This is a genomic window from Marinobacter sp. F4206, assembly GCF_019392195.1.
Lineage (GTDB): Bacteria > Pseudomonadota > Gammaproteobacteria > Pseudomonadales > Oleiphilaceae > Marinobacter.
On record NZ_JAHXKI010000002.1, the window covers coordinates 1777627 to 1891331 of the forward strand.

The 113705-nt window shown below is 61.0% G+C and carries 106 protein-coding genes and 1 tRNA gene (1 of these 107 running past the window's edge); 60 read left to right on the forward strand and 47 right to left on the reverse strand.

All coding sequences use genetic code 11. From position 1 onward, the window contains the following. Positions 1-58: 58 nt before the first annotated feature. On the reverse strand, positions 59-1381 hold the full coding sequence (locus KZO34_RS10475) for a Na+/H+ antiporter family protein (protein ID WP_219476269.1): 1323 nt from the start codon (positions 1379-1381) through the stop codon (positions 59-61). A 133-nt stretch (positions 1382-1514) separates the two neighbouring features. Continuing rightward, on the reverse strand, positions 1515-1745 hold the full coding sequence (locus tag KZO34_RS10480) for a DUF1653 domain-containing protein (RefSeq protein WP_219476271.1): 231 nt from the start codon (positions 1743-1745) through the stop codon (positions 1515-1517). A gap of 157 nt (positions 1746-1902) precedes the next feature. Between KZO34_RS10480 and KZO34_RS10485 the strand changes: the two genes are divergently transcribed. Beyond that, positions 1903-3714 carry a diguanylate cyclase gene (locus tag KZO34_RS10485; protein WP_219476272.1) on the forward strand — a complete coding sequence of 604 codons (1812 nt, stop codon included), beginning with the start codon at positions 1903-1905 and terminating at the stop codon, positions 3712-3714. Positions 3715-3720: 6 nt separating this feature from the next. On the opposite strand, the gene KZO34_RS10490 is transcribed toward KZO34_RS10485, so the two are convergent. The 7 genes from KZO34_RS10490 to KZO34_RS10520 form a co-directional block, all read right to left on the reverse strand. Then, complete coding sequence (locus KZO34_RS10490) at positions 3721-4107, reverse strand: DoxX family protein (protein ID WP_219476273.1); 387 nt, start codon at positions 4105-4107, stop codon at positions 3721-3723. A gap of 63 nt (positions 4108-4170) precedes the next feature. Further along, positions 4171-4620, reverse strand: coding sequence for a group I truncated hemoglobin (locus tag KZO34_RS10495; RefSeq protein ID WP_219476274.1), 450 nt, complete (start codon positions 4618-4620; stop codon positions 4171-4173). 1 nt (position 4621) lies between these two features. After that, a complete protein-coding gene (locus KZO34_RS10500) occupies positions 4622-5497 on the reverse strand; it encodes a DUF3034 family protein (protein WP_219476275.1) in 876 nt (291 codons plus the stop codon). After that, complete coding sequence (locus tag KZO34_RS10505) at positions 5494-7848, reverse strand: putative bifunctional diguanylate cyclase/phosphodiesterase (protein ID WP_219476276.1); 2355 nt, start codon at positions 7846-7848, stop codon at positions 5494-5496. Before KZO34_RS10505 ends, KZO34_RS10500 begins: the two co-directional genes overlap by 4 nt. Continuing rightward, complete coding sequence (locus KZO34_RS10510; protein WP_219476277.1) at positions 7848-8486, reverse strand: methylamine utilization protein; 639 nt, start codon at positions 8484-8486, stop codon at positions 7848-7850. Before KZO34_RS10510 ends, KZO34_RS10505 begins: the two co-directional genes overlap by 1 nt. 16 nt (positions 8487-8502) lie before the next feature. Beyond that, entirely contained in the window at positions 8503-9153 is a 651-nt protein-coding gene (locus KZO34_RS10515; RefSeq protein WP_219476278.1) for a hypothetical protein, read from the reverse strand. 200 nt (positions 9154-9353) lie between these two features. Next, positions 9354-10625, reverse strand: coding sequence for an MATE family efflux transporter (locus KZO34_RS10520; RefSeq protein ID WP_219476279.1), 1272 nt, complete (start codon positions 10623-10625; stop codon positions 9354-9356). A 259-nt stretch (positions 10626-10884) separates the two neighbouring features. Between KZO34_RS10520 and coxB the strand changes: the two genes are divergently transcribed. From coxB to KZO34_RS10540, 4 genes are read left to right on the forward strand one after another with little or no spacing between them, the layout of a single operon-like run. Next, positions 10885-12009, forward strand: coding sequence for a cytochrome c oxidase subunit II (gene coxB / locus KZO34_RS10525; RefSeq protein ID WP_219476281.1), 1125 nt, complete (start codon positions 10885-10887; stop codon positions 12007-12009). 57 nt (positions 12010-12066) lie between these two features. Beyond that, entirely contained in the window at positions 12067-13650 is a 1584-nt protein-coding gene (gene ctaD / locus KZO34_RS10530) for a cytochrome c oxidase subunit I (protein WP_219476283.1), read from the forward strand. A gap of 33 nt (positions 13651-13683) precedes the next feature. Next, entirely contained in the window at positions 13684-14265 is a 582-nt protein-coding gene (locus KZO34_RS10535) for a cytochrome c oxidase assembly protein (RefSeq protein ID WP_308318796.1), read from the forward strand. A gap of 16 nt (positions 14266-14281) precedes the next feature. Next, positions 14282-15169, forward strand: a complete 888-nt coding sequence (locus KZO34_RS10540) for a cytochrome c oxidase subunit 3 (protein ID WP_219476286.1) — start codon at positions 14282-14284, stop codon at positions 15167-15169. A gap of 10 nt (positions 15170-15179) precedes the next feature. On the opposite strand, the gene KZO34_RS10545 is transcribed toward KZO34_RS10540, so the two are convergent. Continuing rightward, positions 15180-15383 carry a twin transmembrane helix small protein gene (locus tag KZO34_RS10545; protein WP_219476287.1) on the reverse strand — a complete coding sequence of 68 codons (204 nt, stop codon included), beginning with the start codon at positions 15381-15383 and terminating at the stop codon, positions 15180-15182. An 88-nt stretch (positions 15384-15471) separates the two neighbouring features. Here KZO34_RS10545 and KZO34_RS10550 point away from each other — a divergent pair, with 88 nt between their 5' ends. The 7 genes from KZO34_RS10550 (at position 15472) to hrpB (ending at position 23641) form a co-directional block, all read left to right on the forward strand. Next, positions 15472-16209: an SURF1 family protein gene (locus tag KZO34_RS10550; protein ID WP_219476288.1), complete on the forward strand. Its 738-nt coding sequence runs from the start codon at positions 15472-15474 to the stop codon at positions 16207-16209. Further along, a complete protein-coding gene (locus KZO34_RS10555) occupies positions 16190-16834 on the forward strand; it encodes a hypothetical protein (protein WP_257900254.1) in 645 nt (214 codons plus the stop codon). The genes KZO34_RS10550 and KZO34_RS10555 overlap by 20 nt, the downstream gene beginning before the upstream one ends. Positions 16835-16898: 64 nt before the next feature. Continuing rightward, positions 16899-17954 (forward strand): COX15/CtaA family protein, encoded by a 1056-nt coding sequence (locus KZO34_RS10560; RefSeq protein WP_219477281.1) that lies wholly within the window; start codon positions 16899-16901, stop codon positions 17952-17954. Beyond that, entirely contained in the window at positions 17951-18871 is a 921-nt protein-coding gene (gene cyoE, locus KZO34_RS10565) for a heme o synthase (protein ID WP_219476289.1), read from the forward strand. The genes KZO34_RS10560 and cyoE overlap by 4 nt, the downstream gene beginning before the upstream one ends. A gap of 41 nt (positions 18872-18912) precedes the next feature. Then, positions 18913-19578: an SCO family protein gene (locus tag KZO34_RS10570; RefSeq protein WP_219476290.1), complete on the forward strand. Its 666-nt coding sequence runs from the start codon at positions 18913-18915 to the stop codon at positions 19576-19578. 92 nt (positions 19579-19670) lie between these two features. After that, a complete protein-coding gene (locus KZO34_RS10575; RefSeq protein WP_219476291.1) occupies positions 19671-20882 on the forward strand; it encodes a YbfB/YjiJ family MFS transporter in 1212 nt (403 codons plus the stop codon). Positions 20883-21154: 272 nt separating this feature from the next. Beyond that, entirely contained in the window at positions 21155-23641 is a 2487-nt protein-coding gene (gene hrpB, locus KZO34_RS10580; RefSeq protein WP_219477282.1) for an ATP-dependent helicase HrpB, read from the forward strand. Here the strand turns inward: hrpB and KZO34_RS10585 are convergent. Further along, positions 23595-24443 carry a translation initiation factor eIF-2B gene (locus tag KZO34_RS10585; RefSeq protein WP_219476293.1) on the reverse strand — a complete coding sequence of 283 codons (849 nt, stop codon included), beginning with the start codon at positions 24441-24443 and terminating at the stop codon, positions 23595-23597. The two genes, hrpB and KZO34_RS10585, sit on opposite strands and share 47 nt — an antisense overlap. Before the next feature lie 114 nt (positions 24444-24557). Then, a complete protein-coding gene (locus KZO34_RS10590) occupies positions 24558-26909 on the reverse strand; it encodes a fatty acid cis/trans isomerase (protein WP_219476295.1) in 2352 nt (783 codons plus the stop codon). 217 nt (positions 26910-27126) lie between these two features. On the opposite strand from KZO34_RS10590, the gene KZO34_RS10595 reads away from it, so the two are divergent. Further along, a complete protein-coding gene (locus KZO34_RS10595; RefSeq protein WP_219476296.1) occupies positions 27127-28302 on the forward strand; it encodes a type III PLP-dependent enzyme in 1176 nt (391 codons plus the stop codon). Positions 28303-28440: 138 nt separating this feature from the next. Here KZO34_RS10595 and KZO34_RS10600 read toward each other — a convergent pair whose 3' ends face one another. From KZO34_RS10600 to KZO34_RS10615, 4 genes are read right to left on the reverse strand one after another with little or no spacing between them, the layout of a single operon-like run. Then, the gene (locus KZO34_RS10600; RefSeq protein ID WP_219476299.1) at positions 28441-29643 is read right to left on the reverse strand and encodes an MFS transporter; all 1203 of its coding nucleotides are present in this window, start codon (positions 29641-29643) and stop codon (positions 28441-28443) included. 9 nt (positions 29644-29652) lie between these two features. Continuing rightward, entirely contained in the window at positions 29653-30048 is a 396-nt protein-coding gene (locus KZO34_RS10605; RefSeq protein ID WP_058092911.1) for an ectoine synthase, read from the reverse strand. 50 nt (positions 30049-30098) lie between these two features. Beyond that, positions 30099-31529, reverse strand: coding sequence for a GTPase/DUF3482 domain-containing protein (locus tag KZO34_RS10610; protein ID WP_219476301.1), 1431 nt, complete (start codon positions 31527-31529; stop codon positions 30099-30101). Beyond that, on the reverse strand, positions 31526-32941 hold the full coding sequence (locus tag KZO34_RS10615) for a DUF2868 domain-containing protein (protein ID WP_219476303.1): 1416 nt from the start codon (positions 32939-32941) through the stop codon (positions 31526-31528). The genes KZO34_RS10610 and KZO34_RS10615 overlap by 4 nt, the downstream gene beginning before the upstream one ends. Positions 32942-33028: 87 nt before the next feature. Here KZO34_RS10615 and KZO34_RS10620 point away from each other — a divergent pair, with 87 nt between their 5' ends. Beyond that, the gene (locus KZO34_RS10620) at positions 33029-33391 is read left to right on the forward strand and encodes a DUF6164 family protein (protein ID WP_219476304.1); all 363 of its coding nucleotides are present in this window, start codon (positions 33029-33031) and stop codon (positions 33389-33391) included. Here KZO34_RS10620 and KZO34_RS10625 read toward each other — a convergent pair. Beyond that, positions 33360-34289 (reverse strand): alpha/beta hydrolase, encoded by a 930-nt coding sequence (locus KZO34_RS10625; RefSeq protein ID WP_308318797.1) that lies wholly within the window; start codon positions 34287-34289, stop codon positions 33360-33362. The two genes, KZO34_RS10620 and KZO34_RS10625, sit on opposite strands and share 32 nt — an antisense overlap. Before the next feature lie 355 nt (positions 34290-34644). Here KZO34_RS10625 and KZO34_RS10630 point away from each other — a divergent pair, with 355 nt between their 5' ends. The 8 genes from KZO34_RS10630 (at position 34645) to KZO34_RS10665 (ending at position 47167) form a co-directional block, all read left to right on the forward strand. Then, positions 34645-36750: a D-(-)-3-hydroxybutyrate oligomer hydrolase gene (locus KZO34_RS10630; RefSeq protein WP_219476306.1), complete on the forward strand. Its 2106-nt coding sequence runs from the start codon at positions 34645-34647 to the stop codon at positions 36748-36750. Between the two features lie 117 nt (positions 36751-36867). After that, positions 36868-38316, forward strand: a complete 1449-nt coding sequence (locus tag KZO34_RS10635; RefSeq protein WP_308318798.1) for a sigma-54 interaction domain-containing protein — start codon at positions 36868-36870, stop codon at positions 38314-38316. A 331-nt stretch (positions 38317-38647) separates the two neighbouring features. Then, entirely contained in the window at positions 38648-39700 is a 1053-nt protein-coding gene (locus KZO34_RS10640; RefSeq protein WP_219476307.1) for a TRAP transporter substrate-binding protein, read from the forward strand. A gap of 119 nt (positions 39701-39819) precedes the next feature. Beyond that, entirely contained in the window at positions 39820-40458 is a 639-nt protein-coding gene (locus KZO34_RS10645; RefSeq protein WP_219476308.1) for a TRAP transporter small permease subunit, read from the forward strand. Next, positions 40458-41822, forward strand: coding sequence for a TRAP transporter large permease (locus tag KZO34_RS10650; RefSeq protein ID WP_219476309.1), 1365 nt, complete (start codon positions 40458-40460; stop codon positions 41820-41822). Before KZO34_RS10645 ends, KZO34_RS10650 begins: the two co-directional genes overlap by 1 nt. A gap of 13 nt (positions 41823-41835) precedes the next feature. Beyond that, positions 41836-42615, forward strand: a complete 780-nt coding sequence (locus KZO34_RS10655; protein ID WP_219476310.1) for a 3-hydroxybutyrate dehydrogenase — start codon at positions 41836-41838, stop codon at positions 42613-42615. 16 nt (positions 42616-42631) lie between these two features. Further along, positions 42632-44623, forward strand: a complete 1992-nt coding sequence (locus tag KZO34_RS10660) for an acetoacetate--CoA ligase (protein ID WP_219476312.1) — start codon at positions 42632-42634, stop codon at positions 44621-44623. A gap of 300 nt (positions 44624-44923) precedes the next feature. Continuing rightward, entirely contained in the window at positions 44924-47167 is a 2244-nt protein-coding gene (locus KZO34_RS10665) for an NADP-dependent isocitrate dehydrogenase (RefSeq protein ID WP_219476314.1), read from the forward strand. An 87-nt stretch (positions 47168-47254) separates the two neighbouring features. On the opposite strand, the gene KZO34_RS10670 is transcribed toward KZO34_RS10665, so the two are convergent. Both KZO34_RS10670 and ybaK read right to left on the reverse strand, forming a co-directional pair. Beyond that, the gene (locus KZO34_RS10670) at positions 47255-48448 is read right to left on the reverse strand and encodes a cation:proton antiporter (RefSeq protein WP_219476316.1); all 1194 of its coding nucleotides are present in this window, start codon (positions 48446-48448) and stop codon (positions 47255-47257) included. A 3-nt stretch (positions 48449-48451) separates the two neighbouring features. Beyond that, positions 48452-48922 (reverse strand): Cys-tRNA(Pro) deacylase, encoded by a 471-nt coding sequence (ybaK, locus tag KZO34_RS10675; protein WP_219476317.1) that lies wholly within the window; start codon positions 48920-48922, stop codon positions 48452-48454. 177 nt (positions 48923-49099) lie between these two features. On the opposite strand from ybaK, the gene KZO34_RS10680 reads away from it, so the two are divergent. Continuing rightward, positions 49100-50305: a sensor domain-containing diguanylate cyclase gene (locus KZO34_RS10680; protein ID WP_219476319.1), complete on the forward strand. Its 1206-nt coding sequence runs from the start codon at positions 49100-49102 to the stop codon at positions 50303-50305. A 39-nt stretch (positions 50306-50344) separates the two neighbouring features. Then, positions 50345-51631, forward strand: a complete 1287-nt coding sequence (locus tag KZO34_RS10685; RefSeq protein WP_219476321.1) for a serine hydrolase domain-containing protein — start codon at positions 50345-50347, stop codon at positions 51629-51631. Positions 51632-51633: 2 nt separating this feature from the next. Here the strand turns inward: KZO34_RS10685 and KZO34_RS10690 are convergent, their stop codons facing one another. Further along, entirely contained in the window at positions 51634-51978 is a 345-nt protein-coding gene (locus tag KZO34_RS10690; protein ID WP_219476322.1) for a hypothetical protein, read from the reverse strand. 213 nt (positions 51979-52191) lie between these two features. Between KZO34_RS10690 and KZO34_RS10695 the strand changes: the two genes are divergently transcribed. Then, positions 52192-52443 carry a hypothetical protein gene (locus tag KZO34_RS10695; RefSeq protein WP_219476323.1) on the forward strand — a complete coding sequence of 84 codons (252 nt, stop codon included), beginning with the start codon at positions 52192-52194 and terminating at the stop codon, positions 52441-52443. On the opposite strand, the gene KZO34_RS10700 is transcribed toward KZO34_RS10695, so the two are convergent. After that, positions 52437-53513, reverse strand: a complete 1077-nt coding sequence (locus KZO34_RS10700) for a hypothetical protein (protein ID WP_219476324.1) — start codon at positions 53511-53513, stop codon at positions 52437-52439. The two genes, KZO34_RS10695 and KZO34_RS10700, sit on opposite strands and share 7 nt — an antisense overlap. A gap of 128 nt (positions 53514-53641) precedes the next feature. On the opposite strand from KZO34_RS10700, the gene KZO34_RS10705 reads away from it, so the two are divergent. From KZO34_RS10705 to KZO34_RS10715, 3 genes are read left to right on the forward strand one after another with little or no spacing between them, the layout of a single operon-like run. Next, entirely contained in the window at positions 53642-57175 is a 3534-nt protein-coding gene (locus KZO34_RS10705) for a response regulator (protein WP_374706521.1), read from the forward strand. 34 nt (positions 57176-57209) lie between these two features. Further along, complete coding sequence (locus tag KZO34_RS10710) at positions 57210-57764, forward strand: hypothetical protein (RefSeq protein WP_219476326.1); 555 nt, start codon at positions 57210-57212, stop codon at positions 57762-57764. 48 nt (positions 57765-57812) lie between these two features. Continuing rightward, on the forward strand, positions 57813-58226 hold the full coding sequence (locus KZO34_RS10715; RefSeq protein WP_219476327.1) for a response regulator: 414 nt from the start codon (positions 57813-57815) through the stop codon (positions 58224-58226). 44 nt (positions 58227-58270) lie between these two features. On the opposite strand, the gene KZO34_RS10720 is transcribed toward KZO34_RS10715, so the two are convergent. After that, complete coding sequence (locus KZO34_RS10720; protein WP_219476329.1) at positions 58271-58543, reverse strand: hypothetical protein; 273 nt, start codon at positions 58541-58543, stop codon at positions 58271-58273. Positions 58544-59090: 547 nt separating this feature from the next. Between KZO34_RS10720 and KZO34_RS10725 the strand changes: the two genes are divergently transcribed. Continuing rightward, a complete protein-coding gene (locus tag KZO34_RS10725) occupies positions 59091-59330 on the forward strand; it encodes a hypothetical protein (protein ID WP_219476331.1) in 240 nt (79 codons plus the stop codon). Here KZO34_RS10725 and KZO34_RS10730 read toward each other — a convergent pair. Beyond that, complete coding sequence (locus KZO34_RS10730; protein WP_219476332.1) at positions 59302-59811, reverse strand: 3'-5' exonuclease; 510 nt, start codon at positions 59809-59811, stop codon at positions 59302-59304. The genes KZO34_RS10725 and KZO34_RS10730 overlap by 29 nt on opposite strands. 185 nt (positions 59812-59996) lie before the next feature. On the opposite strand from KZO34_RS10730, the gene queC reads away from it, so the two are divergent. After that, positions 59997-60662: a 7-cyano-7-deazaguanine synthase QueC gene (queC, locus tag KZO34_RS10735; protein WP_219476333.1), complete on the forward strand. Its 666-nt coding sequence runs from the start codon at positions 59997-59999 to the stop codon at positions 60660-60662. Beyond that, positions 60662-61318, forward strand: coding sequence for a 7-carboxy-7-deazaguanine synthase (gene queE / locus KZO34_RS10740; protein ID WP_219476334.1), 657 nt, complete (start codon positions 60662-60664; stop codon positions 61316-61318). The genes queC and queE overlap by 1 nt, the downstream gene beginning before the upstream one ends. Here queE and KZO34_RS10745 read toward each other — a convergent pair whose 3' ends face one another. The 4 genes from KZO34_RS10745 to KZO34_RS10760 all read right to left on the reverse strand — a co-directional run bounded on the left by KZO34_RS10745 (position 61319) and on the right by KZO34_RS10760 (position 66238). Continuing rightward, positions 61319-62389, reverse strand: a complete 1071-nt coding sequence (locus tag KZO34_RS10745) for an AraC family transcriptional regulator (protein ID WP_219476335.1) — start codon at positions 62387-62389, stop codon at positions 61319-61321. Positions 62390-62567: 178 nt separating this feature from the next. Further along, positions 62568-63455, reverse strand: coding sequence for an alpha/beta fold hydrolase (locus tag KZO34_RS10750; protein ID WP_219476336.1), 888 nt, complete (start codon positions 63453-63455; stop codon positions 62568-62570). A 107-nt stretch (positions 63456-63562) separates the two neighbouring features. Next, positions 63563-65326 carry an ExeM/NucH family extracellular endonuclease gene (locus tag KZO34_RS10755; protein ID WP_308318799.1) on the reverse strand — a complete coding sequence of 588 codons (1764 nt, stop codon included), beginning with the start codon at positions 65324-65326 and terminating at the stop codon, positions 63563-63565. A gap of 9 nt (positions 65327-65335) precedes the next feature. Beyond that, positions 65336-66238: a helix-turn-helix transcriptional regulator gene (locus KZO34_RS10760; RefSeq protein ID WP_219476337.1), complete on the reverse strand. Its 903-nt coding sequence runs from the start codon at positions 66236-66238 to the stop codon at positions 65336-65338. Between the two features lie 277 nt (positions 66239-66515). On the opposite strand from KZO34_RS10760, the gene KZO34_RS10765 reads away from it, so the two are divergent. The 8 genes from KZO34_RS10765 to KZO34_RS10800 all read left to right on the forward strand — a co-directional run bounded on the left by KZO34_RS10765 (position 66516) and on the right by KZO34_RS10800 (position 74818). Beyond that, positions 66516-67802, forward strand: a complete 1287-nt coding sequence (locus KZO34_RS10765; RefSeq protein ID WP_219476338.1) for an MFS transporter — start codon at positions 66516-66518, stop codon at positions 67800-67802. Between the two features lie 166 nt (positions 67803-67968). Beyond that, positions 67969-68394 carry a MarR family transcriptional regulator gene (locus tag KZO34_RS10770; protein ID WP_219476339.1) on the forward strand — a complete coding sequence of 142 codons (426 nt, stop codon included), beginning with the start codon at positions 67969-67971 and terminating at the stop codon, positions 68392-68394. Positions 68395-68397: 3 nt separating this feature from the next. Next, on the forward strand, positions 68398-69789 hold the full coding sequence (locus KZO34_RS10775) for a DHA2 family efflux MFS transporter permease subunit (RefSeq protein ID WP_219476340.1): 1392 nt from the start codon (positions 68398-68400) through the stop codon (positions 69787-69789). Between the two features lie 229 nt (positions 69790-70018). After that, complete coding sequence (locus KZO34_RS10780) at positions 70019-70588, forward strand: TMEM165/GDT1 family protein (protein WP_219476341.1); 570 nt, start codon at positions 70019-70021, stop codon at positions 70586-70588. A 55-nt stretch (positions 70589-70643) separates the two neighbouring features. Next, the gene (locus KZO34_RS10785; protein ID WP_219476342.1) at positions 70644-71711 is read left to right on the forward strand and encodes a L,D-transpeptidase family protein; all 1068 of its coding nucleotides are present in this window, start codon (positions 70644-70646) and stop codon (positions 71709-71711) included. 50 nt (positions 71712-71761) lie between these two features. Beyond that, on the forward strand, positions 71762-72514 hold the full coding sequence (locus KZO34_RS10790) for an SDR family oxidoreductase (RefSeq protein WP_219476344.1): 753 nt from the start codon (positions 71762-71764) through the stop codon (positions 72512-72514). A 27-nt stretch (positions 72515-72541) separates the two neighbouring features. Then, a complete protein-coding gene (locus KZO34_RS10795; RefSeq protein WP_219476345.1) occupies positions 72542-73993 on the forward strand; it encodes an NfeD family protein in 1452 nt (483 codons plus the stop codon). A gap of 39 nt (positions 73994-74032) precedes the next feature. Further along, positions 74033-74818: a slipin family protein gene (locus KZO34_RS10800; protein WP_219476346.1), complete on the forward strand. Its 786-nt coding sequence runs from the start codon at positions 74033-74035 to the stop codon at positions 74816-74818. A gap of 60 nt (positions 74819-74878) precedes the next feature. Here the strand turns inward: KZO34_RS10800 and KZO34_RS10805 are convergent, their stop codons facing one another. The 3 genes from KZO34_RS10805 to KZO34_RS10815 all read right to left on the reverse strand — a co-directional run bounded on the left by KZO34_RS10805 (position 74879) and on the right by KZO34_RS10815 (position 77752). Further along, a complete protein-coding gene (locus tag KZO34_RS10805; RefSeq protein WP_219476347.1) occupies positions 74879-75157 on the reverse strand; it encodes an Lpp/OprI family alanine-zipper lipoprotein in 279 nt (92 codons plus the stop codon). A gap of 204 nt (positions 75158-75361) precedes the next feature. Continuing rightward, positions 75362-75919 carry a L,D-transpeptidase family protein gene (locus tag KZO34_RS10810; protein WP_219476348.1) on the reverse strand — a complete coding sequence of 186 codons (558 nt, stop codon included), beginning with the start codon at positions 75917-75919 and terminating at the stop codon, positions 75362-75364. A gap of 108 nt (positions 75920-76027) precedes the next feature. Continuing rightward, positions 76028-77752 (reverse strand): potassium/proton antiporter, encoded by a 1725-nt coding sequence (locus KZO34_RS10815; RefSeq protein ID WP_219476349.1) that lies wholly within the window; start codon positions 77750-77752, stop codon positions 76028-76030. Between the two features lie 71 nt (positions 77753-77823). Between KZO34_RS10815 and KZO34_RS10820 the strand changes: the two genes are divergently transcribed. After that, positions 77824-77897 (forward strand) — tRNA-Gly (locus tag KZO34_RS10820). Between the two features lie 31 nt (positions 77898-77928). Here the strand turns inward: KZO34_RS10820 and KZO34_RS10825 are convergent. Together KZO34_RS10825 and KZO34_RS10830 are read right to left on the reverse strand one after the other, a co-directional pair. Then, the gene (locus KZO34_RS10825) at positions 77929-79236 is read right to left on the reverse strand and encodes an NAD(P)/FAD-dependent oxidoreductase (protein ID WP_219476350.1); all 1308 of its coding nucleotides are present in this window, start codon (positions 79234-79236) and stop codon (positions 77929-77931) included. A 170-nt stretch (positions 79237-79406) separates the two neighbouring features. Next, positions 79407-80006: a TetR/AcrR family transcriptional regulator gene (locus tag KZO34_RS10830; protein ID WP_219476351.1), complete on the reverse strand. Its 600-nt coding sequence runs from the start codon at positions 80004-80006 to the stop codon at positions 79407-79409. Between the two features lie 118 nt (positions 80007-80124). On the opposite strand from KZO34_RS10830, the gene KZO34_RS10835 reads away from it, so the two are divergent. Next, the gene (locus KZO34_RS10835; RefSeq protein ID WP_219476353.1) at positions 80125-80679 is read left to right on the forward strand and encodes a carboxymuconolactone decarboxylase family protein; all 555 of its coding nucleotides are present in this window, start codon (positions 80125-80127) and stop codon (positions 80677-80679) included. A gap of 27 nt (positions 80680-80706) precedes the next feature. Here the strand turns inward: KZO34_RS10835 and KZO34_RS10840 are convergent, their stop codons facing one another. After that, positions 80707-82815: a NosR/NirI family protein gene (locus KZO34_RS10840; protein ID WP_219476354.1), complete on the reverse strand. Its 2109-nt coding sequence runs from the start codon at positions 82813-82815 to the stop codon at positions 80707-80709. A gap of 145 nt (positions 82816-82960) precedes the next feature. On the opposite strand from KZO34_RS10840, the gene KZO34_RS10845 reads away from it, so the two are divergent. Both KZO34_RS10845 and KZO34_RS10850 read left to right on the forward strand, forming a co-directional pair. Beyond that, entirely contained in the window at positions 82961-83521 is a 561-nt protein-coding gene (locus tag KZO34_RS10845) for an LOG family protein (RefSeq protein WP_219476355.1), read from the forward strand. 37 nt (positions 83522-83558) lie between these two features. Then, the gene (locus tag KZO34_RS10850; protein ID WP_219476356.1) at positions 83559-84947 is read left to right on the forward strand and encodes an alanine/glycine:cation symporter family protein; all 1389 of its coding nucleotides are present in this window, start codon (positions 83559-83561) and stop codon (positions 84945-84947) included. A 39-nt stretch (positions 84948-84986) separates the two neighbouring features. Here KZO34_RS10850 and KZO34_RS10855 read toward each other — a convergent pair whose 3' ends face one another. From KZO34_RS10855 to KZO34_RS10865, 3 genes are all read right to left on the reverse strand, one after another. Next, positions 84987-85163 carry a hypothetical protein gene (locus tag KZO34_RS10855; protein WP_219476357.1) on the reverse strand — a complete coding sequence of 59 codons (177 nt, stop codon included), beginning with the start codon at positions 85161-85163 and terminating at the stop codon, positions 84987-84989. 76 nt (positions 85164-85239) lie between these two features. Further along, positions 85240-85980, reverse strand: a complete 741-nt coding sequence (locus KZO34_RS10860) for a spermidine synthase (protein ID WP_219476358.1) — start codon at positions 85978-85980, stop codon at positions 85240-85242. Positions 85981-85987: 7 nt separating this feature from the next. Further along, on the reverse strand, positions 85988-86320 hold the full coding sequence (locus KZO34_RS10865; RefSeq protein WP_219476359.1) for an ankyrin repeat domain-containing protein: 333 nt from the start codon (positions 86318-86320) through the stop codon (positions 85988-85990). Between the two features lie 175 nt (positions 86321-86495). Between KZO34_RS10865 and KZO34_RS10870 the strand changes: the two genes are divergently transcribed. The 4 genes from KZO34_RS10870 to KZO34_RS10885 all read left to right on the forward strand — a co-directional run bounded on the left by KZO34_RS10870 (position 86496) and on the right by KZO34_RS10885 (position 89680). After that, positions 86496-87119, forward strand: coding sequence for a YbhB/YbcL family Raf kinase inhibitor-like protein (locus KZO34_RS10870; RefSeq protein WP_219476360.1), 624 nt, complete (start codon positions 86496-86498; stop codon positions 87117-87119). A gap of 183 nt (positions 87120-87302) precedes the next feature. After that, complete coding sequence (locus KZO34_RS10875; RefSeq protein ID WP_219476361.1) at positions 87303-88154, forward strand: UDP-2,3-diacylglucosamine diphosphatase; 852 nt, start codon at positions 87303-87305, stop codon at positions 88152-88154. 23 nt (positions 88155-88177) lie between these two features. Further along, the gene (locus KZO34_RS10880; RefSeq protein ID WP_219476362.1) at positions 88178-88864 is read left to right on the forward strand and encodes a TVP38/TMEM64 family protein; all 687 of its coding nucleotides are present in this window, start codon (positions 88178-88180) and stop codon (positions 88862-88864) included. A gap of 117 nt (positions 88865-88981) precedes the next feature. Then, positions 88982-89680 (forward strand): SDR family NAD(P)-dependent oxidoreductase, encoded by a 699-nt coding sequence (locus tag KZO34_RS10885; protein WP_219476363.1) that lies wholly within the window; start codon positions 88982-88984, stop codon positions 89678-89680. 10 nt (positions 89681-89690) lie between these two features. Here KZO34_RS10885 and KZO34_RS10890 read toward each other — a convergent pair whose 3' ends face one another. The 3 genes from KZO34_RS10890 to KZO34_RS10900 are packed head-to-tail and all read right to left on the reverse strand — an operon-like array spanning position 89691 to position 91879. Then, positions 89691-90437 carry an amino acid ABC transporter ATP-binding protein gene (locus KZO34_RS10890; protein ID WP_219476365.1) on the reverse strand — a complete coding sequence of 249 codons (747 nt, stop codon included), beginning with the start codon at positions 90435-90437 and terminating at the stop codon, positions 89691-89693. Next, positions 90434-91108: an amino acid ABC transporter permease gene (locus KZO34_RS10895; protein WP_219476366.1), complete on the reverse strand. Its 675-nt coding sequence runs from the start codon at positions 91106-91108 to the stop codon at positions 90434-90436. Before KZO34_RS10895 ends, KZO34_RS10890 begins: the two co-directional genes overlap by 4 nt. An 18-nt stretch (positions 91109-91126) precedes the next feature. Beyond that, entirely contained in the window at positions 91127-91879 is a 753-nt protein-coding gene (locus KZO34_RS10900; protein ID WP_219476367.1) for an amino acid ABC transporter substrate-binding protein, read from the reverse strand. A 331-nt stretch (positions 91880-92210) separates the two neighbouring features. On the opposite strand from KZO34_RS10900, the gene KZO34_RS10905 reads away from it, so the two are divergent. The 3 genes from KZO34_RS10905 to KZO34_RS10915 all read left to right on the forward strand — a co-directional run bounded on the left by KZO34_RS10905 (position 92211) and on the right by KZO34_RS10915 (position 94742). Next, positions 92211-93179 carry a DUF3179 domain-containing protein gene (locus tag KZO34_RS10905; RefSeq protein WP_219476368.1) on the forward strand — a complete coding sequence of 323 codons (969 nt, stop codon included), beginning with the start codon at positions 92211-92213 and terminating at the stop codon, positions 93177-93179. A gap of 115 nt (positions 93180-93294) precedes the next feature. Continuing rightward, a complete protein-coding gene (locus tag KZO34_RS10910; protein ID WP_219476369.1) occupies positions 93295-93999 on the forward strand; it encodes a cytochrome-c peroxidase in 705 nt (234 codons plus the stop codon). Then, complete coding sequence (locus KZO34_RS10915; RefSeq protein WP_219476370.1) at positions 93996-94742, forward strand: DUF6969 family protein; 747 nt, start codon at positions 93996-93998, stop codon at positions 94740-94742. The genes KZO34_RS10910 and KZO34_RS10915 overlap by 4 nt, the downstream gene beginning before the upstream one ends. Here KZO34_RS10915 and KZO34_RS10920 read toward each other — a convergent pair. Together KZO34_RS10920 and KZO34_RS10925 are read right to left on the reverse strand one after the other, a co-directional pair. Then, positions 94739-94999 carry an anti-sigma factor family protein gene (locus tag KZO34_RS10920; RefSeq protein ID WP_219476371.1) on the reverse strand — a complete coding sequence of 87 codons (261 nt, stop codon included), beginning with the start codon at positions 94997-94999 and terminating at the stop codon, positions 94739-94741. The genes KZO34_RS10915 and KZO34_RS10920 overlap by 4 nt on opposite strands. Then, entirely contained in the window at positions 94993-95610 is a 618-nt protein-coding gene (locus tag KZO34_RS10925) for an RNA polymerase sigma factor (RefSeq protein WP_219476372.1), read from the reverse strand. The genes KZO34_RS10920 and KZO34_RS10925 overlap by 7 nt, the downstream gene beginning before the upstream one ends. A gap of 278 nt (positions 95611-95888) precedes the next feature. On the opposite strand from KZO34_RS10925, the gene KZO34_RS10930 reads away from it, so the two are divergent. From KZO34_RS10930 to KZO34_RS10965, 8 genes are all read left to right on the forward strand, one after another. Then, the gene (locus tag KZO34_RS10930) at positions 95889-98078 is read left to right on the forward strand and encodes an FAD-dependent oxidoreductase (protein WP_219476373.1); all 2190 of its coding nucleotides are present in this window, start codon (positions 95889-95891) and stop codon (positions 98076-98078) included. Beyond that, positions 98065-99033: a radical SAM protein gene (locus tag KZO34_RS10935; protein ID WP_219476375.1), complete on the forward strand. Its 969-nt coding sequence runs from the start codon at positions 98065-98067 to the stop codon at positions 99031-99033. Before KZO34_RS10930 ends, KZO34_RS10935 begins: the two co-directional genes overlap by 14 nt. Before the next feature lie 170 nt (positions 99034-99203). After that, complete coding sequence (locus KZO34_RS10940; RefSeq protein ID WP_219476377.1) at positions 99204-100607, forward strand: sodium:solute symporter family transporter; 1404 nt, start codon at positions 99204-99206, stop codon at positions 100605-100607. Between the two features lie 9 nt (positions 100608-100616). Beyond that, complete coding sequence (locus KZO34_RS10945) at positions 100617-101567, forward strand: metallophosphoesterase family protein (protein ID WP_219476378.1); 951 nt, start codon at positions 100617-100619, stop codon at positions 101565-101567. A 149-nt stretch (positions 101568-101716) separates the two neighbouring features. Continuing rightward, the gene (gene ectA / locus KZO34_RS10950) at positions 101717-102232 is read left to right on the forward strand and encodes a diaminobutyrate acetyltransferase (RefSeq protein ID WP_219476380.1); all 516 of its coding nucleotides are present in this window, start codon (positions 101717-101719) and stop codon (positions 102230-102232) included. A 195-nt stretch (positions 102233-102427) separates the two neighbouring features. Further along, a complete protein-coding gene (gene ectB / locus KZO34_RS10955) occupies positions 102428-103696 on the forward strand; it encodes a diaminobutyrate--2-oxoglutarate transaminase (protein WP_219476382.1) in 1269 nt (422 codons plus the stop codon). Between the two features lie 51 nt (positions 103697-103747). Then, positions 103748-105199, forward strand: coding sequence for an aspartate kinase (locus tag KZO34_RS10960; protein ID WP_219476383.1), 1452 nt, complete (start codon positions 103748-103750; stop codon positions 105197-105199). 256 nt (positions 105200-105455) lie between these two features. Further along, on the forward strand, positions 105456-106454 hold the full coding sequence (locus tag KZO34_RS10965) for a sigma-70 family RNA polymerase sigma factor (RefSeq protein WP_219476384.1): 999 nt from the start codon (positions 105456-105458) through the stop codon (positions 106452-106454). Between the two features lie 5 nt (positions 106455-106459). On the opposite strand, the gene KZO34_RS10970 is transcribed toward KZO34_RS10965, so the two are convergent. The 5 genes from KZO34_RS10970 to pdxH are packed head-to-tail and all read right to left on the reverse strand — an operon-like array spanning position 106460 to position 109246. Further along, positions 106460-106915: a DUF3429 domain-containing protein gene (locus KZO34_RS10970; protein WP_219476385.1), complete on the reverse strand. Its 456-nt coding sequence runs from the start codon at positions 106913-106915 to the stop codon at positions 106460-106462. Continuing rightward, entirely contained in the window at positions 106912-107217 is a 306-nt protein-coding gene (locus KZO34_RS10975; protein ID WP_219476386.1) for a DUF6482 family protein, read from the reverse strand. Before KZO34_RS10975 ends, KZO34_RS10970 begins: the two co-directional genes overlap by 4 nt. 57 nt (positions 107218-107274) lie before the next feature. Beyond that, positions 107275-107856, reverse strand: coding sequence for a DNA-3-methyladenine glycosylase I (locus tag KZO34_RS10980; RefSeq protein WP_219476387.1), 582 nt, complete (start codon positions 107854-107856; stop codon positions 107275-107277). 3 nt (positions 107857-107859) lie between these two features. Next, positions 107860-108642: a 4'-phosphopantetheinyl transferase family protein gene (locus tag KZO34_RS10985; protein ID WP_219476388.1), complete on the reverse strand. Its 783-nt coding sequence runs from the start codon at positions 108640-108642 to the stop codon at positions 107860-107862. Continuing rightward, positions 108611-109246, reverse strand: a complete 636-nt coding sequence (pdxH, locus tag KZO34_RS10990) for a pyridoxamine 5'-phosphate oxidase (RefSeq protein WP_219476390.1) — start codon at positions 109244-109246, stop codon at positions 108611-108613. Before pdxH ends, KZO34_RS10985 begins: the two co-directional genes overlap by 32 nt. Before the next feature lie 224 nt (positions 109247-109470). Between pdxH and KZO34_RS10995 the strand changes: the two genes are divergently transcribed. Continuing rightward, positions 109471-110757 (forward strand): MHYT domain-containing protein, encoded by a 1287-nt coding sequence (locus tag KZO34_RS10995; protein WP_219476393.1) that lies wholly within the window; start codon positions 109471-109473, stop codon positions 110755-110757. A gap of 84 nt (positions 110758-110841) precedes the next feature. Further along, positions 110842-113667: a DUF748 domain-containing protein gene (locus KZO34_RS11000; RefSeq protein WP_308318800.1), complete on the forward strand. Its 2826-nt coding sequence runs from the start codon at positions 110842-110844 to the stop codon at positions 113665-113667. On the opposite strand, the gene KZO34_RS11005 is transcribed toward KZO34_RS11000, so the two are convergent. Next, positions 113664-113705 carry the 3' portion of a substrate-binding periplasmic protein gene (locus KZO34_RS11005; RefSeq protein WP_308318801.1) on the reverse strand. 783 nt of this gene lie beyond the right edge of the window, so only the last 42 of its 825 coding nucleotides appear in the window; its start codon lies beyond the right edge, outside the window; the stop codon is at positions 113664-113666. The two genes, KZO34_RS11000 and KZO34_RS11005, sit on opposite strands and share 4 nt — an antisense overlap.

Below are 113705 nucleotides of genomic sequence, written 5' to 3' on the forward strand. Positions count from 1 at the left end.
GCGACCTCGTAGCCCACCAAACCAGCAGGCTACTTCCAAGAGGGCCAACTCCCAAAGGTTAAAGAACCATAGCCGCCAACCAGCCAAAGCCAAGCAACGGCAGGTTGTAGTGCAGGAAGGTCGGCACCACGGTATCCCAGATGTGATTGTGCTGGCCGTCCACGTTCAGGCCCGCGGTGGGACCGAGGGTGGAATCGGAGGCCGGAGAACCGGCATCACCCAGAGCCCCGGCGGTGCCCACCAGGGCCACAATGGCCAGCGGGCTGAAGCCCATCTGCAGGGCCAGCGGTACGTACAGCGCGGCGATGATTGGGATGGTTGAGAAGGAGGAGCCAATCCCCATGGTGATCAGCAGGCCGACCACCAGCATCAGCAATGCCGCCAGGGGCTTGTTCTCGCCGATGGTGGCGACCGAACTCTGAACCAGGGTGGCGATCTCGCCGGTTTCCCGCATCACCTCGGCAAAGCCGGAGGCAGCGATCATGATGAAGCCGATCATGGCCAGCATTTTCATGCCCTCGGTGAACAGGTCATCCGCCTCTTTCCACTTGACCACCCCCGACAGGTTGAACAGCACGAAGCCGGCCAAAGCGCCCAGGATCATGGATCCCAGCCAGAGCTGGACGACGAAGGCGGTGACGATGGCAATCAGGGCCATGATCAGGGTGCTGGGGCTGTACTGAACGTCGACCCTTTCGGTGCGGGCAATGGCGTCCATGTTGTAGTGGCGTTCGCCCCGGTAGCTGAAGAACACCGCAACCAGCAGGCCGCAGAGCATACCGAGCGCCGGCAGGGCCATGGCCGACATGACGTTGAGACCGGAGGCGTCGACACCGTTTTCCGCCACGTTCGCCAGCAGGATCTCGTTCAGGTAGATACCGCCGAAGCCGATCGGCAGAAACATGTATGGGGTGATCAGGCCAAAGGTCAACACGCAGGCCACCAGGCGCCGGTCCATGTTCAGCTTCGCCATCACGTAGAGCAACGGCGGCACCACCAGCGGGATAAAGGCGATGTGGATCGGCAGGATGTTCTGGGAGGAGATGGCGATGGCCAGCAGCAGGCCGATAATCAGAAAGCGAATACCGGTGACGGCAGCGCCGTCGTCCTGTCGGCCCACCAGGGCCAGAGCCCGGTCGGCCAGGGCGTGGGCCAGCCCGGACTTGCCGATGGCAACGGCGAAAGCGCCGAGTGTGGCGTAGGACAGGGCCACCGTCGCGCCGCCCCCGAGGCCATTATTGAAGGCTTCGATGGTGGTTTCCAGGGACATGCCCGCGATCAAGCCACCGGAGATGGCTCCGATGATCAGGGCGACGACAACGTGGATGCGGCACAAACTCAGGACGAGCATGATGGCAACCGCGGCAACAACGGCATTCATGGCAGACTCCGGGTAGGATCAACTGGATTATCCGGCCCCTTGTGAGGGCCGGGTTCATGAAAAGCGCGCTAATGTGCAGGAAATGACCGCGACAGTCAAAACGGGCAAAGCGGAATAGGTGGAATCGGTGCGATCAGTCGTCGTCGATGCGGGAAAAGCGGGGTACCTGTTCGCCGGCGAGTTCCACGGTCTCCCGGAACATCGACAGTGGCCGGACCCAGAGGCTGTGGTCACCGTAGAGGCAGCGGTACACCACCATCCACTCCTCGGTTTCACTGTGCCGGGCCAGGTCGATAACCTGGTAATCCTTGCCTTTGTAGTGGCGGTAGCGTCCGGGTTTAACCGGATGTTTAATGTCGGTCATGTACTGCCTCTCTGCAAGCCGGTTAATACCCATGGCTACGGGACGTCGGGGATTCAACAGTCTAAACTTGGATGGTGGATTGCCAGACACAAACGATCTCCAATCACGGCTCCCGAAGTGTAGTCCAAGTCGCTTGGCCCGAAAACCGGAACCTGCTATGAGCCACCCCGCTATCAACGCGGCCCTGTCGTATCTGTTACTGGTCCTGTCCCTGGTCCTGTTCTCAGGCACGAGTCCGGTGTCCGCCGCCACGACGGACTATCTCTGGCTCGAGGATCCGGGGGACCAGTTGACCATCCGAGAGGCCATGGCGCTTGACGCCGGCCAGTGGCAGGCCTTCGATCCCGACCAGGTGCTCAATCTCGGCTTCAGTGACGGTGCCTTCTGGCTTCGGGTGGCGGTGCCGCCGGAGCCCCGGAACCGGGTCCTGGAAATCGCTTACCCGCTGCTGGATGTGGTCGACATCTTTTGGGTCCGGGACGGTGAGATCGTCCGTCGATATGCAACCGGCGACACACGGCCCTTTGCGAGCCGGCCCCTGTACCATCGCAATTTCGTGTTCCTGGTGCCGTCGAACACCGACACAGTTACCGCCTTTGTCCGGGTAAAAACCCAGGGCGCGGTCCAGATTCCGGTTGAAGTGGTGGCCTCGGCCGACTTCCTGGCCGGCGAGCAGCTGTCCTATGGCTGGCAGGCCATGTTCCTCGGCATCATTGTCGCCCTGGCCCTGTACAACCTGTTTCTATTCCTCATCGTTCGCCAGGCCACGTACCTCTGGTATGTCCTGACCGTAGTCTCGACCGGCCTGGTCCACCTGCATTTTCACGGTTTACTGTTCCAGTGGTGGTGGCCGGATCTGCCCGCAGTGAACCGTTACTTCACGGTCCCGATCATCGGCCTGGCGATGGTGGCGGCGATCATGTTCAGCATCCAGTTTCTGGCGGTGGCCCGGTACAGCCAGTTCAGCTACCGGTTTTTGCTGGCGTTGCTGATCGGCTCCGGGCTGAGCGTGGTGTATGGGCTGTTCGGCGGTTATCAGACCGGTATTGGCATGGTGGCCGTGCTCGCGGCGATTGCGACGCCGGCGGCCTGGCTGATCGGGCTCTATGTCTGGTGTCGGGGTCAGAAACTGGCGGGCTTCTACGTGCTGGCCTGGACTCCGCTGCTGCTGGGGCACCTGATCCTCGCCGTCAGCAAGCTCGGCTATCTGCCGCGGACCTTCCTGACGGAATTTGGCCCCCAGATTGGCGTCGCAATGGAGGTGGTCCTGCTGTCGTTTGCGCTGGCCCACCGCATCAACCTGGAGCGTCGACGCCGGCTGAAAGCCCAGGAGCAGGCCCTGTCGATCCAGCGCCAGGCGAACCAGACGCTCGAAGAGCGGGTTCGCGAACGCACGGAGGAACTGGAACGCGCCAACCAGAGGCTCGAGTCAATCAGCTTCACCGACGGCCTGACCCAGATTCCGAACCGCCGACAGTTCGATACCCGGATTCGGGAAGAATGGACCCGCACGGGTCGCCAGGGGCAGCCCCTGAGTCTGTTGCTGCTGGATATCGATCATTTCAAATCGGTCAATGACCGTTACGGTCATCTCGTGGGTGACGACTGCCTGATCACGGTGGCGGCCATCTTTGCGCACCAGATCCAGCGTTCGGGGGATCTGCTGGCCCGTTACGGTGGCGAGGAATTTGCCGTGCTGCTGCCCGCCACCCCGGAAGCGGGCGCGGAGCAGGTGGCGGAGCGGTTGAGGCGGGCCGTCGAGACTGCCACGGTCTACCCGGGCGCTCAGGAAGCGGCGATCAGCCTCAGTGTCAGCGTGGGTGTTGCAACGATGGTTGCCCGGGCGGAGGAAAAGCCGGATGAACTCATCCGGCGAGCGGATGAAGCCCTGTACGAGGCCAAGGGCGCCGGTCGCAACCGCGTGATAACCTTCCGCGGGGTTCAGGCGATCCCCGCGGACGACCCCTAGCCGGCGTCAGTTTTTCAGTTTGTAGCGGCCCGGTCCGAGGAACATCAGGGCCAGGGCGGTGAACAGGAAGAACCCCTGCAGCTCCAGCGCCCAGCCGCCATTGCCTCCCAGCGACAGCAGCTGATTGGCGTGTACCAGGACAATGGCGACCACCATGTTGAAGACAATCAACAGGGCTCCGATTCGGGTGTGATAGCCCAGCAGCACCATCAGCGGGGCAATTAGTTCGCCGACGAAAACGCCGTAGGCCAGGAAGGCGGGTAAGCCGTGGCTGGCCAGTTCACCCTCGATGAAGCCGACGCCATGGAGCAGTTTGGCAATGCCGTGAAACAGCATCAGGCCGCCCAGTGTCAGGCGGATAATCAGTTTCCCCAGATCGGCGTTCTCAAGCACGGCAGGCATCTCCCAAGGTCAGTGAATAAACGGCAGGCAAGCATACCCGTTTGAGGCCCTGGCTCAAAGGTGGCGGACATCCGGGTACAGGGGAATCAGCCGCTTCAGCAAGCGGTTCTGGGCGCCGGTCGGAACGTCATTGTCCTCCATGGCGAGGATCAGGTTTTCCGCCAGGGCGTTGAATTGGGTATCGGTGATCGCCATGTCAGCGTGCACTTCCCGCATCTCCCGGCCACTGTAGGTGCAGGGGCCGCCACTGAGCTGGCACAGCTGATCGGTCAGGTTGCGATGAAAGCTGGCGACGTCCATGCCCTTGAACTGCTGGTTGATGCGTTCATCGTCCACGATCAGAAAGAGCAGGTCCTCGACAATCTGCGCGATACCGGCGCGTTCGCCGAGTTGCTGGTAGAGCGACGCCTCGGGCGTTTCCGGGGCAGACTGGCAGCCTGCCAGGGTCAGGGCAGCGATCAGGACCAGGCTGAAGACGCCGGCTTTCGAACTCAGGCGGGTCATGTCAGAAACTCCCTTGCAATGACAGGTACAGGCCCCGCTGGTCTGCCAGGGTGGCTACATCGCCCAGGTTCACCACCGCGGCAGTAACCGCCAGGCGCCGGTCCGGAACCCAGGCGATGAACAGGTCCCACCAGTCATCTTCCTTGGCGAAACCGAGATTGTCCGGCTTTTGACGGTATTCCGCGCCAACCAGCCACTGACGGTTCAGGAACAGGCCCACGCTGGCCTCCGCCATTACCTCGTAGCTGTTGTTGCGGTCACCGCCAAAGCCCAGCAGTCCGCCCTGGTTGGCCCGGGTGGCGCGGGCCGTGGCGTTAAGCAGCAGGTTGCGGTCAAACAGCGCGGCGAAGAAGAGTTTGCTGCCACTGAGGTAGACATCGGTGCCGCTGTCGTCCCTGGCACCGATGGCATCCGGAACGGTGAAGTTGCGCTGGCGTTTGTACTGGAGACCCGCCGACCATTGTCCCCAGGGACTGTAGAGCACGTCGCCGGTGAGCCGGACCTTGGCACCGAAGATGTCCTGGTTCAGTTCGTCCTGTTCCAGACCAAAGCCGTTCTTGAGGGTAAACACCAGCGCGTCCAGATCGAGACTCTGCCGGGCCACCGTCAGTTCCAACCGGTTTCGCCAGTTAACGCCGGCACCGGCCACGGACAGGGTGTAGTCGTCGGTTTCGGCACGGCTCAGGGCCAGTGTTCCGCCCCACTCCTCATCGCTGGCGTAGCTGCCCAGCAGTGCCCAGGGCACGAGCCCGCCTCCGGCGCTGCCGTCAATGGTGGTGACACCACCGGTTGCCCAGATCCGGCTGCCGATGTCGGCCATAGCGCCCTGGGCGGCAACGAGGAACAATGCTGCCACGAACGGCGGGCAATAGTTCATTGGGAATACTCCATGGGGCGTTTGGTCAATTCCTGATGCCGGGCGACCAGGCTCCTGGCGGTTTCCGCAAGGTCGGTGGCGGCCACGGGCCGGCTCAGGTAGAACCCCTGGCCCAGGTTGCAGCCCCATTGTTGCAGCAACTGCCAGGCCGGCAGGGTTTCGATGCCTTCGGCCACCACCTTCAGACCCAGGCCGTGGGCCATGTCGATGGTGGACTTCACAATCAGCTGGTCCTGAGGTTCGGAGTCCAGCTTCAGGACGAACGATTTGTCGATCTTCAGCTCCTGCACCGGCAGCTTGCGAAGCTGGGACAGGGACGAGTACCCGGTGCCAAAATCGTCCACCGACAGCGTGACTCCCAATGCCTTCAGCTGGTTCAGGGTCGCCAGGGCTTCGTCGGGGTCTTCCATCAGGGCACTTTCGGTGACCTCCAGGGTGATGCGGTCAAGATCGTGGTGCCAGTCGGAAAAGGTCTCGGCAATGTGTTTGGTCAGGGCCGGCCAGGTCAGGTCCATGGCCGATAGATTGATGGCGATGCCGGCATCAATGCCCTGCTCTGCCCAGGCTCGGGCGTCGGCGGCAACGCGCTTCAGGATATGGGCGGTGAGGTCATGGATCTGCCCCGATTGCTCGGCCAGGAAAATGAACTCCTCCGGGGAGACGAAGCCGAGTTCCGGATGAATCCAGCGAACCAATGCCTCCACCTGCACCAGCTGACCGGTTCGGGTATCCAGTTTTGGCTGGTAGTTCATGTGCAGGCCGTTGTCCGAGATTGCCGTGTGCAGATCGGAAATGAGCTGAAGTTCCCGCAGGTGGCTTTCATCCTGGCCCGGCTGATAGCGGGTAACCCGTTCCGGGTGTTCCTGGGCCTGCTCGAAGGTCAGGTTCAGCCGGCGGCGCAGTTCGTTGGTGTCGGCTGCATCTGTCGGCAGCTCCATGGTGATCATGACCGCCCGAATGGAGAACGGGGTGTTGTTGATCTGCAGTGGCGACTCGATCACGGCATGAAGGTGTCGAGTCAGCGCATCCACGCGCTCAGGACTCCGGGATGGCACCAGTGCCAGGAACTCGCCGCCACCGGTTCGGGCAATGATGCGGGCATCCGGCAGTTCCGCCTGCAACCGCTCCGAGAGCCCGGTCAGTACCTTGTCGCCGAACTCCAGACCCAGGGTGTCGTTGACATCGGACAGGTCATCCAGTCGCAGTCCGATCAAGGTACAGCTGCCCTTCTCGTCGAACAGCTCCCGGGCCGACTGCATCAGTGCATTGCGATTGCCCAGGCCGGTAACATCGTCGTGGGTGGCGGCGTACCGGATATGGGCTTCCCGCTCGCGCAGGCGCTCAAGCATATCGCCAAGGGCGTTCCGGAGCCGCCGCAACTCGCCGCCGATACGGATATCGGGTGGCGTCGGGTTCTGGCCGTCGCCGACGGCCCGGGCATAGTCCGCGAGCTGAAGTACGGGCTTGCCGAGGTAACGGGCAATGACCAGGGCCAGCAGGATGGCCAGGACCAGGATGGCGCTGACCAGCAGTCCAATCTCCTCGGCCCGGGTGTAGTAGTTTTGCAGGCTGGCCTCACGGCTGATCATCAGGACCGCTTCGATATCCGGTGCCGAGTCACCGCCCAGGTTGATCGTGCGGCTGAAATATTGGGTAGGATCGAAGAGGTTCCGGGTTCGCGGTGCCGGGGTCAGCTCCTGAGTCATGGGCATCTCGTGATCGCCCGTCGCGGCCAGAATCTGGAAGCCTTCGCCGGCTCTCGTTCGCGCCCTGAAAACCACGTCGGTTCCGCTCAGGCGTGCGATCACATTGGCCAGGCTCTGGTCCAGGCGGAACCCCGCCACCAGCCGCGCCCGAAGGCCGGGCCCTTCGACCGGCACCTGCAGGATTTCGTAGCCCTGCCCGCCGACGTAGGTGAAGGCCCGAGTGGTAGCGGATGCCGGCCCCGTCTGGTCAAGGGCACGCGGCACTTCCGGCATGCGGTGGTTCAGCGTCGAGGCGAGAAGATCGCCCGCGCTGTTGATCAGCAAAGCGAAGTCGGCCTGGGCTCGCCGGCTGTGATTTTCCAGGGCACTGTCGAGCGTCGCAGGATCGCCGCTGGCCACTGCAGAGCGGAAGCCGAAATCCTGAACCACCACCGAGAGCCGGGACAGGTTCAGGTCGGTCCGGCGCGCCATCACTTCCCGGGTCATCCGTTCGCCGATGGTGAGCTGCTGGGTAGCCCGACTTTTCTCATCCTCGAACAGGTACACCATCAGCAGGGCGCCAATGACCAGGCTGACGAGCACCACCAGGGCAATCATCGCCGCAATCAGTCGGCCGCGGAAGCCCAGGCGTTCAGCCAGTCCCATCAGAGTTCCCGGAAACGCTGTTGCAGCAGATCCATGGAGTCGTCCATGGCCGGCTTTGGAACCAGGTCAATGGCCAAGGTTTGCGACGTGGCGCTGTCCAGTTGCCGCAGGATGGGCCGGGTGTTGTCCGGCAGACGCGGGTGCCAGATCTTGATAGGGAGCTGGCCGGATCCGGCCCTCGTCGTCAGCGTCACCCGGCCCTCGTCATTGGTCTGCCCGATGGCGATGGTGTTGGTGACAATGATGAAGGCCTGCATGTGGTCGTGGATGTTGCAGCCCAGTTCGACAATGCCGGGGGTATCGAACAGGACCGGCGCTTCCGGCTTGTCGGCGTAGAGTTCGATATTGAAGGGTTTCGCCGGTGAGAACGAATAGACGTGATGCTGGGTGTTGTCGCGGTTGGGAAACTCGACAAGGGACCCGACCGGCAGGATCAGTACATCCGGATGAAACGCCCGGTCTTTCTGGTAAACCTCTGCCGTGATCGGAGTAACTTCGTCAACACGGTCCAGATAAACCACCGCGTCAGAGACCGGCTCGTTGCTGTCACCCTGGGTTACAGTGATGGTGAGTTCTGACGATAGCGCCGGCATTGACCAAACCAGGGACGCCAGCACAACAGCTAGTGATTTCCTCATCAAACTTCTGAACCTTTCAGGCCAAACCGGACCCCAGAGAAAACCGGATGTGGTTCCTAACCAGCAGGTTTTCCCAGTAGTGCCGCATCCAGTCCCAGGCGGCGTTGTTGACCTGGTCAACAAATGGATCCAGGTTCAGCTCATAGTAGTCCGGTGTGCCGGCAATTTGTAGCACCGTCACGGTAATCGAATCATCCAGCTCGTTCGCGAATGGCTCGCCGATCAGCTGGTGGGCCAGCAGGTTAGCACGGGTGGCCTCGAGATCCACCAGTTCACTGGCCCTGATTGAACGGTTGTTCTCGTACATCTCTTCCATCAGACGGTGGCAGAGATAGGCGCGGATGAGCAAGCCATCCAGGCCGTCGTATTTTACGAGCAGGGCCGAAGGCTGGGTGAAGTAACGGGTGGCAGATTCCACGAAGGGCTCAAACAGTTCGGCCTTGCCGGCTTCCCGGGCACAGGCTTCCACGCACTCGATCAGTCGTGGTGCCATTTCAATGTACTCGACCGCAAACTGGAACAGACAGGTGGCAGGCTGATAGCCCTCAATCGTCACAGCCGCAGGCAGGCCGGCGGCTTTCTCTCGAAGCAGACGGAGAAAGGTGCCGGACCGGGCTTCCTTGCGCCGTGCCTGATCAATGATCTCGAGAACTACCTGTGGTGTCATTTCAGGAGATGCCGAAGTCTGAACGAATTGAGGTCGCAAGGCGCCTCCCATTGTCCGGAACCAGTAACAAGGCAGGAAAGCAGGGCTTGAACGACCACAACAGGCCTGCCATTTCTGACAAGTGTAGTCGACATTTTACGCCTTGCGGGTTCCCGGCCATCAAAAAACGGAGGCTGAAATGATACAGCTTGAACAGGGTCTCAATGTTGCCGGAACCAGCGTCCGTGTTGGCTGTGGGACCAGCACAGCCAGCCCATGCTCAGGGCACGTGCGAGCATCAGGCAGATCAGTGAAAACCAGAGCCCGTGATTGCCCCAGCTGGTGGTCAGCCACCAGACCGGCAGGAACACGCCAAGTGCCGAAAACAGCATGGTGTTCTGCATGTCCCGGGTGCGCGTTGCGCCAATGAAGACCCCGTCGAGCAGGAACCCCCAGACCGCGGCAAACGGCAGCAGCCAGAGCCAGGGCAGGTAGTGCCAGGCGGTGGTGCGGACGTCCTCAATGCCTGTCAGCAGGGCAATCAGGCCGCGGCCTCCGGCCACAAATACAATGGTCAGCAACAGCGCGCCCCACAGGGACCAGCGCAGTGCGCTGTGGAAGACGGCCCGGAATCGGCGCCGGCTGCCCTTGCCGATGGCTTCACCGATCAGGGCTTCGGCGGCGTTGGCAAATCCGTCCAGCGCATTGGAGATGACCAGCAGGAAGGTGATCAGCACCGCATTGGCGGCGAGAATGGTATCACCCTGCCGGGCGCCCTGGGCGGTGAAAAAAGCGAGCACCAGCAGCAGGGCAATGGTCCGGACCATGATGTAGCGGTTGACCTGCAGGATCTTCAGGTAGTCGGCCAGTCCGCCAATCAGGGCGCGAGTCAGCTTCTGGCCCTCGGGCATCCGGGACAGCACGATGGCAAACCCGATGCCGGCGGCCCCGTACTCGGCAATGACCGTGGCGATGGCAACGCCCCGACTGTTCCACCCGAACCCGGTGACAAACAGTATGTCGAGCACAATGTTCAGGCCGTTGGCGACGATCAGCATGATCATGGGACCGCGCGGGAACTGGGTACCGATCAGCCAGCCCACCAGGGTGTACTGGCACAGGACCGCCGGCGCGCTCCAGATCCGGATAGCAGCGTACTCGGCGGCGAGGCTGCTGACATCCGGGCTGGGGTTCATCAGCGTCAGCCCCAGGGATATCAGGGGTTGATGGAGCAGGATGAGCAGCAGCCCGATGCCTACGGCAAGCATCACCGAGCGCAGCAGCAGCGCCACCTGGCCAAAGCTGTCGCGCTTGCCCCAGGCCTGAGCGGCCAGGCCGGTGGTGCCCATGCGCATGAACCCGAACGTCCAGTACAGGATGCTGAACAAATTGGCGCCCACGGCCACCGCACCCAGATACTCCGGGCTCTCCAGATGGCCCAGGACGGCAGTATCCACCAGGCCGAGCAGGGGAACCGTGAGGTTGGTCAGCATCAGGGGCCATGCCAATGCCCAGAGGCGACGGTCGGTAGCCGGCAGGTGAAACGTCCTATTCGTTTTGATTCTTAAAATCCTGTGGTTAGCAGTTTTGGATTTAATTGAATTTTTAGCCTTTTCCCGATCTGTGTCTATACTCGACTGTGAGGTATCCATAAGCAGGCTTCCACTCTGGCTTTTCAGGTGTATGCGAGCGCCGGGAAGATCAGAGGGATAACGCAAATCCGACAAGAATAACACTCTGTGGAGACACAGTATGCGCGTGCACGCTCAGCGGGCAGGTGCCCTTTTAGGCGGTCTGATGTTCCCCGCCTGGTCCATGGCGGACTGGACTCTGAACATGACCCCGGGGGTAACCGGCACCAGTAACGAGATATTCAGCCTTCACATGATCATTCTCTGGATCTGCGTCGCCATCGGCGTCGTGGTATTCGGGGTTATGTTCTGGTCCATCTTTGCCCACCGAAAATCCCAGGGCTACAAGCCTGCGAATTTTCATGAGAACACCCTGGTGGAGATTCTCTGGACCATCATTCCGTTTGTCATTCTCGTGGTCATGGCCATTCCGGCCACCGCCACCCTGGTCGATATGTACGATACGGACGAGTCCGACGTCGATATCAAGGTCACGGGCTACCAGTGGAAGTGGCAGTACGAGTACATCAACGAGGACTTTGGCTACTTCTCCAACCTCGCCACGCCCCGTGCACAGATCAACAACCGGCAGGCCAAGGGCGAGAACTACCTGCTGGAAGTGGACAACCCCCTGATTATTCCCGTTGGTAAAAAGGTCCGTTTCCTGCTGACTGCCAATGACGTCATCCATTCCTGGTGGGTGCCGGACTTTGGCGTCAAGAAGGACGCCATCCCCGGCTTCATCAACGAAACCTGGACCCGGGTGGACGAGCCCGGCACCTATCGTGGCCAGTGCACCGAACTGTGCGGCAAGGATCATGGCTTCATGCCGGTGGTGGTGAAGGCCGTTCCCGAAGAGGAATACAACACCTGGGTTGCGGAGCAGAAAGCCGCCGCCGAGAAAGAGCGCGAGCTGACCCAGAAAGACTGGAGCATGGCCGAGCTGATGGAACGGGGCGAGAAGGCCTATCAAACCGCCTGTGCCGCCTGCCACCAGGCCGACGGTAGCGGTGCGCCCCCGGCGTTCCCGGCGCTCAAGGGCAGTGCGATTGCGACCGAAGACATGGCCGCCCACATCGACATCGTGGTGAACGGCAAGTCCGGTACGTCGATGCAGGCGTTCGGCAACCAGTTGAGCGAGGTGGACCTGGCCGCGGTGATTACCTACGAGCGTAACGCCTGGGGTAACAACACCGGTGAAATGGTCACGCCCAAAGAAATTTTTGATTACAAGAACCAGCAGTAATCAACGCCAGATAACAGATATCACCAGCCACAATAAATGGCGGTAACGGGGGTTTTCATGAGTGCGGTTGCAGATACCCACGCCCAGGATCATCATCACGGCCCGGCAAAAGGTTTCAGCCGATGGCTGTTGACCACGAACCACAAGGATATCGGGACCATGTACCTGATATTCAGTTTCGCCATGTTCCTGCTGGGCGGAACCATGGCCATGGTCATCCGGGCAGAACTTTTCCAGCCCGGGCTGCAAATCGTGCAGCCGGAATTCTTCAACCAGATGACCACGATGCACGGCCTGATCATGGTCTTCGGTGCGGTGATGCCGGCCTTTGTCGGTCTGGCAAACTGGATGATTCCGCTGATGATCGGCGCGCCAGACATGGCACTTCCACGGATGAATAACTGGAGCTTCTGGCTGCTGCCCTGTGCCTTCCTGATTCTGGTTTCCACCCTCTTCATGGAAGGTGGTGCACCCAACTTCGGCTGGACCTTCTACGCGCCCCTCTCGACGACCTACGGGCCGCCCAGTACCACCTTCTTTATCTTTGCCGTCCATATCATGGGGATTTCCTCGATCATGGGCGCCATCAACGTCATTGCCACCATCCTGAACCTTCGGGCTCCGGGCATGACCCTGATGAAGATGCCCCTGTTTGTCTGGACCTGGCTGATCACCGCCTTCCTGCTGATCGCGGTCATGCCGGTGCTGGCCGGGGTCGTAACCATGATGCTGATGGACATCAACTTCGGCACCAGCTTCTTTGATGCCTCCGGCGGTGGTGACCCGGTCCTGTTCCAGCATGTGTTCTGGTTCTTCGGGCACCCCGAGGTCTACATCATGATCCTGCCCGCGTTCGGGGCGGTGTCGCACATCATACCGGCGTTCTCCCGCAAGCCACTGTTCGGCTACGCGTCTATGGTCTATGCCGTGGGTGCGATTGCGCTGCTGTCCTTCGTGGTCTGGGCCCACCACATGTTCACCGTGGGCATTCCCATCGCCGGCCAGCTGTTCTTCATGTACGCCACCATGCTGATTGCGGTGCCCACCGGGGTGAAGGTGTTCAACTGGGTGGCCACCATGTTCCGCGGCGCACTGAGTTTCGAGGCGCCGATGCTGTTTGCGGTGGCGTTCGTGATCCTGTTTACCATTGGTGGCTTTTCCGGTCTGATGCTGGCCATCGCCCCGGCCGATTTCCAGTACCATGACACCTACTTCGTGGTGGCCCATTTCCACTACGTACTGGTCCCGGGCGCCATCTTCGGCATCTTTGCCTCGGCGTACTTCTGGCTGCCGAAATGGACCGGCCACATGTACGACGAAACCCTGGCCAAGACGCATTTCTGGTTGTCGTTCATTGGCATGAACCTCGCCTTCTTCCCCATGCACTTCCTGGGCCTGGCCGGCATGCCGCGCCGGATTCCGGACTACGCCCTGCAGTTTGCTGATTTCAACATGGTCTCCAGTATCGGTGCCTTCATGTTCGGGGCCACCCAGTTGCTGTTCCTGCTGATCGTGGTGAAATGCGTTCGTGGCGGTAAGAAGGCGGCGGCTCAGCCCTGGGACGGGGCCGAAGGTCTTGAATGGACGGTGCCCTCGCCGGCGCCTTACCACACCTTCGCCACACCACCGGAAGTGAAGTAAGCGAGGCGCCGGGTGGACGAGCAGCGGTCGTCAGTGGCAAGACCCGCGCGCAGCAATGCGCGGGTCATTTCCTGGTGCGTTGCGGGGGTGGTTGGCATGTTCGCCTTTGGCTTCGCCCTGGTGCCCTTGTACGACGTGTTCTGCGAGCTCACTGGAATTAATGGCAAGACCGGTGGCCGGTATGAGGCGCCGGTGGGCGCCGACGCCGATGTCACCCGCAAGGTACAGGTTCAGTTCCTGGCCCAGAATGGCCCGGGTATGCCCTGGACCTTCCGGCCCGTGACCCGGAGTATTGACGTCCATCCCGGAGAACCGGTCACGGTGAATTTCTTTGCCCAGAACCCGACGGCCGAGGCCATGGTCGGTCAGGCCGTTCCCAGTCTCTCGCCCTCGGAAGGCACGCTGTATTTCCACAAGACCGAGTGTTTCTGTTTTAACCAGCAACCCCTGGCAGCCGGTGAAAGTACCGAAATGCCCCTGGTGTTCATTGTTGACCGGGACCTGCCAGAACACATAACCAAGCTGACCCTGTCCTATACCCTGTACGATCAGAGTCAACAGGCGAAGGTCTCAGGGCCGGTTCGACCAATCACAACAACAAACGAAAACGGCTAAGCCATCGGAGATTGTCATGGCGGATAACCAGACCTATTACGTTCCGGAACAGAGCAAATGGCCGATCATTGCCACCGTCGGCCTGGGTGTGACCCTGTACGGTGTGGCCTCGATCATGGTCAACAGCAATCAGGGCGAAAGTACGACCGGCTCCTGGGTGATGTTCCTGATTGGCGCACTGATCATGGCGTACATGCTGTTCGGCTGGTTTGGCAATGTTATCCGGGAGAGCCGGTCCGGGCTGTACAGCCCGCAGATGGACCGGTCGTTTCGTTGGGGCATGAGCTGGTTCATCTTTTCCGAGGTGATGTTCTTTGCCGCGTTCTTCGGCGCCCTGTTCTACGCCCGGGTCTTTGCCGTGCCCTGGCTCGGAGGCGAAGGTGATCGCGGCAGCTCCAACATGCTGTGGGAAGGTTTTCAGGCCACCTGGCCGCTGGTCAACAACCCGGATCCGGAAGCTTATCCCGGGCCCAAAGAGGTCATCAGCGCCTGGGGTCTGCCCCTGATGAACACGATTTTGCTGGTGACTTCCTCGTTCACCATTACCGTTGCCCATCACGCCCTGAAGGCGGGCAACCGGGCCAAGACCAAACTCTGGCTCGGCCTGACCATCGCTCTCGCCCTGGTGTTTTTGTTCGTCCAGGGTTACGAGTACATGCATGCCTACCAGGATCTGGACCTGACCCTGCAGTCCGGCATATACGGCAGCACGTTTTTCATGTTGACTGGCTTCCACGGTGCCCACGTGATGCTGGGGTCACTGATGCTGATCATAATGCTGGTTCGCATCACTAAGGGGCACTTCACTGCCGACAACCACTTTGGTTTTGAAGCGGCGGCCTGGTACTGGCACTTTGTGGATGTGGTCTGGCTGGGCCTGTTTGTCTTCGTTTACATCCTTTGAGTGAGGCAGGTCAGGGCGTCGGATTCAGTGTCAGGGCGCCCTGCCAGAGTGCAATCAGAATCACCGCCAGGAGCAGTATGCTAAGCGTCACCCGGACCGCCAGGGAGTTCACTACCCGATTGGTTTTTCCGCCATCCTTGATGAGAAAGAACAGGCCGCTGAACAGACTGACAATCACCGCCAGCATCAGGACTACGATTACGGCTTTGAGCATGGGATTTTCCGGAGTTTTTGGCATTTTGGCTGGCAAGCAGGTGGAATCCACGCAACGCCTGCAACCTCAGAGGTCACTATAGCAGAGCATGTCTGATCCGCAGGGCCAACGTCGTCACTGGCAGTTCGATTGGCGGCTGATGCTTTTTACCGGTCTGTTCCTGCCGCTGTTGATCGGACTGGGGCTCTGGCAGCTGGACCGGGCAGGGCAGAAACAACAGATGCTGGATCAGTGGCAGCAGGATGCGCTGGATCTGGAGTGGACTGAACTGGTCCGCCAAGGGCTGGATTCGGGCCGCCCAGTCGCCCTCACAGGCCGGTATGGCGAGCGCAGCTGGCTGCTGGACAACCGAACCCGGGACGGGATTCCGGGTTATGAAGTCCTGACGGTATTCCATCCCTTGCAAGGGCCGGCAGTGGTGGTGAATCGTGGCTGGGTGCAGGCGCCCAGAACCCGTGCCCAATTGCCGGTTGTGGTCACCCCTGACGGGGTACTGGAGCTGACAGGCCGGTTGAGTGACTACCCGGAACCGCCGGTGCTGGTGGACCAGGCAGCATCGCCCGAAGGCTGGCCCCGAAGGGTTCAGAGTTTGCCTGGGGCGATTGCCAGGGCGGAATTCCCGGAATTACCCGGGGCAATAGTGAGATTGGCGGGCAGCGATCAGCCTGGCGCCTTTCGCGCCGACTGGGCGCCGGACCTGATGGGGCCGCAAACCCATTACGGATACGCCACTCAATGGTTTGCGCTGGCGGTTGTACTGAGTATATTGACGGTAGTCGCGAGTTACCGAAAGACAGGAGCCAATAATGACAATGACAATGGCTAACCGGATACCTGACCAGAACGACGGCCCCTCTCGGGACCAAATCCGGCGGGGTCGGCGTACCGCTCTTCTGCTGTTTGCTATCGGTTTTGGACCGATGATCTTTGCCACCGTTATGTTTTACACCGGCTGGCTGAACCCGGCTGGCCATACCAATAATGGCACTCTGATCCAGCCGGTGGTGCCGGTCCAGACGCTTAATCTTGAAACCGCGTCGGGTGAGCCCCTGGCAGACCGGTTCGGGGCGGATAAGGCCGAGCCCGAGTGGATGCTGATGGTGGTGGCCGGTGGGTGTGGCAGCGAATGCGAAGAACTGCTCTACCTGGCTCGGCAGGTCAATATTGCCCTGGGCAAGAACGCCAACCGGGTGTCCCGTGCGGCTGTGCTGGGCAGTGTGCCGGAGGATCTTGCCGGCCGTTGGCAGGACGAGTACAGCCTTATGGAGCGACTGACGCCGGCGCCGGGCACGTCGCCGGACTGGCCGGCTGGAATTAATCCCGAGTCCGAATCCCGAATCCTGCTGGTGGACCCGTTTGGCAACCTGATGATGCATTACGGGGCGGAGAACACCGGCAAACAGATGCTTGAGGACCTCAAGCATCTGCTCAAGATCTCCCAGATCGGATGAGCAACGCCCGGAGGATTCGGTTTTGAATCAGCAGCATTCCGTGCCATCTCCCCACGCCCGTCGTATGGCAAACTGGGCGCTGTTCGCCACCTGCCTGGCGGTGGTGGTGATCATGCTTGGGGCCTGGACCCGGCTGGTCCATGCCGGCCTTGGCTGCCCGGACTGGCCCGGCTGCTACGGCTTTCTGACCGTGCCCCAGAGTGAATCCAGTATTGCCATTGCCAATGCCCGTTTCCCGGAAACGCCGGTGGATGTGGAGAAAGGCTGGCCGGAAATGATTCATCGCTACGCCGCCGGCACCCTCGGCCTCGTGGTCTTCGGACTTGCGGCTTACGCCGTCCGGCATCGTAGAACCGGCGTGCCGGTGAAACTGCCCCTGTTCATCGCCGGGTTTATCATTCTCCAGGGTGCCTTTGGCATGTGGACGGTCACGCTCAAGCTCTGGCCCCAGGTCGTCGCCATGCATCTGCTTGGCGGATTCACCACCCTGACCCTCCTGACCTTGCTGACACTCCGGCTTCGCGGCCGGTCCGGGCAAGGCCGAGCCGTCAAAGACCAATCCGCCCTGACGGCGTTTCGTCCCTGGCTGTACGGTGGGCTTGTTTTGATCGTGATGCAGATTGCGCTCGGAGCCTGGACCGCCGCCAACTACGCGGCGGTGGCCTGTACCGACCTGCCCACGTGCCAGGGTCAGTGGTGGCCGGAGGGCATGGATTTCCAACACGGCTTTGATGTTACCCAGCACGTCGGCCCCAATTACCTGGGGGGGCAGCTGACCGCCGATGGCCGGGTGGCCATTCACCTGACCCACCGCCTCGGGGCGATGATCGTGCTGGGGTACTTTGCCATTTTACTGTCTCTGATGTGGCGCCGCCGGCACCTGTCTGGCCTCTCTGGTCCGATCGGCCTGGTGGCATTGGTCCTTGGTGCCCAGATCGCCCTGGGGCTGGCCAACGTGATACTGCACATTCCGCTGGGCATTGCGGTCGCCCACAATGCCATGGGGGCCGGGCTGCTACTGTCCGTCGTCCACCTGATCTGGCAGCACCATCGATTACCACAGGCGCACAGCGCCGATGCAACACACACAACAACAATGAACCGGGAGGTTACGGCATGAGTGAGCGAGTGGAAGCATTGCCGGCCCAGACCACTGAAAGCGAATCCAGCAGATCCATTTCCTGGCGGGATTACCTGGAGCTGACCAAGCCCCGGGTGGTCGCGCTGATGATCCTGACCTCGGTGATCGGCATGCTGCTGGCCGCACCGGGAGTTCCGGGCTGGGACGTCCTCCTGTACGGTAATCTTGGTATCGCCTTGCTGGCGGGTGCCGCAGCGGTGGTCAACCATGTGGTTGACCAGAAAATCGATACCGTTATGGCCCGTACCCGCAAGCGCCCGGTGGCGATCGGCAAGATTGCCCCGGTGGATGCCATCCTGTTTGCGACCATTCTCGCCAGCGTCGGCATGGCGGTGTTGATGTGGCAGGTGAATGAATTGACGGCCTGGCTGACCCTCGCGTCACTGGTGGGCTATGCCGGCGTTTACACGCTGTTTCTCAAGCGTGCGACGCCGCAGAACATCACCATTGGCGGGTTGGCTGGTGCCATGCCGCCATTGCTGGGCTGGACCGCGGTCACTGGCCAGGTGGAAGGCCACGCCCTGCTGCTGGTCCTGATCATTTTTGCCTGGACCCCGCCGCACTTCTGGGCCCTGGCGATCCATCGCAAGGAGGAGTACGCCAAGGCCGGCATTCCCATGCTGCCGGTAACTCACGGCAACAAGTACACGGAATTGCACATCCTGCTGTATACCTTCATGTTATTGGCGGTCAGCCTGCTGCCGTTCGTCACCGGAATGTCCGGCGGTATCTACCTGATCGGCGCCCTGGCCCTGGGCCTCCGTTTCCTGCAATATGCCGTTCGACTGCTCAAAGGCGACGACCGCCGGGTGGCGCTGAATACCTTCAAATACTCCATCACCTATCTGATGGCACTGTTTGTGGTTTTGCTGGTGGATCATTTTGTATTCTTCTGACCTAGACGGTGTGCTTCTCTGACCATGGTATTGGAACCCCGATGAACCGCTCGATTCGCCTGACCCTGTTCTCGTTGTTGATGTTGGTGGTGCTGATTTTCGGGCTGGTGATCGGGCGGCAGGTCTACCTGGTTGGTGGCCAGGAGCCGGAACCGGCGCCGGAGCTGGCCGAACTCAACACCTATGTGTATGACCAGCCCCGGGAGTTGGCGGAGTTCTCACTGACCAATGAGAAAGGTGAAACCGTCACCCGGGAAAGCCTCCGGGGGCGCTGGACCTTCGCGTTTGTGGGTTACACTAACTGTCCGGACATCTGTCCGGCCGCCATGGCCAACCTCAGGCGCACCGACCAACTGCTGTCGAACGAATTGCCACAACCGGATTACCTCCTGGTCAGCGCTGATCCGGAACACGACACTCCGGCAAAGCTCAAGGCCTACACCGACTTCTTCGGGGACCACTTCCACGGTCTCACCGGCGATCTGGAGACCCTGCGGGCTCTCGCCAAGAGCCTGAATGCGGTATTTGTCCATCGTCAGGTCGATGGCGAGTTGCTGGTCGACCACAGTGGCCACTTCGCGCTCTTGAACCCGGAGGGCAAACTGGCCGCGGTCATTCAGCCGCCCCACGATCCCGAAGCCCTCGCGGAGGCCTTCGAACGGATCTACGAGTGGGCCCGGGACAATCGCCTGAACGCGAACTCCTGACCGCGAGGGTTGGCGTTCTGCGGCCAAGGTCAAACTGACAGGCGGCCCGTTGTGGCCTAGACTCTCCGGCTGTTCAACCACGAGCCGAGCCAATGCCTTCCAATCCCCAGAGCTGTACCACACCGCGCCAACTGTTTTCCGTGCTCGCGGCCGGAGCGATCGTGCTGATGGTCGTCCATGGCCTGGGACGATTTATCTATACACCGTTGCTGCCCTATCTGGTCGAGGACGGCCAGTTTGGTGCCGCGGAAGGCGCGGCCGTGGCAACCTGGAATTATCTGGGCTACCTGATGGGCGCTCTGCTGGCCATCCGGTGGCACCGGATCGACCAGATCCGGATCCTGTTGCCGGTTGCGCTTGCGGTTCATGTCCTTACCACCTTGCTGGTGACCCAGATCGACAACCTGCCCCTGATCTCGGCCAGTCGCTGGCTCAACGGGGTCGCCAACGGCATGGTATTCGTTCATGCCCCGGCGTTGATCCTTGAATGGCTGGTACTTCGCAACCGCGCCGCCATGAGCGGATTGGTATACATAGGTGTCGGGCTTGGCCTTCTGGTTTCCAGTGGCCTGGTTACTGGCAGTGCGCATTGGCTGGAGGGTGCTGAACGCTGGTGGCCGGCGGCCCTGCTGTCCATTCCGCTGGCCTGGTGGGGAGCGGTCAAGCTGATGAAGCTGGAGGTCCCGGTCCGGCCTCAGAACACCGCCGGTAACGCGGTCGACACCACGCCGTTACTGGACCGGGCCAGTATACCCCTGTTCCTGTCCTACGCCGGAGCGGGCCTCGGATATATCCTGCCCATGACTTTCCTGCCCCTGCTGGCGACCTTGGAGCTGCCCCGGAATCACTGGATGATCGATGGTGCCTGGCTCATCGTGGCTTTGTTTACCATGCCTGCGCCATGGATCTGGAACAAACTTGGCGCGAAGATCGGCGATCTCCCGGCGCTCAAGCTGAATTTCGTGATTCAGTTGTTGGGTGTCCTGGCCGCTGTGCTCTGGCCCGGGGCTGTCGGCCTTTTACTCTGTGCGGCCCTGGTGGGCAGCACGTTCCTGGGCACGGTGCTGCTGACCCAGCGCATTGGCCGGGCGCTCCATCCGCACCAGGGCCCGCGGTTATCCGCGGCCATGGTGGCGCTCTACGGCTTCACCCAGATGGTCGGGCCCTGGTTGACGAAACAGTGGCTGGATATGGGCGGTACTCTGGGGTCGGCGTTCGGTATTGGGGTGGTGGCTCTGGCGTTTGGCTTGGTATTCGTGTTTTTAGTGCCTCAGGCTGAGGATTGGCATGGGCGGTCTTTGTAGGACTGCTGGGGTTGGGTGATTGATCGGGGTGGTGGGGTATTTTACCTTGGAAATGGAACTCGCTGCGCTCAGACATCCATTTCTGGCGGAAAAATACTCCACCACCCCGCTCTAGCTGACAATACCGATATCTTAAAAGATGAAAGGAAGAGATTGGTTTCGTCCGTGATAACCTGTAGCGACAACTGGAGTTCAATAAGGGTATGGGGGTAATTCAAATTACCCCGTGCCCCTCCCCCAAACCCGGCAATCCTGAACGAAGCCAGACCAACGTGCTCCCAATAGACCAAATACTCCCCGAGCTAAAACAAACTCTGGAACAAACCACCACGGCACTCCTACAGGCGCCTCCGGGTGCCGGCAAGACCACCCGGGTTCCCTTGGCTCTGCTCGATGCACCCTGGCGGGACGAACGCAAGATTCTGATGCTCGAGCCGAGACGACTGGCGGCGCGGTCCGCGGCCCGGTTCATGGCCGGGCAGTTGGGAGAGAAACCGGGGCAGACTGTGGGGTATCGAACCCGGCTGGACACCAAAATCTCCGCCGCCACGCGCATCGAGGTCGTGACCGAGGGTATTCTGACCCGGTTAATCCAGTCCGACCCGACGCTTGAGGATTACGCCGCGGTGTTGTTTGACGAATTCCATGAGCGATCCTTGCAGGCCGACCTGGGTCTGGCACTGGTGCGGGAGTCGCAGGAGGCGCTGCGGCAAGATTTGCGGCTTCTGGTAATGTCGGCGACCCTCGATACCGGGCCAATTGCCAGAGTGCTAGGGGATGTGCCGATCATTCGCAGCGAAGGCCGGGCGTTTCCGGTGGAGGTCCTGTATCGGCCGGCACCGTCTCAGGAGCGCCATACCCGGATTGTCGATCGGGTGGCGGCTGTGGTGCAGGAGGCGCTTCAGGACCAGTCCGGCTCGGTGCTGGTGTTCCTGCCCGGCGCCGGGGAAATCCGGAAAGTCGAGCAGCGGTTACGGGGCCAATTAGCAGGCGATGTGCTCGTGACGCCCCTCTACGGCAACCTTAAATCAGACGAGCAGGATCGGGCCATCGCCCCGGCTCCGGAGGCCCAGCGCAAGGTGGTGCTGGCCACCGCCATTGCCGAGACCAGTCTGACCATCGAGGGTGTGCGGGTCGTGATCGACAGTGGTCAGCAGCGGCGCGCGGTGTTCGATCCGAACAGCGGCATGACCCGACTGGTGACCGGGCGGGTCTCGAAAGCCTCGGCAGAGCAACGTAAGGGCCGGGCCGGTCGTGTGGAGCCAGGATTATGTTACCGGTTGTGGAGCGAGTCCGAGCAGTTTGGACTGGCGGACTATACGCCACCGGAGATACGGGAAGCGGATCTTGCGCCGGTAGTGCTGGAGCTGGCCCAGTGGGGGGCCCGGACCCCGGACCAGGTGGCGTGGGTTGATGCGCCACCGGAGGCCCACTGGCAGCAGGCTGTCGCGTTGCTGAAATGGCTGGATATGCTGGATGCGGACGGTGCCATTACCGACCATGGCAAGGCTACGCGGGAGGTGGGCGTGCACCCTCGCCTGGCGCACATGGTGCTGCGGGGACAACAGCTCGGCCTGCCTGTGTTGGCGGCGGAACTGGCGGCGCTGCTCGGTGACCGGGATCTGCTGGGGCCGGGCGCGGGCGCCGATCTGCACGAGCGGGTTCGGGTGCTCAGGGGCGAAGGCCGCCATCGGAATCTGGACCCTGCCCGCCTGAAGTCGATCCGTCAGGTCGCAAAAAGACTCATGAACGGGTCGAATCATTCGGGACCAGAGCCGACCGAGACCGAGGTTGGCCGACTGCTGGCCCAGGCCTACCCGGACCGGATTGGCCGGCGTCGGTCGGGCTACGGCCCCCGGTATCAGCTCAGCAACGGCAAGGGCGCAACTCTGAGGGACGACGATGCCCTGGCCCGTCATGATTGGCTGGTGGCCGCGGATCTGGACGGTAGATCCCGGGAGGCGACCATCTATCTGGCGGCTCCAGTGGAGGTTCGGGACCTGGAGCAGGATCTGGCAACCCATATCAAGACGTGTGAGGAAGCGGTTTGGGACGACCGGCGGGGCACCGTGATTGCCCGTCGAGTTCGCAAGCTGGGGGAGCTCGTGCTGACGGAAACGGCACTGCCCCAACCCGCCCCGGAGCTGATTCAGCAGGGCCTGTTGAACGCGGTCCGAAGCAAGGGTCTGGACAGCCTGCCCTGGACCGCGGCGGCCCGGCAGTGGCAGGCCCGCGTCCAGTTGCTTGCCCAGGGCGCTCCGGAGGACTGGCCGGATGTCAGCAACGTTGCGTTGCTGGCCAGCCTCGAGAGCTGGCTTGGGCCTTTTCTGGCGGGGTTGCAGCGTTGGGCGGATCTCCAGCGGCTGGATTTGCTCCCGGCATTGCAGAGCTTGCTGGATTATCCGCAACAGCAGCGGCTGGAGGAGCTGGCCCCGAAAACGCTGACCATCCCTACGGGCCAGAAGGTCACACTGGATTACACCGCCGACAACGGACCGGTTCTGGCGGCGAAACTGCAGGCGATGTTCGGCTGGACCGAAACCCCGAGACTGGCCGGCGGCCGGGTTCCCGTGGTGATTCACCTGCTCTCCCCGGCCAAGAGACCGCTGGCGGTTACGGCGGATCTGGCCAGCTTCTGGCGTAATGCCTACCCCGACGTGCGCAAGGATATGCGCGGGCGATACCCGAAACATCCGTGGCCGGAAGACCCGTTCACCGCCGAAGCTCAGCAGGGGACGAAAAAACGCCCAGTTCGCTGATCCGTCCGCTGACCAGCTGCTCTGGTACGGGTTCGAAATAGATATTGCGAGCGGTGATCCACCTGCCTTCCGGCGCCTGCAGTTCGGTTGCCGGCAACTCTTCCAGTTGTGCGGACTCTCGCGTGGCCTGACTGTCCCGGAAGGTGTCGGCCAATACCCAGAACGGGATGTTTTGGACGTACGCGGCCAGCGCCAGCAGGTGGGTACCACTCTTGTTCACAAAATGACCGTCGGTCAGCCAGCTGTCGCACCCGGTAATGACCAGATCTGCCTGATCCGTGAACAGCGCCATTTGGGCGTCGGTAATCAGGGTGACCGGCACTTCCAGCTCATTCAGTGTGGATGCCAGAAGATGGCCTTCCTGTCCGGGACTGCTCTGGGTGCAGATCACCGAGAACGCTACCCCCCGTTCCACCAGTGTCCGGAACAGGCGGATAACAACGGAGCTGGCACTGTGGGTCATGATCACCGCCCCCTCGCTGATCTGGCCGAGTGCGTGCCCGACCATTCGGTTTGCCGCCGATTCCAGATCCCGCCGTACCGATTCGACCAGATTCCACGGTTCGTCACTGGTGACGCTGAGGCGATGCTCCACACGATCAATGGCGTTACCGATCACCACCATACTTGGCCGCGCCCGCCTCAGCTCGGCCAGTAAATTGGCGAGCACATCGGGGGCCGGCCGGGCGTGGTACACATAATCCGCCAGATCGTGCAGGGTTTGCAGCGCCAGCTGGGTGGCGCCCGATCGGTAATCGTGTTTGAGGTTCAACAGCACCGGGTTGGTTGAATGGTCGGGCATGGCATTTCCAGTGGTTTGCGTCTGGTGTCTAAAAAGACTAGCAGATTGCCCGATGATCGGGCCCTTTGAAGGCCCGCGAGAAACAACCCGCCATTACCTGGAACCCAACCCGGGCTAGAGATTGTTGAAGCGATTGATGTCGAAGATGCCGGCCTGAAGCGGCTGATGTTCCCGCTGCCAGCGGGTGATGTCGTGCAGGGTGTCCCAGAACTCTGGATGGGTGCGGCGCACCCCCCAGAGGCTCACAATCCGGTCGAACCTCTCCTGCTCCTCCGCCTTCAGCGCCTGCAGTTGGCTGGTAAACAGCTCAAGTTGCGAGGCGGGGACATCGAACATGAAATTCGGGTAGCTGCCGATAATGCCGGGGTACACCGTCAGGCGGTCCTTGTCCGGCTGGTAACGGAGGTCCTCCCCGAACATGAAGGCGACATTACTGTGAGCGCGATCCCGGATCAGGGTGTAGACCGTGCGGTCACCCTGTTCATTCCATACCCTGAGAAAGGTGACGTCCGGTAGGTACCGGATTGCGGGCAGGAATTCCGCGCGCGTGGCTGCCAGGACCGAGAGATGCTGGTCCGCCTGCTGGATCCACTCGGGCTGGTCCTTGCGACCACAATCACTGCCACCGCAACGGTTGATGGGATCGTCTCGTTCGGCATTCAGCTGGTGGAACTCAAGCAACAGCCGGGCCCCCAGTTCTTCGTTATGGGCGCTGGTCGCATAAGGGACCTGAGAGGGGGCAGTGTTCTCCATGCTGGCGTAGCTGAAGTCCAGTTTCAGGTTGCCTGTCCCCTGGTACCATCGTTGCAGCACCCGGTTGCGTTCGCCGGGCGGAATCAGTCGCAGGTAATTCTGCTCCCCGCCGTTGCGGATCAGGTCGAAGTAAAGCCGGGTCTGGGCCTGGTGCGCCACCGTGCCGAAGACATCAAAATTGACTACCAGCTGGTAATAGGTACGTTCGAACAACGGGTAATCCATCCACCAGCTGGTCAATGGCACCTGTCCGATCAGCCCACGCTGCACCGAGGCATTGTCGTGGTGTCGGAAAATGGTTAGCAGGGCATTGGTGTTGTTGCCGTCACCGTCCCAGATCTGTCCCAGTGACGCGCCCTCGGGGTAGGCGTTGCGGTAGGCCTCGTTGCGCAGCTTGGTATAGCGGTTGCGCTTGTCCTTGTAGCGGAACCAGTTCTCGCCCAGATCCAGCAGATCGGTGCCCTGCCCGGGCAGGGCAAGCAGCGATGTCACCGACTGGCGATAGTCCTGGTCGGTGATGAACAGGTCGTCTTCGGGATCGTGGAACACGGCCCAGAAATGATCCCGGATAACGTCGGTGGCGATCTGGCCCCGGCACACGGGGCCGCGGATGAAGGTGCGGGTGAAGTATTCCGCATTATCCAGCATGAACTGATAGCGGGCTTTGGCCGGGATGGCTGCGAACGTGGCGAATGGGTTGGCGCGGCTTGCCGGGCTGTAGTCGGGCAGACTCTGCGCCTGCCAGTCGGTAGCCTCGAACAGGTTTCGCGTTCGCTCAAATTGCTCGGGACCAAAGGCGAAGGTGATGTGCCGTTTGTGTACAATGCTGCCGGTGACGGGCCGCAACCGGTAATACAGCGGGCCATCCGGGGCGTCATTGGGTCGTCGGGTCGCGATAATTTCAACTGGTTGCCCCGGCGCGGTGTGCGATCGCACGAGTTCGAAGAATCGGGTATCGGCGCCGGCATCCCGGAAATACAGATGCGCGAGGTACAGGTGTTCGTACAGCCAGCGGCTGAGCAGCTTCTGACGCCTGGAATCGCCGTTGAGCCAGCTCTCCCAGCGGTCGATGTCGGCCTGCTCGCGGGCGCTTGTCTCAATCACCAGTGGACTGATGGCTGCGCCCTGGTTCAGCCAGCCGGTCAGTGTCGCGTACTCGTCGTCGGTCAGGTCAGCGACTGCCAGTGGCATGCCTTCGTACGGATGATCGGCGGCGTAGTCGGAAAAGTTTTCATTGCTGACACACTGATTGCTTCGGGCCAGGCCAAGCTCAATGTCTTCGGGCAGTTTGCTGTTGGGGGCAAAAGCGTGGCGCTTGCCGAGCCGGATCATGTTTTCAAACAGGCTGCGGGCCTGGTCGCCGCGGGCGAGTACGGAATAGAAGCCCAGACTTCGCCATTCCTGTTCGGTGTCGGCATCAATCCCCAGACGGGTGGTGGCCTGGTTTTCCAGTCGCCCGCCGTCGTAGACCGCTTTGGGGTGGGCGCCGCGAATCAGTCCGTCGGCGTATTCCATTTTCAGCTGGCACGGCGCGTCGTAGCAGCCGTGGCAGGCCAGGCATTTGGCCTCCAGTATCGGTCGCACGTCTTCGTTGAAACGGACGGGTGCCTGAGCCGGGGTTGGCAGTGCCTGGGTCTGGGGCGGAGAGACACTCTCGGCACAACCACTGAGCAAAACCAGGGTACAGAAAACCATCGCCAGTGCTCTTGCCATGCAGCTACTTCCCTTATGAATCATCCAGTTGAGTCCCTGATTTCCCCGGGTTAATTGGCGGCTCAAGCCAGTTTGCCGGATCCTCTCCGTTATGGGTAGATATGCTCATATCCGACCCTGAAAAAAAGCCCGATGATCGCGCCAATTCCGGGGGGCTGCAGCCAGGCTGTAGCGCCCTTTTTTACGCCTGTTTGCCCCATGGAGGGAAACACCATTCATGACCGAGTCAGCCAACGCCAACGTCGCCGATTACTACGATGCCGAGACCTTCAACCGGATCAAAGCCTTTGCTGATGGCAAGGAAACGCCGTTTGTGGTGATCGACACCGCCACCATCGATCGCCAGTACAACGAGCTGGTGGAAGGATTCCCGTACGCCAACGTCTACTACGCGGTGAAAGCCAATCCGGCCCAACCGATTCTGACCATGCTGCGGGACAAGGGCGCAAGCTTCGACATCGCGTCGGTGTACGAACTGGACAAGGTACTGGCCCTGGGTGTGACCGGTGACCGCATCAGCTACGGCAACACCATCAAGAAGGCCAAGGACATTCGCACCTTTTACGAGAAGGGGGTGCGAATGTTTGCCACCGATTCGGAAGCAGATCTGCGCAACATTGCCAAGGCGGCCCCGGGCTCGAAGGTTTACGTCCGTATCCTGACCGAAGGCACGCTCACGGCGGACTGGCCGCTGTCTCGCAAGTTTGGCTGCCAGACCGACATGGCCATGGACCTGCTGATCCTGGCCCGTGATCTCGGCCTGGTGCCCTACGGTGTGTCGTTCCACGTGGGTTCCCAGCAACGTGAGATCGGTGCCTGGGATGCGGCGCTGAGCAAGGTGAAGGTGATTTTCGAACGTCTCAAGGAAGAAGATGGGATCGAGCTGAAGATGATCAATATGGGGGGCGGTTTTCCGGCCAACTACATCACCCGCACCAATGAGCTGAAGGTGTACGCTGAGGAGATTGCCCGGTTCCTGCATGAGGATTTCGGTGCGGATCTGCCGGAGATCATCATTGAGCCGGGGCGCTCGCTGATCTCCAATGCGGGCGTGCTGGTGAGTGAGGTGGTGCTGATCTCGCGGAAGTCGCGCACGGCGCTGCACCGTTGGGTGTTCACCGATGTGGGCAAGTTTTCCGGGTTGATCGAGACTCTGGACGAGGCCATCAAGTTTCCGATCTGGACGGACAAGGTGGGTGAAGGCGAGGACTGTGTGATTGCGGGGCCGACCTGTGACAGCGCGGACATCATGTACGAGCATCACAAGTATCCGTTGCCGCTGAATCTGGCGATCGGGGATCGGATGTACTGGCTGTCCACCGGGGCTTATACCACGACTTACAGTGCGGTGGAGTTTAACGGGTTTCCTCCGTTGAAGGACTACTACATCTAAAACCTGAGGTGGCCGCGGGGCGGGGATGCTTTTCCTCTGGGGAAAACAACTCGCTTCGCTCAGACATCTTTTCCCCGGCGGAAAAGCATCCCCACCCCACGGCCTTCTGGCTTGGGAGCAGGATTCCCTAAACAAGGTTCAGCTTTCGGGTTGGGCCTTTTTTCGTTCCAGGTCCAGGGTGAACGCCAGGGGTAACACCAGCAGGGCGTAGGCGATCATCATCATCAGGGCGTGGCGGGCGTCACCGGTCCAGTCGGCGAGGACGCCGCCGAGCATGGGCACGGAGAAGGCGACGGTGTAGCCGACCAGGAAGGTGCCGGCGGAGAGGCGGCCGGTTTCGGCGGACGAGACGACCAGCGGGGGGATGGCCACGAGGAGGATCAGCAGCATGCCGGCGACCAGGCTCATCAGGGTGGCGCTGACGATGGACCACCAGCCGGTCAATATGACCGCACCAATCGCACCGAGGATGGCGAGGCTGGCGAGGCTGGCGATAACGCTTCGGCGGCCGACCCAGTAGCGGGCCATTTTCAGCATGGTCAGGGAGGCGAAGACCTGGGCGAGGTTGTACCAGAACAGGGCATCCGGAAGTTTGTCGAACTGGCCCTGGTACTGTAACAGGCTGCCCATGTAGGCGTTGAGGCCGAAGAACAGAGAGCCGGACAGTCCGAGCAACAGGCCGATGCGCAGGGTGAGGGGATTTTTCCAGTCAGGTAGCCAGGCGACGTTGCGCACGGGTCTTGCCCGGTCCCGCTTGGGCAGGAACAGTGCGGCGGCCACCAGCAGCGCCGGTAACGACCAGGCCAGCAGTGTCGCGCGCCAGCTGTTGTCCAGCAGCGGCATGAGCACCGGCAGGGTAATCCCGGCGCCGATGAACTCGCCCATCAGCATGCCGTTCATGTAGATCGCCGTACCCAGTGCCAGGTGGTGGGGCTCCAGCCACCTGGGCAGCAATGCCGGCAACGCCGGTTGCATCATGGAGACACCCAACCCCATGACGGCACTGGCAATCATCAGGGTCAGGGTATCGGGAACCAGGCCGCGGCCTGCTGATCCGATGACCATGATGACCATGGCGAGGGCCAGGGTATTGCGTGGTCCGAGTCGAGCAATTGACAGGGAACCGGGCATGGAGCCCACGGCGAGCATCAGGATCGGGAGGGTGGTCAGAGCGCCGGTCAGGGCCTGGGACAGGGCCAGTTCGTCGCTGATAAAGGGGGCCAGTGGCGGCGCCACCAGGACCGGTATCCGGAGGTACACTCCGGCCAGCCAAAGCAACACCGCCACCGGCAGCAATCGGGCTGGCGGTGGCGGTGCGGGTGCGGCTCCGGTTTCAGCCACAGGCGAGAATCAGTCTTCGCCGGTATCCGGAAGGTAAGCGCCGTCTTCGTCGTGGACCTCACGGCCGGTGACCGGTGGGTTGAAGGCACAGATCAGGCGCATGTCTTCGGTGCCGCCGTACAAGGTGTGCTGATCGTGCTTGTCGAGTGCGTACAGGGTGCCGTCGGTGATCTCGTGGGTTTCACCGGTGGCCTTATCCAGGATTTTGCCGTTGCCCGCCACGCAATAGACGGCTTCCAGGTGATGCTTGTACCAGAGGTTCAGCTCGGCGCCCGCCGGGATGATGGTCTCGTGAAACGAGAATCCCATGCCGTCCTTCTTCAGCAGCATCCGGCGACTGGTCCAGCCCGGACCGGTCACTTCCCGCTCGGTACCGATGATGTCTTGCACTCGTACAATCTTCATTAGCATTCCTCATTTCGTGATGGAATAGCCCTACAGTATAAACATCCCTCTCAGGTCCGGTTCAACCGCCAATCGTCGTAAGCGGCCATGCTCTGCTCAATGGCAGCGATGAATTTCTGACGCTGACGGTCATCGAGCGGCCGGCGCTTTCGGCGCTTGTCGAAGGCCTGCTGGATATCCTGTCGGCACTTTCTGTCGAGGCTTTCGAGCCAGTGGTGATCGGCCGGTTCCAGGTCCAGAAGGTCCCGTCCGGCGTGGTTGCGTTGGCTGATATGCCACCAGTGATCCACGGCTCGCCCTAATACAACATAGCCGAACTGGCTGTCCTGTACAGGGCCGAAGGTGGCGGTTTTCAGTCCGTCCTGGAGGACCCCGATGTTCAGCGCCGGCAGTGTCAGCCGGTCTCCGTACAGGTAGCTGCCGGCGGCGCCGATCAGGCCGCCCACCAGGGCACCGGCGCCCAGGGAGTGGCCCAGGGTGATCGCATCGATGCCGGCGCCACTGACCGCGCCGGCACCGAATCCGGCAGTGGCAAGGTAGCGCTTGCCGACGGACCAGGTCTTGCGGCTGTCCTCGGAAAACAGGTCATGGTCGCTGGCCCACTGCAGCTCCGCCTCCTGGCGCTGAATGCGTTGGTGCTGGTAAAGATGCTCGACGTCGATGCGCAGGGTCTGTTCCCGTTGCCGCTGGTGCCGGTACCAGCGCTGGCGTAGCTGTCCGGCGAGGTCCGCGTCGCTGGTGCCGGCAGCCTGGCCGGCAGTCAGGGTGCGGTTCTCCCGGTACGCCATCATGTCCTCAAGGGCCCTGGCAATCAGTGCCGCGGACTGATGCCGTCGTTTCCGGCGCTGATCGGACAGAAAGTCCGTGGCTTGCGCCAGGGGCTGTTCCCAGTCCGGTTCCAGCTGACCAAAAGCCCGCAAAAGGCTGAGATGTTGCTCAAACGGGGCGCGAACCGCGTCGAATTTGCGGACAACCTGGAAAAACTGACCGAGCGCAGCCTGCCAGGTGTCGCTGTGGTCATCGGTACCGATGCTGTTGATCAGGGCAAGGCTGGGTCGACCGGTCCACCGCAGGATGGTCATCTCGGCCTCGTGCTCGGCGCTGTAGGGGACCGAACCGTCCACCACGTAGATGATGCCGGCGCCTTCAATCAATGGCGCCAGAAGCTCGCATTCATCGGTAAACCGGCCGTCGCCCTGGTGCTGGGTGACAAAGGCCCCGACCGTTTCGGCGTGATCGGAGGCGGAAATGCTGTGGGCCTGAAGCCACTCCAGTACCCGGCGCGGCCGTTGGAAACCGGGGGTGTCCACCAGGGTGTACAGCGTGTGACCGTCGACGCTCAGCGGGTAGGCCTGGCGCTGGCGGGTGGTGCCCGGCTCCAGGGCGATGGCGATGGCATCGTTTTGGGACAGGGTGGCGACGACGCTGGATTTGCCCTTGTTGGGATGGCCGACGACGGCAAAAACAGGGGCAGAGTTCATGCCAGGTCTCCCTGTTCGGTGAAGGGATCCCGCCATTCCAGGCGGGGGGCGCTGACACCGACAAAGTCCTCGCCCACACGGTCGGCGAACCGCAGCCATTGCCTCAGCTGGTGCGCTTCCGGCTCTCGCCGGGTGTCCAGACTTAGGGGCACCAGGGCTACCCGGGTGCCTGAAGGCCAGCTCTGGCGGGCGGCGTTGAGGAAATCCTGCAGCTCGCCGGTGGGCGGCTCCCAGCTGCGGGTGACGACAATGACCGCTCGGGCCGGGTCCTCCTGTTCCAGCCAGTCGGCAATCTGCACTAACGCCGCCCGGTCCTCGGCCAGGCTCGCCCGACCCCCGGCCCGAAGCTTTCGCGTGGCCTCTCCGGTCAGGGTGTCCGGCAGCTCGGGCTCACCGGCGCCGGCCCAGCACAGCAGGATGTTGCTGTCCGGCAGGGGTTGCACGGTCGTCCGGGTCCCGGTGTCCGGCATATCCTGGGCATCGTTGTGCTGGCTGCCGGTGTCCAGGGTCGGCGTCTCCATTCGATACATCAAGGCGTGCATACCTGGATGGCCGGCCAGCAGTTGCCGCGCGCGGCGACGCAGGAGTGCCATCGACACCAGGGTCAGCAGGCACCGCGGCAGCAGGACCCAGGTTAACCAGAGCATCGTGACGAAGCGCCACCACTGACCCCAGCGTTGAGGGTCAATGGTGCTGGCGCCGGAACCTGCCCGGAAAAAACGGGTGGCCTCGACCAGCGCCAGATCGGGTACCGCGGCCGGCCACAACCAGCTCCAGGGGGCCGCGAGCGCCAGCACAAGCTGATGGTAGCCGGGGGCGCTGGTCTCCAGGGTGGTGCTCCAGCCGAACGCCAGGTCCTGAACCACCACCATGACCAGCAGCGTCAACAGTCCAGACAGCGCGAAGCCAAGTCCGCCGAGGTGCGCGGCGCGGGCCATCAAAACCGGATTCAGTCGATTCGCCACCCCGGTGCTGCCTCGTGGTGTCACCCGGCGCACCAGCCACCGCCAGGGCTGCCAGCCCGCCATTGACTGAACGGTGGTGAACAGCGCCAGCAGCAGCTGGAGCAGCACAAAGGCCAGAAAAACGGTGATGTTGATGCGCTGGCCACCGTCGTAGAACAGCAGGCCGAGCATGGTGAGAACGCCCAAAAGTACGCCAGCGATGGTAAAACCCGTGTTGATCCGTCGCCAGAGCCGCCGGGTTGTCTCGGCGACGGACGGTTGGCTGCCGGGACCGCTCAGCCGCGCCATGTGATCGAGCCAGAGCCGGGCGTCCGGAGTCTGGCCCTGCTGCTCGCAACTCAGCGCAAACTTGCGGTCGCGGCGGTGGAGAAAGGCCGCTGGCTGGTCGTGGTCCCGCTGGCTGCGGGCGTCGAATTCCAGCAGCACTTGGAGGGGGCTGTCGGTCATGCAGTGTCCCGGTGGTGAATTCGGTGCGTCATCCTTTGATGCTAGGATATAGGGATTCCGGCCACCGATACCAGATAACGAGCTGTCATGCCCCACCACCTGATGAACCTGCGCCATGTACCCGATGACGAGGCGGACGAGATCCGTAGCCTGTTCGAGGCCCATGAGGTGCGCTACTACGAGACGCCGCCGAGCAAGTGGGGCATCAGCATGGGCGGGTTCTGGGTCCACGACGATGACGAGGCCGCGCGGGCCCGGGCCCTGCTCAACGAATATCAGCAGCAGCGCCTGGAAACCCAGCGCCAGGCCTTCCGTGACCGCCTGGCCGCCGGTGAAGGCACCGGAATCTGGTCAATGATCCGCCGGCGTCCGGTGCGGACCCTGGCGGCGGTGCTGGCCATGGTTGTGATAGCGGGTATCAGCCTCCTGCCCTTTCTCCGACTCGGCTAGCGTCAGCTCCCTGCCTTGCCAGAAACTGGATGGCCGCGTCCACCGCGTCACCGGCGGTCAGGAAACTGGTGATGTGGCCTCTCAGGTGCATCTTGAACAGTTCATTGTCGACAGCGTGGTCGGCCAGGGCTGCCCGGAACCGCTCCGCCTGGCTGAAAGGCACGAGTGCATCCATGGTGCCGTGAAACAGGAAGAATGGCGGGGTCTGGCGGGTGACGTGGGTGATGGGCGACGCGTCCCGGTACACCTCGGGAATGTCCTGTTGTTCGCCCCCGAGAAACTGGTGCAGCAACCGCCCTGAACCGAACGCCGTCAGGTCGGAGGGCAGGCCGCCGGCAACGACGGCGCTGAGCCCGGTATCCGGTCCGCCATAGGGCCGGTTCAGGTCACTGTCGGTGCTGGCAACGACTGCCAGTAAAGCCACCAGATGGGCCCCGGACGAGAACCCGAAGCCACTCACCGCCGAGGTGTCTAGTTGGTAACGGTCGGCATTCCGGTTCAGCCATGTCCGGGCGATCTGGAGGTCGTGGAGCTGGGCCGGAAAGGTATAGTCGGGTGCAAACCGGTAATCGATATTCAACACTGCGAAACCATGGCTGGCCAGAGCCTCCGCGATCCAGGCCATGTCATCGCGGGCGCGCCGCTCCCAGCCACCCCCGTGAACCAGAAGCACCACCGGCGCTGACGCGGTTCCATTTGGCAGGTACAGGTCCGCGAACAGAGGCTGGGGCCAGTCGACCGGGGAGAATCGCAGGTTACGTTCCACGGAAAACGGGGTTGGGTCAACGCTGACCGGTTTGGCAGGCGCGTTTTTGTGGCTGGCACACCCGGTCAGCGCCACGACGCCACTGAGCAGCAACGCTGCCACCGGCAGCACCCATCTGAATCGGTTTGTCACCTCACTCCCTCTCGTTATCGTTTGCCATCGTGAACCGGTTGACTGGATGTACGAACACAGGCGACTTGCGGATGCGGCCGGGGAGCGGCCGTGGTCGGAATTGTCCGGATTTCGAGACGATGTCCGGATGTCAGGACGTGCTGGTTGAAAATCCAGCTGATGGCGGTTCCCGGGTTTTCCGTGCCCGAGGGGTGTCCGGAAACCCGGATTATTTCTCCCGGTTTTCCCTGGGCGCTTCTGGTTCTCTAATAAAAACAGCGCCTTGGATAATTGGCACAGGATCCGCATGGGGTTCCGCAGGGCTCGGCCCGGAGGTCCGTGCCTGTTCGTCAACAACAACAAACAAGGAACGACCATGAAACGAATCATACTGGGCGCCGCTCTCGGTGTCTCCGTGTTCGCCTCGAGTGCCTGGGCGATAGATAATCCTGCCTTCAACGCGCTGCCCGGGTTCATCCAGGGCGACATCGCACACATTGCATACGATGGCATCACCGACGATCTGCTGACGGCAGGCCTCGGCGCCTCCGGCCTGGCCGGTGCCGCCCCGGTGTTCAACGAACCGCTTGCGCCCACGCCCGCTGAACTCCGACGCCTGGCGATCTACAACAATTACCGGGCGCTGGTCGATACTGTGCCCGGCGGTGGCTACGGCTCCTTTTTCGGGCCCGGTGTGGGCGCTGCCGGCGAGGGCCTGATCGCCGGTGAGGAATACCTGGCGTTCATGACGGTGCCGGGCAGCGACGTTCTGGTGACCGTGATGGCCCAGGTGCCGGACCGCTTCGATCCTGCCAACGCCTGCATCGTGACCGCGCCCTCGTCCGGCTCCCGGGGTATCTACGGGGCCATTGGCACGGCCGGTGAGTGGGGCCTGAAAAAAGGCTGCGCCGTGGTGTATACCGACAAGGGAACCGGCACGGGCTCCCATAACCTGGAAACCGACTCGGCCCAGAGGCGGGATGGCACACTGACCAATGGGGAGGAGGTCGTGCAGTTCCGGGCGGATCTGTCCGATACCGCCCGCGGTGATTTCAGTGCGCTCTGGCCGGACCGCTTTGCTTTCAAGCACGCTCATTCCAAAGTGAACCCGGAAGCCGATTGGGGCCAGCACGTGTTGCAGTCCATCGAATTCGGCTTTTACGTGCTGAACGAGAAGTTCGGGCGTCAGCTGCCGAACGACGAGACGCTGATCACGCTCAAACCCAACAACACGCTGGTGATTGCGTCCAGCGTTTCCAACGGGGGTGGTTCCTCGGTCCGGGCTGCGGAACAGGATCACCAGGGCCTGATTGACGGGGTGGCAGTGTCTGAGCCAAACGTGAATCCCCGGGTGGATACCGGCTTTACGATTCGCCAGGGCGACGGGCCGGTGATCACCGAGCACAGTCGGAGCCTGCTGGATTACACCACCGCCCTGGCGGTGTACCAGGGCTGTGCCAACCTGGCACCGGCAATACGGGATACCGCGCCTCTGAATGCAGTGTTCAATTCACCGGTTGTCGGCGAGAACATCTGTAACTCTCTGGCGAACAAGGGCCTGGTAACCGGGGCCACCCTGGACGAGCGCGCGACCGATGCGCTGCGCATTCTCAACGAGGATTTCGGTATCCAGCCGGAGCAGAATCTGTTGGCGCCGGTGCACTTCGGCCTGGCCGTCGCGCAGAGCATTTCCATGACGTACGCCAACGCCTACGGTCGTGCCGGCGTCGAGGATCGGGTTTGTGACCTCAGCCTGGCGGCAACCGATGCCGCTGGCGCCGTCACGCCCCTGGCGCCGACAACCGAAGCAGCACTGTTCTCGGCCAGCAACGGGATTCCGCCAACGGCGGGCGTCAACCTGGTTTACGACGGCGCTCTTGGCCAGCCCACCAACCTGGCGGCCAGCGCCTCGCCGAGTTCCAGCCAGCTGGATTACGGTCTGGATGCGCTGCTTTGCCTGAGAAGCCTGGCCCAGGGCAGTGATGCGGTGACCGGCGGCGCCCTCAGCGGCAATGCCGCAGCCCAGGCGGACGCCATTGCCACGGGTATTTCTGAGGTGCGGGCGTCGGGTGACCTGCGGGGCAAACCGACGGTGTTTGTGACCGGTCGCGCGGACGCGATCCTGCCCATCAACCACACGTCTCGGCCCTATTACGGGTTGAACCAGCGGGTTGAGGGCAAGGCCAGCAACCTGCGCTACTACGAAATCCTCAACGCCCACCATCTGGATGTGTTGAACGGTTTCCCCGGATTGGCGGATCGCTATGTTCCGCTGCATCACTACTACTTCCAGGCCCTGGATCTGGTGTGGGCGACGCTGAAAAACCGGCAGCCCCTGCCGCCGAGTCAGGTGGTCCGGACAGTGCCCCGGGGAGCCATCACCTCGCCGCTGACGGAGGCCAACCTGCCTGCGATCAGCCCTGATCCCGCAGCGTCGGACCGCATCCGGTTCGTCGACAACCAGCTGCGTATCCCGGAGTAAGACGCCGGCCAATCGCCGCCCCGGATTGTTTCGGGGCGGCTCCGTTTGCCCCCGCCACAGGGGGCCCATATACTTCCGTGACTGCATCCGGGGCTACCGGATGTTGGGGATCTCATCATGAACGATATCCAAGCCGGTGGTGGTGCGGGGTACATGACACAGCTGTTTACCGAAAATAACAAGAGCGGACTCACGCGGGATCTGATCGAAGCCCTGTTCCCGATGTTCGAGGCAGCGAGCGCCGGTGCCATCGCGGTCGATCGGGACAGCCGTATTACCTGGATCAACAGCAGCTATTCGCATCTGCTGGGGCTGGGCGATCCTTCCAGGGTGGTTGGCAAGCCGGTGCGCCAGGTCATCCCCCAGACCCGGATGCCGGAAGTGGTGGAGAGCGGCAAGCCGCTGTTGCTCGACATCATGGAACACAACCAGCAGCAGCTGGTGGTAACCCGCCTGCCGTTTTACGACGAGGATGGCCGGATTGTGGGCGCCGTGGCTTTTGTGCTGTACGACGATCTGCAACCGTTAACGCCCCTGGTCGCGAAATACCGGCGCCTGCACCAGGACCTCGCCGCCGCCCGCAAGGCACTGGCGAAGAAGGCCCGCGGGACACGATACAGTCTCGGGGACTTTGTCGGGGCCAGCCCGGCAGCGCTGGAAGTAAAGCGCCGTGCCCGCCTGGCGGCCGGTCGCGAAATGCCGGTCCTGTTGCTGGGTGAAACCGGCACCGGCAAGGAGGTTCTGGCCCAGGCCATCCACACCGTGTCCACCCGGGCTGAGAAACCCTTCGTCGGGGTCAACGTCGCAGCTATCCCGGACAACCTCCTCGAAGCGGAATTTTTTGGTGTGGCACCGGGCGCCTACACCGGTGCTGACCGCCGGACCCGGGAGGGAAAGTTCCAGCTTGCCAATGGCGGCACCCTGTTCCTGGATGAGGTCGGTGACATGCCGCTGCCGTTGCAGGCGAAATTGTTGCGGGCCCTGCAGGAGGGCGAAATCGAGCCGCTGGGCTCGAACAAGGTCGAACAGGTCGATGTACGGGTCATCGCCGCAACCAGCCGTAACCTGGAAGCGATGATCGCCGATGGCACGTTCCGTTCGGATCTGTATTACCGGCTCAACGTGTTGGAGATTCCCATTCCGCCGTTGAGGGACCGGCTGGCGGATCTGGGCGTGCTGTGTGAGGCCTTGCTGGGCGAGATCTGTGAGGGACTGGAACTGCGCGGTGAGATCACCGATGCGGGGGTGTCCGCTCTGGGCAGCTACGACTGGCCGGGAAATATCCGGGAGCTGCGGAACGTTCTGGAACGGGCCCTGACCATGGGTGAAGAAGGCGGCTTGCTGGATGCCGACGCCGTCTTCAAGGTATTGCCCCGCAGTGGCAAGCGTCCGGTATCCTCGTTGACGCCGCAACCGGTACGCCCTCTGGCCCGAACCCTGGCCGAGGCCGAGGCCCAGGCCATTGAAGAAGCGCTGGTCGCCAGCCGTGGCAACCGGACGCGCGCCGCCAAATTACTGGGTATTTCCCGGTCCGTACTGTACGAGAAGCTGGCGAAGCTGTCCTGAAATCAGGACAGCTGTCCTGGTATCCGTACAAACCCCTACGACTGATGTCTAAAGACGTCCGGTAGTCCGGACAATTTTTCCTTTCGCTGAGTTTGGCGAAATCCTCTATCTATATGAAAAAACAAACAAAAATGTGGTTGGCACGTTGTCTGCAAATGCCGGCGTGCAAGACGTCAGAACAACGCAGAAAACAAGACTGGCGCTTATTGTTGGACCCCCCAAGTTACCCATGTCGGTCTGTTTTCTGCGATGTCTGACTATACTCAGACGAGGCCTGTCAGAAATTGCGTCCGCCAGGCCGGATAAAACAACAATGCTAGGAGACTTGCCAATGAAACTCTTGAAGGCCATCACCGGTATCGCCGGTGCGATTGCCCTGACGACGGGTTCCGCTTTCGCAGACGACCTGCGCTGGAAAATGCCCGTCGCCTTCGCAACCAACCTTCCGGGCCTCGGTTCTCCCGCTGCCTGGGTTGCAGACAACCTTACGACCGCTTCGGATGGCAGCATCCAGGTCCGTGTCTATGAACCCGGCAAGCTGGTTCCGCCGTTCGACATCCTGCAGTCTGTCTCAGACGGCAAGGTCTCTGCCGGCTACACCTGGATCGGCTACGACCAGGGCAAGGTGCCCGCGATTCCCCTGTTTGCCGCTGTTCCATTCGGCATGAAGCCCCCGGCCTACATCGGTTGGTATTACTACGGTGGCGGTCATGAAATGCTGCAGGAAACTTATGCCAACAAGGGATTTAACGTGCACGCGCAGCTGTGCGGCATCATTGGGCCTGAAACAGCGGGTTGGTATTCCGAGCCCATCGAAACACTGGAAGACTACAAGGGCCTGAAGATCCGCTTCGCTGGTCTCGGTGGTAAGGTTCTCGAAAAACTGGGCGCCTCTGTCACCATGATGCCCGGCGGCGAGCTATACCAGGCACTGGAAAAGGGCACCATTGATGCCACCGAGTTTTCCATGCCCGCCATCGACCAGATCCTCGGCTTCAACCAGGTGGTCAAGTACAACCTGTTCCCGGGCTGGCACCAGCAATTCACAGCCCAGTACATGCTGATCAACAAGGATGAGTGGGCACGCGCCACTGAGGCTCAGAAGGCGCTGGTTGAGGCTTCCTGTACTGCGGCTACCACCCGTGGTCTGGCTGAGGGCGAGTACAAGAACGGCAAGGTTCTGGCCGAGTTCCAGGAAAAGGGCGTTCAGGCTGATCAGATCCCCCGCGACGTTCTGCTCAAGCTTAGGGAAGTCACTCAGGAAGTGCTTGAGGAAGAAGCGTCCAAGGATGCCGACTTCAAGCGTGTTTACGAGAGTCAGCAGGAGTTCATGGAATCCTACAAGGTGTGGGACACCCGCGCCTATGTTCCAGCGGACCTCTAAGGTTCGGGGCTGACCAAAAGGGGCACCGGAGCTTATGCCGGTGCCCTCTGATTTAGTCTGGATGGCCCTGCGGGGCCATCCTTGTTTCACGGCAGGCTTTCTGAACGAGGAACTGTTGTATGACAGTGTCTGATAAGGGCTCTTCGTCCGATGTCCATGCATCGGCGTCGGATGCCGGTCAATTTATTCATCATCACACCGAGTTTCCGACCACCCGGCTGAGCGAGGTCCTGGACGGTGTGATTTCTGCGATAGGGAAGAGTGCCTCCTGGCTCTGGATTGTGGTTACCGGCGTGATCATCTACGCGGTAGTGGGGCGCTATGCCTTTGGCCAGGGTTCGGTAACGCTTGAAGAAGTCCAGTGGCATCTGGCCGGCGCCGGCTGGTTGTTGGGGTTGGGCTATACCCTGGTGACCGATGACCATGTCAGGGTGGACGTCATCCATGAACGCCTTTCGCTCAAAGGCCAGGCGTGGATTGAACTGTTGGGTTTGGTGTTTCTGCTGTTGCCGTTTCTGGTGCTGGCGGTCTACGAAATGATTCCCTATGCCGTGAGCTCCTGGGAACAGGGTGAGACCAGCCAGGCGCCGGCGGGCCTGCCTTACCGCTGGATCCTCAAGGGCGTTCTGGCACTGTCTTTTGTGCTCCTGATAATCGCTGCCCTGTCCCGTCTGATGAAAGTCACTGCCCTGCTTTTCGGCTTCCCGAAGCCAATCCGGGTCGAGTCCGGTGACAACAAGAAAGAGGATGCGTCCTGATGGAGCTTGAAACCCTTTTCGTAATTGGCATGTTCCTCACGTTCGGGGCGCTGCTGATGACCGGTTATCCGGTTGCGTGGGTGTTGGGTGGCACCGCGGTCATCTGGACCGTTGTTGGTGTCATCGCCGTCGAGAATTTTGGTGCCAATCTGTGGTTCGACTACTCCTCCTCCATGGGGCTGGTCCCCGAACGAATCTGGAAGGTGGTCAGTAGCGAGACCCTTGTTGCCCTGCCCATGTTTATCTTCATGGGGATTATGCTTGATCAGTCCGGTGTTGCCGAACGCCTGATGAACAGTATGGTCAAACTCTTTGGCGCCGTCCGTGGTGGCTATGCGGTTACCGTGATCGTCATCGGCGTACTGCTGGCCGCGACCACGGGTATCATCGGTGCTTCTGTCGTGCTGCTCGGCATGTTGTCCCTGCCGGTGATGATGGAGAACAAGTACGACAAGGGCTTTGCGGTGGGTACGGCCTGTGCCACCGGGACCCTGGGGATCCTGATCCCCCCGTCCATCATGCTCGTGCTGATGGCAGACCGGCTGGCCGTGCCTGAGGCATCGGTCGGCGACCTGTTCATGGGCGCCTTCTTCCCGGGCCTGATGTTGGGTGCCATGTACGTGGCCTACGCCATCATCCGACCCATGCTGCAACCCCACATTGCACCGGTACCGGCGGGCACAGAGAAAGTGAGCTGGGCCATCGTCTGGGAAGTGGCGAAAGCCGTTGTTCCGACGGCCGCGCTCATCCTGGGCGTGCTCGGTTCCATCTTTGCCGGCATTGCAACCCCAACGGAGGCTTCCGGTGTAGGCGCTTTGGGTGCTCTGCTGTTGGCCCTGATGTCGGGTCGACTGAATCTGAAAGTCCTCAACTCCTCCATGCAGCAGACCACCCGAACGGCTGCGTTCATCTTTGCCATCTTCCTGGGTGCGACCGCGTTCTCCGTGGTGCTGCGGGGTCTCGGTGGTGATCAGGTCATCGAAGACGCCCTGCTGGGCCTGCCTTTCGGTCCCTACGGAGTAGTGCTGACCATCCTGTTCGGTGTTTTCCTGCTGGGCTTCTTCCTGGACTGGGTAGAGATCACTCTGATCATCCTGCCGCTGGTCGCGCCGGTTGTGCAAAGTCTCGGGTTTGATCTGGTCTGGTTCACTATTCTGTTCGCCATGTGCCTGCAGACCTCTTTCCTGACGCCGCCGGTTGGGTTTGCCCTGTTTTACATCAAGGGTGTGGCGCCGCCGGAGATCGCAGTCACCGACATCTACCGGGGTGTTATTCCGTTCATTCTTATTCAGCTGGCAGCACTGGCTATTGTGTTCGTGGTACCGGAAATCGCGACCTGGCTGCCCAGCGTGGCTTACGATTAAGGAGAAAATAACCATGCGTCTGGAAAACCGGATTGCTCTGATTACCGGTGCCGGCCGTGGCATCGGCCGGGCCATTGCCGAGGCGTACGGCCGCGAAGGGGCGAAGGTCGCTGTGGCTGACCTGACACTCGAGGCGGCACAGGACACCGTAGCTGCCATCGAGCAGGCCGGCGGCACGGCCATCGCCCTTGAGATGGATGTGACCGATGAAGATGCAGTTGACGTAAACGTCAACTTTGTGGTTAAACAGTGGGGTGGCCTGGATATCGCCATCGCGAACGCTGGAATCCAGCATATTGATCCGGTGCACAAGCTGGCTTACTCCGATTGGAGCAAAGTAATGAACGTGCATCTTGATGGCGCATTCCTGGTGACCCGCGCGGCACTCAAGCATATGTACGAGAGCGGCGGGGGCACCATGCTCTACATGGGCTCGGTGCATTCTCTGGAGGCCTCGCCCCTGAAAGCCCCTTACGTGGCGGCCAAACACGGCATGCTGGGGCTGTGCAGGGCGGTGGCGAAGGAAGGTGCGGAATACGGGGTGCGAAGCAACATCATCTGCCCCGGATTTGTGCGCACGCCCCTGGTGGACAAGCAGATTCCGGAACAGGCCAAGGAACTGGGCATTTCCGAAGAGGAAGTGATCAGTAAAGTGATGCTCAAGAACACTGTGGACGGGGAATTCACCACCCTTGAAGACGTGGCAGAGTTGGCTGTTCATCTGGCCGCATTCCCCTCTGCGGCTTTGACTGGCCAGTCCATCGTGGTCAGTCACGGCTGGCATATGCAGTAATATTCAGGAGATATGGATGAGCAATGAAGAACAATCGCCGGTAGTCTGGTCTCCGTCTGAAGACACGCTGGCCAATTCCCGAATGGGCCAGTTCAAGGCATGGCTTGAGCAGCAGGGCTTTGGCCCGTTTGCCGACTACCATGCCCTGCACCAGTGGTCCATTGACGAGCTCGACACCTTCTGGGCAAAAGTCTGGGACTACTGCGGGTTGGTCTGCGACACCCCCGCCAAGGAGGTGCTGGGTAAGCGTGATATGCCGGGGGCAGAGTGGTTCCCGGGCATGAAGCTGAATTTCGCGGCCAACCTGTTGCGCCTGGCCGAGGGCGACCATGCCAATCGCGAGGCGATTGTCGCCTACTGCGAGACCCGTCCGGTCCTGCGCCGGACCTACGCCGAACTGAAAGCCGATGTGGGCGCGCTCGAGGCGTTCCTGCGCAGCCAGGGCATCGAGCGTGGTGACCGGGTAGCGGGCGTTGTCACCAATGGGTACGAGGCCATGGTGGGGATGCTCGCCGCCACCAGCCTGGGCGCGATCTGGAGTTCGGCCTCCCCGGATTTCGGGGTTGGCGCGATCCTGGACCGGTTCGGTCAGATCGAGCCGTCGGCATTGATCGCGGTGAACGGTTACGGCTACGGCGGCAAGGTCTTCGCCCGCCAGGACGACTTTGCCGAACTCGTTGCCGGACTGCCGACCCTCAAGTGTGTGGTCAGCGTCCAGCAACTGCCGGAACAGGCGCCGATCCAGGGCGACCTCGTAACCCCCTGGGAGGACGCCATTGCGTCCGGTGCCGGGCAGTCGCCGTCCTTCACGCCCCTGGGTCCGGATCATCCGGTATACATCCTGTATTCGTCGGGCACCACCGGCAAACCCAAGTGCATCGTTCATGGCAACGCCGGCCTGCTGGTGAATCATGCCAAGGAACTGATGCTGCACGGTGACGTGGGCCCCGAGGACCGGTTCCTGTATTTCACCACCTGCGGCTGGATGATGTGGAACTGGCAGGCGTCTGCGCTGATGACCGGGGCCGCGGTGATCACCGTTGACGGATCGCCGGGTTACCCCAGCCTCAGTTACCTGTGGGACACCGTGGCCGGCGAGAAGGTCACCCATTTCGGTACCAGTGCCCGGTTCCTGGCGGGCTGCCGCAAGGCTGAACTGAAACCGGCGAAGGATCTGGACCTGAGCGCCCTGCGGGTGTTGTTCTCCACCGGCTCCCCGCTGTTGCCGGAGGATTACGACTGGGTGTACAGCGATGGCGCCCCCGGTGTGCTGCTCGGTTCCATTGCCGGAGGTACCGACATCTGCGGCTGCTTCGTGGGCTCGACGCCCTTGTTGCCGGTCCGTCGTGGCGAAATCCAGTGCCGCTTCCTGGGTGTCGACGCCGTGGCCTATGATGAGGACGCCAAGCCGGTGCATGGCGGCCGGGGCGAGCTGGTCTGTCGCCAGCCGTTGCCCTCCATGCCAGTCTGCTTCTGGGACGATGCCGATGGTGCCCGCTACCATGCGGCCTACTTCGACACCTTCCCCGGGGTCTGGGCACACGGTGACTTTATCGAGTTTACCGAACACGGCGGCGCCGTTATCTACGGCCGGTCCGATGCCACCCTGAATCCGGGCGGTGTCCGCATCGGCACCGCGGAAATCTACCGCCAGGTGGAAACCGTGGACGAGGTGAAGGACAGCCTCGTGGTCGGCCGCCAGGTCGAGGGCGATGTGGAAGTGGTCCTGCTGGTGGTGCCGGCTGACGGTCAGTCGATTACCGATGACCTGCTCAAGCAGCTGAAGACCCGTATCCGTGAAGGCGCCAGCCCCCGGCATGTGCCCAAGCACATTATCGAGGTGGCCGATATTCCCTACACCCGCAGTGGTAAGAAAGTGGAGCTGGCGGTTGCCCGGCTGATCAACGGCTCGGCGAAGGCGGACAACCGGGATGCCCTGGCGAATCCGGAAGCGCTGGATCTTATCCGGGATCGGCTATCGGAAGCGGGACTGCTGCCAAAAGGCTGATGTCGAATCCTTCAGCCAGAAGTCTGTGGGCCCCATCACCGGGGCCCTACCGCTTGCGAATCCCGTCAGCGGGAATGTACGAAAGTTTCGTAAATTCATGGTTTTTCATCGTCCTGTAACGGGAATTAGCGAACTTTTAGTCCGTTCTTATACTAAGATCGTAACCAGAATTTACGAAAAAATGGTATCTTAGTAGGTCTATCAAAAGTTCCTAATCAGTCATTGCCCGGGTCGGACGTTCACAAGACGCCTGACCCCGCCATGACCGTCCTGAACCCACCCATTAGCCTGAGGACGAAAATGACATCATCCAAAGCAAAGATTGTCTATACCCTGACCGACGAGGCGCCTGCCCTCGCGACACGGTCACTTCTTCCCATCCTGGAAACCTACGCCAAGCCGGCTGGTATTGAATTCGAAACCAGCGACATTTCTCTCGCGGCGCGTATTCTGGCGAACTTCCCGGACTACCTCGAAGAAGATCAGCGGGTTCCGGATGCACTGGCGGAGCTGGGTGAGTACACCAAGGACCCGGACGCCAACATCATCAAACTGCCGAACATCTCCGCCTCCATTCCCCAGCTACGTGCAGCCATCAACGAGCTGAACGAGCAGGGCTACAAGGTCCCTGAGTACAAGGAAAACCCGGAGACCGACGAGGAGAAAGAAATCCAGTCCCGCTATGCCAAGGTACTGGGCAGTGCCGTGAACCCGGTTCTGCGTGAGGGTAACTCCGATCGGCGCGCGCCCACGGCAGTGAAAGCCTTCGCCCGCAAGTATCCCCACACCATGGGCGAGTGGAGCCCGGCGTCCCGGACCCATGTTGCCCACATGCGCGGTGGCGATTTCTATTCCAGCGAACAGTCGGTCACCCTCGACAAGGCGACTACCGCTCGCATCGTGTTTGAAAGCAAGCAGGGCAAGCAGACCGTCCTGAAACCCGAGCTGCCGCTGCAGGAAGGCGAAGTGCTGGACGGCATGTTCATGAGCAAGAAGGCGCTGGTGAAGTTCTTCGAGGACGCGATCGCGGACTGCGAGAAGACCGGCGTGATGTTCTCCCTGCACGTCAAAGCCACCATGATGAAAATCTCCCACCCGATCGTCTTCGGTCACGCGGTGAAGGTTTTCTACAAGGACCTGTTCGACAAGCACGGTGAGCTGTTCGACGAAATCGGAGTCAACCCGAACAACGGCCTGTCCAGCGTGGTCGAGAAGATCAAGCAGTTGCCGGAATCCAAACAGGAGCAGATTCAGGAAGACCTGCACGCCTGTTACGAGCACCGGCCGGAAATCGCCATGGTCGATTCCGTCAAGGGCATCACCAACCTGCACGTACCGAGCGACGTGATTGTTGATGCGTCCATGCCGGCCATGATTCGTAACTCCGGCAAGATGTGGGCCCGTGACAACAAGCTCAAGGACACCAAGGCGGTGATGCCCGAGTCCACCTATGCCACCATCTACCAGGAAGTGATCAACTTCTGTAAGACCCACGGCGCCTTCGATCCGACTACTATGGGTACGGTGCCGAACGTGGGTCTGATGGCGCAGAAGGCCGAGGAGTATGGTTCCCACGACAAGACGTTCGAAATCAAGGAAGACGGTGTCGTTCGGGTGATTGCCGAGGACGGCACCGTGCTGACCGAGCACAACGTTGAGAAAGGTGACATCTGGCGTGCGTGCCAGACCAAGGATCTCCCGATCCGCGACTGGGTCAAGCTGGCGGTCAGCCGTGCCCGCGCTACCGGCATGCCGGCGGTGTTCTGGCTTGACGACGAGCGTGCGCACGATGCCCAGCTGATCAAGAAGGTTGAGACTTACCTGAAGGACCACGATACCGAGGGCTTGGATATTCGTATCATGTCACCGGTTCGGGCTATCCGCTGGACCATGGAGCGTCTGATCCGGGGTCTGGACACCATCTCCGTAACCGGTAATGTCCTGCGTGACTACCTCACCGACCTGTTCCCGATCCTGGAGCTGGGTACCAGTGCCAAGATGCTGTCCATCGTGCCGCTGCTGAACGGCGGTGGCCTGTACGAGACCGGTGCCGGTGGTTCCGCACCGAAGCACGTGCAGCAGCTGATTCAGGAGAACCACCTGCGCTGGGATTCGCTGGGCGAGTTCCTGGCCACGGCGGTGTCCCTGGACGAACTGGGCGAGAAGCAGAGCAACGAGCGCGCTCGCCTGCTGGGTCAGACTCTGGACAAGGCCACCGAGCGCCTGCTGGAGAACAATCAGTCTCCGTCCCGTGTCACCGGTGAGCTGGATAACCGGGGTTCCCACTTCCACCTGGCTCGCTACTGGGCTGAGGAACTGTCCAAACAGGACAGTGACAAGGAGCTGAAGGAGTTCTTCGCCAAGCTGTCCAAGCAGCTGGAGGAGAACAAGGACAAGATCCTGGAAGAGATGACCGTCGTTCAGGGCAACCCGGCCGACATCGGTGGTTACTATCATCCGCCGATGGAGAAGGTCTGTGAGATCATGCAGCCGAGTGAAACCCTCAACAAGATCCTCGAAGAGGCTCGCGCTTCTGTGAAGTAAGCCTCAGGGATCAGGGCCGGGTTTGTAACCTGGCCCGCGAAAAACCCGGACAGCCCTTTGGCTCTCCGGGTTTTTTATTGGCGGATGTCAGTTCTCTTCTGGTTCTTCCTCATAGCCCTTGCCCGACTCTCCGGCCCTGCGGAACTGATACATGGTGACTGGCGGCCCGATCAACTCGAATACCACGGTGGAGCCGATAATCAGGGGCAGGATAAACGTAATCTCCGGCATCCGCTGAGTGGCCACGAGGGCCAGGCCCATAGCCACCCCCGCCTGAGGTAGCAGGCAGGCACCATTGCGGGTCCTCACGGTGTGGCTGGACCCTGCCAGCACTCCTCCGGTGTAGCCGCCCAGGATCCTGCCGGCGATCCGGGCCAGAATGTACACGGCTCCGAGAGCACCGAGAGTCGGCAGGATTTCCCATTCCAGACCAAATCCCGCCAGGAAGAAGAATGTCGCCAGAAACGGCTCCACGATGCCTTCAATAGAGCGAAATGGCCGGATATGATGATGAGCCCTGTTTGCGACCGTGATTCCCAGGGTCATACAGGTGAGGAGGTAGGACACTTCGAGAACGCCAGCGATGCCGGCGGCCAGGAAGATAAAACCGGCGGACTCGAGCAACATCGGTTCCCCCGGTTTCAGTCGACCAGTCATCCAGGCCATGGGTAGCCCCAGCAACACACCCAGCACCATGGCGCCGAGCACCTCGTAGATCCCGTACCCGACGGTTTCGAACAAGTTCACGCCATTGCCGGAAACCAGCTCGGCCACCACCAGCAGGATACTGAACAGAATGGCGCCCCAGGCGTCGTCGATGGCGACAACCTGCCCGACCAGTCTGGTCAGTGGTCCACGGGAGGCGGTTTCCCGCATCACGTCCAGGGTGGCCGCCGGGTCAGTCGCGGTCGCGATGGCGGCGAGCAGCAACGAGGCAGGCAGGTTTTGCGTGACGGCCCAGGTCGTGAGGAAGATCACCAGGGCCGTCACGATAGTCACGGCCAGGCTTACGATGATCGCCTCCCGGCCCCTTCTGAGGTCACGGAACGAGATGCGCTCCCCAAGCAGAAAGCCGACCATGGCCAGGGTGAGCTCGGTCACCAGAGGAAAACTTTCGCTTACTCTGGTGGGGATCAGGTCAAGCATCTCAGGGCCGGCAACAGCACCCAACAGCAATAACAGGGTCACTCTTGGAACATGCAGGCGCTGGCCTACGGTGTGAGCGGCCAGAGCCAGCAACATGATCCCGCCAATCAAAAGAAGATCCAGGGCGTGGGACAAAGCTTACTCCTGCTGAAGTACCGCCAGCTGTCCGCTGGTCAGTTTCAGCAGGTCCTGTGGTGAGAGTTCAATCTCGAGACCGCGTCGCCCGGCACTGACGTAAACGGTATCGAAGCCTTCTGCCGAGCGGTCCAGGAAGGTTTTTAGACGCCTTTTCTGTCCAAGGGGACTAACGCCGCCAAGCACGTATCCTGTGCTGCGCTGGACCACTTGGGGATTGGCCATGGTGGCTTTTTTCCCTCCCGCCGCCCGGGCAATGAGTTTCATGCTGAGCATGGCGCTGACCGGCACCACTCCGACGGCCAGTTCCCTGCCATCAATATCCACCACCAGCGTTTTGAACACGCGGCGAGGGTCGGCATCGATCTTCTCGGCGGCTTCGGTGCCATAGCTCTCGCTGGCCGGGTCATGGTCGTATTCGTGAAGGGTATGGCTGATCCTGGCTTTCCTGGCGGCGTTGATCCCCGGGGTCATGGCGTCTCCTGCCTCGTCCTCTGACCTGAAAAATGTAACACAGTCCGATTAGAGAATAGCGTGTTCGACCGCGACATAACTCGACTTATGTCAGTAGAATGACTATTTTCTGGGCATGATACATTGCCAAACCGGCTGGTTAACGCTGAGGCCACCACGCAAATACGCGGTAATGGAATGAGGCAGTCCAACGAGCGCCAGCTCTCCGATCAGTTGCTCCCCCTGCGCCGGACTCTCTGGGTGGTCCTGACCTACCTGGTTGTCGGTTTTGCCTGGATCGCGTTTTCAGACCGCCTGGTCGAATCCTGGTTTCAGGATCCGGAGGCCCTGTCCCGGGTCCAGACCTGGAAGGGCTTCTTCTTCGTTCTGGTCACCGGCCTGGTCCTGTTCTCCGTGCTCCTGCGTCAGCTATACAAGGACCGTTCCCTGTTGAAGCTTCAACACGGTCAGCGCCAGGCGCTCCGCGCCCGCGAACGACAGTTGACCGTGCTCATGGATAACCTGCCGGGGATGGCCTATCGCTGTCGCTACGACAGCCAGTGGACGATGCTGTTTGTCTCCGACGGCTGTATTGAGCTTACCGGTTATGAGCCGGCCGCGCTGGTTAACAACCGGCAGGTCAGTTTTGCCGACCTGATGGATGACGCCACCAACAAACGATTGCAGCAGGACGTGAAAGCGGCGCTGAATCAGGGCAAGCCCTTCTCCGTTGAGTACGCGTTGAAGCGGAAAAACGGGGCCAGAATCTGGGTCTGGGAGCGGGGCCGAGGAGTCGTAGAGGATAGCGGCGAAACGGTGCTGGAGGGTATTGTGTTGGACATCTCCGACCGCAAGGCACTGGAAAACGAACTGTCGGAGCTGGCGACCCGCGATCCGCTTACCGGCTTACTCAACCGCCGTGAGCTGACACGGCTCATGGAGGAGGAGCTCGAGCGTGCCAAGCGTTACCAGCGTACCATGGCCCTCCTGTGGATCGACTTCGACCATTTCAAGGATGTGAACGATACCTATGGCCATGCGGCCGGTGATTCGGTCTTGAAGGCGGTCAGCCGCCTGCTACTCGACAGCGTGCGCGCGGTCGATTCGGTAGGCCGGTTCGGCGGTGAGGAATTTGTGATTGTGTTGCCGGAAATGGAGGTGGCCGAGGCCCGCGAAACCGCCGACCGGCTGAGGCGTCAGGTCGGATCCCTGCCGCAACCCCTGGGTGATGGCAGGACGGTGCCCTTGACCATCAGTGTCGGCGTGGCGGTCTACCCCAGTCACGGCCTGACCGCCGCAGCCTTGTGTGCGGCGGCCGATAAGGCCATGTATCGGGCCAAGGAGCGGGGCCGGAACTGTGTTTCGATGGCACACCTTTCCGAGCATGTTCATAATGACGCCTGAAACGACGATAACAAGAACACTGAATAAGGTTGTACCCGAATGAATCGAATCGCCCGCCGTGCCCTGCACACCTGCATTGTGCCCAAAGACCTGTCCGCCGTTACCTGCCGTGATGCGGCTGGTGAGCGTCCGGATGCCGCCGGCGTCAGTCCGGAGGCGATCGACGCCATCTGGGAGAGTGTTGAGGCCCTGTACCGGACCGGCGTGCATCCCGGCTTGCAGTTGTCGCTGCGCCATCGGGGTGAGCAGGTCCTGCATCGGGCCATCGGGCACGCCACCGGTAACGGTCCCCGGGACGGCGCCAGTGTCCTGAAGACCCCGATGACGACCGAGACCCCCGTCTGTTATTTCTCGGCATCAAAGGCGGTCACCGCCTTGCTGATTCATATGCTGGCGGAACAGGGGCTGGTGAACCTGACTGATCCGGTGTCCTACTACTGCCCGGAATTTGCCCAGGGTGGAAAGCGGACGATCACCGTGCACCAGGTGCTCTCCCACCGCGGCGGTATTCCTGCGATCCCGCGGGAAACGCCCATCGAGGTCCTTTGGCAGAAGGACGAAATCTGGCGCCTGCTGTGTGAGGCCAGGCCGGTGGAAGTGGACGGCGCCAAAGTGGCCTACCACGCCATCACTGGAGGCTTCGTGTTGCAGCGTGTGCTGGAAAAAGTCACCGGCAACAGCATTGAGCATTACCTCGATACCCACCTGCGCCAGCCCATGGGCATGAAGTGGTTCACCTATGGGATCGCGCCGGATCACCTGCACGAGTTGGCCAGTAATTACGCCACCGGCCCGACCCCGAGGTTTCCCGTGTCGTGGATCGTTAACCGGGCCCTGGGCAGTGATATCCGGACGGTCGAGAAGGTCACCAACGATCCCCGCTTCCAGGAAGCGGTCATTCCCGCCGGTAACCTGTGTGGCACCGCCGAGGAAATGGGCCGGTTCTTCCAGATGATGCTCAATGGCGGGGTCTGGAACGGGAAGCGCATCTGCAGCGAAATGACGGTTCGGCGAGCCATTCAGCAGTTCGGGTCGCTACAGATCGACCGGACCATGATGATTCCGATGCGCTTCAGCGCCGGCATGATGCTGGGCGGCAACCCGGTGGGTCTGTGGGGCCCGCAAAGCCGCTACGCCTTTGGCCACATCGGGCTGATTAACAAGCTGTGCTGGGCCGACCCGGCCCGGGATATTTCGGTCAGCCTGCTCAATACCGGCTTTCCCATTGTCGGTCACCACATGCCGGCGTTGGCAAAATTTGTCTACACGGTCTGCAAGCGCTTTCCCCTGATCCCGGAGAACCAGAGGCCGCTGGTCGCGGCCTGAGCTCAGAGGGTCCGCAACTGCTCTTCGAGAATGCCCAGCACTGATGACAGGATGTCCCGGAAATCGGTCAGTGTCTGGGTCCGCTGAATCACGTCTTCCCGATTCTCATCCAGCCGCTCCAGTTTTGGGACGACCCGGCGAATGCCCTCGGTGATCACCTCATAGGGGTAGTGGTGGTCCTGGATGCTCAATTTGTTAATCTCGGCCACTTCCTGACTGAAAATGCTGATGATGTCGTACAGCATATCCTTGTGGTGAATGCTGCTGGCTTCCCAATAGGCGTCGTCCAGCAGTTCCAGCAGTGACAGGTATTCTCGGAGGGTATCGGCGACGGAGGTCTGGGTCATGGCAACTCTCGGGCGGTGATCGGAACTGTCTTGAAAAAACGTGATGTTACAGGGAACTATAGCAGGGCTTTCTGCGTCAGGTGAGCAGGTTCCGGAGCTGGATCGTGCAATAAAAATGAAACTAAGTTCATTTTTATTGCACTTTGTCCGACAGATGGGCAGACTTCCAGAATGGGATAAGGATCTATCACGACTCACTGGACGAGAAGCCGAATGGATAAGCCCCCTCACATCTGCGCCGAGCGATCCGAGCGAACGGTCAAGCTTGATCACCACGACAGCGTTCGTGACCACGTGCACCAGCAGGTGAGCTCCGAAGTGGAGCGTCTTGAACGGCGCATTGAAACCCTGCGCCTGACCAAAGCCCCCCACGCTGCCATCATGATCTCCACCTATGAGCGGATGATTGACCGCAAGAAAGGCTTCCTCCAGACCTGGAACCTGAAAGAAGACCGGTTCTACTGACGCTCTGGAATGGCCTCCGTTGACCAGGTTGCCTTGGCCTCGGCCGGCTCCTGGTAACTGCAGTAATCCGGGTTGTTTTCGGTGTTGGATGGGTCTTCTTCCGTCGGCGCCGGGACGGTCGCCGGTTCGCCATCCGAACTGAAAATTCTCAGAACCTGCATGGCATAGTCGAGTTCCACCCGCAAGCAATCCGGAGTGGCCTCGGGTGACTGGGAACTGTCGTGCCGGCTGAGATCAATGACCTGTTGGTCCGGGCTCTTGATAAACAGCGTATCCGTTTTGTCTGCAATGAAGTCCTGTCGGAGTTCGAGACTGCCGAAGGACCGGCTCAGATAGTCGGCCGTCGCGTATTCCGGCTGATTGTAACCAGCTGCGGTAAAACTCGTGCCACTGAACCGGCTACCGGTGAGTGCGCTGATGAGTTCCGGCTGGGCGTCCCGGTCCTCCGGGTCGACACTGCGGCTGACGTACTGAATCGAGCGATAGACCTTGCCTTCGGCGTCACTGTCGTTCGTCGCGCTGGGCACATAGCGCCAGTCGAGCGTTGGGTATATCCATACGCGGTCGTTCAAGGCAAGACCGGCAAGAACGGCTTCCTGATCGGTGAAGCGGATATCGGCCTGGTTCTCCCGGGTGTTGTAGGTGCCGGCAGCGCCGTCGGTCGCCCGTTGCACCATGTATCTCCGACCTTCCTGGAAGTTGGCGACCTGGCCCGAGGCAATCACCTGATTCATCAGGTCGGCCGGGTTTCGTACCCGGATATAGCTTTTGCCGTCGTCTGCCGCCGTTGCCTGGATGAACACGTCAATGTGGGCCCGTATTTCCGCAGCCGATTCGGCACTCTCCGAGCCGTCGCTGTCCGTGGGTTCAAGCCCCCGATAGATGTCGTCAAACCGGGTGTGGTCAATGTTGTCCGGCGCCTGCTCGCTGTCCTCCAGATCGAACGTCGAGAAGGTCAGATCGACATCGGTTGCCGGGTTAAACGCGGTCGGTCCGGAATCCTCGGGGCCGCAGCCAACCAGTGTCACGGTGGCGAAGGCAATGGCGGTGAACGTGCAGAAATGTCTCATTTAGAACGGCTCTGGGGTGCGCGACGGTTGGTAAAGGGCTAAAGTGATTACCCGCGGGGCCGTTGGCCCCGGTTCGAATGCTGACAATAAACGATAATATAGGCATCTACCCTCGCGGAGATCACATTTTGCGGCAACGGAATCATCCGGCATCTACCGCAGTGGCTCGCTCCCTGCTTGCCCTGCTGCTTGTTCTGACGGCTTTGGTGCCGGCGGCGGCCGGAGCCCAGGAAGCCTGTCGCGAGGGCGACCTGGTCCTCAGTAGTGGCATCGGCAGTGTCCGGGATCTGGGCAATTGCATCTGGTACCTGGAAGACCCGGATCAGCAGCTGACCTTCAATGAGGTCAAGGATCGCGGGCTCAACGCCTTTACCCGCCATGAGGGCGGTGTGCTCAATTTTGGTTACACCGAGTCAGCCTACTGGACCCGGTTTGATATACGCACGCGCGGAACCGCAAGCGATACCGACTGGATCCTAGAACTGGCACTGCCGCTGGTGGACGACGTACGGCTGTATCTGGTCCGCGGCGGAGAGCTGGTCCAGCAAAGCCGCACCGGCTACCTGGACAACTGGGCCGATCGGGACCTTGCGGTTCCGAACCCGACCTTTCGGCTGTCGCTGGCACCAGAGGCCGTGAATACGGTGTATCTGCGGATCACCAACACCAACACCTTCCGCCTGCCGATCAGCCTTTGGCACCCCGACAGTTACATTGAAAAAGTATCCGTTGACGAGGTGGTGCGAGGCATTCTGCTCGGGGCCGTCGTGGCGATACTCGCCTACAACCTGTTCGTTGCGGTGTCGGTCCGTGAGCGGAGTAACATCTACTACGTGCTTTATCTGGTCTGTGCGGCCATCTTTATCGTCACCGAGCAGGTGCACGGCATCCAGTTGCTGGACAGCCGGCCGGCCCTGTTCAACAAGGAATACCTTCATTTCCAGATCATCATGACCTGGTTCTGGGGCTTGCTGATGGCCCGCCACCTGCTCGAAACCCGGGAGCGTTCGGCGGACCTTGACCAGGTACTCCGGCTTTGCCTGTACGCGGTGGTGACAACCTTTGTGTTGTCCCTGTTCCTGCCGTACCACGTTGCCATGGAGTGGATTGTCATCGGCTCGGTGGTGCTCAGCCTGGTGCTGATTGTGGTCAGTTATCTGTCCTGGCGCTATTACAACCCGGCCGCCCGGGCTTACTTCTTCGCCTGGACTCTGGCACTGGTTGGATTCGGGGTGTATGCCCTGACGGTGATGGGCTTCCTGCCGCTGAATACACTGACCAACTATTCGCCGCAAATCGGACTGACCTTGCAGATCATCCTGTTCTCCTTTGCCCTGGCGGACCGGATCAAGCAGGTCCAGGGTGAGGCGCTGGGCTGGAGCCAGCGGGCACTGTCAAACCTGCAGCGCTACCAGTCCCTGTTCGATAACGCCATCGAGGGGGTGTTCCAGATGTCACCGGACCGTCGTTTTATCACCGCCAACCCGGCGATGGCAGAGCTGATGGGCTATAACAGCAGCCGGGAGCTGCTGCAACGCAATCCGGATGTCCTGGAGACCTGCATTGCCGATGACCGACTTCGGCGCCTGGTGGTCCAGCAGCTGGAGGCGCGGGGGACGGTCAAGGGCATTGAAGCCCGCTACCGAACCCGCGACGGCGAGGATCGCTGGGCCAACATCTCGCTGCACACCGTGTACGATGCCGACGGCGAGCCGGCCCACCTGGAAGGCACCTGCATCGACGCTACCGAAAGCCACCAGCGCCAGCGCATTGAGCGTGAACGGGAGCAGGAACGGCTGGAAAAGGAGTTGGCCCGCAACTCGGCCGAGGCCAAGAGCCAGTTCCTGGCGAACATGAGCCACGAGATCCGGACGCCGCTGGCGGCCATTATCGGCTATGGCGAGACCCTGCTGGATCCGGATCTGAACGAACAGGAAAAACACAGCAGCGCCGAAACGGTGGTCCGGAGCGGGCGCCACCTGCTGGATCTGGTCAACGACATACTCGATCACTCCAAGATCGACGCCAACAAGCTCGACGTGGATGTGGTGTCGGTCAATCTGCCGGAACTGCTGGACGAGATTCGGGCCTTCTTCGCCCCTCGGGCCCGGGAAAAAGGGCTGGATTTCAGCATCATCTGTGAATACCCGCTGCCCGAACAGGTGCTCACCGATCCGACCCGGTTCCGGCAGATCATCATTAATCTTTGTGGAAACGCGCTTAAATTCACCGAAAAGGGCTCGATCTCCCTGGTGATTCGCTGTGACCGTGAGCAGGAAAAGCTGATCGCCCGGGTCGTCGACACCGGCATCGGCATGAAGCCGGAGCAGCTGGGGCGGCTGTTTGATCCGTTTGCCCAGGGCAGTGCCGCCATCTCCCGCCAGTACGGTGGCACCGGCCTGGGGCTGAGTATCTCTCGCCGGCTCGCCGAAATGCTGGGTGGCAGCATCCACGTTAACAGCACCTATGGCGAAGGCAGTGAATTCGAGCTGTCGATCCGCACCGGGTCACTGGCGAATGTCCATTTTCTGCGGGATGCCTCCGAACTGAGTCAGCGCCGGCGCGCCATTCCGATGGTGGTGGCGCCGCGTCTGAGCGGGCGTATCCTGTGTGCGGAAGACAACGAGACCAACCGACGCCTGGTGTCGCTGCTGGTGTCCCGGACGGGCGCCGAACTGATCCACGTTGGCAACGGTGCGGAAGCTCTGGATCTGGCGCTGCGCGATACCTTTGATCTGATCCTGATGGATATCCAGATGCCGGTCATGAACGGCCGGGATGCGACCGCGGCACTGCGGGAAGCCGGCGTTAACACCCCGGTGATCGCACTGACCGCCAACGTCATGTCCGAGGACATTGCCGACTACCGGCTGGCGGGCTGCAACGAGCACCTGGCCAAGCCCATCGACAAGCAGCGATTTTACGAGATGCTTGCGCGTTACCTGACGGTTGAGGCCGACCAGGGCAATGGCCCGGACCGGTCGTTCAGTGGCCGGATTCTGGTGGCGGAGGACAATGACGACAACCGCCGTCTGGTGGAGCGGATGCTGGGCCGACAGGGGCTGGAGGTGCTGTCCGTTGCCAGTGGCGAGGATGCGGTGCGCCGCGCTCTGTCCGAAACCGTCCAGCTGGTGCTGATGGACAGTCACATGCCCGGCATGGACGGGGTCGACGCTACCCGCTTGCTGCGCCAGACCGGTTTTCGGCGGCCGATCATCGCCTTTACCGCCGGCGATCAGAAGGAAACCGATGCCCTCCTCGAGGCCGGCTGTGACGGTGTGCTGGACAAACCAATCGACCAGCCCCACCTGCAGGCGTTGCTGGATCGTTTTCTGCCGCGACGGGCCGGTAGCCGGCCGGACGATGACGAGGATGACGAAATTGAACGCCTGGTGCCGCAGTTCCTGGACAGCCTTGAGGGGCGCCGGGAACGAATGGCGGTGGCCTGGTCGGAAAGAGATACCGAATCCCTGAAATCCGAGGCGCATCAGATCAAGGGCACCGCGGGCGCCATGGGATACCCGGCGATGACCCGGCAGGCGGGCTCGCTGGAGGCGCTGCTGAAGACCGATAGCCCGGACTGGGATCGGGTTCGCGGCGAACTCGATACCCTCAATGACATGATAGATCGCGCGCGCACCGCGGCAGCGACCTCGACATGATCGTGACCATAAGAATAACGACAGGAACAGGCCAATGACTGACAGCCAACCCCGCAATGAGCAGTACACCCTCAGCATGATGTACGGGACTTACGCCGATATCCTGTTCGTGCTGTTCCCGTTTCTGGTGATTGGTATGCAGCGGCTCTGGGAGGGCCGGCTCTATGAAACCCTGATGCGTCCGGATCTGAGCATTGCCGCGGCCATTCTCGCCGGTCTGGCGATCGGCAAGTTCGTACTGGGGCTGGTGACCAATCGGGATCTGGGTCGTTACAAGGAGCGGATTGTTTTTTTCATTGCCCTGACCCTGTTCCTGGTGCTGGGGCCGTCGATTATCCTCATGCTGAGCATCATGGGGAGTGCCGAGGTTCCCGGGTTTGTGGCCTTCGTTCAGCCGATTCTGCTGATCATTGCCATTTCCCTGTATTCGACGGCGGTGAGCATCAGCAACATCCTGGTTCGGGCCGGTGCTGAAGAGCCGACATCCGAAGCTGGCTCCGGCGACAGCACGTCTGACGCTGAACGGCCTAAGGCGCCGCGTCCGGCGCCATTGGATCTGCCCAGGCGAACCGGTAATGATTCCCTGTGAGGGTACTGCGATAATGACCGGAGACACGAGCATGACAGGAGACAATCAATGAGTGACCTCAGGGTTCTGGTGGTGGAAGACGAGCCGGTCATGAGGGAGAGACTGGTCGAGATGCTTTACCGGGCCGGTGCGACTCAGGTGTTCGAATGTGTGGATGCGGCGTCAGCGCGGGCTGCGTTTGCGGATCAGGAGTACCAGATTATCCTGCTGGACCTGGGGCTGCCGGATGGTGATGGTCATGAACTGATGCAGGCGTTCAAGAAGGTCCGTGCGGAGCAGCACATTGTTCTGGTGACGGCGGACGACTCCATCGACAGCATTCAGCGGGCGATCAGTACCGGTGCCAACGGCTATGTCGTCAAACCCTATTCCCAGGAAAAGATCCACGACGTGGTGAACAACTATGCCATGGTCCATGGTGGTGATATGGCCATGATGCAGGGCCTGAACCGGCGCCATTGACCGGTTGAGGCCCTGTCCGGCAGTGCCGGAATCAAGGAGGGGCGTCAGGCAACCTGGCGCGCGATCCAGGAGTTGTAACGGGTTGCCAGGGCACGGACATAGCGGGCCTCGGCGCCATCCAGGTTGCCCAATACACCTTTGAAGATCCAGCCACGCTCGTAGAGGCCAAGCACCCGCTGCTCGTCATCCAGATTGACGCGCTGATTCAGTTTTTTGCAGATTGCATCCAGCAGCGGCAGCTTTTCGGGGCGCTTGAGAGGGCCCTGGCGACCGGCTAGGGGCTGGTTCGCTGCGCGTGTAGTCGGATGTCTTTTCATGATGTTCTCCTTGTCGTTTTGCGGCTGCAAAAACAAAAACCCCGGAGCCTAGGCAACCGGGGTTTGGCGGAGAAGCTGACCCGGTCGCTGCAATGGCTCCCGGGACTGACCGAAAGCCGTTAGATATCTTTCACCATGGCGCGCGCAGATTGCGTAACTCGGCAATCTTGGGCGGTGCTCAATCGGGACTGTGAAATTATTCCGGTCATAACGGCTCTTTCTTGGTTCGGTTCCGGCATCAGTGTATCGGTTGGCTGGCGCTTTGCAAGCGCAGGAGCGCTTCGGCAAACCCGTACAGACGGCTCTGTCTGGAATGCGCATAATTTCTCTTGTCACGTGTTTTTACGTTGTGCAATCCATGGCTTCTGCCGCGCCAGAAGCCTCATGGATCTCTCCTTTCTACGCAGCCCCTTGGGCTGCGTTTTTTTTGCGGTAGTGGAAAGCTCGTAGCCACTACTTCGTACAGATCTCCGGCGGCATTTTGACGATAATTTGCACACTAACTTATCGTTGATGTCACCAGACACAGAGGTTGAAACCCAAGCAAATGGCCGACAAAGCCGGATCTGTACGCAACAAATTCCGTTTCCACATTTTCGTTGAAGCCGCCCTGATTGCCGTTCTGGCCTTCTACATGCTGATCGCGCAGAACCAGGCGGTGGGCGAAAATCTCGTCTTTACTGTCGCCGGCGCAGGCCTGATGGCCCTGGTCACTTACTGGACGCTGAATACCTTGCGGGACGGGCTGGAAGTGATTGCTATGCGGTCTCGCCGCTCCGGGGCCTGATCTTTTCCCAGGTTTTATGAAGGATAAGGGCATCGTTGGCGGCCCTGTGCACCGGTAATCCCAGTTCAGTGATCACCTGCTGACGAACACCCGACCATTCCCGGACCTGGGGCGTGTCGAGCAGCACCGAAATGGATTCCAGCTGAAAGTCCGGGCGCACCCTGGCCGCGCGGAACAGCCGGTGGAGCCAGAAGCTGTCGAAGGTCCAGGCATCGCAGAAAACCTGCCCCGGCAGTAACTCGTTCAGATGGAGCGCCACTTCCCGCACGGAAGAGCCTTCTGCTTCCAGTGTCGTGCGTGAAATCCCGTGGATGCGCTCGGCGCTCTCGGACCAGTCCTGCCACAGAACATGGGGTGCAATGAGCCAGCTGTGCAGCGTACCATCCGGCATGCAGATGCCTACCTCGATCGGGTAGCTCGCAATCAGGTCGAGGCTCGAGGCTTCAAAATCGATGAATGCCGGGCGGATGTCAGTGGTCATTGGCTCAGTGTAGTCGATGTGTTGTTTTTCGCTGAGTTTACCCGCCCCGGTCCCGGGACGCGAACCCAACCTGTGCGTGCACTGTTACAATATGTCCATTCATTGTAAAAGCCCGATGACAGCCATCTGTCACGGGGGCGCGAGTAAACCAGCCCGGGCCGCAAGACACCATATGGGGATTCCGAATGACTGATACCGTGGTTGTAATCTATTCCGGAGGCATGGACTCCTACACCCTGCTGCACCTGGCTCGCGAACGCGGCTATCAGGTTCATGCACTGTCCTTCAATTATGGCCAGCGTCATGTCCGGGAGCTGGAGTGCGCGGCTTCCGTCTGCCAGTCTCTGGGTATTCCCCACAAGGTGATTGATATCCGGGCCATGAGCGAGGTGATGTCCGGCTCGGCCCTGACCTCCGGAATTGAAGTGCCCGAAGGCCACTACGAAGAGGACAGCATGAAGGCCACGGTGGTGCCTAACCGCAACATGATCTTGTTGTCCCTCGCTACCGGTTATGCGGTGACGGTGGGCGCCGGCGCCGTCTGGTATGGCGCGCACGGAGGTGACCACGCCATCTATCCGGATTGCCGACCGGAATTCGTGGAGAAGATGGACGCGGTGTGCCGGGTCGCGAATTACGAGCCGGTGGGGATCGAGGCGCCATTCATGTCCATGGACAAGGGCCGTATTCTGGCCGAGGGCCTGCAACTCGGGCTGGATTACAGTCAGACCTGGACCTGCTACAACGGCCGGGACCGGGCCTGCGGTCGTTGCGGTTCCTGCGTCGAGCGCCTTGAAGCGTTTGCCGCCAACGGCGTGACGGATCCGCTGGAATACGAGGTGCGTGCCTGATGTACCGGGTAAAGGAAGCCTTTTACACGCTTCAGGGCGAAGGCGCCCAGGCCGGGCGGGCGGCGGTGTTCTGTCGGTTCAGCAAATGCAACCTGTGGACCGGCCGGGAAAAGGACCGGGCGACCGCAGTCTGTAATTTCTGTGACACCGATTTCGTCGGTACCGATGGCCAGAACGGCGGCCGTTTTGAAACGCCGGAGGCTCTGGCCGAGCACATCCGCCGTCTGTGGCCGGATGCGCCAGGACGACCCTACGTCGTTTGTACCGGGGGCGAACCACTGCTGCAGCTGGACGGACCTTTGATTGAGGCCTTTCACCGTACGGGATTCGAGGTGGGGGTAGAGACCAACGGCACGCTTCCGGCCCCGGCGGGGATTGACTGGTTGTGTGTCAGCCCCAAGGCCGATGCGCCCGTCGTGGTGGAAACCTGCGACGAACTCAAGCTGGTGTATCCGCAACCGTTGGCGATGCCCGAGCGTTTCCGACACATCCGTGCCGACCATTATTTTCTCTCACCGATGGCGTCCCCGGCGGCCCCCGAGAACGGACAAGATCCGGTCAAGCAGAGCAACACCCGCAAGGCCACCGACTACTGTCTTGCTCACCCCGAGTGGCGTCTGACCCTGCAGATGCACAAAATCATCGGAATCGACTGATCATACCGTGGCGGTCAGCACGGCTGTCACCGATGTCCCCGGTGGACGCCGTGCATTGTTGCGATACTGGCTTGGGCTGGTTCCGGTCCAGCGTTTGAAGGCACGGGTGAAGTTGGCCGCATCGGCGTAGCCGAGAGCGTCGGCAATCTGACTCAGATTCATCCCGGTGTTGGTCAAGAGTTCCCCGGCCCGTTCCAGCCGCACCCGGTCCACCAGGGCCTGGAAACTGGCATTTTCCTCCTGCAGTCGGCGTTTGAGCGTGCGTTCGGACACGAACAGGGTGGCTGCCACCCGTGCCAGTTTCGGTGGGAACGGGTGACTGGTTTCGATTACCCGGCGGACCCGGCAGGCAAACCCCGCATCTTCCGTCAATTGCCGCAGGGCCTCCTCACACTGGCTCCGGGAGGACGCCGCGAGCTGGTCATCGCTGAAGCGGATCGGCAGATCCAGCTGTGAGACCGGAATCACCAGTGCATCTTCCGTTGCGCCGTACTCCACCGGTACCGGCAGCAGCTGCCGGAAGCGGTGGAAGTAAGCGGGCTCGGGACCCCGGCGCAGGACTCGGGAGCCTTCCACAATGGCGCCGGTCAGTTGCGCCCCCATGAAAATGCAACCGAACAGCATGGCATCCATGATGAAGCCCTGCAGTGGACCCAGATCCATATCGCAGGTGACCGTGTACCAGGCGTTGCTGCCGCCACGTCGTTTGGTGACGTGCAGGTGCGGCGCACGCAGGGTCAGGTAGCGGGTCATCAGCTCCAGGGCTTCTTCCAGCGTACGACTGCTCATAACGGCGGTGCCCAGGGCCCCATGCAGCGGCATTTTCAGCTCCCGAGCCAGCATGATACCCAGCCCCGGTTCGCCGCTTTCGATGATGGCCCGGGTCACGAATTCGCTGGCCTGGGCTTGACTCACCCGGAGGTCGGTGGCATTCAGCCGGTGCGGGTCCAGGCCGACCCGGAGCAGAAGGCCCCGTTCATCGACACCAATGGTATGCAGCAGTTCGGCCAGCAGGTGCAGATAGATGGCCGGCATGCCCAGGTCCTGTGCAGTTGAGACTGAGGCGCGCATGGGGTTTCCTTGTTTGCTTCTGTTCTTGTTATGTAAGGGATACTGATCAAATTTGATTATGACCGGTCAGCGAGTCTGCCCCCATGACTCGAATGACGGGTGCAATGGCCAGATGGGCCAATTGGCCCATCTGGCCATTATGCTCCCACTCCCGGTAAAAGAGCCTCGAGCCCTGGCATTACTGGTTGTGGCGCTGGACAAAGTCCTGCAGAACCGCCGCTGAACGTCCCGGGTTTTCCAGCATGGGCAGGTGGCCGACGCCTCGGAAAATGTGAACTTCAGCATGCGGTGTCGCGGTCGCAAACCAGTTCACGCAACGGGTGGGTGTGATGACGTCCCGGTCGCCCCACTGCACTTGCAGGGGGGGCGTCGATTCGCCCAGGTAGCGCACGGGTGCGAGGGCGTCCGCCAGCATGTCACCGAAAATATGGTGCAGGGCGTCTGTACGTTGCAGCAGATCGGGTCCCAGCAGGCCGGTCATGGCCATGCCGGATACCGTGGGCCGGCCACTGCCGATGCTGTTGAACATGCGGTATACGCCTTTCCAGTCCCGGGGAATCAGCAGGCTGTCCCGATCCGATTCGAAGGGGGCATCCGGATCAACGTCGGGATGTTCCGGGATACCGGCGCTGTTGAGCAAGGTTACGGACCGCGGTGCCGGCTCCAGTTTGTGGGCGAGGATCGCGGCAATGGCGCCGCCCATGGAGCTGCCGGCCAGATGAATATTGCGGGTCGGAAAGCCGTCCAGCCAGTCGCGCAGGCGCCGTGCCTGGGACTCGTAGCTGTAACTGGCCTCTGTCCGATACTCGCTTTCGCCCAGACCGGGCAGGTCTGGGACCAGCAGGTGCCAGTGCCGGGGCAGGCGTTGCAGCCAGAACCCCCAGTTCTCTTTCATGGCGGCGAAGCCGTGGATCAGTACCACGGTGGGCTGGTCGGGACCGGGCCTGCCACGTTCCAGATACACCAGCCGGTGGTTGTCCAGCCGGGTTTCACGGCGCCGGGCCTGCAACAGCAGGCGCTGTCCGGTTCGGGCTGCAGGCCATAGGTTTGGGGTAGGGATTCTCATGGGGGTACTGACCACGCTGGCTGAAAGATGTCAGCTCAGTTTACCGCCACCGGACGCCAGCGCGTTGGCCTGCAAGCCGGGGGCTGGCGGCGGCGAGGCAAAACCGGTCAGTGCCGGATGTCGGTAATCACCGGGTTGTGGTCCGATGAGCGCCAGGGCGAGGTTTGCGCCGCTTCCACTGGTCCCCGGTAGTCCAGTGCCCGGGGCTCGTCCGCATTGAGCAGCCAGGTTGCGGCGGTCAGGATACGAGGCTTGAGCGAATCGGACGCCAGAGCGTAGTCGAGCGAGCCTTTCTCACCCTTGTAACGGTAGGTGTAGTGGCGGCAGGACTCGGGTGTGCAGGGCTGGAGGTGATGCACCATGCTGGTGAAGCCGGCCTCACGAAAGACGTCCAGGGGCGTCTCCCGGGCATAGGCATTCAGGTCGCCGGTAATCACTGTCCCCGCCAGATCCGGTGGCGCGGACAGCGAAGGCAGCCAGTCGAGAACTGCCTCGGCGGCGTGGACCCGGCGGCGGGTGTAGCAGCCCTCGCCATCGTTCTGGGCCCGATCGGCCCCGACGGCATTCCGGCAGGACTTGGATTTCAGGTGCACGGTTACGATCCGGACCGCCGCGCCGCCCTGCCGGGGCCGGAAGGTCTGGCTGAGGGGCGGCCTGCCACGGTGCTGGAACGGGCCGCTGGTCAGGCGGGTCGGGATGCCGACGGTGTCGATACGGTCCTCCCGGTAGAGCAGCGTGGTTCGGATCTCGTCCGAGCCATCGGCGTCGGGGGTTGCGACCACTCGCCAGGCCGGTCCCAGGGCACGGGCCAGGTCGGCCACCGAACTCTCCGGTCCGTAGCCGTCGTTTTCCATCTCGGAGAGGGCCAGGATGTCCGGATCCGGCGCCTGCAGGGCCGCCACCAGCCGTTCGTGCTGGTCCCGGTACTGGAGCTGGGTCCTGGCACCGCGGGTCGTTGGGAAGTCCAGTCCCTGGCCATTGCCATTGAAGTAGTTGGCCAGGTTCATGGTCAGCAGGCGGATGTGGGGTTCGGTTGGTCGCGAGGGCGGCGGCTGCCTTGGGTTGGCAGGCGCAAACACCGGAGTCGATTCCGGCTGGAGTCGCCAGTCACCGAAGCGAAAATCCAGGGTGCCGATGAGTCCGCTCACCCGGTCTCCGGCGCGCACCGTCTGTGCCGGGGACAAGCCCCCCGGCGGCCAGGGCAGCGGGCGTGGATCCCTTTGCCGGCGGCCATCATCCAGCACTATGCGCCGGTTCCGGTTTCGCTCGGAAGCCTTCAGGGCGGCGGTTCCCGGTGCCAGGTACTCCGTGGCCCTGATCTGGTCGGTCGGCGCCAGGGTCAGTTCGCCATAAAGGCTGAGATTGTAGCTGTCGATGACCGTCAGTGGCTGTTCAAACCGCACCCGCATGTTTTCCAGCGATTCGGGCGGTGCCGACCATGGCAGCCAGACAGGGGCGGGTTCCGGCAGTGCTTCCCGGCCGCAGACGGTCATCGTCTGGATACCAACCAGCTCGGTCAGCCCGTGGTACTCCTTGACCTGGCCGGTTACCCGCAGGCGCTCGCCCGGTGTGCCGGCTGAGCGCTGGGTATAGACGAACAGCGCCTCGGAGGTACGTGGATCGTTATCGGTCTGGTGGTCGGCCTGCTGCAGGTAGATGCCTTGAAAGCCGCCCGGCCCGCGGGCGTCCCGGGTGACAATGCCTTCGACAGTGACGGTCTGTCCGGCCATCGGCGATTGATGGCCGCTGCCCTGGATCCTGGCAATGGGTGTAGCGGACTGGCCACAGGACGAGGCCGCCGCTCCTGCCATGGGCAGGGCCAGCAGCGTCAGCAGTGAACAGGAGAGAAGGTTGCGGGTGCTGTCGATCACTCCGGCAGTCTAGCAGAGCCCGGCCACGGCTTTCAGTGCCCGTTCCCGTTTGCTGCCAAAACCGAGCTGGTCCGGGTTGGCCAATTCCAGCTGCTGAACGAGCGGGTCCGGGTGCTGGTTGTCGAGGGTGATGCCGAGACGGGACAGCATATATGGCGCCAGGGCGGCCCGGGTCTCTATCTCGAGCCGGCCATGGTCCATGCCGTAATCCTGGGCAATGATCCGTTGCTGGGCCTCGGTAAGACGCCGGTCGGGAGTCAGCACCATGGTCACTTCCCGGTTCCAGTCGCTGTCCTGTTGCCGGCCGTGCTTGGCCCGCTGGCGCAGTGCCTCCGGCGGCCGGTGGAAACGGCTAAGGGCGAAATCCCGGAATTCCCGGTTGGACTCGCACCAGGCCCTCAGATGCCAGCTGTTGCCGGTGCAAACCAGAGTGTGGGGCTCGAGAATGCTCTCTACCGCTTCCGGCCGGCTCAGGGATACGTAGCTGGCCCGCAGCTGGCGTCCATGACGGGTGGCAAGCACCACGGCCCGCATGGTTTCCGGCGAAATGACCCGGTTGGGTCCCTGCACCACAGTACTCTCGGGCAGGTTGATGTTGAGTGACTCGAAAGTGCTGCTCAGATTCTGCTGGCGCGCCAGCAGATCCAGGTATTCGCTGACCTGCCCGCGAGTCACCACCGGACGAAAGACTTTCGACGGAACATAGCCCTTGAGGTGGCGATCGTACACCAGGTTGCCCGGCGCCAGTTCCCGCAGATAGGTGTTGATGTCCTTGGACGCCTGCTGTCGACCGATGCCAAAGCTGTAACAGATGTGGTTGGTGGTCAGGCGACCTTCCCACAGGGCAATGGTTTCGATCAGTCGATAGCGAAGCAGCAAATCCCAGCGGATGGGCCAGTCCGTTTTTTTCATAACCAGTCGCTCACGGGTCCAATGAATAGCTGGCGTCCATGTTACCTGCTCTGACAACTGTGGTCTGTTACGACCCATTAATGTACAACGCTGTCAAACCGCGCGGTGACGGCCTTACAGCCATCATCGACAGGTCATTCGGCAGGTTTCGGGAAGTGCCTAGTGGTTACCAGGGTTCCCTGCTGATCTAATACGTCGCCGGCCAATTCCGGATCTTGATGCTACCTTTTCCCCCACCCCTTGCGAACGTTTCTCGTCACACCCGGAGTCCGCTGTAATGACCCGTATGGTTGCTTCCCTGTCTGCCTTGATCCTGAGCATCGTGCTGCTGGTCAGCGGCAATGCGTTCCTGATGACCTTGCTGGGTATCCGCCTGAGTATCGAGGCGATATCACCGGATATCATCGGCTGGATTCTGGTGTGCTACTCCATCGGGTTTGTCCTGGGTACCCTGTACGTTCACAAAGTCATTGGCCGGGTTGGCCATATCCGTGCCTTTGCGGTGTTTGCTGCGGTGTCGGCGGTTGCAGCCCTGCTGTATCCCATGGCCGTGTCCGAACTGTTCTGGGCCGTGCTCCGCGTCATTTCCGGCTTCAGCATCGCCGGCGTCCTGGTGGTGATCGAAAGCTGGTTCTCCAGTCGGGCCACCAATGCCAATCGCGGCGCCCTGTTCGCGGTCTACCAGATCGTATTCTACCTGTCGGCCGCGGGCGGCCAGCTGATCGTCAATGTCGGCGATCCGGCCAACTTCATGCCGTTTTCTCTGGCGGCCATTCTGCTGACCCTGGCTTTGTTGCCCCTGTTGCTGACCAAGATGGAAGCACCCGTTATTGAGCAGGTGCACCGAATCTCGATTTTCACCCTGGGCCGGGAATCCTTCACCGGAGTCGCCGGTGCCCTGATCTGTGGCGTGATGATTGGTGGTTTTTACGCCCTGGGTCCGGTGTACGCGACCCTGGTGGGACTGGATGTGGCCAGAACCTCGACCTTCATGGCCAGTGCCATCGTCGCTGCGATGGTCATGGCATGGCCGCTGGGGCGCCTGTGTGACCACTTTGACCGGCGCCGGGTGATGTTCTGGATTGCGCTGATGGCCGCGGGCTCCGCGGGTGCCGTGGCCGTCCTCGGGGCAACCAATCCCTGGCTGCTGACCCTGTTCGTGGGCCTGTTCACCGGCCTGTCCGCCACCCTGTATCCGGTGGCGGTGGCGATCACCAATGACCGTATGGAAAGCAGCCGGCTTGTGGCTGCCAGCGCTACCCTGCTGCTTAGCTACGGTGTTGGCAGCGTGATTGGCCCGATTGCCATGGCCGAACTGATCAACCTGCTGGGCCCGGCGGGTCTGTTCTTCGGTAACGCCGGTTTCCTGATGGTGCTGGCCCTGATCACCAGCTATCGAATCAGCCATACCGTCGACATTCCGGTCCAGGAGCAGGAGCACTATGTGCCCGCAATGCCGGAAACCTCGCCGGTCATGGCCGAACTGGATCCGCGCAACTCGGAGTTTCATGAGTCTCCGGAGGTTGAGGAGATGGTGTTCGAGGACCAGCGTCAGGCTGGCTGACGCTACTCTCGGTTTTCCCCGAGGCTGATTTTGTTTTCACATCTGTATTTATCGCAATGGTTAGCATACTATTGTTACCTATCCGATAATGTAAGCATGAAGTCGGTTTGCCGGTCCTGTGGATTTGGTCCAGCACCGGCGAGTCCTTTTGAACGGAGTTTGAGGCATGAGAGATCAGTTCCCCTTTGCGGTGGCCCGCGTTACCCGTCGCTGGAGAAAAATGCTCGACGAGCGCCTGAAGGATCTGGGCGTAACCCAGGCCCGTTGGAGCACCATGGTGTATCTGGACAAGGGCGGTGAAGGATTGACCCAGCGGGAGCTCGCCAGCTTGATGGCGATTGAAAATCCGACCCTGGTCCGGCTGCTGGACAGCCTGGAGCAACAGGGGCTGATTGAACGCCGGCCCTGCCCCAACGATCGCCGGGCCCGCCGACTGCACCTGACCAGTGCTGGCCGCGCCTTCATGGACGACTTGTCGGAGCGGGCGGAGAAGCTGCGGGAGCAGATGCTGGAGGGCATCAGCGATGACGATATCGAATGCACCGTCCGGGTATTCCACAAGATCCTGGAAAACGCCGAAAAGCAGAAGTAAGCCTTGAGCGACAACACTGTCGAGGGCCTGAGGGCCCGTTACGGGGAACGCTGGCGCTGGCTGGCCGTGGCCACGGTGATGCTTGGCACCATGGCCACGGTGCTCAGTGCCACGGTGGTGAACGTCGCCCTGCACGACATCATGCTGGAGTTCGGTATCCGGCAGGGCCAGGTGCACTGGCTGGCGACGGGGTTCATCGCTGCCATGACCACCACCATGCTGGCGTCGTCCTGGCTGCTGGATCATTTCGGGGTGCGCAAGACCCTGGCCGGTGCCATGTTCATGTTCACCGTGATCTCCATTGCCGGTGGCTTTGCAGTGTCTCCGGACCAGCTGATTGCCGCCCGGGTCGGCCAGGGCGCCATGGCCGGATTGATGCAGCCGATGGGGATGTATCTGGTGTTCCGGATCTTTCCCCGTGAGAAACGGGGTCAGGCCATGGGTATCTATGGCATGGGTGTCATTCTCGCCCCAGCCTTGGGCCCGGTGCTCGGCGGATTTCTCGTCGACCAGTTGAGCTGGCGCTACGTCATGTTTGCACCGGCACCGGTCACCCTGATCGGCGTCTTCATGGCCTGGCGTTTCCTGCCCCTGCCGCCATCGCGGCCTGCACCCTATCGCTTCGACCTGCCCGGTCTGGTGCTGCTGGGCACAACCCTGGCGTTGTCGCTGGACACCTTGAACCGGTTGCAGGAGCTTTCGGGTCAGGAATCCCGGGTGGTCATCGGTGGCCTGCTGGCCGTGTTGGCGCTTGGCCTGTTCGTGATGCGCGAGCGCCGCACCCGGCACCCGCTGGTGAACGTGGCGTTGCTGCGCAAGCCGGTGTTCCTGTTCGCCAATCTTGGGGCCATGGCGCTGGGTTTGGCCTTGTTCGGGTCGACCTACCTGGTGCCCTTGTTCGTCCAGACCGCTCTCAACTTTACCGCCACCGAAGCGGGTCTGCTGATGTTGCCGGCCGGTGTGGTGCTCGGGCTGACCTTTCCACTGGCCGGGCGGCTGGCGGACAAACAGAGTGCCCGCAAGCTGGTGATCTTCGGTATCACCCTGTTCGCCTGTTCCGCAGCGTTATTTGCGCTCTCGGATCTGTCACTGGGGTTCGGCTGGCTGGCGCTGTGGACGATTCTCGGTCGCATTGGTATCGGGTTCATGCTGCCGGCGCTGTCCACCGGTGCCCTGAATCCCCTGGCTCCCGAGGAGCTCGGAGCCGGCTCCAGCACCATCAATTTTACCCGCCAGCTTGGCGGTGCCTTCGGCGTTAACATGGTTGCCCTGACGATCGAATTCGGGGAACACAGTGGCGGCATGCCCACGATTGCAGCGTTTCATTCCGCCTGGTGGCTGGTCGCCGCGTTTGTCGCGGTGGCGGCCATTCCGGTCTGGAAAATGCGGGCCTAGTTGCCCAGGCCGCGATGATTGACTAAGATACGGCTTCCTTCAGGGGAGTAGCCTCCGGGCCGGTCACACAGTGCCGGTCGGACGGTAGTCAACATACTTGGAGCTCAATCTCCGTGGCTATCGTGTTTCACCCGGGTACCGGTGGAATTGGCAAGACCTGGGGCAGACCACCTCCGTAGGGCGGAAGGTGGGCTGTCTCATGTCTGATGATCCGCCCTGGAGTTGTTTTATGGAAGCCTTTCTTGCCTCGACTGCGGCGGTCGCCATTGCTGAAATTGGTGACAAGACCCAGTTACTGTCTCTGTTCCTCGTTGTCCGCTACGGTCAACGTCTGCCGATCATTCTCGGCATTTTCGTTGCGACCGTCCTCAATCATGCCCTGTCGGCCTGGCTTGGCGCGTGGATTGCCGGATTTATTCCCGAGGCCTGGTTGCCCTGGATTCTGGCGGTGAGCTTTGTCGCCATTGCCGCCTGGCTTCTGATACCGGACAAGGACGACAGCGAAGACTCCCGATTTCTGGGCATGGGGGCCTTCCTGGCCACCACCGTCATGTTTTTCCTCGCCGAGATCGGTGACAAGACTCAGATAGCCACGGTAGTCCTGGCGGCGCGATTCACCGAGACCCTCTGGGTTATCCTGGGGACGACGGTGGGGATGTTGATTGCCAACATACCGGTTATCATGGCAGGGCGCTGGCTGATGGAGAGGCTTCCCCTGGCCACGGCGAGGATCGGCGCGAGCATCCTGTTTGTGGTGCTGGCCATTGTGACCGTGACAGCCACCTTCATGAACTCCTGAAGCTGGCGGCTGTCACTGTACGCGGATAGATAAGACTTTTTTGGATAGAAACTCTATGTCGTTCAGACTTGTAAGCTTTTTTCTGCTGGCCGCTGTGATGGTCACGTCGCCTTTGTGGGCCGCGGAGGACAGCAAAACCGGCCAGGATGCCAAGGCTCAGGCCAGTGGTTCCGAAGTCGAAGGGACACCGGATCGCACACCGCGGGTGCCCACGTTCCCGTTAAAGGGCGATCTGGCCGGCGAGCTGGATGTGTTCACGACCCGTTACGAGGACACCTTTGCCGCCATTGGTAACCGGATTGCCATGGGCCATCTGGAACTGGTCAAGGCCAACCCCGGTGTCGATCCCTGGTTGCCCGGTGAGGGCACCACGATTACCTTGCCCCGACAGTATGTGATGCCGGACGCCCGGCGTGAGGGTATCGTGATCAATCTGGCCGAGTACCGTCTGTACTACTTCACCGACAATGGCGTGCAGGTATACCCGGTTGGTGTGGGAACCGAGGAAAATCCGTCGCCACTGACCGATGCCAAGGTCACCATGCCGCTGGAGTCACCGGCCTGGTACCCACCGGCGAGCATTCGCGCCGAGTATGAGCGCAGCGGTGATTTTCTGCCCCGGATGATTCCGCCCGGTCCGTCCAACCCCCTGGGCACCCACGCCCTGCTGTTGAGCGAGAAGGGCTACCTGATTCACGGCACCAACAAGAAGTTCGGTGTCGGTATGGCCGTCAGCCACGGTTGCTTCCGCATGTATAACGAGGACATCTCCCGTTTTGTCTATCAGGTGGAGAAGGGCACTCCGGTTCAGGTTGTCCGGGATCCAGTGAAAATCGGGCTGTCTGGGGGCGAAGTATGGCTGGAAGTGCATCGCCCGGATGATGACTATCCGCAAGAAGACCGGGAGAAGCTGTGGCAGCAGGTGTTCGCGGAGGTCGAGGCCTTCCAGAAAAAGCACCCGGGCGTCGAGATGCAGCGCCGTGCCATTGAAATTGCGGTGGATCAGGCGGATGGCATTCCTACCATGATCGGCGAGCGGATTACCCGCATGGCCGCAGACGAAACCGTTGAGGATAAAACACCGGAAACGGGCGGTGAGCAGGAACAGAAACTCTACTTCTGATCCGGCCAAAGACCGGCTCACCTGATAATAACCATAACCAAGGAGAGTCCATGAGTCGCACCATTCTGATTACCGGTGCCAGTTCCGGTCTGGGTGAAGGCATGGCCCGGGAATTTGCCGCCCGGGGCTACCAGCTCGCCCTGTGCGCGCGGCGCACCGAAAGGCTGGAAGCCCTGAGAGCGGAGCTCCAGCGACAGATCCCCGCCGTTCGTGTCAGTATCCGGGCATTGGACGTCGACAATCACGAGCAGGTGTTCGAGGTGTTCCGCGCTTTCCAGGAGGAGTTCGGCACGCTGGACCGGATTATCGTCAACGCCGGTATCGGCAAGGGGCAGGCACTGGGTACCGGTAACTTCGAGGCCAACCGGCAGACCGCCGAAACCAACTTTGTCTCCGCGTTGGCGCAGATGGAAGCGGCCATGGCGATCTTTCGCGAGCAGAATCATGGTCACCTGGTCACTGTATCGTCCGTGTCAGCCGTGCGCGGCATGCCCTCCAGTATCACCACCTACGCGGCGACCAAGGTAGGCCTTGCGGCACTTTCGGAGGGCTTGCGTGTCGAACTGGCAAAGGCGAAATCTCCGATTCGTGTGACTACACTGTATCCAGGGTACATTCGCACCGCCATTAACGAGAGCGTGAAGAACGCACCCTTCCGTGTGGATGCCGAGACCGGCTGCAAGGCGATGGTGAAAGCCATTGAGTCCGGCAAAAACGAGTGTTACGTGCCGCGCTGGCCCTGGACTCCGATTGGATTCCTGCTACGGCGTTTGCCGGTGTCGGTACTGGCCAAAATGTTCTGAACCTTCGTCAGGATCCGGGGAGGCGTAATGCAGGCAGACCAACCCGCGAACTCAGTCCGCGCCCACCGGATCAGGGTCTGGGGGGGTGTTTTTCTGGCCGGAGTCCTGCTGGCGCTGGGGTCTTTGGCCCACCAGGTTCTGGCTCAGCCGAAACCGTCGGATACTGCGCTGGTGCTGACGATTGAAGGCGCAATCGGCCCTGCCACCATGGACTACGTCACCCGGGGCATCCGGAGGGCGGAGTCGGAGGGTGCCGGTCTGGTGGTGCTGGAGATGGATACCCCCGGCGGCCTGATGGACTCGATGCGGGACATCATCAAGGTGATCCTTGCCTCCGATGTACCGGTAGTAACCTACGTCTCGCCCCACGGTGCGCGCGCCGCCAGTGCGGGCACCTATATCCTTTACGCCAGTCATATTGCCGCCATGGCCCCGGCTACCAACCTGGGGTCGGCAACCCCGGTCCAGATGGGCGGGCTGCCCGGATCTGAGCCGGAACAGGCGCCACCGGACAGTGAGGACGCGGGGGATGAGCCCGACGCTGGCGATCAGGGTGGTGACGGGAAGCGTCGTGGCAATACCGCCATGGAGCGGAAAGTCCTGGAGGATGCAGTCAGCTACATCCGGGGTCTGGCGGACCGCCATGGTCGCAACGCCGACTGGGCCGAGGAGGCGGTGCGCGAAGCTGTGAATCTTGGTGCCAAGGAAGCCCTTGAGAAAAACGTGATCGATGTGGTCGCGCCCAATCTTGGCGACCTGCTCCGCCAGATTGATGGCCGCACCGTACGCATGGCGGGCGCAGACAAGACCCTGAAAACGGCGCCATTGGAGCTGGTTCGCTCCCAACCGGACTGGCGCACCCGGCTGCTTTCCGTCATCACCGACCCCAACGTGGCCTATTTCCTGATGATCATTGGGTTCTACGGCATCATCTTCGAGTTGGCCAATCCGGGGGCGGTGGTTCCTGGCGTTATCGGTGCCATCAGTCTGATTCTTGCCCTGTTTGCCTTCCAGGTGCTGTCCGTCAATTACGCCGGGCTGGCTCTCATCCTGCTCGGCCTGGCGTTTATCGTCGGGGAGGCGTTCATGCCCAGTTTCGGCATCCTGGGTGTGGGAGGGATCGTGGCGTTTGTCACCGGCTCGGTGATCCTGATGGACGGTAGTCATCGTGACATCTCCCTGCCGACCATTGGCGGAACCGCCATCGTTGCCGCGGGATTCATTCTGTGGACGGTCACCCGATTTATTGGTCTCAGGCGTAAAGGGCCGGTCAGTGGTAGCGAACAGATGGCCCACGAAGAGGGGCCTGCGCTGGACGATTTTATCGAGGAGCACGACCATTTCCGGGGCCATGTGCGCCTCAATGGTGAGCGTTGGAACGCCGTCTGTGCGCAACCGGTCAGCGAAGGTGATCAGGTGCGCGTGACGGCGATGGAAGGATTGACGGTAACCGTCGAGGTCACTAGCCAGAACAGCTGACCCGGCGCAGACAAGGCAACGGCAAAACAAGGAGGCCGTATGATTGGCGAACTGATTCCCTACCTTGCACCCACGGTAGTCCTGCTGCTGATTCTCGGCTCGGCGATCAAGATTCTGCCCGAATACCAGCGCGGGGTCGTGTTTTTCCTGGGCCGTTTCCAGGGCGTGAAAGGCCCGGGCCTGATCATCGTCATCCCCGGTATCCAGCAGATCGTTCGGGTGGACCTGCGGGTCGTTGTTCTGGACGTCCCCAGCCAGGACGTGATTTCGAAAGACAACGTTACGGTCCGGGTCAACGCGGTACTCTACTTCCGGGTGGTGGACCCGGAACGGGCCATCATCCGGGTCGAGGATTTCAACTCGGCCACCAGCCAACTGGCACAGACCACACTGCGCTCGGTGCTTGGTAAGCACGATCTGGATGAGATGCTCTCGGAGCGGGACAAGCTGAATTCGGACATTCAGGAAATCATTGATGCCCAGACCGAAGAGTGGGGCATCAAGGTGGCCAACGTGGAGATCAAGCACGTGGACCTGAATGAATCGATGATACGCGCAATTGCCCGTCAGGCCGAAGCGGAGCGCGAGCGGCGGGCCAAAGTCATCCACGCCGAAGGGGAATTGCAGGCGTCGAAAAAACTGGTGGAGGCGGCCAATGTGATGTCGGCCAACTCTGGCGCCATGCAGCTTCGGTACTTGCAAACCCTGGCGGATATGAGCAGCACCAACTCGTCGACGGTGGTCTTTCCCTTGCCGCTGGATCTGGTCAAAACGTTCATGGAAAAGCCGGCGGGGAAACCCGAGGGCGGAAACGCCAGCGAGTAACAGTCAGGCACAAAAAAGGCCGGGTTTCCCGGCCTTTTCAGCGTCAGCGTAAGCTGAGCCTTATTTCATGCTGGAACGCTCAAGCATACGCTTGGCACGCTCGTTTGCCTCGTCAGCAGACTTCTGAGCAGCCTTGGCAGCGGCCAGAGCTTCTTCGGCGGTCTGCTGGGCAGTGCGTGCAGAGCTTGCAGCACTGTTAGCGGTGTTCAGTGCATTTTCTGCAGTCTGCTCTGCAGAATTGGCAGTTGCATTCGCCTCATCCACGGCGGCTTGGTTAGAAGCACAACCTGCGGTCATGGCAGTAGCAAGTGCAAACCCAGCGATCGTCAGTTTACGCATTGTAAATCCCCTTATTGGTCGAGTTTTTTCCTGTGATCCGGAAGTCAGTTCAGTACATGGACGACTTCCTGTCAAACCGGCCCGATAGGCGTTGACTACCGGAGTCGTTAAACAGTGTAAAACACTCTGAGACAAAATGTTAACTACGGATACGTATATTTTCCCGGCTTATGACAACAACTTAATGCGTCTGTCAGGGGATGTTCAGGGAACGATTCGAATGGGCGTTCCGTTTGAGACCAATTGCCAGATTTCGTCCATTTCCTCGTTGGTCACGGCAATACAGCCGTCGGTCCAGTCGAGTCCCTGGTAGGCAAAAGCCATATCAGCGGCGTCATTGGGCAGCCCGTGAATCATGATGCTGCCACCGGGATTGAGTCCCCAGGCGCGGGCAAGTTCACGGTCCCGGTCGCTGGGATACGAGATGTGAATGGATTTGTAGAAGTCGCTGCCGGCGTTGCGCCAGTCGAGGGTGTACTCCCCTTCCGGTGTGCGTTCGTCACCTTCGTAAAGCTTGTGCCCGGTGGGGTTGTCGCCCAGGGAAATTCGGTAGCTTTTCACGACCTGTTCATCGTTCATCAGGTAGAGTCGGCGCTCGCTCTTGCGCACCAGAACCTTGTCGATGCTCAGAGCGTCGGCCTGAAACGGTTCGGCTTCAGGCATGCGGGTGTCGGCCCGGGCCAACAGCTCGCTGGCGGTTCCGGAAACCGGAGTCAATATGAACCCTGCCAGCAGTACGGCAATGAGATAGCGGGTGAACATGATCTTATCTTACCAATGGTTAATCTTCATTCAGGCACGTTTATAGCATAGCCTGCCGATTCAGTGTTGAGGGCTTTTGTTAACTTTTTTGGTTATCTCTTTTCCTGATCAACCATTTTGTGAACTGTCCATCTTCAGGCCGACCTTGGTGACCTGATCGGAGCTGGTTGCTCGGGCGACCAGCGTGACCGGACCAAGAATCACCGTATCGCCAACCACCGGGTGGCCCTTGGTGCGTTTGGCAAAGCACTCGGCCAGGGACAGCTCCGGCGGGAGGTCGTCGAATTCAATGCCGTAAACCTGCTCGACATCGCCCAGAAGGGCATCGCCGTTAAGCACAAAGTCGCCGAAAAAGGCCCGTTCTGCAAGGTACTTGGGCGCATGGCGCCCACTGAGTGCCTTGCTCAGCTCGGGCAGAACATTGGGGGTGGCAAACATGGCGACGGTGTCGCCGCTGGCCACTTCCAGGTCGCCTTTCGGTTGCAGGCATACCCGGTTTCGGAACACCCCGGCCACCGCGGTATTTTCCGGAAACCGGAGCTGACTCAGCCGGCGCGGGGTTTCCCAGGTTTCGCCCCGCAGCGGGAACAGCATGAGTTCATGGTCGCCGGCACCGGGGGCGTCCAGGGGCAGTCGGCGATAGGGATCTTCGCCTGCCGGCACCTCCAGCCGGAGCTTGCGGGCCAGAGGTGCCATAGTGGTGCCCTGCACCAGCAGTGATACCAGCACGATGAAGAAGGCGGCATGAAAGACCAGCTGGGCTTGCGGCAGGTTGGCCATGATCGGGAACAGGGCGAGCACAATCGGTACCGCGCCGCGCAAACCGACCCAGCTGATGAATCCCAGTTCCCGCCGGTTGAAGGCGAAGGGCCAGAGGGTGAGCACGACGGTCAGTGGCCGGATAACGAAGATCAGCGCCAGTGCCAGGATCAGACCACTGCCCAGCAGAGGCAACAGGTCGGAGGGGGTTACCAGCAGGCCGAGCATCAGGAACAGGCACAGTTGGGCCAGCCAGGCGAGGCCATCGTGGACCTGCAGGATCATCGGCATCATCCGGACGTGCCGGTTGCCTATGACCACCCCGGTCAGGTAAATCGCCAGAAACCCGCTGCCGCCCAAGGCATTGGTGGCCGCAAACACGGAAATCCCGGCGGCGGCCACCAGCAGGGGGTAAAGCGAGGGCGTGAGCCGTATCCGGTTGGCCAGTTCGACCACGGCGTAGCCGCCCAGCACACCGGCCAGTCCGCCGATTCCGAATTGTTTGATCAGCATCAGCAGGGCTGCCCCGATGCCGTCCGCGCCGCCGCTGTCGATCAGGGTGACCAGCATCAGGGTCAGAAAGATCGCCATCGGATCGTTGCTGCCGGATTCAATCTCCAGGGTGGCACTGACCCGCTCGTTCAGGTGCAGGCCCCGGCCCTGAAGCAGGGAAAACACCGCGGCGGCGTCGGTGGAGGAGATGATCGCGCCGACCAGCAGGGCCGTCAGCCATTCCAGGTCAAAGACCCAGCGGGCAACCACGGCAGCTCCCGCGGCGGTCATGAACACCCCCAGGGTGGCCAGCACCAGGGCCGGTCGCAGCCCGACCCGGAACGTTTCGGCCCGGGTACGCATGCCGCCATCCAGCAGGATGACGCCAAGGGCCAGGTTGGCGATGAGGAAGGCCAGTTCAAAATTGTCGAACTCAATGCCGCCGGGCCCGTCCTCACCCATCATCATGCCGACCACCAGGAAAATCAGCAGTACCGGCATGCCCACCCGGCTCGACAAGGGGCTGAGCAGGATGCTGATCACCAGCATCAGGGCTCCAAGCAGGGTGAGGATGGGATCCATTATTGCTCCAGACAGAAGGCTTGCCCTTAAGCGCGCTGACCGCTTATATTGCTTTCGCGTCCACCGCCAATGCGGGTGTAGTTCAATGGTAGAACGGCAGCTTCCCAAGCTGCATACGAGGGTTCGATTCCCTTCACCCGCTCCAGTGCTTTCCGGGCACAGCTCCCGGTTCCCTCCTAGTGTAGTTTGAGACGCGGGTGCATCGCACGGCTGATTTTGTCCATCAGCCAGATAATGCCGGTTCGTACGAAGCCGTGAAGGGCGACCTGATGCATGCGGTACAGGGACACGTAGAACAGTCTCGCGACTTTGCCCTCGATGTACATGCTCCGGCCCGACAGGTTGCCCATCAGGTTACCGACGGTGGTGTAGCGGCTGAAATTGATCAGGGAGCCGTGATCGTTGTAGACGAAGGGGACGGCCTCGCCGCCCTTGATGCGGCTACACAGGGTCTTGAACAACGCGTCTGCCTGTTGATGCGCCGCCTGGGCCCGTGGCGGCACGGGCCGGTCTGAGCCCGGCTGGGGGCAGGCGGCGCAGTCGCCGAAGGCGTAGATATCGTCGTCCTGGGTGGTCTGCAGTGTCTGGTTGACCACCAACTGGTTCCCCTTGTTGGCTTCCAGCCCGAGTTCGGCCAGGAACGCCGGAGCCTTGATACCGGCGGCCCAGATGGTCATTTCCGACGGCAGCTCAGTGCCGTCTTTCATGACGATTGCGCCGTTGCGGACTTCGCTCACCGGCTGGCCGGTGAGCACCTTGATATGCTGGTTTTCCAGTTCCCGACTGGCAGCAGCGGAGAGCCGGGAGGGCAGCGCAGGCAGGATACGGTCCGCCGCCTCAATCACCGTTATTGACACATCCGAGTCCTTCAGGTGATTCATGCCATAGACCGGCAATTCACGGGACGCCAGGCGCAGTTCGGCGGCCAGCTCCACGCCCGTGGCCCCGGCTCCGATAATGCTGATGTTCAGGGTGTGTTCCTGGCCCTGTCGTGCCTCATGGTTCTTCCGCAGGAAGGCATTGAGCATCAGGTTGTGGAAGCGGCGAGCCTGCTTCAGGCTGTCCAGGAACAGGCAGTGCTCCTGTGCCCCGGGCGTGCCGAAGTCGTTGGCCGTGCTGCCCACAGCAATCACCAGGGTGTCGTACTGGATGCGGCGCTCGGGCACCACTTCCCGGCCGTCCTCGTCGAGGAAAGGCGCAACCACCAACTGCTTGGAGGAGCGATCCAGGCCGCTCATCCGGCCCAGCTGAAACTCGTAATGGTGCTTGCGGGCATGGGCCCGGTAGTTGATTTCGTTGGCATTGGCATCCAGTGAGCCAGACGCCACCTCGTGCAGCAGTGGTTTCCAGACATGGGTCAGGCCGGCGTCCAGCAGCGTGATCCGTGCCTTGCCCTTTCTACCCAGTTTGTCGCCGAGACTGGTGACCAGCTCAAGTCCGCCGGCGCCACCGCCAACCACCACAATATGATGAAGGTTATCCATAACAGTCAGCCCTTAAAGTGAAGAGAGCCAAGCACTCTTCGGGTCAAAGCGCTTGGCTGTCGTCACTGGGCATGACGAAAGGTAGGGTGCTAATACTGAAGGAATTATAGTAGCGCGATGAGCACCGCGGGCACAATTCTACGGAAGTGCAATGGCTGCCTATAGTAGCCTCAGTGCCGGGTCCGGTAGGCGTCGAGAATGCCTGCCACATCATCGCCCAGATCGGATAGCTCATCCGGCGCCAGGTCGCGCTCGGCCATCGACCGAAGCGCCACTATCTGGGCCTGCAGCAGCCGCGCCAGCCGCTGGCAATCTGTGGCCTCGACCAGCTCCCCCTGGGCTTTGGCCTGCTCAAGCGCGTCACAGATTGCCCGCTGGATGGACGCCAGGATGTGGTTGGCCTGTTCGGCCAGTGCCGGGTGGGTGTTGCTGGACTCCAGCAGAGTTTTGACGATCATGCACGCACGCGACGGCTGGGCTGTGCTGCTGGCCCGGGCAATGGCGCGTAGATAGGCCTGCAGGCCGTCCACAATCGAGGGATAGCGCTGAAGAAACCCGTACAGTTCCCGGCTGCCCTGGTCCGCATAGGCAGCCAGTGCCTCGGAAAACAACCCGTCCTTGCTGCCAAAGGTCGCATAGATGCTACCCGGGCGCATATCCAGAGCCTGTTCAATCTGCTTCATGGAGCTGCCGTGGTAGCCCCGTTCCCAGAACAGGGCGATGGCTTTCTGCAAAGCCGTTTTTCGGTCGTATCGGGCGTGTCTGGCCATGTCGGTGATCTGTCAGAGATTGCAATGTTGAGTGACTGTTCAATTATAACTTGAGTGATCGCTCAATAACAGTTAGTCTGCCGGTGTTGTTGAACGATCACTCAAATAGGAGGTTGTTATGACCGATTTTAAACTGCACGACACCGATTCTGCTCCGGAACAAGCCAAGCCTCTGCTGGAGAACTCCCTGAAGGGCTTCGGCATGATCCCGGGCCTGCACGCCGTGATGGCCGAGGCACCGACGGTGCTCGACGGCTACCAGAAACTGCATCAACTGGTGCTGGACAGCAGTTTTGATAACGATGAAACCACCGTGGTCTGGCAGACCATCAACGTTGAGCATGCCTGCCATTACTGCGTTCCGGCGCACACCGGCATCGCCAAGAGCATGAAGGTGTCGGACGTGATTATCGACGCGCTGCGGGACGAGACGCCCCTGCCCAATGAAAAACTGGAGGCCCTGAGAACCTTCACGCTGGCGGTCACCCGCAAGCGGGGCAACGTCAATTCCGAGGACCTGAATGCCTTTTACCAGGCGGGCTACGAGCACCGGCACGTACTTGAGGTGATTCTGGTGCTGTCGCAGAAGGTGATGAGCAATTACATTAACCACATTGCCGAGACGCCGGTGGACGAACCTTTCCAGAAGTTCGCCTGGCAGAAGGCCAAGTAAGCGAGCCCGATGGCGACGGGTGCGGGATCAGCCCGCATCCGTCGCCAGAATATTGGCCTGTCTTTCCCGCTTCCGGTTGAGGAGGCGCTTGTCGATACACTGGTCTTCCGCGTTCAGAATGACCACGCATTCCAGACACTGGATGCACTCGTCGTAATCCACCCGGCCGTCCTTGCGGATGGCGTTGATACCACACTCATTTTTGCAGTGTTGGCAGGGGTTGCCGCAAAGCTCTACGCGGTCCAGCCAGCTGAACAGCCGAAGCCGGCCGAGTACGGCCAGCCCGGCGCCCAGCGGGCACAGATAGCGGCAGTAGAATTTGTGGATGAACATCCCCGCCACCAGCAACCCCACCGCGTAGACGACAAACGGCCAGTACCGGACGAATAGCAGCGTGATACTGGTTTTGAACGGTTCCACTTCCGCCAGTTGCTCGGCCAGCGTCAACGAGTAGAACGCCGTGCCCACCAGCCCGAGCAGAATCGGGTACTTGAGCAGGATCAGCCAACGGTGCCACCGTTCCGGTACCTTGATCTGGGGGAATTTCAGTTTCTCGCCGAGCCACGCCGCCACCTCCTGCAGTGCTCCGAATGGACACAGCCAGCCGCAAAACAGACCCCGACCCCAGATGAACAGGGTGATAAAGGTGTACGTCCAGAGGATGAACAGGATGGGATCAAGCAGGAACACATCCAGCGAAAAGCCATCCCGGACTGCCAGCAACAGAGTGTAGATGTTGACCACCGAGAGCTGGCCCTGGGCATAGAAACCGATGAAGAACAGGGTGAAGAACAGGAAGCCCCAGCGGAAGCGCCGCACCAGGGCCGGATGCCGGCTCAGGAGCCGCTGTTTTGCGAAGAACACCGTCAGCGCAACAAGCCCGCTGATCAGCAACGAAATCTGCCACCAGCGTTCTTTCCAGAGGCCAATCCAGACCGGGGGCCGGGTCTGTTCCGGCAGTGGCGCCACCGCGACCGTTTCAAACAGTTCGTCGGGGAAGGCCACCGGCACATCCAGGGCCGCCCGGTCGACCATCAGATGATTGCGCGCCAGTTCCACGTTGAGCCGGAGGGTCGCGTCGGCGCCCGGATTGAAGCCGGCGTTGCCGCCGACCCGGAACAGGGTTTGTTGGGCAAAGTCCGGTATCGAATCGGCTTGTAGCCGGATGCTGCCGCCGAACATGTTCAGGTCGCGCAGTTCCAGTGCCAGGTTGTTCTGGATCATGCCCAGCCGGTCGGGGGCGCTGGCGGGCACAAAGTCTTCCGACAGGTGGCCAAAGGGGCCTCGGGACATTACCGCCAGAATCCTGGCGTTATCCCCGGCCTTCTCCAGCAGCTGCGCATAGCCCTCCGGGCCCAGCAGGTTGCGCCCCACCATCGGCGAATTCACGTAGCCGTAGAACAGCTCGATGAACGGCTTGCCGGGCAAGGGCTCCGGGGCGTCCGGGTAATCGGAAAGAGGCCGGCCAAGGACCTGTTCCAGCTTCTCCGGTGTCAGCTGCCAATGGCCGAGGTACCCGCGATCAACCAGTTGCTGCCAGGACAGTGGCTCGAAGAAATCCGGTCGGGCCCGGGTGGGGGTGGCCTGGCTGAAACCCTCGAGTTTTGCTCGGGCAACTTTCAGGGCGGATGACAGCACGGTGTCGTTGATGATCAAAACTGACACCGTGGCCTTGCTGACGCCGTCGAAATGCACCACGTTGCCTTCCGGATCCTTGCCGGTACGCTTGGAGTTGGAGGTGTCGACGAGGATCTGTTCGCGCAGAGAGCGGCCGACGTACTGATCGACGAAGTCGAACAGGGGCTGTTCGCCCAGGCCATGCAGGAACACCGGTTCATGGTGCTCCAGTACCCGGACCCCGGTAAAACGCCCGCGGGTATCCAGTCCGATCAGCATCTGGATGGGCTTGCCCGCAAAGCCCTGCAATCGACTCAGGTCCGCTGACTCGTAAGCATAGCCGAGTAGCTCCTGGAGCTGATACACCGGGTACACGGGAAAGCCCGACAGCTTCTCGTCGATCACTGTCGCTTTCGGAAACAGCTCCTGGATCATCACCCGCTTGCTTTCCGACAGTTCCGCGTGGGCGGTGGGCAGCAAGAACAGACAGGCCAGTAGGAACGCGATGCGCCCTGCCATGACAGACTCCCGCGGTTTCTTGTTGTTTGACACTTCATGCTAGAGCTTTTGTGAGCCGGCTCAATGCGACCTCGGAGCCAGCTCTCTGCTACTTTGTGAGGAGGTTGAATGAGATTCTGGTGCCGGACCAACGAGTGAGGAATGCATGAAAGTTGCTGTCTATTGCGGTTCCCGATCGGGAACTGACCCCCAGTACGCCCGCAAGGTCAGGGAGCTGGGTGAATTCCTTGGCGCCAATGGCGTGGATCTGGTGTTTGGGGGCGGTCACGTGGGGCTGATGGGCATTGTTGCCGATGCGGTACTGGAGAGTGGTGGCCAGGTTTATGGCGTGATCCCGGAGCACCTTCGGGACCGGGAGCTGGCGCATGCCGGCCTGACCGAGCTGTTTGTGGTCAGGGACATGCATGAGCGCAAGTCGAAGATGGCCGAGCTGGCCGATGGCTTCGTTGCCCTGCCCGGCGGCATCGGGACCCTGGAGGAAATTTTCGAGGCCTGGACCTGGGGCCAGCTCGGGTTCCACCAGAAACCCTGCGCGCTATACAACATTGACGGTTTCTACGACCCGCTGCTGGCGATGGTCGAGGCCATGAAAACGGCGGGATTCCTGAAACAGGAGTACATCGATATGCTGGTGGTGACCGATACGCCCGCGCAACTGCTGGAGGGGTTCCGGACCTATCGGCCACCCCACGAGAAGTGGGCCTGAGGAGAGCCCGGTATACCGCCAAAAGGGATGATCTGGCATGCAGGGACTGGTGGAGGGCGTCGGAGAAGTAATCTGGGGGCCACTGACGATCGTGTTGCTGGTCGGGACCGGGCTGTTTCTGAGCGTTCGACTGCGTTTTATCCAGCTGCTCCGCCTCGGCCTGTCCCTTCGCATCGTGAGTGGCCGGGATGCGGAAAGTTCGCGCACTGGTGAACTCAGCCATTTCAGCGCTCTCACCGTGGCCCTGTCGGCGGCCATTGGAAACGGCAATATTGCCGGCGTGGCGACCGCCATTGCCCTGGGCGGGCCTGGTGCCATTTTCTGGATGTGGGTCACCGCCATTGTCGGCATGGCAACGGTTTTCGCCAGTACCACCCTCGCGCTCCGGTTCCGGGTTTTCGATCCCGAGACGGGCTACGCCGGCGGCCCCATGTACTACATCGAGCGTGGCCTCGGGCCAAAATGGAAGCCCCTGGCCCAGTTCTTCGCCCTCTGCGCCATCATAGCCGCCTTTGGCACAGGCAACATGGTGGAGGCGAACTCGGTGGCCGATACCCTGGAGTTTTCGTTACGCGACATCCTCGCCTATGAGCCCCTCGAGCGTACGGTTTTCGGGGTGAAACTCGGCATCGGCATCCTCTATGGCGCATTGATCTGGCTGGTGATTGTCGGTGGCATCCGCCGGATCGGCAGAGTGGTGTCCCGGCTGGTGCCGCTGATGTTCGTGATCTATGTCGGCAGCGCGCTGGTGGTGCTTGGGCTGAACGCGGACGCGGTTCCGGCGGCGCTGGTCCGGATTGTTTCCGACGCCTTTACCGGTACCGCGGCGACCGGCGGCTTTGCCGGCGCGGCGGTCATGACCACCATCCAGTTCGGCGTCGCCCGGGGGGTATTCAGCAACGAGGCAGGCCTTGGAACCACGCCGATCGCGATGGCGGCAGCCCGGTCCGATGAACCGGTGCGAGCCGGCCTGGTGGCGATGAATGGCCCGCTATTCGATACCCTGGTGGTCTGCACCATCACCGCGCTGGTGATCATCACCACTGGGGTCTGGACCACCGGGGTAAGCGGCTCGGAGCTGACCACCATGGCGTTCAATGCCGCCGTGCCGGACCTGGGTAAGCTGGCGGTTACCCTGTCACTGCTGTTCTTCTCGTTCTCCAGCGTCGTGGGCTGGAGTTACTACGGCGACCGGGGCACCGGCTACCTGTTCGGCAACCGACAGATCAAGCACTACCGAAAACTCTTCTGCCTGCTGTTGCCGTTGGGCGCAGTGATGGATCTCGAGCTGATCTGGGGACTGTGCGACATCGCCAACGGCCTGATGGCTGTGCCCAATCTGATCGCGCTTCTTCTGCTCTCCCCCCTGGTGGTCCGGCTGACCCGGGATTACTTTGAACGCAGGGCTGCCAAAGCGGTGCCGTGAAAGCCGTTTCTGCGGGGATGGTCCAGGTGTCTGGCTGGGTTATTCTTTCTCGTCCCGTGCTTTTTTCAGCTGTTCCAGTTTCTCGTGCAACAGGGCTTCGAGCTTGATCAGCTGTTCCCGATTCTTTTCATTGGGCCTGTTGGTATAAAGGCTCACGTAGGTCTGAGTGACCTCGTTCAGTATCGGGTGGAGTTTCTTGTAGTCTTCATCGGTCATGACCTGTCCCCTCCAATGGCAAGAATACCTAGTTATTACTATGGATCATCCTGACCATTGATCAAGGGCGCGACGTTCAGAGCCGGCTCACCTTGGCCATTAATTTGCGCCAGTCGATGGGTAGCCGCTTTTCCAGCGCCAGCAGGGCCGGGTCCCGCTCATGCAGGGCTTCGAAGGGCTTCTTGCTCGCGTAGATAACCGTGTTGTTGGTTTTGCTGCGGAACATCAGCAGCACCGGAAACCGTTTGCGGAGCTCCCGAAAATACGGGCCCTCGGGGTCCGGGGTCCGGTGGTAGTTCAGGGCCAGCCAGCCTGCCGGGGTGAGCACACGAGCGCAGTGATTGATGAACATTCGCTGGGCCTGGGCCGGGCTCATGCGGTCGGCATTGTAGAGGTCGGCCAGGATCATGTCGGTGCTGGCGTCCGGCAGCTGCTCAAGGGCATTGCGGGCATCGCCGATGGAGACGGTAAGCCGGTCACTCCGGGGCAGCTCGAAGAATTCCCGGGAGACATCCAGGACGGCCTGGCGCAGTTCCACGGCGTGGATGTGGCAGTCCGGATAGAGATGGTGGAAGGCGTGCGCCATGACTCCGCCGCCAAGGCCTAGAATGGTCACATGCCGGGGTGAGGCGAACGCCGCCGGCAGCATCATCGCACGGTTGTACTCGTGCACCGGCAGGTAGGGCCGGCGGCGGTCAATTTTGCTCTGCTCAAAAACGGAGTTGAAGGTCAGGACCCGATGCTTGCGGTAGTCGATCACCAGAATGCTGCCGAGGGTATCCCGGACATGGTGAATGATTTCTCCCTTGTTGAGCATCGGCCGGTCACTGACTCAGTTTGGCGATCGCGTCCTGGGCTCCGGCCGCCCGGGCGTGGCCGAGCGCGGTCGTGCCCTCGGCATCGGTGGCCTCGGGATTGGCGCCTTTCTCCAGCAGCAGTTGCACGGTGTCAGCGTGATTGCCGGCGGCGGCGAGCATCAGCAGGGTTTCCCCGTTGCTGGTGCGGATATCCACTGGCACGCCAGCGTCCAGCAGGGGCACAAGCAGGCCTGCGGCGCCGTTACGGGCCAGTTCGAACAGGCCCTGGGCAAAGGCAATGGCGTCTTCATCCATCTGGTTTTCTGGCGGCTGTGGCTGGCTGGAGTTCTGGTCGCTCATGGTGGTTCCTGTGGTGGTGAGTGAGCTTGTTCGAGTCGCCGGGCGTAAGAAACACCGCCGTCTGATAATCTGGACAGACCGGCAACACCCTTGCTAAAACCCTTGTATCACAGATCGGGTCTGTTCCAGACACCTTGACTGAGATATAAGCCAACGATCAACAGGAGGCAACGCCGTGAAACTAGAGGTTCAAGGCATCGAAGAAGGTCAGCCGGTACCGGAAAAGTTCGCGTTTGGCGTCTACAGCGAAGAAGATCATATGAGTTTCGGCCCGAATCGGAACCCCGAAACCGTTTGGGAGGGGGCGCCGGAAGGCACCAAAAGCTTCGTGGTCATGATGTTCGATCCGGATGTGCCAAGTGTCGCGGACGATGTAAACCAGGAAGGCAAGACCGTGGCGAAAGACTTGCCCCGGGTGGATTTCTTCCACTGGTTGCTGGTGGATGTGCCGGCCAATATCAGCCGTATCCCCGAGGGCGAGGACAGCGATGGCGTTATCCCCAAGGGCAAGGATCCGGGGCCGGGCCCCATCGGCATCCGTGGGGTGAACAACTATACCCAGTTCCTGGCTGGTAACCCGGATATGGCCGGCACTTATGCAGGTTATGACGGCCCCTGTCCGCCCTGGAACGATGAAATCATTCATCACTACCATTACGAGGTGCACGCGCTCGACGTGGAGAGCCTGGGTCTGAGTGGCGAGTTTGATGGCAATGACGTGCGCGAAGCCATGGCCGGTCACGTTCTGGCCAGTGCCCGGGTGACCGGGACCTATACCCTGAACCCGGCGCTTCGCTGAGGTTCGCCTCCGACCCTGCCCTCCGGGGTATTGCGGGAACCCGCGCAGGCAGGTTCCCGCTTATCCTCTCCTTGACCGATAGCCGTTCCATCCGGTCATGGAAATGTCGCAGGGCTGTCACCTTGCTGTCATTCGTGTCTGGGATCGTTCGGTTATCCGGGCAGACCGAGGGCAGGAGACACCATGCGATACTACCGGAGCGTTTTCATTTCCGACGTACACCTCGGCACCGCCGACTGTCAGGCTACGTACCTGCTCGACTTCCTCGACAGTGTGCGCTGTGAAACCCTCTACCTGGTTGGCGATATCATCGACCTGATTGCCATGCAGAAACGGGTGCACCTCCCGACCGAGCACCACGCCATCGTCCAGCGGCTGATGGACATTGCCGCCGGCGACACCCGGGTTGTCTACATCCCCGGCAATCACGATGAGTTCTTCCGCAAGTTCTGTGGCCAGACCGTGGCCGGAATCGAACTCAAGACCAAGGTTGTGCACAGCACGGCGGATGGCCGCCGATTCATGGTCTGCCACGGCGACCAGTTTGACCAGGTGGTGCGTTGCAGCCCCCTGATGCTGCTGGTGGGGGACCGTGCCCATGGATTGCTGCTGCGCTTCAATCGCTGGTTCAATGCCTGGCGCCGGCTCCGGGGCAAGCCCTATTGGTCACTGGCTGCCTGGGTGAAAAGTCGTATCGGTAAGGCGCGCACCTTCATTCGCCGATTCGAGCTGGCGGCGCTGACCGTGGCGGAAAAAGGCCACTACGATGGCTTTATCTGCGGGCACATCCACTCGGCGGGCTTCTTGCGAAGCGAGGAAGGCCTGTACTGCAACGACGGCGACTGGGTGGAGCACTGCACCGCGTTGGTCGAGCAGGCATCCGGGCGACTGGAGTTGCTGCATTGGTCTGAGGCGCCGTCGGTCCTCGCCTTCGAGCCGGATGCGCCACACCCGGATGTGACCGGGGATGCCCGGCCCACGCTGGATCCTGTACCGGCCGGCTTTGTGGAACAGGTAAATAACCTGGCGAGTTGACGCCCAACGGGTAAAATGCCCGGATGGATCGATCACACTGGGTTTTCCGTCTCTCTTTTCTGGCCGTTGTCGCGTTGCTGATGGCGGCAATCTGGCTGGTGCTACGGCAACTGGGAATGCCCGCCAGTCTGGCGCCCACAGCGATCTCGGCCTGGCTCACCGAGCAGGGAATGTTGGGCCCGGTGTTCCTGATGCTGATGATGATTCTGGCGGTGGTTGTCGGACCCATTCCCACCCTGCCCATCAGTGCGGCTTCGGGGCTCGCCTTTGGCATGATCACCGGCACCGCCATTGCGGTCGCAGGCGCATTGGCCGGCGCCATGATCGCGTTCTACCTGGCCCGGGTACTGGGCCGTGAAGTGGTCCAGCGCAAGCTTGAGGACAATCCGGTGTTCTCGGTAAACGGGTCTCAGCGCTTCCTGTTTGTGGCGGTGCTGCTCACCCGCTTGATTCCCGTGTTCTCCTTTGCCCTGGTCAGCTACGCGGCGGGTGTCACGGCGATTCGGGCCTGGCGCTTCGCCCTGGCCTCGGTCATCGGAATGTTGCCGATGACCTTTGTTTTTGCCGGGCTGGGCCACAGCTTTGAGCTCAATCCGTTGCTGACCGTCGCAGCCGCTGCCCTGATCTTGGTGGTCATGAGTGCCCTGCCCTGGTATCTGAGTCGCAGCCCCCGGTCCCGCATTGCGCGTTGGCTGCACCTCAGCGCCTGACGCGCGGTTCCCTATCCGGTAAATGGTTCACCGAACCAGGCTGTGTGACCCCGTTTCGGCCCTGCTGGTCTACGCTTGTCAGTAGGTGGTGCCGGGCGATCAATAGGGGGAAGGGTCATGGACAAGGTGTGTGTAGTGATGGGTGTGGGCGAGGGCAATGGCGAGGCCCTGGTGCGGCGTTTCAGTGAAGAGGGCTATCGGGTGGCGATGCTGGCGCGTAGCCGGGACTACCTGGAATCCCTGGAGCAGAGCATCGCCAATAGTCACGCCTTCCCCTGTGACGCCACCGATACCGACAAGGTGGGTGAGACATTTCAGGCGATCGAGAAGCAACTCGGCCTGGTCTCCGTGCTGCTCTATAACGCCGGTGGCGGCGTTTTCAAGAGTGCCGAGGACGCCAGCCCGGAGGATTTCGAGGCGAACTGGCGGCTGAACGTCAAAGGGCTGGTGGTGGCCACCCAGGCCGCCTTGCCCCAGTTGCGGCAGCACGACCGCTCGAGCATTGTCGTCACCAGCGCTTCGGCCGCCCTGCGGGGCCGGGCTAACACCGCACCCTTCGCCTCCGCCAAGGCGGCCCAGCGCAGTCTTGCGCAGTCGCTGGCGCGCCAGCTCGGGCCTGAAAAGATCCACGTAGCCAACGTCATAATCGATGGGGTGGTGGACTTGCCGCGCACCCGAAAGGCCCTGGGCGACAAGCCGGACGACTTCTTTGTCCAGCCGGCGGCGGTGGCCGATGCGGTCTGGATGCTGACCCAGCAGGATCCGTCGGCCTGGACCTTCGAGCTGGATCTCCGGCCCTTCGGCGAGACCTGGTAGCCCCGCCACTTCAGGCCTGATGGGTGGCCAGGATTTTTTGCAGGAAATCCCGGGTGCGGGGGTCCTTCGGGTGGTAGAAGATCTCGCTCGGTGGGCCCTGTTCCACGATCCGGCCGCCATCAATGAAAATGACCCGGTCCGCGACATCGCGGGCGAAGGACATTTCGTGAGTCACCAGCAGCATGGTCTGGCGCTCTTTGGCCAGCTGTTTCATCAGTGACAGCACCTCGTCGACCCACTCCGGATCGAGTGAGGACGTGGGTTCGTCAAACAGGATTACCTCGGCACCGGCGGCCATGGCCCGGCCGATGCCTACCCGTTGCTGTTGGCCACCGGACATGGAGGCCGGGTAGGCGTCGGCCTTGTCTTCCAGGCCGATGCGCCGGAGGATTTCCCGGGCCCGCTCATGGGCCTTGGCCTTGGGCCAGCGATCCACCACCAGAAGCCGTTCGGCAATGTTCTCCAGTGCCGTCTTGTTGGCAAACAGCGCGTAGTTCTGGAACACGAAGGCGGTCTGCCGGCGCAATTCCAGGATATCGGCTTTTTTGGCCCGGTTCACATCCACGGTCAGATCGCCGACGGTGATTTCCCCGGCGGTCGGCTGTTCAAGAAAATTCACGCAGCGTAGCAAGGTGGATTTGCCGGTACCGGACGGTCCGATGATCACCACGATTTCGCCTTTCTCGATGGTCAGGTTGATGCCGTCGAGCACCACGGCCTCGCCAAACTGCTTGCGCAGACCCTTGAGTTCAATCATCGGCTGTAGGCCTTGTTAAGTCGGGATTCCAGATTGCTTTGCAACCACGAGAGCATTTCGACCACGATCCAGTACATCACCGCCGCGACGATGAACGCTTCGAAATACAGAAAGCTGCCAGAGGCTTCTTTCTGGGTGGCGCCCATCAGTTCGGTGACGCCCAGGGTGAAGGCCAGCGAGGTTGCCTTGATCATGTCGATGAAGTAGTTCATCAGGGTAGGCAGGGCGACCCGGGTGGCCTGGGGCAGGATGATCCGGCGCATCAGCTGGCCGTTGGTCATGCCGATGGATAGCGCGGCCTCGGTCTGGCTGCGATCCACGCCGACAATGGCGGCCCGGATGGATTCGGCCATGTAGGCGGAGAAATGCATGGTCAGGCCCATGATGGTGGCGGTGATGCCGTCGATCACGGTCAGCGCGCTGAACAGCTGGGGCAGCCCGTAATAGAACAGGAACAGCTGGACCAGCAGCGGTGTGCCCCGGAAGAACGAAATGAAGACGATGGTGAACTGGTTCAACACCGGAATCCGCAGCACCCGGATGACTGCGAACAGGCACGCCAGGATCAGCGCCAGGACCATGCCCAGAGACGCCAGCTGCAGGGTCAGGGGCAGGTACCCCAGTAAGACGGGGACCAGCCCCAGCATGTAGTCGACGTCAAGTGCGCCCATAACCCGGTTCCTGTCTTGTTACGGCGCGGTGATGTCGGTGCCGAACCATTCCTCGGAGATTTCCCGCAAGGTGCCCTTGTCGCGCAGCGCACTCAGGGCCGCATTGACTTCATCCCGCAGGGCGCGGCCTTCTTCGGTGTCCTTGAACGGGTAGGCGTTGGTGATCTGGGAGAAGGTCGGTCCCGCCAGCTCCAGCGGCAGCGGTTTCTCCTTGATGATCTGACTGGCACTGACCCGGTCCATGACGAAGGCGTCGACCCGGCCGAGGGCGGTGTCCCGTTCAATGTTGCTGTCGTAGGTCTTGATGTCGATTTCATCGGCGTAGGGGAGGTTGCGCAGTAGCGCCTCGAAATTGGAGCCCAGGTTGACGGCTACCGTTTTGCCCTTCAGGTCCTCGACACCGTTGATGTCTTCGTTACCCTGCTTGATGACCACCTGAGCGCCATCGTAGACGTACGGCTCGCTGAAGGTGTACGCCTTCTGGCGCTCCTCGGTGATGGTAATCTGATTGGCGACGGTATCGATGCGGCCGGCACCGAGCATGCCGAACAGACCGGAGAACGCCGCGGTCTGGTACTCGACCTCGCGGCCCATCTCTTTGGCTACGGCATTCATGACATCGACTTCAAACCCTTTGAGGGTATCCTGTTCCACGAAGGTGAACGGGAAATACTGGCCGGACATGCCGACCCGGATGGTGTCTTCCTGGGCCTGAAGCGGAGCCGCGACCAGAGACAGTACTAACAGTGTGGTTGCTAACAGGGTTTTCATAGACAGTTCCTTTTCCGATGGATGCCGTGTCCTCGTCTTCGGCGAACACACTGGCATATGGCTCTGAAAAATCTGATCAAATTTGGCGACAGTCTAACAAGCCTTGTCCAATCATCCGATACGGGCTTTCCTTGAGGCGTGACGCCCCGTGCGCTGAACAGGGAGTGACAGGAAGCGCGGCAGAAATCACGACTTCCCTATACTTTAGCGGACAGACTGTCAGAGTCACCCAGGCCCAAGCCGGGCGTAACAACTGAGTCTCAGCAGTGTCTACTGATTGGGTCTGCGTTTGCCACGCAGAGACGACCATCGGGATTATCAGGTGCGGGCCATGGACACATCCAGCTACAACCTCGGAAGGGTGTGGAATCGTCGGCTCAGTTGGTGGTTTGGTCTGTGTCTGTTGCTGGTTCCAGTGGCGAGCCTGGCCCAGAAAAAGAACGGTTTTGACCTGGAGTCCGCATTGATTCCACCTGAGCAGATCCTGCGGGGCGGACCGCCCCGGGACGGAATTCCGGCGATCCGGGAGCCCAGGTTCGAACGCCCCGACGGCACCCAGCCTTGGCAAGCGGGCGATCTGATGCTGACTTGGGACGGTGACGGTGAAAGTCGGGCCTTCCCGATCGGTATTCTGAACTGGCACGAAATCGTCAATGTCCGCCTGGCTGATCGGTCGCTGCTGATCAGCTTCTGCCCCCTGTGCGGCACCGGTATCGGATTTGATCCGGTTGTCGACGGTCGGGAACTGACTTTCGGCGTTTCCGGACTGCTCTACAACAGCGATTTGCTGATGTACGACCACCAAACCGAGTCGCTCTGGTCGCAGATCGAGGGGCGGGCGGTCTCTGGCCCCCTGGCTGGCAAGTCGTTGGAGCGGGTACCGGTACGCCACGAGCTCTGGCGAAAATGGCGTGACCGGGTCGGCGACTGGGCTCTGGTGTTGTCGACCGATACGGGGTATCACCGGGATTACCGCCAGTCCCCCTACGGCAATTATGGCCAGTCGGAGCGACTGTACTTCCCGGTCACCCGGACCAGTCGCAAGTTCCATCCCAAGACCTGGGTGTTGGGCTGGAGTCACAACGGCGAAGCGAAGGTCTGGCCGTTTCCGGAGTTGGCCAAGCACCAGGGAGTGCTCGAGGACCGGGTGGGTGGCAAGCCTGTGACTGTCCACTACGATCCGGACGCGCCCTCCGCAGAGCTGCGGGATGAAGATGGCGCCCTCCTGCCTGCGACCCGGGCGTTCTGGTTCGCCTGGTACACCTTCCATCCCGATACGCTGATTTTTGAAAGCAATTAATTTCAGTAATTGCTGTAATAGTTGCAGAAGTCATGTGTCTCTTGGGTGTCCGCCTGATAGGGCGGTTGCGGACCGAAGGGTTCCCTCACCAACTCTGTGATCAGGGAGAGAGGTCATGACTACAATCCATCCACTTCGACAAGCCATCCGAGTGTGTCACGAGCAACGACGTACCACTTGGTGGTCGGCGGTTCTGATGACCGCGATGCTGGCCGTTGCCGGCGGGGCGGCAGCGGCCTGCAGCCCCTGTTCGCCCTGCAAGGGTAAGTGCGGCGCCAGCCAACAGTGCAAAGCCAAATGCAACCCGTGTAACGGCAAGAACCCATGCACCGGCAAAAATCCGTGCGCAGCGAAGAATCCCTGCGCTGCCAAGAATCCCTGTGCCACGAAAGGCTGCAACCCCTGCGCGACCCAAAGCTGTAACCCCTGTGCGGCAACCGGCAAGTGCGCCGCCACGCCCAATCCCTGTGCGGCCAAACGGGTGACCCGACCGGCTGGCTACCAGCCGTACGAGGGCAATCCGTGCGCGCTGGTGACCACGGGTGAGAAGCTGTTCAACGATACTTCGCTGAGCAGCAACGGCTTGTCCTGTTCCAGTTGCCACAATGACGGTGCCGGTTACAAGGCCACCTTCGCCGATGCCTATCCGCACTCCGTGGCCATGGCCCGCAACGTCTTCGGCATGGAAAGTGTGCATATGGATGAAATGGTCCAGATCTGCATGGTGCAGCCCATGGCGGCCGACCCCTTGGCCTGGGACAGCGAGGAGCTGGCGGCACTGACGGCATACATGCTGAAGGTCCAGGAGCGATGGCAATGACCGAGCTGCGCATACCAGACCCGAGGACGCTGAGTAAGCCACAGATTTGCACCAGCCTGGATGCCGTCGCCGAAATCCGCGAATGCTACCGGGTATTGAAAAAGGGTGGCCTGAACATCGTCGGGGAGGTGCTTCGCGGTCAGGGGCCTTTCTACGAGCTGGATCACTACCCGAAGGACGATGTTTTCGATGCTGCCACGGCCTCGCAATACTATTACCATGCGCACCGGAGCGATCATCCGGAACACGGGCATTTCCACCTGTTCCTGCGGGATGCAGCGATACCGGCGGCCGCGGTACCCGTGTTTGGGCCAGCCGGTAAAGACCGGCTGGCCCACCTGGTAGCCATTTCCATGGATGCCTGGGGTTTCCCCACCGGGCTGTTCGCGGTCAACCGATGGGTAACCGATGAGAGCTGGTTGCCGGCGGATCAGGTCATCGCCGTACTGGATGCGTTCAATATGGACCATGCCTACCCGAGCTGGCCGGTCAATCGCTGGATAACGGCGATGGTTCGGTGCTTCCGGCCCCAGATCGAGGCGTTGCTTCGCCACCGGGATCAGGTCGTTGCGGACCGTAATGGGCAGCGAATGGAGGACGTTCTGGAGGATCGCAGCCTGGAGATAACCGGCAGTGTCCCGGTCGATCTGGAAAGCTGGGCATCGGTGCTGGTCGACGAGCAGCGGCGTCGGCCAAACCCCCAACGCTCATTGGCGGTGCCGGTGATGGAGGGCGGGGCCTAGTCGTCCTGTTCCGGTCGCTGCGGGCGGACCTGTAATGCTTCGGATACCCGCTCATTGATGCGGTCAATGAGCGACTCCTCCACACGAGCGGACGAGTGCCCCCGCATCAATTCTGCACTGGCACGCAGGTTGCCGATAAACGTGCGACAGTGTTTGCACATCATCAGGTGCATTTTTACGGACAGGTTCCTGGTTGCATTGAGTTCGCCATCAATATAGTCACTGGCAATGCCTGCCAGCTCTCGGCACATTAGCATTCGCCGGTCTCCTGGAACGTTTCCACCATCAGAAAGATTTTTTGCCGTGCACGGTGCAACATCACACGCAGGTTAGAGGCGCTGACGTCGAGAATGTTACAGACGTCCTCGGATTTATGCTGGTGGGCTTCATAAAGGATCAGGGCGGAGCGCTGGGTTTCTGGCAGATGCCCCAGATGTTTGTCCAGGCAGTCACTGAGCGCCCCATTCTCCAGCAAGGCATCGGCGGACTCGTCAAAGCGCAGCTTGGGCGGCGTCGCCCAACGGCCAGCGGCGTTGAACCGGCTATCCAGTTCCGGATCCAGGCGTTCGGAAAAGTCGGTGGGAATTTCCCGGTGGCTGGTTCGCAGTTTGTTTTTGCACCGGTTGGCGACGATGCGGTGCAGCCAGGTTTTCAGGCCGGCGCGTCCCTCGAATTTCTGAATGGCGTCAATCACGGTGACCCAGCAGTCCTGAACAATTTCTTCGGCACCGCTGGCATCGAGGTAAAAGCGTGCGACCGCGAGCATGCCCGGAGTGTAGGTCGATACGGCCTGGGTGTAGGCGTCCTGCTCGCCGCGTTTGAGGGCGTCAACCAGTCCGCTTTCATCGAGGTCTGTTTGTTGGTTCACGCGTACGTACTCTTGGAGTTGAGGGGTTTAGCCATTGGTCCGTCGAAAGCTGCCGGGGTTCCCGGAACATGTTTGCAATCGGCCATATGTTCGCAAGTTTAGGTCAGGTTTGAGGTTTTTGACCGGATTGTTATCGATTTGTGACCTTTTCAGGGCGAAAAACACGTACCCTTCAATCACAAGACTGCCATCAATTCTGAACATTTTGACTGGTTGCTGTAACAACCGGGAGGGTCCCGAGTCAGTGACGCATCCAATCAACAACACGGGATAAAGTGATGAACCTGAAAAAGTGGCTGATGATACTGGTGATTCTGGTGGTGGTGATTGCCTTCTGGAGCAGCGGTGCCCAGGAGTACCTCACCCTCGAATCCCTGAAAGCCCACCAGCAGACCCTGGACACCTGGATCGCGAATAATGCCTGGCTGGCCATTGGCGGTTACATGCTGGTCTACATCATCGTCACGGCGTTGTCGCTGCCCGGCGCTGCCATCATGACCCTGGCCGGAGGCGCATTCTTTGGCAACATTTACGGACTCGCTGCGGTCTCTGTCGCTTCGACGATCGGCGCGTCCATCGCCTTTCTCGTGGCCCGTTTCCTGGCCCGAGACACCCTCCGGGAAAAATACGCGGCCACGGTCGCTCGCATGGATCGGGGCATCGCAAAGGACGGGGCGTTCTATCTGGCGACTCTGCGGCTGGTGCCGGTCTTCCCGTTCTTTCTGATCAACATTGCCATGGGCCTGACTGGCATGAAGCTGCGTACCTATGCCCTGGTGAGCTGGGTTGCGATGTTGCCCGGTACGTTTGTCTACGTGAATGCCGGGACCCAGTTGTCTCAGATCGAATCCACCGGCGACATCGTGTCCGCCGACCTGTTGTTGTCCTTTGCCCTGCTCGGCTTGTTCCCATTGATTGCCAAGTTCGTGGTGGGCTTTATCCGGCGCCGCCGGGTGTATGCCGGATGGAAAAAACCGGAATCGTTTGATTACAACCTGCTGGTCATCGGTGGTGGTTCGGCTGGCCTGGTGTCTGCCTACATCGCCGCGGCGGTCAAGGCCAAGGTGGCGCTGATCGAAAAGCACAAGATGGGCGGCGACTGTCTCAATACCGGGTGTGTGCCTTCCAAGGCCCTGATCCGTAGCGCCAAGGCGGCGGATACCCTGCGCCACGCCGATCGCTATGGTCTTGAAGCGGTGCCGGTCAAAGGCTCGTTCAAAACCATCATGGACAGGGTCCAGAGGGTCATCGCCAGGGTCGAGCCCCATGATTCGCCGGAGCGTTACCGCAAACTGGGCGTTGATTGCATCTCCGGCGAAGCCAGCTTCGTATCTCCCTGGGAGCTTGAGGTGAAGCACAATGATGGTCGGACCGAACGGCTGACCGCCCGGAGTATCGTGGTGGCTACGGGTGGCAAACCGGCGATGCCGCCGATTCCGGGGCTGGCCGATATGGAACCGCTGAACTCCGATAATCTATGGTCCCTGGAAACCCAGCCAGAGCGCCTGCTGGTGCTTGGCGGTGGTCCGATCGGATCGGAGTTGGCCCATGCCTTTGCCCGACTGGGCAGTCAGGTGATTCAGGTGGAAATGGGTGACCGTCTGCTGGCTAAGGAAGACACCGAAGTCTCCGAATTGGTGAGAAACCGGTTCGAACAGGACGGCATCGATGTGCGTCTGGCGCATGCGGCCAGGGAGTTTGCCATCGAAAACGGCGAGAAGGTGGTTTACTGCGAACACCGAGGTGAGCGGGTCCGAATTGTCTTCGATGAGGTGCTGGTGGCGGTTGGCCGTGCGGCCAATACGACGGGCCTGCATCTGGACCGGATCGGTGTGGAAACACTGCCCAATGGCGCCGTGCCGGTGGATGAGGACATGAGTGTGCGCTATCCCAACGTGTTCGCCTGTGGCGATGTGGCTGGTCCCTACCAGTTTACCCACGCTGCCGCGCATCAGGCCTGGTATGCCGCCGTGAATGGTCTGTTTGGCCAGTTCAAGCGGTTCAACGTTGATTACCGGGTTATGCCCTGGGTCACCTTTACCTCGCCGGAAGTGGCCCGGGTGGGGCTGAGTGAGGCTGAGGCCACAGAGCAAGGCATTGACTATGAAGTCACCCGCTACGGTCTGGACGATCTCGATCGTGCGATTGCGGAAAGCGAGGACCAGGGCTTTATCAAGGTGCTGACCCCGCCGGGCAAGGACAAGATCCTGGGCGCTGTGGTAGTGGGTACCCACGCGGGCGAAATCCTGGCGGAGTTCACCCTGGCCATGAAACATGGCCTGGGGCTGAACAAGATTCTGGGTACCATCCACCCCTACCCGACCTGGAACGAGTCGGCCAAGTTCGCCGCGGGCGAATGGAAGCGTGCCCACGCCCCCCAGGGTGTACTGGCGCTGCTGGAAAAACTGCACGGCTGGCGCCGTGGCAAAGACACCAAAGAATCGAGGAGTGTGTATGCCCCTGACTGAAACACGACCGGCCCGGAAGCGCATTCCGGCGGTGGAGGTACTCGAGCCTCGGGCGTTCGACAGCTGGACCCACACCCGTCAGGGCGATCCCCGCGGCTACATTGATGCGGATAGGCTGAAAGAGCTGTGGATTCACACGGGCACGGCCTGCAACCTGGCCTGTCCCTTCTGCCTGGAGGGGTCCCACCCCGGTGATGGCCGCATTCCGGGCATGAAGTTGAATGATGTCAAACCGTTTATCCATGAAGCCATCGACATGGGCGTGGAGCAGTTTTCCTTCACTGGCGGAGAGCCCTTCGTGATCCGGGACTTCGTGAATATCCTGGACTACGCCAGTCAGAACCGGCCCTGCTTCGTGCTGACTAATGCCACCGAGCCGTTGCTCAAACGTCGGCATCAGGTGTTGCCGCTGCTGGACAACCCCTTCCCGATTCATTTCCGGGTCAGTCTGGATTTCCCGGATCGGGCACGGCACGACAAGGATCGGGGCGACGGCAGTTTCGAACAGGCCCTGGAGGGCACGCGCTGGCTGCTGGAGCAGGGCTTCAAGGTGTCCATCGCGCGCCAGACCGACGCGAAAGAAATTCCGTCGGACGTGGAGGCGGCGTTCCGGGCGATTTTCCGGGATTGGGGCATTTCGGAAGACCTGGCGTTCACCGCGTTTCCGGACCTGGGCACACCGGGGTCGGAAGATGGCAGTCCGGAGATTACCGAGACCTGCATGGACAAGTACCCGACGAGGGAGTCGCGGGCGCACTTCATGTGTACTTACACCCGGATGCTGGTGAAGAAGGGCGACCGGGTTCGGGTCTACGCCTGCACACTGGTGGATGATGACCCGCAATACGACCTGGGTGGGTCGCTGGCCGAGAGCATGGATGAGCGTATTATGTTGCGGCATCACCGGTGCTTTTCGTGTTACCGGTTCGGGGCGAGCTGTTCGGCTCCCGGTTGATATTTTCAGGCTTGCCGGCCGGGAGTTGGCGGCCTGCGGAGCGGGGAACTTTCTCCTTGGGAAAAGAACTCGCTTCGCTCAAACACCTTTTTCCTGGCGGATAAAGTTCCCCGCCCCACAGACCGCGCGGTTCGCCGTGCTGTGCGTAAATTGAAACGTGGATTAATACGATGACGACGCTTGAGGGTGCCCTGTTCTGGGGGTTTCTGGTGGTTTACGGCATTGTGATGTATGTGCTGTCGCCGAAAAGTAAGAACGCGAATTCCTTTTACAAAGGAGCGGATGATCAGGGTAATCCGGTCAGTCAGTGGTCACTGACCGCCAGTATCTTTATCAGCTGGATTTTTGCCAAGTCGGTGACCAACGCGGCAAACCTGGGGGCGGCGTACGGGGTGACCGGTGGCCTGGCTTACGCCAGTTACTGGCTGTCGATTCCGGTGGCCGGTTACATCATTTATCTGATCCGGACCCAGACCGGGGCCCGGAGTCTGCAGGATTTTCTGACGTCGCGGTTCGGCCGGCTGGCGTCGCTGGCGTTCGCAGCGGCGATTCTGATCCGGCTGTACAACGAGGTCTGGAGTAACACGGCGGTAGTGGGTGGTTACTTCGGCCTGCCGGGGGAATGGGAATACTACGCCGCGGCCATGCTGTTTACCGTGTTTACTCTCGCATACAGCCTCAAGGGTGGCTTGCGGTCGTCGATCTTTACCGATGTGATCCAGGCGTTCGTGTTCGTCTTTTTTGTCGGGGCGGTGCTGTTCCTGATCATCCCGGCCAACGACAGCAGCGCCTTGTTGAGCAACGGTGAATTCAGGCTCGATGCCGGCTTGGATCTGTTGCTGGTGGCATTGCTGCAGATGTTCAGCTATCCGTTCCACGATCCGGTTCTCACCGACAGAGGTTTTGTGAACAAGGAAAAGACCATGCTGAAGAGCTTTGTGGTCGCCGGTCTGCTCGGGTTTGTGGCGGTGTTTATCTTCAGTCTCGTCGGTGTGCATGCCCGCCTTAATGGCATTGACGCCATGGGCAACGCGCCGGCGGCGGTTGGTCAGTCGCTGGGCCTGGCGGCGCTGTTCTTTATGAGTGTCGTGATGATGACTTCCGCCGGCTCCACACTGGACTCCACCTTTACCTCACTGGCCAAGTCCCTGGCGGTGGATCTGCCCCGGCTGGCCCGGCGGGCCGGGGAGCGGCTGCCCAGTATCCGGATCGGTGCGGTGGTGATGGTGATCTTTGCCTTTGCCGGTAACCTGCCGATGTTTGCCGGGACCGATATTCTCAAGGCCACCACCATTTCCGGCACCATGGTGATGGGGCTGGCGCCGGTGTTCCTGTTCTATGGATTTACCCGCTGGTCGCCCTGGAGCTTCCACCTGAGTTTCTGGACCGGACTGGGGCTGGGCGTGTTGCTCGCTGTGGGGCTGATTCCAGCCAGTTGGGCCATCGGTGAGGGCAAGTACGCCATGCTGCTTGGGGTGAACGCCTATGGCTTCCTGATCTGTACCAGTGGGTTCTTCCTGCCGCTGGTAATGCGCCGTCTGGCTGGGCGTTCTCTGGCGGCGGGGGAGGCCTGACTCCGAATCATGAGTGAAGGCCGAAGTTGTCCGTTAGCTTATCGTTACCGCCCCGAAGTCCTGTGTCAGCAGGCTACGGCGGTGTCGGAGGATGTGCTTTACATTGTCGGCGGGCTTTACGGCAATCCCTATGCCCTTGATGAGATCGAGAGGATGGTCCGCGCCGAGGAGCGGCTAGGACATCGGGTCCGGCTGGTGTTCAACGGCGACTTCAACTGGTTCAACGCCAGCGATCCCCTGTTTCGCGAGATCAACAGTCGCGTGCTCGATCACACCGTCAGTCTGGGCAATGTTGAGTATGAACTTGCCAACCCGAGCCCCGAGACCGGGTGTGGCTGTGCCTACCCCGATTTTGTTGACCAGGGAGTGGTTGAGCGGTCGAACCGGATCATGGCCCGGCTCCAGGAAGTCGCAGACCGCCATCCCGACGTCCAGAACCGGCTGTCACTGCTGCCCCGATATCTGTGCCTGATATTTGGAGGCCTAAAGATTCTGGTTCTGCACGGTGATCCGGAATCCCTGGCAGGCTGGGGGTTCGCCCATGAGTCCTTTAGTGCTACTAACGAATTGGCCGTTCACGGATGGCTGGGTTCCACCGGTGCCGATATCATCGCCTGTACCCACACCTGCCTGCCAGTGCTCTGGTCCGGACAGGTACAGGATCGGCCCCGCACTGTGGTCAATAATGGCTCCGCCGGCATGGGTAACCTGCGCGCGGACCCGCGCGGACTGATTACCCGGATTGGTCTAACCTCGCCCGCCGACGAGTCTGTGGCGGGCTCTGAGTGTCAGGGCGCTCACGTATCACTGTTGCCCGTTGCCTTTGATTCCGAGGCCTGGCTGGCCCGGTTCGACGAACTCTGGCCGACGGGCTCGGACGCGGCTGAATCCTATCGGCAGCGAATCCTGCACGGCACCTCTCTGGATCCTGCCCGGCTCATTTTTGCGTCCGTTTCCTAACCAATTTGTCACTGGCGAATGCCTCGATCAGGTCTATTCTGAATGAATGAGCCGGGGCCCGGATAAGGGTGCCAGGGAATGCTGACTTGAATTATATTTTGTGGTCTATATAATTCAGCACTAACTTTTTGAGGCGAATTGATCACGTTATGACAATTGAAGGATCGAATACCACCGCCATCTCGCTTCGCACACCCGTGAAGGATGATGGCTACAGGCTCCACCAGCTGGTGGCAGAATGCCCGCCGCTGGACCCCAACTCGATTTACTGCAACCTCTTGCAGTGCAGCCACTTTGCCGAAACCGGCGTGGCCGCGGAGAAGGAAGGCGATCTGGTCGGCTTTATCTCCGGATACATCCCTCCCCAACAGCCCGAGACCGTGTTTGTCTGGCAGGTGGCGGTTCACGAGAAAGGTCGTGGACAGGGCCTGGCCAAGCGGATGCTGAAAGAGATCGTTGGCCGTGATGCGTGCAAAGACGTGACGCACATGGAAACGACGATCACCGCTGACAACGAGGCCTCCTGGGCGCTTTTCCGCTCATTCGCCCGTGATATGGGAGCCGAGCTCACCTACCACGAGCACTTCGAGAAAGAGACCCACTTTGGTGGGCAGCATGATTCCGAATTCCTGCTGCGCATCGGGCCCTTCACGAAGCCTGTCTGAGAGCCCCGGTCCACGCCGGCTGCGGCCGGCTGTGAACGACTGTGAGACTGCGTTTTGGACTAGCCGGCAGACCACTGAGGTAGGTCTGTCACCAGGCTTAAACCAACGCACGGTGGGCTTATCGCGACCGACTCTGCATTACCCGATAGGCTCCCGCGCATCTACCTCGAACCTGACATGCTAAGAGGCAAGACAATGGAAATTTTCAAGTCAACCGAATCTGAAGTACGTGTATACAGCCGTGCGTTTCCGGTGATTTTCAACCGTGCGAAGAACGCGCACCTGTACACCGAAGACGGCAAGGAATACCTGGATTTTCTGGCCGGTGCCGGTTCCCTGAACTATGGCCATAACAACGACACCCTGAAGAAAGCGCTGCTCCAGTACATCGAGGACGACGGCGTAAGTCAGGGGCTGGATATGTTTACCACGGCCAAACACGACTTCATGGAATCGTACAAGAAGTACATCCTGGATCCCCGTGGCCTGGACTATAAAATGCAGTTCACCGGCCCGACCGGGACCAACTGCGTCGAAGCCGCCCTCAAGCTGGCCCGCAAGGTCAAAGGTCGTAACGGCATCATCTCCTTCACCAACGGGTTCCACGGTGTGACCATGGGTGCCGTGGCCGCCACCGGTAACAAGCATCATCGGGGTGGTGTCGGTACGCCGCTGGGCAACGTCGACTTCATGTTCTACGACGGTTACCTCGGTGACGATGTGGACAGCCTGGCCATCATGGACAAGCTGCTGAGCGATGGTTCGTCCGGTTTTGAACTGCCGGCGGCGGTGATCGTGGAGGCCGTGCAGGGCGAGGGCGGTCTGAACGCCTGTCGCGCCGAATGGCTGAAGGGCCTGTCCGAGCTGTGCGAGAAGCACGACATCCTGTTGATTCTGGATGACATCCAGGCAGGCAACGGCCGCACCGGCGAGTTCTTCAGCTTTGAGTTCGCAGGTATCAAGCCGGATATCGTTACCGTGTCCAAGTCCCTGAGCGGCTACGGCCTGCCGATGGCACTGGTGCTGTTCAAGCCGGAACTGGATGTTTGGGATCCGGGCGAGCACAACGGTACCTTCCGCGGCAACAACATGGCGTTCATCACGGCGCGCACCGCGGTGGAGACCTACTGGAAAGACGACGCCTTCGCCAACGAAGTGAAGGCCAAGACCAAGGTACTCGGCGACGCCCTGCAGGCGATTTGCGACAAGTATCCCGGCCAGTTCAGAATGAAGGGTCGTGGTCTGATGCGCGGTATCGAAGCCAAGAATGCCGATCTGACCGGTCCGATCACCAAGCGCGCGTTCGAGCGTGGCCTGATCATCGAGACCAGTGGTCCGAACGACGAGGTCATCAAGTGCCTGATGCCGCTTACCACCAGTGAGGACGACCTGAAGAAGGGTGCCGCGCTGCTGGGTGAAAGCGTTGACGAGATCATGCAGGAAGGGGTTAGCGAGGCGTCCTGAGACGCCTCATGGCTCCGCACATTCATTCTGCAGGATAGCGAAGGCAAACCTATGACTACTCAACAACATACCGTTGAAAAAATCGGCGGTACCTCAATGAGCAACTATGAGGCCGTCCGCGATAACATCATCATTGGTAATCGCGACAAGGACGACCTCTACCAGCGTATTTTCGTGGTGTCGGCCTACGGCGGTGTCACCAACGAACTGTTGGAGCACAAGAAAACCGGCGAGCCGGGTGTCTACGCCCTGTTTGCCGATGCGGAATCCGACTGGGCCTGGGGTGACGACCTCACCAAGCTGGTGAAGTTTCTCACCGACATCAACGGTGATCTGTTCGAAGACCCGATGCTCAAGCAGCAGGCCGACCAGTTCATCACCGATCGCATCGAAGGGGTCCGGGGCTGCCTGATTGATCTCCAGCGCCTGTGCTCCTATGGCCAGTTCCAGCTGGAAGAGCACCTGTTGACGGTGCGCGAGATGCTGGCCGGTATCGGTGAAGCCCACAGTGCGTTCAACACCGCCCTCAAGCTGCAGCAGGAAGGCATCAATGCCCGCTTTGTGGACCTGACCGGCTGGCGTGATGCGGAACTGCTGCCGCTCGATGACAAGCTCAAGCAGGCTTTCGATGCGGTCGACCTGACCCGTGAGCTGCCGATTGTGACCGGTTATGCCCAGTGCAAGGAAGGCCTGATGCGCACCTTCGACCGGGGCTACAGCGAAATGACCTTCAGCCGGGTGGCGGTGATTACCGAAGCCCGTGAAGCCATCATTCACAAGGAATACCACCTGAGTTCTGCCGACCCCAATATCGTTGGCGCAGACAAGGTCGTTCCGCTGGGGCGGACCAACTACGACGTGGCAGACCAGTTGGCCAACCTCGGGATGGAAGCCATCCACCCCCGCGCCGGAAAGGGCATGCGCCAGAACGAAATTCCGCTGCGGGTGATGAACACCTTTGAGCCGGAACACACGGGTACGCTGATTACCGGTGACTACATCAGCGAGACGCCGCAGGTGGAGATTATTGCCGGCGCCAAAGGTGTGTTTGCCATCGAAGTGTTCGACCAGGACATGCAGGGCGAACCGGGTTCCGATCGCAAGATCCTGGATACCCTGAGCCGCTTCAAGGTCCGGTTCATGGCCAAGGACACCAACGCCAACACCATTACCCACTACGTGGGCAGCACGCTCAAACACGTCAAGCGGGTGGTTAAGGCGCTCAAGGAAGAATTCCCGAACGCCGAGATCAGCACGCGCAAGGTGTCTCTGGTGTCTGCCATTGGCAGTGATATGAAGGTCCCGGGCATCCTCGCCCGCTCCGTGAAGTCGCTGACAGAAAATGAAATCAGTGTCCTGGCCATCCACCAGTGCATGCGTCAGGTGGACATCCAGTTTGTGGTCGACGAGGACCATTACGAGAAGGCGATTGCCGCCCTCCATGGTGTCTTGATCGAACCACACAACCACGAGTACGCCATCGTCGCGGCCTCGATCGAGTAAAGGATTGCCCGCAGTCGGAACCGGTCGCTTCGTCTGCGGGTAATGGAGGGTGTCTTGCCTCCAGATCGGAGTGCCCGGCTGACCGGCCTGCGTTGGCAGGTTTTATTCAGGTCGGGCACTTTCCGATCCCTCCCCCGTATCGGCTCCTGACCTGCCATTTTCCCTTCCGTAGCTGCTGCCCTGAAGCCCATCGGTGGTAAATCCATCGACGCTTGATCAACGTATTCTCTGTAAATTTCCGACCGGTACCATAGCCATGCGTAAAACAGATAGGCTGGGACCGTCTCCGACCACGCCCAACGATGGCGAAAGGGATTCCCTGGTTGGGCTGTACTTCAGGGATGCGTCCCGGTATGAGCTCCTGACCGAAGGGGCAGAACGCCGCCTCTCCCGCAAGCTGACGCGCTGCTACCGCATCATCAGCACCGAATTGGCATTGCCGGCGGACACGCCGCAGACCTTTCGGGAGGTGATCGGCAGCCTCGGGGATGCCTGTGCCTTTTCAAGCCGGTGTCGTCGGGCCTTTCATCTGGCGACGGCCTGTCGCCGCAAGCTGATTCAGAGCAATCTGCGTCTGGCCGTTCACATTGCCCGCCGGTACAGCCAGCATGGTATCCCGATGTCGGACCTCATTCAGGATGCCAATATCGGTCTGATCAAGGCCGCCGAGCGGTTCGACCCTGGCAAGGGTTTCCGGTTTTCGACCTACGCTTACTGGTGGATCAGCGAAGAAGTGAAGCGCTGCCTGCAGCGCGGCACCCGTCTCGTGCATACCCCGGAGAACGTGGTTGACGAGATCCGGCAGTTGCACCGGGTCTCGCTGGGCATGCACCAGATTCTGGGCCGGACGCCGTCCCAGGCGGAACTGGCCCGGGAAATGGAAGCATCACCGTCCCGGATTGGGGAGCTGCGTGCCCTGGCCGTGCGCGAGGTGTCCACGGATGTACCGCTGGTCGATGATGGCTCGGTAACACTGGGTGACAGCCTTGAAGCCGGTGAACAATTGACGCCGGATCATCCGATGTTGGAGCGGGACCGCAACCGGACCCTCAGCGCGATGCTGGGGGAGCTGACCGACCGGGAGCAGGCCATCCTTTCCCGCCGCTACGGTCTGGGTCTGCCCCAACCCCAGACCCTGCAGGTCATCTCCGACGATCTCGGCATCAGTCGGGAACGGGTCCGGCAGATCGAAAAAATGGCGGTCAAGAAGTTGCAGAGCCGGTTCAGCAGTCTCGAGGATGTCTTCGGCGCCTGAACCGGTCAGGCGCTATGGAAGAGGAAGTACCAGGCGCCGACCGCCACCTGGCAGACCAGAACCACGAAGGTCAGAAGCAGGCGCAGCCGCAGATACCAGTCCGGCCAGTAGATTCTCATCCAGCGGGCGTCCACCACGTACAGGCCAATGTAGGCGATCGTGTAGAGGACGATCTGGCTGGGGGTCGGGAGCAAGAGGCCGATGCCCGCCGTTATGAAAAAGACCTGGCTTAACAGCATCGTGATCAGGGGCGATTGCGGGTAACAGCAGTTGTCGAGCTGCATGGCGATGGGCCAGTAGACACCAGCCATGAACGCCAGGATACCGGCGCTGTACAGGTAGAACCACGAGACCGCGGTAACGCTGTGCTGGGGCATCAGGAAGAGCACTGCCACTGCGGCGATGAAGGGCACCAGTCCGGCAACGCCGACAAGGATGGCCAGTCGGGCGACGGCGATCACGTCCTGTCCCTCTGTACCCTTATCCGCATGGGTTCAATGTCGGCGGGCTCCATGCCCACCATCTCATGGTAGGCGGAGGGGTGCACGACCTGGGTCTCACGTATCTGAAAACCCGCCAGGGTGTCCTGGACCTGCCAGGCGCTTCGGAACAGGCTGGTGACGCCATCCTTGTCGGACAACAGCAGGAGACGGCCGTCCAGCGTGAGTCTGGCCATGTAGTGTTGGCCCTCGAGGGAAATGATTTCCAGCAGTTCGATGACCGGACCCTTGCTGTTTCGCAGTTCTTCCAGGGTGATTCTCACAGTGAAGCTCCGGAGTTGGTGTTATTGGCAGTGTTACGACTCCGGTACGTAATGGGATCAGTTGGCCAGTGCCAGGCACCTCTGATGCTGCGGGCATCGCACCAGGTGGTCGTTGACCATGCCGGTCGCCTGCATGAAGGCATAAACGATGGTCGGGCCGACAAAGGTGAAGCCGGCGCGCTTGAGCGCCCGGGACATGGCTTCGGACTCGGGGGTCGTGACCGGAACGTCGTCAAACTGCTGCCAGGCGTTCTGAATCGGGCGCCCGTCGACGAATGACCACAGAAAGTCGCTGAAGCTCTCGCCTTGCTCGCGAAGCTCGAGGTATCCCCGGGCATTTTTAATGATAGATTGAACTTTCAGCCGGTTACGGATGATGCCGGGGTTGGCGAGCAATTCGCTGATCTTGGCGTCGTCGTAGCGGACGATCCGCTCCGGATCGAAGCCGTCGTAGGCTTCGCGGTAGCCGCCCTGCTTGCGCAGGATGGTGATCCAGCTCAGGCCTGCCTGCTGGCCATCCAGGCACAGCTTCTCGAACAGGGCCAGGTCATCGTATTCGGGCCGTCCCCAGACCGTGTCGTGATAGTGAACGTAGAGTGGATCGGTGCCACACCAGGGACAGCGTTCGGATTCTGCCATCGCTCAGTTCTGCTCCTCTGAATAACCGGATTTGGGCGCAATGCGGCGTCGCCACATCGGGGGTTCGGCGCCGTTTGACTCTTCCGCCTGCACCAGACCAAAGTCGTCGGGGGGAGACTCGAGTCGCCAGAGGGCCGGTGGGGCCAGATCGGTCTGGCGGTAGACCAGAGTCACCAGGAATCCTTCCACGTTCCAGCAGTCTGCCCGCCAGTCCGGTTCGGACTGGTCGCCCTGGAGTTCGAAGCCCGGACCGACTTCCAGGGTTTGCAGGTTACCGGCGATGCCCCGGCCAGTGGCTTTCAGCCAGGCCTCCTTCAGCGTCCAGACGGTCAGAAAGGTTTGCGGGTTGTCCTCGGCCAGCAGCCATGCCTGTTCCTGCGGCGAGAACCAGCGCCGGGCTACACGTTGCCAGTGGGGGTGGCGGGTGCAGGGCTCGATATCCAGACCAATTCGGTGGCCCGGGCTGATTGCACAGGCAGAGACCCCGTGGCTATGGCTGAGTGATAACTGCCAGCCAACCGGCGCCGCCGAGGCCACTGGCCGGCCATTAACCGGTTTGCATCGGGCGGCCTCCTGCCCGCTTGCGCCTGCAATCGCCTGGCGGATCAGCCAGCGACTGGACAGATACTCGCGCTTGCGCGGGCCGCTGAATTTCGCCGCCGTCTGGCGTTCGTAATCCGTGAGCCAGTCGGGAAATCCGGGCGTGTCCCGCTGACCTTCCCGGCACAACCAGATCAACGGTCGCTGTCGCTGGTCAGGGTTGCAGTCGCTGGATGAGCCAGCCATCGCCGTCCCTCACGTATTCAAAACGGTCATGGAGCCGGCTTGGTCGACCCTGCCAGAACTCGATTCGATCGGGCACCACCCGATAGCCGCCCCAGAAGCTGGGCAGGGGAACCTCGCCATCGCTGAACTTCCGCTTCAGTTCGGCAACCTTCTGTTCCAGCAGGCCGCGGGAGGTGATGGCCCGACTCTGCTCTGATACCCAGGCGCCGATCTGGCTGCCGCGGGGGCGTGACGCGAAGTAGCGCAGGGACTCCGCCTTGCTGACCTTTTCCACAGGTCCCTGAATCCGGACCTGCCGATTCAGCCCGATCCAGGGAAACAGCAGCGCAGCCTGGGGATTTTCCTCAATTTCACGGGCCTTGCGGCTCCCATAGTTGGTGTAGAACACGAAGCCGTTCTGATCGAAATATTTCAGCAGCACGGTTCGCAAGTCGGGCAGTCCGTCCCGGCCGGTAGTTGCCAGTGACATGGCATTGGGCTCAAGAATGCCGGCATTACGGGCATCCTCGAACCAGTGCTGGAACTGGCGCACCGGGTTGTCGTCCAGGGCATCGCGGTCCAGCCCTTCGCTCTCAAACTCCCGACGCATATCGCCGATGTCCATACAGCTTCCCTCGTCTTCAACAGGCCAAAATCACTCCGACCGCTGAGCATAACGGGTTCGGCGGCGGCTGTCAGGGGCAGTATATGTCCGCTTTGATTACATAAATAAACAAAAGAATGAGTCCTGGTTCACATTTCGCCCCGTATCACTTCCCACATTTATGGGGATTAAGGCCCGGCGAGTCCAGTCCGGAACGTCGCCCTGAACCAAGAGAGAAAGAGACGATGTTGGCACAATACGATTTATCCCTGGTCATTGCGTCCTACGTGGTGGCCGTGCTCGCGGCCTACACCGCGCTGTATTTCGGAACCCGACTCAACACCGCCCAAGGCGGTGAGCGCCGGCGTTGGCTGATAACCGGCGCGCTGGTCATGGGCTCCGGGGTGTGGACCATGCACTTTGTGGGCATGCGCGCCATGCCGATGGAAGCGCCCATGTCCTTCGACACCGTCATGACCCTCGTGTCGTGGCTTGCGGCCGTTGTGGCGTCTGGCGTGGCCCTGAGCATCATCGGTCGGACCCGGATCAGTGCCGCCCTGTTTGCCACTGCCACACTGGCCATGTCCGGGGGGGTCGTGGTCATGCATTACCTGGGCATGTACGCCATGCGCATGTCTGCGGACCCGATTGTTAATACCGGCTTCCTGGTGCTGTCGGTGGCGATTGCCGTGGTCGCGTCCGGGGCGGCGCTGGCGATGTGTCGCAAACTGCAAGGACTGGAGGGCGGTCGTGCCCTGATGATCCAGTTCGTGGCCGCTCTCGTGATGGCCGCTGCAATTTGCGGTATGCACTACACCGGCATGATCGCCCTGCAATTCCCGCCGGGTGCCGTACCTGCGGCGGATAACGGTCTGCGCGGCGAATGGATCGGTATTCCTCTGGCTGTGGCCTGTGTTGTGCTTCTGGCGGTCGCCCTGGTGGTCACGATTATGGACGTGCGCGACCGGCGTGAGTTTGAACTCAAGAAGGCGGAGGAAAGCCGCTGGGTCGAGCAAATGGCGTTTGTGGATTCTGTAACAGGGTTACCCAATCGCTCTGGGCTGGAGCAGGAGCTGCTGGAGCACCTTGCCCGGCCCGATGCCCGTGAGCACCCGTTTGCGTTGATCTATCTTGATGTTGCCAATTTCCGAGAGCTTTCGGACCGGCTTGGGCATCGCGAACTCGAAGACGCAGTCCGGGAGATCAGTAACACCCTGCGGGCGGATCTGTCTGACACCGTGTACCTGGCCCGATATTCCGCCGGTGCCTTTGTGGCCCTGGTGCCGGATTATGAGAGTGCCGACCACGCGTTCATGTACAAGCGCCTGCGACAGATCGATGGGTCAATTACCACCGCCGGTATGGCCATTACCTGGCGTGCTGGTCAGTCCGTGTACCCGACCACGGGCACGTCGAGCCGAAAACTGGTGCGGGCGGCCATGCAACCCCGGGCCCTGAACGACATCGGGCAATTTGCCGACATGAAGGCCGATCCGGAACTGGCCCTGCCCGGTCAGCTCAACGGCAGCTGACAAAACGGGTCAAGGCCGACTATCCTTGTGAACAGGCGGGGGCGAAGAAGCCCCCGGGATTGTGCCTTTTACAAGGAGAGATCTGTGGCCGAGAGCCGTCAACCGAACCGCCTCGCGAAGAACCTGCTATTAGCCTCGCTCGCACTTGTCGTTCTCTATGGGATGGCAGGCTTCCTGCTCTTGCCCTGGTGGCTGGAACGGACTTTGCCCGAGCAGCTTAATGAGCGCATGGGGTGGCAGGTCGAGGTTTCCGGGATTTCGGTCAATCCGTTCGCACTCAGTGTCGAGACAGTTGGCCTGTCGGCACAGGACAGTGACGACGAACCCGTGGTCTCGTTCGACCGTCTGGCTGTGAACCTGAACTTTTTCCAGTTGGTTCGGGGGATTGTCGGATTTGAGGTCATAGAGCTGCAGGAACCCTTTATCCGGCTGGACTTGCTGGACGATTACAGCGTCAATTTCATCCGGGACTGGCAGAACCACAATCCCGCGTCTGAGGAGCCGGGTGCGGGCGGCGAGACGTCCGGCGACGACTCTGGCCCACCCCGTTTCTACTTCACCCGGATTGCCATTGATGGCGGTGAGCTGCTGCTCCGGGATTTCAGCAAGGCCGAAGCGGCCCAGTTCCAGATCACCCCACTGGACCTGAACCTGAACGACCTGGCGACCTGGCCCCGGGATGGTGAGGACAGCAACTACAGACTGCAGGCAGCCATCGGCGACGAGACCGTCGAATGGCAGGGCGAGCTCAGTGTCGCGCCGCTTTACTCCAGGGGTTCCCTCCGTGTCAGCGGCATCGGTTTCCAGACCCTCGAACATTTTCTTGCACCCTACCTGCCGTACGATTTGCGGGGTGGCAGGATCAGCCTGCAATCGGAGTATGAACTCCAGGCCGGCGACATGCTGTTCCTTGCAACCCGCAACGGTACCCTGTCGCTGGAGGAACTGGCCGTTGCTGTCGATGCTGACAGTGAAGAGGCCCGCCTGACTTCGGGTACCATCAGCGTTGACCAGATCGGCTTCGATCTCAGTGCCAGGGAGGCCAGCGTGGGCGAGGTGTCTGTTGATGCCTTCGAACTCGCGCTGGCCCGCAATGAGGCGGGCGATATTGACTGGCTGGCACCTTTGGCCGGCGATGACGGTGAGCCGTCGGCTGACGAGGCATCCGGGCAGCAGACCTCGGCAGGAACACCGCCATTCCGGTGGTCTGTGGCTGGCATTAACCTGTCCGAGGCCAGGATACGGTGGCAGGACCGGCAAACCGCCACCCCGGTGGATCTGACCCTGGAACAGCTCTCCCTGACCACCGGCGCCCAGAGTCACCGACTTGACGAGCCGGTGAACTATGAGCTCCAGGCCGCCCTTGCCAGTGGCGGGACATTGTCGTTCAACGGCCAGCTGACACCGCATCCCTTCACCCTTGAAGCCGGCATTTCAGGCACCGGAGTGGCGCTGGCCGCGTTCGAGCCTTACGTGCAGGAAGGGGCCAACCTGACCATCGCCGACGGTGTCCTGGGTGTTGATGGCAACCTCGACCTTGATGGCCAGCAGGAGCCTCTGACTGGCACTTTCAGCGGCACCGCCGAAGTCGCCGGACTGGCGCTGCGCCTGGCGGACGGAAACGGCCGACTGTTGTCCTGGCAGTCACTTCGCCTGTCACCGATCGAATACAACGTGAATCCAGCCCGGCTTGAAATCGGCACCGTGACCCTGACCCAGCCCGCCGTGAATGTGATCCGAGGGACTGACAGCGTCCTCAACGTATCACGTGTTGCGGGTTCCAGCGGGCCAGGCCAGGCCGACCCGTCTGCAGACAATGGTGCCTCAGAGCAGGAGTCGGGATTCATTTTCCGGATTGGCCAACTGATGCTCGAACAGGGCTCGATCGCCTACACCGATCGGAGCATCAGCCCGGTGTTTACCACGTCGTTTGACGAACTGAACGGATCGGTGGCCGGCCTCAGTAACATTCCCCCCCAGCAGGGCAAGGTGGCCATCAGTGGACGCGTCGGCGAAGTGGCAACGGTTGAGTTCAGCGGTACTCTGGGTGCTATCGGCACCGCGGATGTCAGTGACCTCGAACTCATCATGAGCGATGTGTCGTTGCCGGCACTCTCGCCCTATTTTGGCCGCTACATCGGTTACCAGGTCGACAGCGGAAAACTGGATCTGGATCTCACGTATGAGATTTCCGGGACCCGCATCGACGCGAATAACCTGGCGGTCCTGGATCGCCTTGAACTGGGTCAGCCAGTTGCCAGTGAGGAGGCGGTGGATGCGCCGGTAGCGCTGGGGCTGGCTTTGCTCCGGGATCAGGACGGCGTGATTGAAGTGGATGTGCCCATCAGCGGCGACCTCTCGGATCCGGAGTTTCGCTTGAGTCAGGTGATCATGCGGGCATTCGTCAACCTGTTGGCCAAAGCGGCAACGTCGCCGTTCAGCATGCTGGGTTCCATGGCCGAGATGGCGGGACTCAGCAGTGAAGAGTTGGGACAGGTCAGTTTCGAGCCCGGCAGCGTCACACTGGCCGAGGGCGAGCCGGCCAAGCTTGCGGCCCTGGCTGATGGCCTGCTGGAGCGTCCGGAGCTGCTGCTGAACGTTCGCGGTGGCATCGCGCCCGAGGCCGATGGCCTCGCACTGTTGCGGGAGGAGCTGACATCGGGTGGCCAGAAATCGTTGTCCGACGATGAATGGGAGGCGGCGGAGGAAGCCTACCTGGCCGGTGAGCGCAAACTACGGCCGGAGGCGCTGAACAACCTTGCGTCGGCCCGGGGCGTTGCCGTCCGGAAGGTCCTTCTGGATACCCACAACGTGCCGGCAGACCAGTTGTTCATGCTGGACCCATCCCGGGACGCGAACGTGAATGAGAGCGGAGCGGTGACCGTCCAGTTTACCCTGGACGTTCGCTAGGGAAGATCGAAGCCGGTGAGGAAGCCCTGGGGCATTTG

What these genes read in the sequence shown, in the direction of transcription:
- KZO34_RS10475 (WP_219476269.1), bottom strand. Translation starts at nt 1,381, where the DNA reads ATGAATGCCGTTGTTGCCGCGGTTGCCATCATGCTCGTCCTGAGTTTG.
- KZO34_RS10480 (WP_219476271.1), bottom strand. Translation starts at nt 1,745, where the DNA reads ATGACCGACATTAAACATCCGGTTAAACCCGGACGCTACCGCCACTAC.
- KZO34_RS10485 (WP_219476272.1), top strand. Translation starts at nt 1,903, where the DNA reads ATGAGCCACCCCGCTATCAACGCGGCCCTGTCGTATCTGTTACTGGTC.
- KZO34_RS10495 (WP_219476274.1), bottom strand. Translation starts at nt 4,620, where the DNA reads ATGACCCGCCTGAGTTCGAAAGCCGGCGTCTTCAGCCTGGTCCTGATC.
- KZO34_RS10500 (WP_219476275.1), bottom strand. Translation starts at nt 5,497, where the DNA reads ATGAACTATTGCCCGCCGTTCGTGGCAGCATTGTTCCTCGTTGCCGCC.
- KZO34_RS10505 (WP_219476276.1), bottom strand. Translation starts at nt 7,848, where the DNA reads ATGGGACTGGCTGAACGCCTGGGCTTCCGCGGCCGACTGATTGCGGCG.
- KZO34_RS10510 (WP_219476277.1), bottom strand. Translation starts at nt 8,486, where the DNA reads ATGAGGAAATCACTAGCTGTTGTGCTGGCGTCCCTGGTTTGGTCAATG.
- KZO34_RS10515 (WP_219476278.1), bottom strand. Translation starts at nt 9,153, where the DNA reads ATGACACCACAGGTAGTTCTCGAGATCATTGATCAGGCACGGCGCAAG.
- KZO34_RS10520 (WP_219476279.1), bottom strand. Translation starts at nt 10,625, where the DNA reads ATGCTGACCAACCTCACGGTTCCCCTGCTCGGCCTGGTGGATACTGCC.
- coxB (WP_219476281.1), top strand. Translation starts at nt 10,885, where the DNA reads ATGCGCGTGCACGCTCAGCGGGCAGGTGCCCTTTTAGGCGGTCTGATG.
- ctaD (WP_219476283.1), top strand. Translation starts at nt 12,067, where the DNA reads ATGAGTGCGGTTGCAGATACCCACGCCCAGGATCATCATCACGGCCCG.
- KZO34_RS10540 (WP_219476286.1), top strand. Translation starts at nt 14,282, where the DNA reads ATGGCGGATAACCAGACCTATTACGTTCCGGAACAGAGCAAATGGCCG.
- KZO34_RS10545 (WP_219476287.1), bottom strand. Translation starts at nt 15,383, where the DNA reads ATGCTCAAAGCCGTAATCGTAGTCCTGATGCTGGCGGTGATTGTCAGT.
- KZO34_RS10550 (WP_219476288.1), top strand. Translation starts at nt 15,472, where the DNA reads ATGTCTGATCCGCAGGGCCAACGTCGTCACTGGCAGTTCGATTGGCGG.
- KZO34_RS10555 (WP_257900254.1), top strand. Translation starts at nt 16,190, where the DNA reads ATGACAATGACAATGGCTAACCGGATACCTGACCAGAACGACGGCCCC.
- KZO34_RS10560 (WP_219477281.1), top strand. Translation starts at nt 16,899, where the DNA reads ATGGCAAACTGGGCGCTGTTCGCCACCTGCCTGGCGGTGGTGGTGATC.
- cyoE (WP_219476289.1), top strand. Translation starts at nt 17,951, where the DNA reads ATGAGTGAGCGAGTGGAAGCATTGCCGGCCCAGACCACTGAAAGCGAA.
- KZO34_RS10570 (WP_219476290.1), top strand. Translation starts at nt 18,913, where the DNA reads ATGAACCGCTCGATTCGCCTGACCCTGTTCTCGTTGTTGATGTTGGTG.
- KZO34_RS10575 (WP_219476291.1), top strand. Translation starts at nt 19,671, where the DNA reads ATGCCTTCCAATCCCCAGAGCTGTACCACACCGCGCCAACTGTTTTCC.
- KZO34_RS10585 (WP_219476293.1), bottom strand. Translation starts at nt 24,443, where the DNA reads ATGCCCGACCATTCAACCAACCCGGTGCTGTTGAACCTCAAACACGAT.
- KZO34_RS10590 (WP_219476295.1), bottom strand. Translation starts at nt 26,909, where the DNA reads ATGGCAAGAGCACTGGCGATGGTTTTCTGTACCCTGGTTTTGCTCAGT.
- KZO34_RS10595 (WP_219476296.1), top strand. Translation starts at nt 27,127, where the DNA reads ATGACCGAGTCAGCCAACGCCAACGTCGCCGATTACTACGATGCCGAG.
- KZO34_RS10605 (WP_058092911.1), bottom strand. Translation starts at nt 30,048, where the DNA reads ATGAAGATTGTACGAGTGCAAGACATCATCGGTACCGAGCGGGAAGTG.
- KZO34_RS10610 (WP_219476301.1), bottom strand. Translation starts at nt 31,529, where the DNA reads ATGAACTCTGCCCCTGTTTTTGCCGTCGTCGGCCATCCCAACAAGGGC.
- KZO34_RS10615 (WP_219476303.1), bottom strand. Translation starts at nt 32,941, where the DNA reads ATGACCGACAGCCCCCTCCAAGTGCTGCTGGAATTCGACGCCCGCAGC.
- KZO34_RS10620 (WP_219476304.1), top strand. Translation starts at nt 33,029, where the DNA reads ATGCCCCACCACCTGATGAACCTGCGCCATGTACCCGATGACGAGGCG.
- KZO34_RS10630 (WP_219476306.1), top strand. Translation starts at nt 34,645, where the DNA reads ATGAAACGAATCATACTGGGCGCCGCTCTCGGTGTCTCCGTGTTCGCC.
- KZO34_RS10635 (WP_308318798.1), top strand. Translation starts at nt 36,868, where the DNA reads ATGAACGATATCCAAGCCGGTGGTGGTGCGGGGTACATGACACAGCTG.
- KZO34_RS10640 (WP_219476307.1), top strand. Translation starts at nt 38,648, where the DNA reads ATGAAACTCTTGAAGGCCATCACCGGTATCGCCGGTGCGATTGCCCTG.
- KZO34_RS10645 (WP_219476308.1), top strand. Translation starts at nt 39,820, where the DNA reads ATGACAGTGTCTGATAAGGGCTCTTCGTCCGATGTCCATGCATCGGCG.
- KZO34_RS10650 (WP_219476309.1), top strand. Translation starts at nt 40,458, where the DNA reads ATGGAGCTTGAAACCCTTTTCGTAATTGGCATGTTCCTCACGTTCGGG.
- KZO34_RS10655 (WP_219476310.1), top strand. Translation starts at nt 41,836, where the DNA reads ATGCGTCTGGAAAACCGGATTGCTCTGATTACCGGTGCCGGCCGTGGC.
- KZO34_RS10660 (WP_219476312.1), top strand. Translation starts at nt 42,632, where the DNA reads ATGAGCAATGAAGAACAATCGCCGGTAGTCTGGTCTCCGTCTGAAGAC.
- KZO34_RS10665 (WP_219476314.1), top strand. Translation starts at nt 44,924, where the DNA reads ATGACATCATCCAAAGCAAAGATTGTCTATACCCTGACCGACGAGGCG.
- ybaK (WP_219476317.1), bottom strand. Translation starts at nt 48,922, where the DNA reads ATGACCCCGGGGATCAACGCCGCCAGGAAAGCCAGGATCAGCCATACC.
- KZO34_RS10680 (WP_219476319.1), top strand. Translation starts at nt 49,100, where the DNA reads ATGAGGCAGTCCAACGAGCGCCAGCTCTCCGATCAGTTGCTCCCCCTG.
- KZO34_RS10685 (WP_219476321.1), top strand. Translation starts at nt 50,345, where the DNA reads ATGAATCGAATCGCCCGCCGTGCCCTGCACACCTGCATTGTGCCCAAA.
- KZO34_RS10690 (WP_219476322.1), bottom strand. Translation starts at nt 51,978, where the DNA reads ATGACCCAGACCTCCGTCGCCGATACCCTCCGAGAATACCTGTCACTG.
- KZO34_RS10695 (WP_219476323.1), top strand. Translation starts at nt 52,192, where the DNA reads ATGGATAAGCCCCCTCACATCTGCGCCGAGCGATCCGAGCGAACGGTC.
- KZO34_RS10700 (WP_219476324.1), bottom strand. Translation starts at nt 53,513, where the DNA reads ATGAGACATTTCTGCACGTTCACCGCCATTGCCTTCGCCACCGTGACA.
- KZO34_RS10710 (WP_219476326.1), top strand. Translation starts at nt 57,210, where the DNA reads ATGACTGACAGCCAACCCCGCAATGAGCAGTACACCCTCAGCATGATG.
- KZO34_RS10715 (WP_219476327.1), top strand. Translation starts at nt 57,813, where the DNA reads ATGAGTGACCTCAGGGTTCTGGTGGTGGAAGACGAGCCGGTCATGAGG.
- KZO34_RS10720 (WP_219476329.1), bottom strand. Translation starts at nt 58,543, where the DNA reads ATGAAAAGACATCCGACTACACGCGCAGCGAACCAGCCCCTAGCCGGT.
- KZO34_RS10725 (WP_219476331.1), top strand. Translation starts at nt 59,091, where the DNA reads ATGGCCGACAAAGCCGGATCTGTACGCAACAAATTCCGTTTCCACATT.
- KZO34_RS10730 (WP_219476332.1), bottom strand. Translation starts at nt 59,811, where the DNA reads ATGACCACTGACATCCGCCCGGCATTCATCGATTTTGAAGCCTCGAGC.
- queC (WP_219476333.1), top strand. Translation starts at nt 59,997, where the DNA reads ATGACTGATACCGTGGTTGTAATCTATTCCGGAGGCATGGACTCCTAC.
- queE (WP_219476334.1), top strand. Translation starts at nt 60,662, where the DNA reads ATGTACCGGGTAAAGGAAGCCTTTTACACGCTTCAGGGCGAAGGCGCC.
- KZO34_RS10745 (WP_219476335.1), bottom strand. Translation starts at nt 62,389, where the DNA reads ATGCGCGCCTCAGTCTCAACTGCACAGGACCTGGGCATGCCGGCCATC.
- KZO34_RS10750 (WP_219476336.1), bottom strand. Translation starts at nt 63,455, where the DNA reads ATGAGAATCCCTACCCCAAACCTATGGCCTGCAGCCCGAACCGGACAG.
- KZO34_RS10760 (WP_219476337.1), bottom strand. Translation starts at nt 66,238, where the DNA reads ATGAAAAAAACGGACTGGCCCATCCGCTGGGATTTGCTGCTTCGCTAT.
- KZO34_RS10765 (WP_219476338.1), top strand. Translation starts at nt 66,516, where the DNA reads ATGACCCGTATGGTTGCTTCCCTGTCTGCCTTGATCCTGAGCATCGTG.
- KZO34_RS10770 (WP_219476339.1), top strand. Translation starts at nt 67,969, where the DNA reads ATGAGAGATCAGTTCCCCTTTGCGGTGGCCCGCGTTACCCGTCGCTGG.
- KZO34_RS10780 (WP_219476341.1), top strand. Translation starts at nt 70,019, where the DNA reads ATGGAAGCCTTTCTTGCCTCGACTGCGGCGGTCGCCATTGCTGAAATT.
- KZO34_RS10785 (WP_219476342.1), top strand. Translation starts at nt 70,644, where the DNA reads ATGTCGTTCAGACTTGTAAGCTTTTTTCTGCTGGCCGCTGTGATGGTC.
- KZO34_RS10790 (WP_219476344.1), top strand. Translation starts at nt 71,762, where the DNA reads ATGAGTCGCACCATTCTGATTACCGGTGCCAGTTCCGGTCTGGGTGAA.
- KZO34_RS10795 (WP_219476345.1), top strand. Translation starts at nt 72,542, where the DNA reads ATGCAGGCAGACCAACCCGCGAACTCAGTCCGCGCCCACCGGATCAGG.
- KZO34_RS10800 (WP_219476346.1), top strand. Translation starts at nt 74,033, where the DNA reads ATGATTGGCGAACTGATTCCCTACCTTGCACCCACGGTAGTCCTGCTG.
- KZO34_RS10805 (WP_219476347.1), bottom strand. Translation starts at nt 75,157, where the DNA reads ATGCGTAAACTGACGATCGCTGGGTTTGCACTTGCTACTGCCATGACC.
- KZO34_RS10810 (WP_219476348.1), bottom strand. Translation starts at nt 75,919, where the DNA reads ATGTTCACCCGCTATCTCATTGCCGTACTGCTGGCAGGGTTCATATTG.
- KZO34_RS10815 (WP_219476349.1), bottom strand. Translation starts at nt 77,752, where the DNA reads ATGGATCCCATCCTCACCCTGCTTGGAGCCCTGATGCTGGTGATCAGC.
- KZO34_RS10825 (WP_219476350.1), bottom strand. Translation starts at nt 79,236, where the DNA reads ATGGATAACCTTCATCATATTGTGGTGGTTGGCGGTGGCGCCGGCGGA.
- KZO34_RS10830 (WP_219476351.1), bottom strand. Translation starts at nt 80,006, where the DNA reads ATGGCCAGACACGCCCGATACGACCGAAAAACGGCTTTGCAGAAAGCC.
- KZO34_RS10835 (WP_219476353.1), top strand. Translation starts at nt 80,125, where the DNA reads ATGACCGATTTTAAACTGCACGACACCGATTCTGCTCCGGAACAAGCC.
- KZO34_RS10840 (WP_219476354.1), bottom strand. Translation starts at nt 82,815, where the DNA reads ATGGCAGGGCGCATCGCGTTCCTACTGGCCTGTCTGTTCTTGCTGCCC.
- KZO34_RS10845 (WP_219476355.1), top strand. Translation starts at nt 82,961, where the DNA reads ATGAAAGTTGCTGTCTATTGCGGTTCCCGATCGGGAACTGACCCCCAG.
- KZO34_RS10850 (WP_219476356.1), top strand. Translation starts at nt 83,559, where the DNA reads ATGCAGGGACTGGTGGAGGGCGTCGGAGAAGTAATCTGGGGGCCACTG.
- KZO34_RS10855 (WP_219476357.1), bottom strand. Translation starts at nt 85,163, where the DNA reads ATGACCGATGAAGACTACAAGAAACTCCACCCGATACTGAACGAGGTC.
- KZO34_RS10860 (WP_219476358.1), bottom strand. Translation starts at nt 85,980, where the DNA reads ATGCTCAACAAGGGAGAAATCATTCACCATGTCCGGGATACCCTCGGC.
- KZO34_RS10865 (WP_219476359.1), bottom strand. Translation starts at nt 86,320, where the DNA reads ATGAGCGACCAGAACTCCAGCCAGCCACAGCCGCCAGAAAACCAGATG.
- KZO34_RS10875 (WP_219476361.1), top strand. Translation starts at nt 87,303, where the DNA reads ATGCGATACTACCGGAGCGTTTTCATTTCCGACGTACACCTCGGCACC.
- KZO34_RS10880 (WP_219476362.1), top strand. Translation starts at nt 88,178, where the DNA reads ATGGATCGATCACACTGGGTTTTCCGTCTCTCTTTTCTGGCCGTTGTC.
- KZO34_RS10885 (WP_219476363.1), top strand. Translation starts at nt 88,982, where the DNA reads ATGGACAAGGTGTGTGTAGTGATGGGTGTGGGCGAGGGCAATGGCGAG.
- KZO34_RS10890 (WP_219476365.1), bottom strand. Translation starts at nt 90,437, where the DNA reads ATGATTGAACTCAAGGGTCTGCGCAAGCAGTTTGGCGAGGCCGTGGTG.
- KZO34_RS10895 (WP_219476366.1), bottom strand. Translation starts at nt 91,108, where the DNA reads ATGGGCGCACTTGACGTCGACTACATGCTGGGGCTGGTCCCCGTCTTA.
- KZO34_RS10900 (WP_219476367.1), bottom strand. Translation starts at nt 91,879, where the DNA reads ATGAAAACCCTGTTAGCAACCACACTGTTAGTACTGTCTCTGGTCGCG.
- KZO34_RS10905 (WP_219476368.1), top strand. Translation starts at nt 92,211, where the DNA reads ATGGACACATCCAGCTACAACCTCGGAAGGGTGTGGAATCGTCGGCTC.
- KZO34_RS10910 (WP_219476369.1), top strand. Translation starts at nt 93,295, where the DNA reads ATGACTACAATCCATCCACTTCGACAAGCCATCCGAGTGTGTCACGAG.
- KZO34_RS10915 (WP_219476370.1), top strand. Translation starts at nt 93,996, where the DNA reads ATGACCGAGCTGCGCATACCAGACCCGAGGACGCTGAGTAAGCCACAG.
- KZO34_RS10920 (WP_219476371.1), bottom strand. Translation starts at nt 94,999, where the DNA reads ATGCTAATGTGCCGAGAGCTGGCAGGCATTGCCAGTGACTATATTGAT.
- KZO34_RS10930 (WP_219476373.1), top strand. Translation starts at nt 95,889, where the DNA reads ATGAACCTGAAAAAGTGGCTGATGATACTGGTGATTCTGGTGGTGGTG.
- KZO34_RS10935 (WP_219476375.1), top strand. Translation starts at nt 98,065, where the DNA reads ATGCCCCTGACTGAAACACGACCGGCCCGGAAGCGCATTCCGGCGGTG.
- KZO34_RS10940 (WP_219476377.1), top strand. Translation starts at nt 99,204, where the DNA reads ATGACGACGCTTGAGGGTGCCCTGTTCTGGGGGTTTCTGGTGGTTTAC.
- KZO34_RS10945 (WP_219476378.1), top strand. Translation starts at nt 100,617, where the DNA reads ATGAGTGAAGGCCGAAGTTGTCCGTTAGCTTATCGTTACCGCCCCGAA.
- ectA (WP_219476380.1), top strand. Translation starts at nt 101,717, where the DNA reads ATGACAATTGAAGGATCGAATACCACCGCCATCTCGCTTCGCACACCC.
- ectB (WP_219476382.1), top strand. Translation starts at nt 102,428, where the DNA reads ATGGAAATTTTCAAGTCAACCGAATCTGAAGTACGTGTATACAGCCGT.
- KZO34_RS10960 (WP_219476383.1), top strand. Translation starts at nt 103,748, where the DNA reads ATGACTACTCAACAACATACCGTTGAAAAAATCGGCGGTACCTCAATG.
- KZO34_RS10965 (WP_219476384.1), top strand. Translation starts at nt 105,456, where the DNA reads ATGCGTAAAACAGATAGGCTGGGACCGTCTCCGACCACGCCCAACGAT.
- KZO34_RS10980 (WP_219476387.1), bottom strand. Translation starts at nt 107,856, where the DNA reads ATGGCAGAATCCGAACGCTGTCCCTGGTGTGGCACCGATCCACTCTAC.
- KZO34_RS10985 (WP_219476388.1), bottom strand. Translation starts at nt 108,642, where the DNA reads ATGGCTGGCTCATCCAGCGACTGCAACCCTGACCAGCGACAGCGACCG.
- pdxH (WP_219476390.1), bottom strand. Translation starts at nt 109,246, where the DNA reads ATGGACATCGGCGATATGCGTCGGGAGTTTGAGAGCGAAGGGCTGGAC.
- KZO34_RS10995 (WP_219476393.1), top strand. Translation starts at nt 109,471, where the DNA reads ATGTTGGCACAATACGATTTATCCCTGGTCATTGCGTCCTACGTGGTG.